107 protein-coding genes, 2 tRNA genes, 1 other RNA gene and 2 pseudogenes (2 of these 112 cut by a window edge) are annotated in these 113,128 nt (G+C 66.0%); 74 read left to right on the top strand and 38 right to left on the bottom strand.

Annotated elements, in window-relative coordinates; all coding sequences use genetic code 11:
• Together ACX3PH_RS01120 and ACX3PH_RS01115 are read left to right on the top strand one after the other, a co-directional pair.
• Positions 1-388, top strand: the 3' portion of a protein-coding gene (locus ACX3PH_RS01120; protein WP_459088500.1) for a DUF4190 domain-containing protein. 5 nt of this gene lie to the left of the window's left edge; the window shows 388 of its 393 coding nt (coding positions 6-393); the start codon falls outside the window, past its left edge; the stop codon is at positions 386-388.
• A 91-nt stretch (positions 389-479) separates the two neighbouring features.
• Positions 480-914 carry a DUF4190 domain-containing protein gene (locus ACX3PH_RS01115; protein WP_459088498.1) on the top strand — a complete coding sequence of 145 codons (435 nt, stop codon included), beginning with the start codon at positions 480-482 and terminating at the stop codon, positions 912-914.
• Between the two features lie 102 nt (positions 915-1,016).
• Here ACX3PH_RS01115 and ACX3PH_RS01110 read toward each other — a convergent pair whose 3' ends face one another.
• Positions 1,017-2,192 carry a THUMP-like domain-containing protein gene (locus tag ACX3PH_RS01110; RefSeq protein WP_459088496.1) on the bottom strand — a complete coding sequence of 392 codons (1,176 nt, stop codon included), beginning with the start codon at positions 2,190-2,192 and terminating at the stop codon, positions 1,017-1,019.
• Positions 2,193-2,364: 172 nt separating this feature from the next.
• Here ACX3PH_RS01110 and groES point away from each other — a divergent pair, with 172 nt between their 5' ends.
• The 4 genes from groES (at position 2,365) to ACX3PH_RS01090 (ending at position 6,553) form a co-directional block, all read left to right on the top strand.
• A complete protein-coding gene (gene groES / locus ACX3PH_RS01105) occupies positions 2,365-2,679 on the top strand; it encodes a co-chaperone GroES (protein ID WP_459088494.1) in 315 nt (104 codons plus the stop codon).
• A gap of 197 nt (positions 2,680-2,876) precedes the next feature.
• The gene (gene rarD, locus ACX3PH_RS01100) at positions 2,877-3,821 is read left to right on the top strand and encodes an EamA family transporter RarD (RefSeq protein WP_459088492.1); all 945 of its coding nucleotides are present in this window, start codon (positions 2,877-2,879) and stop codon (positions 3,819-3,821) included.
• A 54-nt stretch (positions 3,822-3,875) separates the two neighbouring features.
• Positions 3,876-5,138: an ABC transporter substrate-binding protein gene (locus ACX3PH_RS01095; RefSeq protein ID WP_459088490.1), complete on the top strand. Its 1,263-nt coding sequence runs from the start codon at positions 3,876-3,878 to the stop codon at positions 5,136-5,138.
• A gap of 122 nt (positions 5,139-5,260) precedes the next feature.
• Positions 5,261-6,553 carry an ABC transporter substrate-binding protein gene (locus ACX3PH_RS01090; RefSeq protein ID WP_459088488.1) on the top strand — a complete coding sequence of 431 codons (1,293 nt, stop codon included), beginning with the start codon at positions 5,261-5,263 and terminating at the stop codon, positions 6,551-6,553.
• 388 nt (positions 6,554-6,941) lie between these two features.
• On the opposite strand, the gene ACX3PH_RS01085 is transcribed toward ACX3PH_RS01090, so the two are convergent.
• The 4 genes from ACX3PH_RS01085 to ACX3PH_RS01070 are packed head-to-tail and all read right to left on the bottom strand — an operon-like array spanning position 6,942 to position 10,813.
• Positions 6,942-7,691 carry an ABC transporter ATP-binding protein gene (locus ACX3PH_RS01085; RefSeq protein ID WP_459088486.1) on the bottom strand — a complete coding sequence of 250 codons (750 nt, stop codon included), beginning with the start codon at positions 7,689-7,691 and terminating at the stop codon, positions 6,942-6,944.
• The gene (locus ACX3PH_RS01080) at positions 7,688-8,575 is read right to left on the bottom strand and encodes an ABC transporter ATP-binding protein (protein ID WP_459088484.1); all 888 of its coding nucleotides are present in this window, start codon (positions 8,573-8,575) and stop codon (positions 7,688-7,690) included. Before ACX3PH_RS01080 ends, ACX3PH_RS01085 begins: the two co-directional genes overlap by 4 nt.
• A complete protein-coding gene (locus tag ACX3PH_RS01075; protein ID WP_459088482.1) occupies positions 8,565-9,548 on the bottom strand; it encodes a branched-chain amino acid ABC transporter permease in 984 nt (327 codons plus the stop codon). Before ACX3PH_RS01075 ends, ACX3PH_RS01080 begins: the two co-directional genes overlap by 11 nt.
• Positions 9,549-9,556: 8 nt before the next feature.
• Positions 9,557-10,813: a branched-chain amino acid ABC transporter permease gene (locus ACX3PH_RS01070; protein WP_459088480.1), complete on the bottom strand. Its 1,257-nt coding sequence runs from the start codon at positions 10,811-10,813 to the stop codon at positions 9,557-9,559.
• 313 nt (positions 10,814-11,126) lie between these two features.
• Here ACX3PH_RS01070 and guaB point away from each other — a divergent pair, with 313 nt between their 5' ends.
• The gene (gene guaB / locus ACX3PH_RS01065; RefSeq protein WP_459088478.1) at positions 11,127-12,629 is read left to right on the top strand and encodes an IMP dehydrogenase; all 1,503 of its coding nucleotides are present in this window, start codon (positions 11,127-11,129) and stop codon (positions 12,627-12,629) included.
• Between the two features lie 139 nt (positions 12,630-12,768).
• Here guaB and ACX3PH_RS01060 read toward each other — a convergent pair whose 3' ends face one another.
• Together ACX3PH_RS01060 and ACX3PH_RS01055 are read right to left on the bottom strand one after the other, a co-directional pair.
• A complete protein-coding gene (locus ACX3PH_RS01060) occupies positions 12,769-13,041 on the bottom strand; it encodes a hypothetical protein (protein WP_459088476.1) in 273 nt (90 codons plus the stop codon).
• 12 nt (positions 13,042-13,053) lie between these two features.
• A complete protein-coding gene (locus ACX3PH_RS01055; RefSeq protein ID WP_459088474.1) occupies positions 13,054-14,556 on the bottom strand; it encodes a PspC domain-containing protein in 1,503 nt (500 codons plus the stop codon).
• A 114-nt stretch (positions 14,557-14,670) separates the two neighbouring features.
• On the opposite strand from ACX3PH_RS01055, the gene ACX3PH_RS01050 reads away from it, so the two are divergent.
• Together ACX3PH_RS01050 and ACX3PH_RS01045 are read left to right on the top strand one after the other, a co-directional pair.
• Positions 14,671-15,825, top strand: a complete 1,155-nt coding sequence (locus tag ACX3PH_RS01050) for an ATP-binding protein (RefSeq protein ID WP_459088472.1) — start codon at positions 14,671-14,673, stop codon at positions 15,823-15,825.
• 37 nt (positions 15,826-15,862) lie between these two features.
• Complete coding sequence (locus tag ACX3PH_RS01045; protein WP_459088470.1) at positions 15,863-16,510, top strand: LuxR C-terminal-related transcriptional regulator; 648 nt, start codon at positions 15,863-15,865, stop codon at positions 16,508-16,510.
• A gap of 69 nt (positions 16,511-16,579) precedes the next feature.
• Here ACX3PH_RS01045 and ACX3PH_RS01040 read toward each other — a convergent pair whose 3' ends face one another.
• Positions 16,580-17,350, bottom strand: a complete 771-nt coding sequence (locus ACX3PH_RS01040) for a LysE/ArgO family amino acid transporter (RefSeq protein WP_459088468.1) — start codon at positions 17,348-17,350, stop codon at positions 16,580-16,582.
• A 71-nt stretch (positions 17,351-17,421) separates the two neighbouring features.
• Here ACX3PH_RS01040 and ACX3PH_RS01035 point away from each other — a divergent pair, with 71 nt between their 5' ends.
• A complete protein-coding gene (locus ACX3PH_RS01035; RefSeq protein WP_459088466.1) occupies positions 17,422-18,303 on the top strand; it encodes a LysR family transcriptional regulator ArgP in 882 nt (293 codons plus the stop codon).
• On the opposite strand, the gene ACX3PH_RS01030 is transcribed toward ACX3PH_RS01035, so the two are convergent.
• A complete protein-coding gene (locus tag ACX3PH_RS01030) occupies positions 18,300-19,502 on the bottom strand; it encodes a pyridoxal phosphate-dependent aminotransferase (protein WP_459088464.1) in 1,203 nt (400 codons plus the stop codon). The two genes, ACX3PH_RS01035 and ACX3PH_RS01030, sit on opposite strands and share 4 nt — an antisense overlap.
• Before the next feature lie 169 nt (positions 19,503-19,671).
• Here ACX3PH_RS01030 and ACX3PH_RS01025 point away from each other — a divergent pair.
• From ACX3PH_RS01025 to ACX3PH_RS01000, 6 genes are all read left to right on the top strand, one after another.
• A tRNA-Trp gene (locus tag ACX3PH_RS01025) sits at positions 19,672-19,744 on the top strand.
• An 86-nt stretch (positions 19,745-19,830) separates the two neighbouring features.
• Complete coding sequence (gene secE / locus ACX3PH_RS01020; RefSeq protein ID WP_459088462.1) at positions 19,831-20,103, top strand: preprotein translocase subunit SecE; 273 nt, start codon at positions 19,831-19,833, stop codon at positions 20,101-20,103.
• Positions 20,104-20,171: 68 nt separating this feature from the next.
• A complete protein-coding gene (gene nusG, locus ACX3PH_RS01015) occupies positions 20,172-21,128 on the top strand; it encodes a transcription termination/antitermination protein NusG (protein ID WP_459088460.1) in 957 nt (318 codons plus the stop codon).
• A gap of 78 nt (positions 21,129-21,206) precedes the next feature.
• The gene (gene rplK / locus ACX3PH_RS01010) at positions 21,207-21,638 is read left to right on the top strand and encodes a 50S ribosomal protein L11 (protein WP_459088458.1); all 432 of its coding nucleotides are present in this window, start codon (positions 21,207-21,209) and stop codon (positions 21,636-21,638) included.
• Between the two features lie 93 nt (positions 21,639-21,731).
• Positions 21,732-22,421, top strand: coding sequence for a 50S ribosomal protein L1 (gene rplA, locus ACX3PH_RS01005; protein WP_459088456.1), 690 nt, complete (start codon positions 21,732-21,734; stop codon positions 22,419-22,421).
• Between the two features lie 63 nt (positions 22,422-22,484).
• A complete protein-coding gene (locus tag ACX3PH_RS01000) occupies positions 22,485-23,015 on the top strand; it encodes a GNAT family N-acetyltransferase (RefSeq protein ID WP_459088454.1) in 531 nt (176 codons plus the stop codon).
• On the opposite strand, the gene ACX3PH_RS00995 is transcribed toward ACX3PH_RS01000, so the two are convergent.
• Positions 23,012-23,992: an NADP-dependent oxidoreductase gene (locus tag ACX3PH_RS00995; RefSeq protein WP_459088452.1), complete on the bottom strand. Its 981-nt coding sequence runs from the start codon at positions 23,990-23,992 to the stop codon at positions 23,012-23,014. The genes ACX3PH_RS01000 and ACX3PH_RS00995 overlap by 4 nt on opposite strands.
• Before the next feature lie 87 nt (positions 23,993-24,079).
• Between ACX3PH_RS00995 and ACX3PH_RS00990 the strand changes: the two genes are divergently transcribed.
• A complete protein-coding gene (locus ACX3PH_RS00990) occupies positions 24,080-24,844 on the top strand; it encodes a DUF998 domain-containing protein (RefSeq protein ID WP_459088450.1) in 765 nt (254 codons plus the stop codon).
• A 34-nt stretch (positions 24,845-24,878) separates the two neighbouring features.
• On the opposite strand, the pseudogene ACX3PH_RS00985 reads toward ACX3PH_RS00990, so the two are convergent.
• From ACX3PH_RS00985 to ACX3PH_RS00970, 4 genes and pseudogenes are all read right to left on the bottom strand, one after another.
• Positions 24,879-25,460 (bottom strand): annotated as a pseudogene (locus ACX3PH_RS00985) (alpha/beta fold hydrolase); the annotation flags it as partial.
• Positions 25,460-26,080 (bottom strand): YqaJ viral recombinase family protein, encoded by a 621-nt coding sequence (locus ACX3PH_RS00980; RefSeq protein WP_459088448.1) that lies wholly within the window; start codon positions 26,078-26,080, stop codon positions 25,460-25,462. The pseudogene ACX3PH_RS00985 and the gene ACX3PH_RS00980, both read right to left, overlap by 1 nt.
• Positions 26,077-26,397 (bottom strand): Dabb family protein, encoded by a 321-nt coding sequence (locus ACX3PH_RS00975; RefSeq protein WP_459088446.1) that lies wholly within the window; start codon positions 26,395-26,397, stop codon positions 26,077-26,079. The genes ACX3PH_RS00980 and ACX3PH_RS00975 overlap by 4 nt, the downstream gene beginning before the upstream one ends.
• 24 nt (positions 26,398-26,421) lie before the next feature.
• A complete protein-coding gene (locus ACX3PH_RS00970) occupies positions 26,422-27,606 on the bottom strand; it encodes an ROK family transcriptional regulator (protein WP_459088444.1) in 1,185 nt (394 codons plus the stop codon).
• 116 nt (positions 27,607-27,722) lie between these two features.
• Here ACX3PH_RS00970 and ACX3PH_RS00965 point away from each other — a divergent pair, with 116 nt between their 5' ends.
• The 7 genes from ACX3PH_RS00965 (at position 27,723) to ACX3PH_RS00935 (ending at position 35,667) form a co-directional block, all read left to right on the top strand.
• The gene (locus tag ACX3PH_RS00965; protein WP_459088442.1) at positions 27,723-28,859 is read left to right on the top strand and encodes a Gfo/Idh/MocA family protein; all 1,137 of its coding nucleotides are present in this window, start codon (positions 27,723-27,725) and stop codon (positions 28,857-28,859) included.
• Positions 28,856-30,361 (top strand): sugar ABC transporter ATP-binding protein, encoded by a 1,506-nt coding sequence (locus tag ACX3PH_RS00960; protein ID WP_459088440.1) that lies wholly within the window; start codon positions 28,856-28,858, stop codon positions 30,359-30,361. The genes ACX3PH_RS00965 and ACX3PH_RS00960 overlap by 4 nt, the downstream gene beginning before the upstream one ends.
• Complete coding sequence (locus ACX3PH_RS00955; RefSeq protein WP_459088438.1) at positions 30,358-31,365, top strand: ABC transporter permease; 1,008 nt, start codon at positions 30,358-30,360, stop codon at positions 31,363-31,365. Before ACX3PH_RS00960 ends, ACX3PH_RS00955 begins: the two co-directional genes overlap by 4 nt.
• Positions 31,362-32,453 carry an ABC transporter permease gene (locus ACX3PH_RS00950; RefSeq protein WP_459088436.1) on the top strand — a complete coding sequence of 364 codons (1,092 nt, stop codon included), beginning with the start codon at positions 31,362-31,364 and terminating at the stop codon, positions 32,451-32,453. The genes ACX3PH_RS00955 and ACX3PH_RS00950 overlap by 4 nt, the downstream gene beginning before the upstream one ends.
• Before the next feature lie 25 nt (positions 32,454-32,478).
• Entirely contained in the window at positions 32,479-33,678 is a 1,200-nt protein-coding gene (locus ACX3PH_RS00945) for a substrate-binding domain-containing protein (RefSeq protein ID WP_459088434.1), read from the top strand.
• 79 nt (positions 33,679-33,757) lie between these two features.
• Entirely contained in the window at positions 33,758-34,627 is an 870-nt protein-coding gene (locus ACX3PH_RS00940; protein ID WP_459088432.1) for a sugar phosphate isomerase/epimerase family protein, read from the top strand.
• The gene (locus tag ACX3PH_RS00935; RefSeq protein ID WP_459088430.1) at positions 34,624-35,667 is read left to right on the top strand and encodes a sugar phosphate isomerase/epimerase family protein; all 1,044 of its coding nucleotides are present in this window, start codon (positions 34,624-34,626) and stop codon (positions 35,665-35,667) included. Before ACX3PH_RS00940 ends, ACX3PH_RS00935 begins: the two co-directional genes overlap by 4 nt.
• Here the strand turns inward: ACX3PH_RS00935 and ACX3PH_RS00930 are convergent.
• Complete coding sequence (locus ACX3PH_RS00930; protein WP_459088428.1) at positions 35,664-36,185, bottom strand: GNAT family N-acetyltransferase; 522 nt, start codon at positions 36,183-36,185, stop codon at positions 35,664-35,666. The two genes, ACX3PH_RS00935 and ACX3PH_RS00930, sit on opposite strands and share 4 nt — an antisense overlap.
• 150 nt (positions 36,186-36,335) lie before the next feature.
• Between ACX3PH_RS00930 and ACX3PH_RS00925 the strand changes: the two genes are divergently transcribed.
• The 5 genes from ACX3PH_RS00925 to rplL all read left to right on the top strand — a co-directional run bounded on the left by ACX3PH_RS00925 (position 36,336) and on the right by rplL (position 40,737).
• Positions 36,336-37,076, top strand: coding sequence for a response regulator transcription factor (locus tag ACX3PH_RS00925; RefSeq protein ID WP_459088426.1), 741 nt, complete (start codon positions 36,336-36,338; stop codon positions 37,074-37,076).
• Positions 37,073-38,551 (top strand): sensor histidine kinase, encoded by a 1,479-nt coding sequence (locus ACX3PH_RS00920; RefSeq protein WP_459088424.1) that lies wholly within the window; start codon positions 37,073-37,075, stop codon positions 38,549-38,551. The genes ACX3PH_RS00925 and ACX3PH_RS00920 overlap by 4 nt, the downstream gene beginning before the upstream one ends.
• A gap of 123 nt (positions 38,552-38,674) precedes the next feature.
• A complete protein-coding gene (locus ACX3PH_RS00915) occupies positions 38,675-39,454 on the top strand; it encodes a hypothetical protein (protein WP_459088422.1) in 780 nt (259 codons plus the stop codon).
• Positions 39,455-39,746: 292 nt separating this feature from the next.
• A complete protein-coding gene (gene rplJ / locus ACX3PH_RS00910; protein ID WP_459088420.1) occupies positions 39,747-40,262 on the top strand; it encodes a 50S ribosomal protein L10 in 516 nt (171 codons plus the stop codon).
• A gap of 88 nt (positions 40,263-40,350) precedes the next feature.
• Positions 40,351-40,737 carry a 50S ribosomal protein L7/L12 gene (gene rplL / locus ACX3PH_RS00905; protein WP_459088419.1) on the top strand — a complete coding sequence of 129 codons (387 nt, stop codon included), beginning with the start codon at positions 40,351-40,353 and terminating at the stop codon, positions 40,735-40,737.
• A 230-nt stretch (positions 40,738-40,967) separates the two neighbouring features.
• On the opposite strand, the gene ACX3PH_RS00900 is transcribed toward rplL, so the two are convergent.
• A complete protein-coding gene (locus tag ACX3PH_RS00900) occupies positions 40,968-42,344 on the bottom strand; it encodes a hypothetical protein (protein WP_459088418.1) in 1,377 nt (458 codons plus the stop codon).
• Between the two features lie 115 nt (positions 42,345-42,459).
• Positions 42,460-44,064 (bottom strand): helix-turn-helix transcriptional regulator, encoded by a 1,605-nt coding sequence (locus ACX3PH_RS00895; RefSeq protein ID WP_459088416.1) that lies wholly within the window; start codon positions 44,062-44,064, stop codon positions 42,460-42,462.
• A gap of 275 nt (positions 44,065-44,339) precedes the next feature.
• Between ACX3PH_RS00895 and ACX3PH_RS00890 the strand changes: the two genes are divergently transcribed.
• From ACX3PH_RS00890 to ACX3PH_RS00870, 5 genes are all read left to right on the top strand, one after another.
• Positions 44,340-45,677 carry an ABC transporter substrate-binding protein gene (locus ACX3PH_RS00890; protein ID WP_459088414.1) on the top strand — a complete coding sequence of 446 codons (1,338 nt, stop codon included), beginning with the start codon at positions 44,340-44,342 and terminating at the stop codon, positions 45,675-45,677.
• A 136-nt stretch (positions 45,678-45,813) separates the two neighbouring features.
• On the top strand, positions 45,814-46,944 hold the full coding sequence (locus ACX3PH_RS00885) for a carbohydrate ABC transporter permease (RefSeq protein WP_459088412.1): 1,131 nt from the start codon (positions 45,814-45,816) through the stop codon (positions 46,942-46,944).
• Positions 46,941-47,906 (top strand): carbohydrate ABC transporter permease, encoded by a 966-nt coding sequence (locus ACX3PH_RS00880; protein WP_459088410.1) that lies wholly within the window; start codon positions 46,941-46,943, stop codon positions 47,904-47,906. Before ACX3PH_RS00885 ends, ACX3PH_RS00880 begins: the two co-directional genes overlap by 4 nt.
• Positions 47,907-47,937: 31 nt before the next feature.
• Positions 47,938-49,821 carry an ABC transporter ATP-binding protein gene (locus ACX3PH_RS00875; protein ID WP_459088408.1) on the top strand — a complete coding sequence of 628 codons (1,884 nt, stop codon included), beginning with the start codon at positions 47,938-47,940 and terminating at the stop codon, positions 49,819-49,821.
• A 160-nt stretch (positions 49,822-49,981) separates the two neighbouring features.
• Positions 49,982-50,245, top strand: coding sequence for a hypothetical protein (locus ACX3PH_RS00870; RefSeq protein ID WP_459088406.1), 264 nt, complete (start codon positions 49,982-49,984; stop codon positions 50,243-50,245).
• Positions 50,246-50,253: 8 nt separating this feature from the next.
• Here ACX3PH_RS00870 and ACX3PH_RS00865 read toward each other — a convergent pair whose 3' ends face one another.
• Both ACX3PH_RS00865 and ACX3PH_RS00860 read right to left on the bottom strand, forming a co-directional pair.
• Positions 50,254-50,925 (bottom strand): DUF305 domain-containing protein, encoded by a 672-nt coding sequence (locus ACX3PH_RS00865; protein ID WP_459088404.1) that lies wholly within the window; start codon positions 50,923-50,925, stop codon positions 50,254-50,256.
• The gene (locus tag ACX3PH_RS00860) at positions 50,903-51,604 is read right to left on the bottom strand and encodes a DUF3105 domain-containing protein (RefSeq protein WP_459088402.1); all 702 of its coding nucleotides are present in this window, start codon (positions 51,602-51,604) and stop codon (positions 50,903-50,905) included. The genes ACX3PH_RS00865 and ACX3PH_RS00860 overlap by 23 nt, the downstream gene beginning before the upstream one ends.
• A 142-nt stretch (positions 51,605-51,746) precedes the next feature.
• Here ACX3PH_RS00860 and ACX3PH_RS00855 point away from each other — a divergent pair, with 142 nt between their 5' ends.
• Complete coding sequence (locus ACX3PH_RS00855; protein ID WP_459088400.1) at positions 51,747-53,102, top strand: cystathionine beta-synthase; 1,356 nt, start codon at positions 51,747-51,749, stop codon at positions 53,100-53,102.
• A 29-nt stretch (positions 53,103-53,131) separates the two neighbouring features.
• Positions 53,132-54,283 (top strand): cystathionine gamma-synthase, encoded by a 1,152-nt coding sequence (locus ACX3PH_RS00850; protein ID WP_459088398.1) that lies wholly within the window; start codon positions 53,132-53,134, stop codon positions 54,281-54,283.
• A gap of 42 nt (positions 54,284-54,325) precedes the next feature.
• On the opposite strand, the gene ACX3PH_RS00845 is transcribed toward ACX3PH_RS00850, so the two are convergent.
• Entirely contained in the window at positions 54,326-55,210 is an 885-nt protein-coding gene (locus tag ACX3PH_RS00845) for an EamA family transporter (protein ID WP_459088396.1), read from the bottom strand.
• Positions 55,211-55,340: 130 nt separating this feature from the next.
• On the opposite strand from ACX3PH_RS00845, the gene ACX3PH_RS00840 reads away from it, so the two are divergent.
• Positions 55,341-56,654, top strand: a complete 1,314-nt coding sequence (locus ACX3PH_RS00840) for an APC family permease (protein ID WP_459088394.1) — start codon at positions 55,341-55,343, stop codon at positions 56,652-56,654.
• Here the strand turns inward: ACX3PH_RS00840 and ACX3PH_RS00835 are convergent.
• The 4 genes from ACX3PH_RS00835 to ACX3PH_RS00820 all read right to left on the bottom strand — a co-directional run bounded on the left by ACX3PH_RS00835 (position 56,651) and on the right by ACX3PH_RS00820 (position 61,009).
• On the bottom strand, positions 56,651-57,568 hold the full coding sequence (locus ACX3PH_RS00835) for a carbohydrate ABC transporter permease (RefSeq protein ID WP_459088392.1): 918 nt from the start codon (positions 57,566-57,568) through the stop codon (positions 56,651-56,653). The two genes, ACX3PH_RS00840 and ACX3PH_RS00835, sit on opposite strands and share 4 nt — an antisense overlap.
• Positions 57,565-58,455 (bottom strand): carbohydrate ABC transporter permease, encoded by an 891-nt coding sequence (locus ACX3PH_RS00830; RefSeq protein ID WP_459088390.1) that lies wholly within the window; start codon positions 58,453-58,455, stop codon positions 57,565-57,567. The genes ACX3PH_RS00835 and ACX3PH_RS00830 overlap by 4 nt, the downstream gene beginning before the upstream one ends.
• A 101-nt stretch (positions 58,456-58,556) precedes the next feature.
• Positions 58,557-59,831 (bottom strand): ABC transporter substrate-binding protein, encoded by a 1,275-nt coding sequence (locus ACX3PH_RS00825; protein WP_459088388.1) that lies wholly within the window; start codon positions 59,829-59,831, stop codon positions 58,557-58,559.
• A 134-nt stretch (positions 59,832-59,965) separates the two neighbouring features.
• Positions 59,966-61,009, bottom strand: coding sequence for a LacI family DNA-binding transcriptional regulator (locus ACX3PH_RS00820; RefSeq protein WP_459088386.1), 1,044 nt, complete (start codon positions 61,007-61,009; stop codon positions 59,966-59,968).
• 89 nt (positions 61,010-61,098) lie between these two features.
• Here ACX3PH_RS00820 and ACX3PH_RS00815 point away from each other — a divergent pair, with 89 nt between their 5' ends.
• The 4 genes from ACX3PH_RS00815 to ACX3PH_RS00800 all read left to right on the top strand — a co-directional run bounded on the left by ACX3PH_RS00815 (position 61,099) and on the right by ACX3PH_RS00800 (position 65,514).
• The gene (locus tag ACX3PH_RS00815) at positions 61,099-61,743 is read left to right on the top strand and encodes a phosphatase PAP2 family protein (protein WP_459088384.1); all 645 of its coding nucleotides are present in this window, start codon (positions 61,099-61,101) and stop codon (positions 61,741-61,743) included.
• Positions 61,744-61,788: 45 nt separating this feature from the next.
• The gene (locus ACX3PH_RS00810) at positions 61,789-63,069 is read left to right on the top strand and encodes a saccharopine dehydrogenase family protein (protein WP_459088382.1); all 1,281 of its coding nucleotides are present in this window, start codon (positions 61,789-61,791) and stop codon (positions 63,067-63,069) included.
• A 111-nt stretch (positions 63,070-63,180) separates the two neighbouring features.
• Positions 63,181-64,914, top strand: a complete 1,734-nt coding sequence (locus tag ACX3PH_RS00805) for a helicase HerA-like domain-containing protein (protein ID WP_459088380.1) — start codon at positions 63,181-63,183, stop codon at positions 64,912-64,914.
• Between the two features lie 12 nt (positions 64,915-64,926).
• Positions 64,927-65,514: a GNAT family N-acetyltransferase gene (locus ACX3PH_RS00800; RefSeq protein ID WP_459089810.1), complete on the top strand. Its 588-nt coding sequence runs from the start codon at positions 64,927-64,929 to the stop codon at positions 65,512-65,514.
• Positions 65,515-65,667: 153 nt separating this feature from the next.
• Here ACX3PH_RS00800 and ACX3PH_RS00795 read toward each other — a convergent pair.
• Positions 65,668-65,755 (bottom strand) — tRNA-Ser (locus tag ACX3PH_RS00795).
• An 88-nt stretch (positions 65,756-65,843) separates the two neighbouring features.
• Here ACX3PH_RS00795 and ACX3PH_RS00790 point away from each other — a divergent pair.
• Positions 65,844-67,007: a hypothetical protein gene (locus tag ACX3PH_RS00790; RefSeq protein WP_459088378.1), complete on the top strand. Its 1,164-nt coding sequence runs from the start codon at positions 65,844-65,846 to the stop codon at positions 67,005-67,007.
• Positions 67,004-69,619, top strand: a complete 2,616-nt coding sequence (locus ACX3PH_RS00785; protein WP_459088376.1) for a multicopper oxidase domain-containing protein — start codon at positions 67,004-67,006, stop codon at positions 69,617-69,619. Before ACX3PH_RS00790 ends, ACX3PH_RS00785 begins: the two co-directional genes overlap by 4 nt.
• An 82-nt stretch (positions 69,620-69,701) precedes the next feature.
• On the opposite strand, the gene moaC is transcribed toward ACX3PH_RS00785, so the two are convergent.
• Both moaC and ACX3PH_RS00775 read right to left on the bottom strand, forming a co-directional pair.
• Positions 69,702-70,181 (bottom strand): cyclic pyranopterin monophosphate synthase MoaC, encoded by a 480-nt coding sequence (gene moaC / locus ACX3PH_RS00780; protein WP_459088374.1) that lies wholly within the window; start codon positions 70,179-70,181, stop codon positions 69,702-69,704.
• Positions 70,178-71,464, bottom strand: a complete 1,287-nt coding sequence (locus ACX3PH_RS00775) for a molybdopterin molybdotransferase MoeA (protein WP_459088372.1) — start codon at positions 71,462-71,464, stop codon at positions 70,178-70,180. The genes moaC and ACX3PH_RS00775 overlap by 4 nt, the downstream gene beginning before the upstream one ends.
• Positions 71,465-71,530: 66 nt before the next feature.
• On the opposite strand from ACX3PH_RS00775, the gene moaA reads away from it, so the two are divergent.
• Entirely contained in the window at positions 71,531-72,580 is a 1,050-nt protein-coding gene (gene moaA / locus ACX3PH_RS00770; protein WP_459088370.1) for a GTP 3',8-cyclase MoaA, read from the top strand.
• On the opposite strand, the gene ACX3PH_RS00765 is transcribed toward moaA, so the two are convergent.
• Complete coding sequence (locus ACX3PH_RS00765; RefSeq protein WP_459088368.1) at positions 72,565-72,852, bottom strand: DUF6457 domain-containing protein; 288 nt, start codon at positions 72,850-72,852, stop codon at positions 72,565-72,567. The genes moaA and ACX3PH_RS00765 overlap by 16 nt on opposite strands.
• On the bottom strand, positions 72,849-73,457 hold the full coding sequence (gene mobA / locus ACX3PH_RS00760; RefSeq protein ID WP_459088366.1) for a molybdenum cofactor guanylyltransferase: 609 nt from the start codon (positions 73,455-73,457) through the stop codon (positions 72,849-72,851). The genes ACX3PH_RS00765 and mobA overlap by 4 nt, the downstream gene beginning before the upstream one ends.
• Before the next feature lie 77 nt (positions 73,458-73,534).
• Here mobA and ACX3PH_RS00755 point away from each other — a divergent pair, with 77 nt between their 5' ends.
• The 3 genes from ACX3PH_RS00755 (at position 73,535) to ACX3PH_RS00745 (ending at position 77,158) form a co-directional block, all read left to right on the top strand.
• Positions 73,535-75,850 (top strand): FdhF/YdeP family oxidoreductase, encoded by a 2,316-nt coding sequence (locus tag ACX3PH_RS00755; protein ID WP_459088364.1) that lies wholly within the window; start codon positions 73,535-73,537, stop codon positions 75,848-75,850.
• Entirely contained in the window at positions 75,847-76,689 is an 843-nt protein-coding gene (gene fdhD / locus ACX3PH_RS00750; RefSeq protein WP_459088362.1) for a formate dehydrogenase accessory sulfurtransferase FdhD, read from the top strand. Before ACX3PH_RS00755 ends, fdhD begins: the two co-directional genes overlap by 4 nt.
• Before the next feature lie 79 nt (positions 76,690-76,768).
• Positions 76,769-77,158, top strand: coding sequence for a carboxymuconolactone decarboxylase family protein (locus tag ACX3PH_RS00745; RefSeq protein ID WP_459088360.1), 390 nt, complete (start codon positions 76,769-76,771; stop codon positions 77,156-77,158).
• A 22-nt stretch (positions 77,159-77,180) separates the two neighbouring features.
• On the opposite strand, the gene ACX3PH_RS00740 is transcribed toward ACX3PH_RS00745, so the two are convergent.
• Entirely contained in the window at positions 77,181-77,501 is a 321-nt protein-coding gene (locus tag ACX3PH_RS00740; protein WP_459088358.1) for a DUF2249 domain-containing protein, read from the bottom strand.
• Positions 77,502-77,535: 34 nt separating this feature from the next.
• Here ACX3PH_RS00740 and ACX3PH_RS00735 point away from each other — a divergent pair, with 34 nt between their 5' ends.
• Complete coding sequence (locus ACX3PH_RS00735; RefSeq protein ID WP_459088356.1) at positions 77,536-78,057, top strand: MogA/MoaB family molybdenum cofactor biosynthesis protein; 522 nt, start codon at positions 77,536-77,538, stop codon at positions 78,055-78,057.
• A gap of 604 nt (positions 78,058-78,661) precedes the next feature.
• On the opposite strand, the gene ACX3PH_RS00730 is transcribed toward ACX3PH_RS00735, so the two are convergent.
• Complete coding sequence (locus ACX3PH_RS00730; RefSeq protein WP_459088354.1) at positions 78,662-79,963, bottom strand: glycosyltransferase; 1,302 nt, start codon at positions 79,961-79,963, stop codon at positions 78,662-78,664.
• 151 nt (positions 79,964-80,114) lie between these two features.
• Between ACX3PH_RS00730 and ACX3PH_RS00725 the strand changes: the two are divergent.
• The 6 genes and pseudogenes from ACX3PH_RS00725 to acnA form a co-directional block, all read left to right on the top strand.
• Positions 80,115-80,522 (top strand): annotated as a pseudogene (locus ACX3PH_RS00725) (ATP-binding protein); the annotation flags it as partial.
• Between the two features lie 343 nt (positions 80,523-80,865).
• Positions 80,866-81,270, top strand: coding sequence for a TOBE domain-containing protein (locus ACX3PH_RS00720; RefSeq protein WP_459088352.1), 405 nt, complete (start codon positions 80,866-80,868; stop codon positions 81,268-81,270).
• Positions 81,267-82,016 carry a molybdate ABC transporter substrate-binding protein gene (gene modA / locus ACX3PH_RS00715; protein ID WP_459088350.1) on the top strand — a complete coding sequence of 250 codons (750 nt, stop codon included), beginning with the start codon at positions 81,267-81,269 and terminating at the stop codon, positions 82,014-82,016. Before ACX3PH_RS00720 ends, modA begins: the two co-directional genes overlap by 4 nt.
• Positions 82,013-82,816 (top strand): ABC transporter permease, encoded by an 804-nt coding sequence (locus ACX3PH_RS00710; protein ID WP_459088348.1) that lies wholly within the window; start codon positions 82,013-82,015, stop codon positions 82,814-82,816. Before modA ends, ACX3PH_RS00710 begins: the two co-directional genes overlap by 4 nt.
• Positions 82,813-83,637 carry an ABC transporter ATP-binding protein gene (locus tag ACX3PH_RS00705; RefSeq protein WP_459088346.1) on the top strand — a complete coding sequence of 275 codons (825 nt, stop codon included), beginning with the start codon at positions 82,813-82,815 and terminating at the stop codon, positions 83,635-83,637. The genes ACX3PH_RS00710 and ACX3PH_RS00705 overlap by 4 nt, the downstream gene beginning before the upstream one ends.
• 132 nt (positions 83,638-83,769) lie before the next feature.
• Positions 83,770-86,559: an aconitate hydratase AcnA gene (gene acnA / locus ACX3PH_RS00700; protein ID WP_459088344.1), complete on the top strand. Its 2,790-nt coding sequence runs from the start codon at positions 83,770-83,772 to the stop codon at positions 86,557-86,559.
• Between the two features lie 6 nt (positions 86,560-86,565).
• Here acnA and ACX3PH_RS00695 read toward each other — a convergent pair whose 3' ends face one another.
• The 4 genes from ACX3PH_RS00695 to ACX3PH_RS00680 form a co-directional block, all read right to left on the bottom strand.
• Complete coding sequence (locus ACX3PH_RS00695) at positions 86,566-86,940, bottom strand: cupin domain-containing protein (RefSeq protein ID WP_459088342.1); 375 nt, start codon at positions 86,938-86,940, stop codon at positions 86,566-86,568.
• On the bottom strand, positions 86,885-88,933 hold the full coding sequence (locus tag ACX3PH_RS00690; RefSeq protein WP_459089808.1) for a heavy metal translocating P-type ATPase: 2,049 nt from the start codon (positions 88,931-88,933) through the stop codon (positions 86,885-86,887). The genes ACX3PH_RS00695 and ACX3PH_RS00690 overlap by 56 nt, the downstream gene beginning before the upstream one ends.
• A 57-nt stretch (positions 88,934-88,990) precedes the next feature.
• Positions 88,991-89,239, bottom strand: a complete 249-nt coding sequence (locus ACX3PH_RS00685; RefSeq protein WP_459088340.1) for a heavy-metal-associated domain-containing protein — start codon at positions 89,237-89,239, stop codon at positions 88,991-88,993.
• A gap of 86 nt (positions 89,240-89,325) precedes the next feature.
• Positions 89,326-89,997 (bottom strand): Crp/Fnr family transcriptional regulator, encoded by a 672-nt coding sequence (locus ACX3PH_RS00680; protein ID WP_459088338.1) that lies wholly within the window; start codon positions 89,995-89,997, stop codon positions 89,326-89,328.
• Positions 89,998-90,035: 38 nt separating this feature from the next.
• Between ACX3PH_RS00680 and ACX3PH_RS00675 the strand changes: the two genes are divergently transcribed.
• Positions 90,036-90,302 (top strand): MoaD/ThiS family protein, encoded by a 267-nt coding sequence (locus ACX3PH_RS00675; protein ID WP_459088336.1) that lies wholly within the window; start codon positions 90,036-90,038, stop codon positions 90,300-90,302.
• Between the two features lie 2 nt (positions 90,303-90,304).
• Here the strand turns inward: ACX3PH_RS00675 and ACX3PH_RS00670 are convergent, their stop codons facing one another.
• Positions 90,305-90,718 carry a molybdenum cofactor biosynthesis protein MoaE gene (locus tag ACX3PH_RS00670; protein ID WP_459088334.1) on the bottom strand — a complete coding sequence of 138 codons (414 nt, stop codon included), beginning with the start codon at positions 90,716-90,718 and terminating at the stop codon, positions 90,305-90,307.
• Positions 90,719-90,726: 8 nt separating this feature from the next.
• Positions 90,727-91,878 (bottom strand): ThiF family adenylyltransferase, encoded by a 1,152-nt coding sequence (locus ACX3PH_RS00665; protein WP_459088332.1) that lies wholly within the window; start codon positions 91,876-91,878, stop codon positions 90,727-90,729.
• Between the two features lie 136 nt (positions 91,879-92,014).
• Between ACX3PH_RS00665 and pdhA the strand changes: the two genes are divergently transcribed.
• The 13 genes from pdhA (at position 92,015) to ACX3PH_RS00600 (ending at position 107,020) form a co-directional block, all read left to right on the top strand.
• Positions 92,015-93,082: a pyruvate dehydrogenase (acetyl-transferring) E1 component subunit alpha gene (gene pdhA, locus ACX3PH_RS00660; protein ID WP_459088330.1), complete on the top strand. Its 1,068-nt coding sequence runs from the start codon at positions 92,015-92,017 to the stop codon at positions 93,080-93,082.
• Complete coding sequence (locus ACX3PH_RS00655; RefSeq protein ID WP_459088328.1) at positions 93,079-94,080, top strand: alpha-ketoacid dehydrogenase subunit beta; 1,002 nt, start codon at positions 93,079-93,081, stop codon at positions 94,078-94,080. Before pdhA ends, ACX3PH_RS00655 begins: the two co-directional genes overlap by 4 nt.
• Before the next feature lie 25 nt (positions 94,081-94,105).
• A complete protein-coding gene (locus ACX3PH_RS00650) occupies positions 94,106-95,428 on the top strand; it encodes a dihydrolipoamide acetyltransferase family protein (protein WP_459088326.1) in 1,323 nt (440 codons plus the stop codon).
• Between the two features lie 91 nt (positions 95,429-95,519).
• Positions 95,520-95,616: signal recognition particle sRNA small type (gene ffs / locus ACX3PH_RS00645), an RNA gene on the top strand.
• Between the two features lie 22 nt (positions 95,617-95,638).
• On the top strand, positions 95,639-96,664 hold the full coding sequence (locus tag ACX3PH_RS00640; protein WP_459088324.1) for a tellurite resistance/C4-dicarboxylate transporter family protein: 1,026 nt from the start codon (positions 95,639-95,641) through the stop codon (positions 96,662-96,664).
• 124 nt (positions 96,665-96,788) lie between these two features.
• Positions 96,789-97,349 carry a winged helix-turn-helix domain-containing protein gene (locus ACX3PH_RS00635; RefSeq protein ID WP_459088322.1) on the top strand — a complete coding sequence of 187 codons (561 nt, stop codon included), beginning with the start codon at positions 96,789-96,791 and terminating at the stop codon, positions 97,347-97,349.
• A complete protein-coding gene (locus tag ACX3PH_RS00630) occupies positions 97,346-98,623 on the top strand; it encodes an MFS transporter (protein WP_459088320.1) in 1,278 nt (425 codons plus the stop codon). Before ACX3PH_RS00635 ends, ACX3PH_RS00630 begins: the two co-directional genes overlap by 4 nt.
• Before the next feature lie 9 nt (positions 98,624-98,632).
• Positions 98,633-100,726 carry a phosphate acetyltransferase gene (gene pta / locus ACX3PH_RS00625; RefSeq protein WP_459088318.1) on the top strand — a complete coding sequence of 698 codons (2,094 nt, stop codon included), beginning with the start codon at positions 98,633-98,635 and terminating at the stop codon, positions 100,724-100,726.
• Positions 100,720-101,847: an acetate/propionate family kinase gene (locus ACX3PH_RS00620; RefSeq protein ID WP_459089806.1), complete on the top strand. Its 1,128-nt coding sequence runs from the start codon at positions 100,720-100,722 to the stop codon at positions 101,845-101,847. Before pta ends, ACX3PH_RS00620 begins: the two co-directional genes overlap by 7 nt.
• A gap of 72 nt (positions 101,848-101,919) precedes the next feature.
• Positions 101,920-104,001 (top strand): DNA polymerase III subunit gamma and tau, encoded by a 2,082-nt coding sequence (locus ACX3PH_RS00615; RefSeq protein WP_459088316.1) that lies wholly within the window; start codon positions 101,920-101,922, stop codon positions 103,999-104,001.
• Positions 104,002-104,004: 3 nt separating this feature from the next.
• The gene (gene recR / locus ACX3PH_RS00610; RefSeq protein WP_459088314.1) at positions 104,005-104,604 is read left to right on the top strand and encodes a recombination mediator RecR; all 600 of its coding nucleotides are present in this window, start codon (positions 104,005-104,007) and stop codon (positions 104,602-104,604) included.
• Positions 104,605-104,705: 101 nt separating this feature from the next.
• Positions 104,706-105,971 (top strand): aspartate kinase, encoded by a 1,266-nt coding sequence (locus ACX3PH_RS00605; protein WP_459088312.1) that lies wholly within the window; start codon positions 104,706-104,708, stop codon positions 105,969-105,971.
• Positions 105,968-107,020, top strand: a complete 1,053-nt coding sequence (locus ACX3PH_RS00600; RefSeq protein ID WP_459088310.1) for an aspartate-semialdehyde dehydrogenase — start codon at positions 105,968-105,970, stop codon at positions 107,018-107,020. The genes ACX3PH_RS00605 and ACX3PH_RS00600 overlap by 4 nt, the downstream gene beginning before the upstream one ends.
• Before the next feature lie 12 nt (positions 107,021-107,032).
• Here ACX3PH_RS00600 and ACX3PH_RS00595 read toward each other — a convergent pair whose 3' ends face one another.
• The gene (locus ACX3PH_RS00595) at positions 107,033-107,647 is read right to left on the bottom strand and encodes a MerR family transcriptional regulator (protein WP_459088308.1); all 615 of its coding nucleotides are present in this window, start codon (positions 107,645-107,647) and stop codon (positions 107,033-107,035) included.
• A gap of 46 nt (positions 107,648-107,693) precedes the next feature.
• On the opposite strand from ACX3PH_RS00595, the gene ACX3PH_RS00590 reads away from it, so the two are divergent.
• From ACX3PH_RS00590 to ACX3PH_RS00565, 6 genes are all read left to right on the top strand, one after another.
• Positions 107,694-108,116: a hypothetical protein gene (locus tag ACX3PH_RS00590; protein WP_459088306.1), complete on the top strand. Its 423-nt coding sequence runs from the start codon at positions 107,694-107,696 to the stop codon at positions 108,114-108,116.
• Between the two features lie 20 nt (positions 108,117-108,136).
• Positions 108,137-109,615: a malate:quinone oxidoreductase gene (locus ACX3PH_RS00585; RefSeq protein WP_459088304.1), complete on the top strand. Its 1,479-nt coding sequence runs from the start codon at positions 108,137-108,139 to the stop codon at positions 109,613-109,615.
• Positions 109,616-109,833: 218 nt separating this feature from the next.
• Complete coding sequence (locus ACX3PH_RS00580; protein WP_459088302.1) at positions 109,834-111,132, top strand: sensor histidine kinase; 1,299 nt, start codon at positions 109,834-109,836, stop codon at positions 111,130-111,132.
• Positions 111,129-112,292, top strand: coding sequence for a hypothetical protein (locus ACX3PH_RS00575; RefSeq protein ID WP_459088300.1), 1,164 nt, complete (start codon positions 111,129-111,131; stop codon positions 112,290-112,292). The genes ACX3PH_RS00580 and ACX3PH_RS00575 overlap by 4 nt, the downstream gene beginning before the upstream one ends.
• Positions 112,279-112,974 carry a DNA-binding response regulator gene (locus ACX3PH_RS00570; protein WP_459088298.1) on the top strand — a complete coding sequence of 232 codons (696 nt, stop codon included), beginning with the start codon at positions 112,279-112,281 and terminating at the stop codon, positions 112,972-112,974. Before ACX3PH_RS00575 ends, ACX3PH_RS00570 begins: the two co-directional genes overlap by 14 nt.
• Positions 112,974-113,128: the 5' end (the start) of a thymidine kinase gene (locus ACX3PH_RS00565; protein ID WP_459088296.1), read on the top strand. It continues 511 nt past the right edge of the window; only the first 155 of its 666 coding nucleotides appear in the window; the start codon lies at positions 112,974-112,976; the stop codon falls past the right edge of the window. Before ACX3PH_RS00570 ends, ACX3PH_RS00565 begins: the two co-directional genes overlap by 1 nt.

The following is a 113,128-nucleotide window of genomic DNA, read 5'->3' as shown; positions in this document are numbered from 1 at the left end:
CGACACCACGCCTCCCGCACAGCCGGAGCCGACCCCGCCGAACAGTGGCTACACGGCCGGGCCCGCTGGCACCCCTTACACCAGTGGGGCGGCACCGGCAAAGGCACCTGTGCTGAGCATCATTTCCCTGATCGCCGGAATCGTCGCCTTCCTCGGCGCCTGGATCGTCGTCATCCCGATTGTCGGATCGATCCTGGGCCTGTTCATTCCGGCGGCCGCCATCATCCTCGGTGTGCTCGGCAAGAAGAAGGAGCCGCAAGCATCCAAGGGCCTGTGGTTGACCGGCATCATCCTCGGAATCGTGAGCCTCGCCATCGCCGTCATCGGCCTGATCTTCTGGATCGTGGCGCTCGCGGGCGCCGGCGCGTCGGGGGCGTTCAACTACTAGAACCGGACTCTGGTTCTGCAGGGGTGCGCTGTCAGCAGCGTGCCCCTGCTGCAGTTAAGTGAGGGTGGCTTCGCTTCGATAACATGTGCACATGACAACAGAAGACCCGAGCACGCCGGCCCCATCCGCGCAGCCGACCCAGGCTCCAGTCGCCCCGGAAGCGCAACAGCCCTATGGGCAACCTGCCTACGGCCAGCCGGGCCAATCCCCGTACTACGCCCCCGCCGGTTATGGCCAGCCGGCGCCCCCTCGCGGGCTGAGCATCGCCTCGATGGTGTGCGGCATCGTAGGACTGGTGCTGTCGTTCTTCCTCATGGGTTTCCTTCCGGCGCTCGCCGGGGTCATCCTCGGGCACATCGGAATGAAGAGGGAACCGACTGCCAAGGGCTTCTCCCTGACCGGGATCATCACCGGGTATGCCGGACTTGCGCTGGCGTTGATCGTTCTCCTCTTCACGCTGGCTCTCGTGTTCATCCCGCTCTGGTTCGTCGGCACGGCGGCGAGTACCGGGGCCCTCTACTCCTGAACTACACCGCGCGCGGGTCAACCCTTCACGCGCCGGTCAAGTTTCGCCCGCCGTCGAAGGATTGACCCGCGCTCGGCGGCGCTCGCTCAGTCGTTCAGTCGCTCAGGCGCGCTGTGCGAGCAGGGCGACCCGCTTGCCGCCGGCCCTGGTGAGGATGAGCGTCGCCGAGTCCGCGCCCTTCAGCGACAGCTTCTTGCGGAACTCCGCCGGGTCGATGTCCACCCCCCGCTTCTTGATCTCGAGGGTGCCGATCGAGCGTGCTGCCAGCTCCTTCCGGATCGACTTCACATCGAGCGGCAGCTTCGCGAGCACCCGGAACCGTGCGGCGAACGGCGTGTCGATGGCCGTGTCGGCGGTCAGGTACGCGATGTCGTGGCTGAGCATCCGCCCACCCAGCGATCGGGCGAGATCACCGATCAGGCGGGCGCGGATGACGGCGCCGTCCGGCTCGTAGACGAACTCGCCGAGGGTGCCGACTTCGGCGTCCTCGCTGTCGCCTGACCCGGTCAGTTCGGCACGGCCATGGTCGCCGATCACCAGGGCGGCGCGGCGGATGCCCGGGCGGGCGACGGCGCCGAACCACACTCCCAACTCGACGACTTCGTGACCCACCGACACCCACTGCGCCTCGGCTTCTGCGGGAATCAAATCTCGGTCGATGCCGGGTCCCAGCTTGATGCCGGTGGGCATCCGCTCGCCCAGGCCGAAGGCGAAGTCCAGCGACGGCGACCAGTCGGCCGGGTCGGCCAGCCGCTTCTTCTCGTTGCGGCGGGCCGGGTCGAGGTAGACGCCATCGACATCGTCCAGGGCGACGGTGGTCGCGTCGGCGTGCACCACGGTGACCTTCGGCCAGGGTGCCAGATTGTAGGCGGCAATGGCCGCGGTCGCCTCGTCGGCCTCAACAGCGGTGACCTCGAGGTCGAGGGCGGCGAGAGCCAGGGCATCCGCGCCGATTCCGCAGCCGAGATCGGCGACACGCGTCACGCCGGCCGCCTGGAACCGGCCTGCATGGAGCGCGGCAACGCTCAGCCGGGTGGCCTGCTCGAGGCCGTTCTCGGTGAACAGCATCCGGGCGGCGAACGGCCCGAACTTGGCCGGCGCTTTCGCCCGCAGCCTCGACTGGGTGAGAACGGCCGCGACCATGGCTGGGGAGTGTCCGGCGTCGCGGAGCGCTGAGACGGTGCGCACGATATCCGCTTTCGAATCGAAAGCGGGCAGCGAGTCCAGAAGCCGAAGCCCGTCGGCGGACAGCAACTCGAGCAACTCCGACTTCTGCATCCCCCCATTGTTCCCGTTCCGGTCGGATGTGCCCCGCGCAACAGGCGCAATCCTCCGCAACGGGCACTTCCGGGTGGTGGTTGTTGGCACTCACGTTGCACGAGTGCTAGTCGGGCAGTACAGTTGTTCTGGCACTCTCATAGGGAGTGTGCTAACCGAAGTTTTCGAAGTAATGAGAAAGAGGTCAACCGTGTCGGTGTCCATCAAGCCGCTCGAAGATCGCATTGTCATCAAGCAGGTCGAGGCAGAGCAGACCACTGCTTCCGGCCTCGTCATCCCTGACACCGCGAAGGAAAAGCCCCAGGAGGGCGAAGTTATCGCTGTCGGCCCCGGCCGCATCGATGACAACGGCAACCGCGTTCCCCTCGACATCGCCGTTGGCGACAAGGTCATCTACTCCAAGTACGGCGGAACCGAGGTGAAGTACGGCGGGGAAGACCTGCTCGTGCTCTCGGCTCGCGACGTGCTTGCAGTGGTCGTTCGCTAGTTCCGCGCTCCACGCGCACAACAGGGGGCCCTCCGGTGAAAGCCGGTGGGCCCCCTGTCATTCAGTGACTCAGTGTCGTTCAGAGACTCTCTGTCGTTCCATGACTTCCTGCCATTCACCGGCTCGTGACAGACACCGGATGAGCACCGGTGGCGGCGGGCGACGGATGTGATTTCCCGGCCGGTAGGATTCAGCGAGTGGCCAGCCCTGTAACCCCCGCTCGCAGCGACGCCGAATCGCGTCAGCGGTCCGGCGTCTTCTTCGCCGTGGGAGCCTACGGGTTGTGGGGCGTGATCCCCGGGTACTTCCTGCTTCTCGCCCCAGCTGGCGGCGTCGAGATCGTTGCCTGGCGCATCCTGTTCTCCCTGGTCTTCTGTGCGATCCTCCTCACGGTGACCCGCAAGTGGCCGGCCTTCATAGCTGTTCTTCGCAGGCCTCGCCTGGTTTTCGCCACAGCCCTGGCCGGTGCTCTCATCTACGCGAATTGGCAGATCTTCGTGCTGGCCGTACTCGACGGGAAGATCGTCGAGACCGCGCTCGGCTACTTCATCAACCCCATTGTCACCGTGCTGCTCGGCGTCTTCCTGCTGCGTGAAAGGCTTCGGCCGCTGCAGTGGCTCGCGGTCGGGGTCAGCGCGATCGCCATCGTCGTGCTCGCTGTCGGATACGGTTCCATTCCATGGGTCGCCCTCGCTCTCGCGCTGTCCTTCGGCCTGTACGGACTTCTCAAGAAGAAGGCCGGAGTGTCCGTCGACGCCATCACCGGACTGACGCTGGAGACACTCTGGCTGTTGCCCGTCGCATCCGTGATCCTGGTCATTGTGGGCGCAACCAGCGGGATCGTGTTCGGAACGGTGAGCGCAGGGCACACGGCGCTGTTGCTCTCCGCCGGCGTGGTCACCGCGGTTCCCCTGCTGCTGTTCGCTGCAGCGGCCAGGCGTATTACCTTGGTGGCGCTCGGCCTCTTCCAGTACCTGGCGCCCGTGCTCCAGTTCCTTTTCGCCGTCCTGATCATGCACGAAGAGATGCCGATCGAACGCCTGATCGGGTTCGGCCTGGTCTGGGTCGCGCTTGCGATCCTCACCTGGGACCTCGTTGCCCACGGTCGGGCGGCCCGTCGCACCCTCCCGCTCCCCGCATAGACGGTAGTGTTCTGCTGTTCCCGGCGAATGCCGGGTGACGAGAGGACTCCTGGCGTGTCGCGCACCCGACGCTTTCAAGCCGGTCTGGCAATAGTGGCTGCGGCCTGCCTGCTGAGCGGATGCTCGGCGGCCCCTGCCCCCACAATGAGCCCCACCCCCACAGCCACGCCGCTGCCGGCCGGCGACGGCATCCTGACGATCGGAACGCTGTTCCCGGTGACCGGGCCACAGGCGTTCATCGCGCCGGCGCAGGTCGCCGGCGTCGACCTCGCCGTGAAGGAGATCAACGAGACCGGCGGAGTGCTCGGCAAGTCGATCGTCGTCGTGCACGCCGACTCGGGCGAAGCGAAAGAGAAGAAGCTCGAAGCATCCTTCGATGCGCTCGTCGAGAAGCAGGTCGACGTCATCATCGGCCCGTCTTCATCGGTTCTGGCGGAGCGCATCCTGCCTCAGGCGGTCACCGCGGGGATCCCCCTCATCTCGCCGGCGGCCACAGCCCCGCGGCTGAGCGCCCTGGACGAAGACGGCATGCTGTTCCGCACGATCTCCTCTGCAGCCATGCAGGGCACGGTTCTCGCCGAACTCGCCAGCGCTGGTGGAGAGGCACGCCTCGCCGTCATCTATTTCGACGACGACACTGGCCGGGCCACGGCTGCCACTGTCACGGCTGCGGTGTCCGAACTCGGCGGTCGACTGGTCGCCTCCGAGAAGTTCACGTCTCAGGTCAGGGATTTCGCCCCCATCCTGGCCACCGTGACGGCGTCCCAGCCGGACGCCGTGATCCTGGCCAGCCCGTTCGGGGCGATGGAGCAGAACAAGGCACTCATCACTGCGCTCACCGCGGCGAGCCTGGGCAAGGAGCGACTGTGGCTGATCGGCGGGAACCTCGCCGACTACTCGCAAGCGCTGCCGGCCGGGACCCTCATCGGCGCGCGCGGTGTTATCGAAGGTGCCGAACCGGACAAGGCGTTCCAGGAGAGAGTGAAGTCCGTCGGCGCACAAGTCACCGACTTCCGTTATGCGGCCGAAGCCTACGACGCCGTGATGCTGGCGGCGCTGGCCGCGGTCGTCGCCGGAAACGACAGCGGACTCGCGGTGGCCAGGAGCCTGGTCGACGCCTCGGCCGGCGGAATCAAGTGCCTCAGCTACGGCGAGTGCCGGACCGTTCTGAAGACCCGGGATGACATCGATTACGACGGTATTTCCGGGCCGGTCAACCTGACCAGGGACGGCGACCCGGACCGTGCCCACTTCGGGGTGTACCAGTACAACGCCGAGAACAAGTTCACCCGGGTAGACGGGGTTGTCGCGGGTTAGCGCCATTTGACGGGCGTTACAGGGCTGTAATGCGAATCACTTGTATCTGGCGCCATTCCCCAATAGCTTGGCATCAACGGCAGTGCCCTGCCGTGTCTCACATTCTGAACGCAAGGAGCAACATGAGCGTATTCGCGAAGGCCACGGCCTCCCGCTCACGGACGCGCAAGACAGTCATCGCTGGCATCGCCGCCATCGGTGCAGCAGCACTCGTGCTGACTGGCTGCGCCCCAACCGAACCCGACGCAGCGCCCGGTGGGGAAGATCGGGATCTCACCCTGAAGATCGGCACCCTGCTGCCACAGACCGGTGGACTGGCGTTCCTCGGCCCGCCAGAAGAAGCTGGCGTTGCACTCGCAGTCAAGGAGATCAACGAAGCAGGGCTCGGCATCACAGTCGAGGTTGAGTACGGCGACTCGGGTGACCCCGACAACAAGGCGTACGCAACCACCGTCCCGAACCTGCTCGGCCAGGACGTCACGGCGATCATCGGTGCCGCGGCATCCGGTGTCTCCAAGCTTGTGATCGACCAGATCACCGGTGCGGGCGTTCTGCAGATCTCCCCGGCAAACACCTCGCCGGACTTCACCACCTGGGATGACGACAATCTGTACTGGCGTACAGCACCGTCCGACCTCCTGCAGGGCGAAGTCCTCGGAAACCAGATCGCAACCGACGGCGCAAGCACGCTCGGCATGATCGTTCTGAACGATGCCTACGGCACCGGACTCCAGAAGGTCACGCAGGAGACGTTCGAAGCTGCCGGCGGCGAAGTTGTTGCTGCCCCGATGTTCAACACCGGTGACACCAACTTCTCGGCGCAGATCTCCGAAGTCATGGCTCAGAACCCTGACGCACTCGCCCTGATCACCTTCGACGAGGTCTACACCATCGCCCCTGCACTCAAGGACGCTGGCTTCGACATGTCCAAGGTGTACCTGGTCGACGGTAACCTCAAGCAGTTCGGTGCTGACCTTCCCCCGGGAACCCTGGTCGGACCTGACGGCGAAGGTGCCAAGGGAACCACACCTGGCCCGGTTCTGGAAGACGACTTCCAGGAGCGCCTGAGCGCCGCATGGATGGAAGAACTCGGTGGCTCTGAGCCGCTGAGCGACTTCAGCTACGCAGCCGAGTCGTACGACGCTGTCATCCTCCTCGCGCTGGCTGCACTCGCTGCCAACTCGGTGGATGGTGCGGACATCGCCAGCAAGATGCAGGAAGTCTCCGGCGGATCCGGCGACGGTGAGAAGGCAACCGACTTCGCGTCGGCCGCCCAGATCATCCTCGACGGTGACGTTGCCGACTACGACGGTTACTCCGGCCCGATCACGTTCGACGAGAACGGCGACCCGACCGAAGCCACCATCGGCATCTTCCAGTACGGCGAAGACAACATGCACACCCGCGTCAACTAAGTTCGCCTAGCTGACACAGGAGGGCCCCGGCTGATGCCGGGGCCCTTTGTTGTGCGCCGGCGTACTTCTCCCTGGTGACGTCTGGGTCTTGGTTGCGTCTGGGAATGGATCGCTTGCTCCTCAGCTCAGACATTGAGCCGGTGGGACGGACGAAAAGCGTGTCCATCCCACCGGCTCAAAACTCGGCACCCCGCAACCCATCCACACCCAGCCGCCTGCTCAGGCAGATCGGTCAGCGCAGCGACGTGGCCGGCCGGGGGAGTGCACGACCGGCACGACCGCTACGGGGATGTAACAGCCTGCGGAGGGCGGGGTGCGGCCTCGAGGTCGCACGGCACACGAAAAGGGCCCCAGCACGCGGCTGAGGCCCTCCTCGTGGATGGTGTGGTTACGCGGCGTCTTCCTCGCCGAGGGTGCCCAGGTAGAGGCTGATCACCTTCGGGTCGTTCAGCAGCTCGCGGCCGGTGCCGGTGTAGGCATCCTTGCCCTGGTCGAGCACGTAGCCGCGGTCGCAGATCTGCAGGCAGCGGCGTGCGTTCTGCTCGACCATGATGGTCGTCACGCCGGCCTTGTTGATCTCAGACACCCGGATGAACGCTTCATCCTGGCGAACCGGGGACAGGCCAGCGGACGGCTCATCGAGCAGCAGCACGTGCGGGTCCATCATCAGTGCACGGGACATGGCAACCATCTGGCGCTCACCGCCGGAGAGCGAACCAGCCCGCTGCTTCAGGCGCGAACTGAGCTCCCCGAAGATGGACGTCACGAACTCGAGACGCTCGTTGTAGATCTTCGGGTTCTGGAACAACCCCATCTGCAGGTTCTCCTCGATCGTGAGCGAGGGGAACACGTTCTCGTTCTGCGGGACGAAGCCGACCCCGCGCGCCACCAGCTTGTTGGCCGGCAGGTACGTGATGTCCTCGCCGTACAACGTGATCTCGCCGGCGCGAACCTGCACCAGGCCGAAAATGGCCTTCAGCAGGGTCGACTTGCCGGCGCCGTTCGGGCCGATGATGCCGATCAGTTCACCCTTGCGCGCCGTCAGCGAACACTGGTTCAAGATGTTCACGCCGGGCAGGTAGCCGGCGTCCAGGTTGGTCACCTGGACGACGACATCGTCGTTCATGCTGTCGCTCATAGCTTGTTTCCGTTCTCGTCGACGCGTCCGGTGACGACGCCGAGGTCGGTGTCCATGTGGCTGCCCAGGTAGGCGTCGATGACGGCCGGGTTGGTCATGACCACGTCGGGCGGACCCTCCGCGACGACCTTGCCCTCAGCCATCACGACCACCCAGTCGGCGATGTGACGAACCATCTGCATGTCGTGCTCGACGAACAGCACCGTCATGCCCGAATGCTTGAGGCCCAGGATGTGGTCGAGCAGTGACTGCGTCAACGCCGGGTTCACCCCGGCCATCGGCTCATCGAGCATCACCAGGTTCGGCTCGCTCATGAGGGCACGGGCCATCTCGAGCAACTTGCGCTGGCCACCGGAGAGGCTGGCCGCGAAGTCGTCCTTCTTGGTGTCGAGCTTGAACCGCGTGAGCAGCTCAATTGCGCGTTCCTCGATGTCGTTGTCCTGCGCGCGCCAGATGCCCGGAACCAGGGCAGTCCAGAAGTTCTCCCCACGCTGCCCCTTCGCCCCGAGCTTCATGTTCTCGAGCACGGTGAGCATCGCCAGTGACTTCGTCAACTGGAAGGTGCGCACCTGCCCCATCTGCGAGACCTTGAACGCCGGGATGCCTGAGAGGGCCTTCCCGTCGAACGACCAGGTCCCGGTGTCCGGCTTGTCGAACCCGGTGAGCAGGTTGAACAGTGTGGTCTTACCCGCACCGTTCGGCCCGATCAGCGCGGTGATGGCGTGGCGCGGAATCTCGAGGTGGTCGACATCCACCGCCTTCAGACCACCGAAGGAACGGGTGACGTGGTCGGCGATGATGATCGGGTCGACCTTGGCGACCCCAGGAGCGATCTCGCCGACGTGGAGTCCGGTCGTTTTTACTGTTGCCGTGTTAGCGGGCATTGAAGGTCAGCTCCTTCTTGTTACCGAGGATGCCTTGCGGCCGGTAGATGACGATGAGCATCAACGCGACACCAACCAGGATGAACCGCAGCACACCTGCCTGGATGCCGGTGATGCCGAAGAGGAAGCCCTGCTCCGCCATGCCGGGCAGGAACACGGACAGGAACGCCATGATCAGCCAGAACAACACAGAACCGAGCACTGGTCCGAAGATAGTGGCGGCGCCACCAAGCAACAGGATGGTCCAGAGGAAGAAGGTGAGCGACGGCAGGTAGACGGCCGGGACCACCGCGGAGGGGAGCGAGAGCACCACACCGCCGAGGGTTCCGAGAACGCCACCCAGCACCAGCACCTGCATCTTGTAGGCGAAGACGTTCTTGCCGAGGGCGCGCACGGCGTCCTCATCTTCGCGGATGCCCTTCACCACGCGGCCCCACGGGCTGCGCATGAGCAGCCAGACGAGCAGCAGGCAGACGGCGAGCAAGGCGATGCCGAACACGCGGATCCAGAGCCCGTCCTCGTTGTAGACCCACGGGCCGAAACCGTACGTGCCCTCAGGGAACGGGTTGGCGTCACGGAAGCTCGCGTGGTACCCGCCCAGGCCATCAGCCGAGTTGGTGTACTCGTCGAAGATGACCGACTGGAACAGCAGCCGCAGGACCTCGGCAGCCGCGATGGTCGCGATTGCCAGGTAGTCGGCGCGGAGCCGCAGCGTCGGAAGACCCAAGAGGAGGGCGAAAATCACGGATGCGCCGATGCCCACCAGGACTCCGCCCCACCAGGGGAAGCCGAAGCTGAGAATCGAGATGGCGTAGCCGTACGCACCCAGGGCCATGAAGCCGGCCTGCCCGAAGTTGAGCAGACCGCCGTAGCCGAAGTGAACGGCAAGGCCGACAGTCGCGATCGCATAGGCGATCGTCTCCGGAGCCAGCAGCCAGGATGCTGTGTTTGAGAGAAGAAAACCCCAGTCCATGGCGGTACCTACCCAATTCTTTCTTTACGACCGAGCAGACCCTGCGGCTTGAACAGCAGGACGACGATCAGGATGGAGAGGGCACCCACGTACTTGATGTCCGAGGGAACCCACAGGGTGGAGATCTCGACCAGGATGCCAACAATGATTGAACCGACGAGGGCGCCGAATGCGGTACCCAGACCGCCGAGCACGACCGCCGCGAAGACGAGCAGCAGGATCTGCCAGCCCATGTCCCACTTGATGCCGGGCCGGAAGTAGGCCCACAGGACACCGGAGAGTCCGGCCAGGACGGAACCGAAGATCCAGATCAGCCTGACAACTCGGTCGACGTCGATACCGGAGGCCTTCGCCAGTGACGGGTTGTCGGAGATCGCGCGCGTCGCCTTGCCGGTCTTCGTCTTCAGCAGCCAGTAGGCGACGCCCACCAGCACCACGGCCGAGATGGCCATGCTCACCATGTCGGTGATGGAGAGGGCGATCGGCCCCAGCAGCTGCACCTTGGTCGAGCCAGGGTTCGGCAACTGGTACGTGCCTCCGCCGTAGAAGAACTGGAAGATGTAGCGCATCGCCAGCGACAGGCCGATGCTGACGATCATGAGCTGCACAATGCTCAGGCCCTTTTTGCGCAGCGGTTTCCACAGAACAAGGTCCTGGGCCCAGCCGACGACTCCAGTGAGGACCAACGCTATGGGGATGGCGATCCAGATCGGCCAGGCCAGGAACACACCGAACGTCAGGGTTATCACCGCCCCGAACGTCACCATCTCAGCGTGGGCGAAGTTGGCGATGCCGGTTGTGCCGAAGATCAGCGAGAGGCCGATCGATCCGAGCGCGAGCATCAGGCCGAAGTTCAAGCCGTTGATGAGCCGCTCCACCAGCTGGTCGAAGAAGCTCGTCACCTCCCGGATACCTTCGCCGAGGAAGAAGTTGACCGCCTTGTTCTTGGTCAAGCCGAACTCGGCCTCGATGGTCGCACCCTCATTGGTGATGGTGACCCGCTCGTTGCCTTCCTCACTGACGATGACACCCTCGGGAAGGGTGGACTCGATCAGGGTGATGTCGTAGGCCTCCTTTTCAGGAACGCCCACCTTCCACTGCCCGTTGGCATCCGTCTCAACGTCCTCGTCGTAGCCTCCGCCGGAGACATTGATGGTGACGCCCTCAAGAGGCTCGCCGTTGTATTTGACGTTGCCACTGAAGATGTAGTCGTACTTGTCGACATTCACTTCATCCGCTGCTGCCGGGATTGCCGACAGAGTCATGGCCGCGACCAAGGAGGCAAAGATGACGACCAGCCATCTTGTCCTGTGCTTGTGCGCGAACGCCTTGCTAGTGATTCCCACGAAACCTCCAAGACGGGGCCAGTCGAGAAGGGTAATCTCGCGGGGCTGGCCGACCGTCGTCGTTGACGATACAGAGCCGATTATGTCCCATGTGGGGTTGCACACGAAACACAAGCGGTGTGGCAATTATGGCGGGGGAATACGCGTGAGCGCGAACCGGTTAAGATGGGATACCGGTAACCGAAGGCGTTTGGCCGGCACTCTTGCCACAGTTTCGCGATTAAGGGATTCCATGGACCAGCCCAATCCATTCGGCCTTATCGGCCTCACCTACGACGATGTCATGCTGCTGCCGGGACACACTGATGTCATCCCCAGCGAGGCGCAGACCTCCTCGCGCCTGACCAAGAGAATCAGGGTGAACACGCCCCTGATCTCCGCCGCGATGGACACGGTCACCGAAGGCAGGATGGCCATAGCCATGGCCCGAAACGGGGGCCTTGGTGTGCTCCATCGCAACCTCTCGATCGCCGACCAGGCGGCCTATGTCGACAAGGTTAAACGATCAGAATCCGGCATGATTACCAATCCGGTAACAACTACGCCGGACGCCACCGTCGCCGAGGTGGACGCCGTCTGCGGGCAGTTCCGGGTGTCCGGTCTGCCCGTCGTCGAGGGTGACGGCAAGCTCGTCGGAATCATCACCAACCGAGACATGCGGTTCGTCTCAGAGTTCGAGAAAGCGACGACGCTGGTCCGCGACGTCATGACCCGGATGCCGCTGATCACCGCCCCGACAGGAATCGACCCGGATGCTGCGGTCGCCATCTTCGCCGAGCACAAGATCGAGAAGCTGCCGCTGGTCGACGCCGAAGGCCGTCTGACCGGCCTCATCACGGTGAAGGACTTCGAGAAGACCGAGCAGTACCCGAACGCCACCAAGGACGAGGAAGGCCGCCTGCGCGTCGGTGCAGCCATGGGCTTCTTCGGCGATGCCTGGGAGCGCGCCGGCGTACTGCTGGATGCCGGTGTCGACGTGCTCGTCGTCGACACGGCCAACGGTGACAGCGCAGGGGTGCTCGAGATCATCCGCAGGCTGAAGTCCGACCCCGCGTTCGCCGGTGTCGACGTGATCGGCGGCAACGTCGCCACCCGCTCCGGTGCCCAGGCGCTCATCGAGGCCGGGGCGGACGCCATCAAGGTCGGCGTCGGTCCAGGCTCCATCTGCACCACCCGCGTCGTCGCCGGAGTGGGTGTGCCCCAGGTCACCGCGGTCTACGAAGCCTCCCTCGCCGCACGCGAAGCCAACGTGCCGGTCATCGCCGACGGTGGACTGCAGTACTCGGGAGACATCGCCAAAGCGCTCGTCGCCGGAGCGGAAACCGTCATGCTCGGCTCACTCCTCGCCGGAACGGACGAAAGCCCCGGCGACCTGGTCTTCGTGAACGGCAAGCAGTTCAAGAACTACCGCGGCATGGGGTCGCTCGGCGCCCTGCAGACCCGCGGCAAGAAGACCTCATACTCGCGCGACCGCTACTTCCAGGCGGACGTGCCCAGCGACGAACAACTCATTGCCGAAGGAATCGAGGGCCAGGTTCCGTATCGGGGCCCCGTCTCATCCGTCACCTACCAACTCATCGGCGGCCTGCGGCAGTCCATGTTCTACGTGGGAGCCCGCACCATCGAAGAGCTGCGGCACAAGGGCAAGTTCGTGCAGATCACGGCGGCCGGGCTCAAAGAGTCGCACCCGCACGATATTCAAATGGTGGTAGAGGCGCCCAACTACCGTCGGTGACTCGCTGGTTACAATCGGCAGCTGGGCTTGGTGAGGTAAAGCGGGTCGAGCCTGTCGAGACGCCTCAGGCTGCGCGGTCTTTTCGGTGTGGCGCTGCCGCATCTGCAAGCGCGCCGCACCGAAAGGACCGCGCGGCGGTTTAGGAGTTGCGGCGGGTGAGTGCGGCGATCAGGCCGCCCACCACCAGGACCGCACCCAGGGCAAGGATGCCCCAGGCGAAGATCACCCAGCCGCTCACTTCATCGAGGTCGACCTGGGCCGTGGCGAAGTACATCGCCGCGATCGCCACCATGATGACGCCCCAGATGACGGTGCCAGGGCGCACCGGCCGGGCATCCGCCATCTTGGTCTCGGACGATGTCGAGGCAACGGAATCGTGGATGGGCGTGGTTGGTTCACTGTTGTCAGTCATCGTGTTCTCCTCTTATCGGGTTGCCTGGGTGATGGTCACGTCGCCGCTGGCCACCCAGAGACCGACGTACACGTCTCGGTGGCGCTCCCCGCCACTACGCGGGACGGCCTCGTCGTGACCGTTGGCGAAGCTGAATTGCGAAGGGCGTTGGCTGTCGGTGAAATCGATCGAACCGTCGTATACCTGTGCTTCGACCGCCGAGTACTCTTCGGCTGGAAGGATCACGGTCACGTCACCGCGTCCGACGTAGAGCCGCACCGCACCGTTCTGGTATCGGCCTGCGTCAACCGGATCAGTGAAGTAGTCGGTGAGGTCGAGCGTGACGTCGCCAGTGATGATGGTGCGACGATTCTCCTGCTCGCTCGGCGAGTAGTTCGGCGCCCAGGTGATGTCCTTGCCGACCACGGGCCCGTTGACCCAGCTGAAGAAGCTGGTCAGGCTGAGCGCGATGACCAACAGGAAGGCAACACCGCTCGAGCCGCCGCTGCGCTTGCCGCGGAACCCGTTGACGATGATCGCGAGCCCGAGCACGCCCAGGCTGACCGCCATGCCGGTGATGGCTGCGGTCGCATCGCCGGTCTCGCCGACAGCGAGTGCGGTCGCTGCTCCCGCGATGATGGCGAGCCCGATCGCGACCAGCGAGTAGACCGGGTTGGAGCGGGTGCGGCGTTGCTCCTCGATCGCGGCACGGTGCCGCTCAGCACTCTGCTCCTGGCGCTGACGACGCTGCTCCGCGGCGCGCTGCTGCGCCAATTCGCGCTCGCCGGCGGCCTGCTGCTGCTTCCACCCGTCGTACTCGCGTTTCCACGCGGCCTGCTGTTCCTTCCAGGCCGCCAGGTCGGCGTCGGTCGCACCGGAATCGGGGTGAGGGGGCGCCTCGGGCGCGGGGGGCAAGGCGACGCTACTGACCGTCGTGGCCGTGGCATCCGCCCGGCTGGTGGTGCTCGCGGCATCGGAGGCGCTGGCAGCGGATGCCGCCGCGCCCGCCGTCGTGCTCGAAGCGCCCTGGGGCGTTGACCTCGAGCGGGTGACCAGCCAGATGATGAGCCAGACGATGGAGCCGATGATGGCGAGCGTCCAGAACAGGCCCCACAGGGATGGCCAGGCAACCCAAGCCTGGTTGTTGGCAGACAGCTGCCACCACGAGAATCCCTGCGCGAGCGGCAGGAACGACAGCAGGAACATCGCACCGATGCCGGCGTGCGCCTTGTCGAAGTTTCCGCGGATCGCCTCCTGCAGGTGGATGCGGTCGTACTGATCCGGAAGCAGCAGCCAGGCCGCCGCGTACAGCAGCAGGGCGGGGCCGCCGAGCACGGCGATGACGACGACGATGCCGCGGACGATGATCGGGTCGATGCCGAGTCTCGCCGCGATGCCGGCGCTGACGCCGCCGATCCAGCCGGGCTGGCGGGGGATGCGCAGTCCGCGCATCCAGTCGAAGAAGGTGTTGTCGCTGGCCGGCGGGGTCGGCTCGGGCGACGGTGAAGGTGACGGTGCAGGTTGATCTGTGGACATGCATCCATCGTGGCCGTCGCTGAGTCCGCCTCGCTATGAGGGACTACCCTGACCGGACCCTGAATTCGCGTTCGTGGTGGGTGAGGCGGGGCATCCGTCTGGTTGGATTCAAGGGTGAGCACCACCGCAATTCGCCCCCCGCTGACCCGGCCAAGCCGGTCGGTGCTGGGTGGCGTGTGCGCCGGCCTGGCCAGGCACCTGCACTGGCCGGTCGCCCGGGTTCGGTTCATCATCGTGGTCGCCTCCTTCGTGATGGGTGCCGGTGTGCTGCTGTACGCGTGGCTGTGGGCGTTGACGCCGCGGGATGAAACGGATGAACGTCAGGGGGTGCGCCGCGAGATTCCCACCAGTGCGCTGCTGCTCGGTGCCGGCGCGATAGCGGCGATCGTCGCGGTCGCCGTGGCCAACTCCGAGGGCAACGGGTTCATCGCCACCATGCTGGCCATCACGTTCACCGGTTCGGCGGTGGCGTGGAGCCTCACCCTCGACCGTGACGATGCCGCCCGCACCCCGCGCTACCTGTTCGTCGTGCGAACGCTGAGCGTGATCGTGCTGCTCGGTGCAGGCATCCTGCTCCTCTTCTCCGGCGGTGGCCGACCGAGTGCCGTCACGGCGGTGCTGGCGATCGGGATGCTCGTGCTCGGCCTGGGCGTCATTGTCGCGCCGTTCGTGGTCAGGCTCTGGCGCGACCTGATGGCCGAGCGCGCCGGCCGGGTTCGCGAGGAGCAGCGTGCCGAGATCGCCGCCCACCTGCACGACTCGGTGTTGCAGACGCTCGCCCTCATCCAGAACCGGGCGGGGGCGTCGAGCGAGGTGGCCAGGCTCGCCCGTGCACAGGAGCGGGAGCTTCGCGACTGGCTGTTCGCCGGGACCACCCCCTCCGGCACGGACCTGGTCGCGGAGCTGCGCGACATCGCGGCGGCCATCGAACTCGAGCACCCGGCCAGGCTCGATGTGGTGACAGTCGGCGAACCGGGGGTCAGCAACCCGTCGTTGATCGCCGCAGCTCGCGAGGCCATGCTCAACGCCGCCCGCCACGCCGGCGGCGACGTGTCTGTGTACATCGAAAGCTCGCCATCCACTATCGACGTGTTCGTGCGCGACCGGGGTCCAGGCGTCGACCTCGACTCCCTGCCGACCGATCGGCTCGGGGTGCGAGAATCGATCATCGGGCGGATGCTGCGGGCAGGCGGCACCGCGACGGTCAAGCCCGGCGTCGGCGGCGTTGGCACCGAGGTGCACCTGCACCTGGAGGTACCGAGTGAATAGGAATCCAGTTGAACAGGAACCCAACTCAGGAGCACCGTTGACCAGCGTGCTCATCGTCGACGACCACTCGATCTTCCGCTCCGGCCTGAGGGCGTCGCTCGACGACACGATCGAGGTCCTGGGCGAGGCAGCGGATGTCGATTCCGCCGTCGACCAGGTCGGCTCGCTGCACCCCGACGTCGTGTTGCTCGATGTGCACCTGCCCGGCGGCGCCGGTGGCGGGGGAGCCGAGGTGATCAGGCGCAGTAGTGCGCACCTGGACACCACGCGGTTCCTCGCGTTGAGCGTGTCCGACTCGGCAGAAGACGTGGTCGGCGTGATTCGTGCCGGCGCTCGCGGGTACATCACGAAGGGTTCGTCCGGCGACGAGGTCAGCCGAGCCGTGGCATCCGTCGCCGGGGGTGACGCCGTGTTCTCGCCCAGGCTGGCCGGATTCGTGCTCGACGCCTTCGGCGCGGTCACCGGCGAGCAGGCGGTGGCCGATGACGAGCTGGACCGCCTGTCGGCCAGGGAGCGCGAGGTGATGCGCCTGATCGCACGAGGGTTCTCCTATAAGGAGGTCGCGGCCGAACTGTTCATCTCGATCAAGACCGTCGAAACGCACGTCTCTGCGGTGCTGCGCAAATTGCAGCTCTCGTCGCGCCACGAGCTCACCGCCTGGGCTCTCGAGCGAAAACTGCTCTGATGTCCCGGCCGAGGTGCGAGTTCTCGCCCCACGCAGCGCGCTGATGGGGCGACAAGTCGCAACTCGCCGCTAGGAGCTGAGGGCCAGCGAGGCGGCCAGGGTCAGCATGATGGCGGCGATCACGCCGTCGAGGATGCGCCAGGCGAGCGGCGACGACAGCCAGCGCGACAGCAGGCGTGAGCCGTAGCCGAGCGCGGCGAACCAGGCGATGCTGCCGAGGCACGCACCCACCGCGAAGGCCCACCGGCCGTCGGCGCCGTGCGTGTTCGCCACCGAACCGAGAAGGATGACGGTGTCGAGGTAGACGTGCGGGTTCAACCAGGTCAGGGCGAGAGTCGTGAGTACGACCGGCAGGAGTCGGTGGGTGCTGGCCTTCGTGAGGGTTACGGTTACGGTCCTGGCAGTGCTTTCCACGACGGTGCCTGCGATGGCAGTGCCTTCCACGGCAGAGCCTGCGGCGACTGTGGCCCCCGACCGCTCTGGGACCGCTTCGTCGCCATCCGCATCATCGACCTTCAAGCCTCCCCTGGTCGGGTTCCAGGCCCTCCTGGCCGCCAGCAGGCCATAGCCGACGAGGAAGGCAACGCCGAGCCAGCGCATCACCGAGACGACCCACGGCGCGTGCTCGATCACGGTTCCGAGGCCCACAACCCCGGCGAGGATCAGGGTCACGTCGGACAGGATGCACACCAGCAGCACTGCCAGCAGGTGCTCGCGCCTCGCCCCCTGCCGCAGCACGTAGGCGTTCTGGGCACCGATCGCGACGATGAGGGAGAGCCCGAGACCGAACCCGGAGAGGACGAGCGCCGGGTGGCTGGCGAGCAGGCTCAGGATGTTCATCCCACTACCGTAGGTCTGCCAGCGTCCTCAGACCAGCTCAATATTCTTAGGAAGCGTTAGCATCGCTAATCATGGATATTCCGCTGGATCTCGCCAAGACCATCGCCATCACCGTCGATGAGGGCACCCTCGAGGCCGCGGCGCGCGCGTTGCACGTCACGCCATCAGCGGTCAGCCAGCGCATCAAGTCGCTGGAGGAGCGGCTCGGGCGCGTGCTACTGGTGCGCTCCAAACCGGTGCGCCCGACCGAGTCCGGAGCGGCCGTGGTGCGTCTCGCTCGGCAGATGATGCTGCTCGAGCATGACGCGCTGGCCGCGGTCGGCGCGGGTGAGGGGGCGGAGAGGCCTACAACCATCGGCATCGCGGTCAACGCCGACTCCCTGGCCACCTGGTTCCTGCCGGCGCTCGCGGAAGTCGCGCGAGAGCATCCGGTCACCTTCGACCTGCATCGGGAGGACGAGGAATACACCACAACCCTGCTCGAGTCCGGTCAGGTGATGGGTGCGGTCACGTCAAGAGCCACTGCGGTGTCCGGATGCCTGGTGCGCCCGCTGCGCACCACGCGCTATCGGGCGGTGGCGGATGCCGGCTACGTGACGCGATGGTTCCCGGATGGCGTCACCGCCGCGGCGCTCGGGCTGGCGCCCCTCGTCAACTTCGACCGTCGCGATGAGATGCAGTCCGCGTTCCTGCGAACGCAGCGGGTGACGGTGGCGCCGCCTGCCCACTTCGTTCCGGCCTCCAGCGAGTTCTCCGCCGCAGTTCGGCTGGGGCTCGGCTGGGGGATGCTGCCGGACTTCCAGGTCGGCGACGCCCTGGACACCGGTGAGCTGGTCGAGCTGGTGCCAGGCTCGGCGACACAGGTTCCGCTCTACTGGCAGCAGTGGAACCTGAGGTCGGAACTGCTCGACGTGGTGGCAGACGCGGTCGCCGCGGCTGCGAGCAACCCCTAGCCGAACAGCTTCTGCAGGCGGCGCACACCCTCGAGCAGCGCGTCATCGCCGAGGGCATACGACATGCGGATGTACCCGCTCGGCCCGAACGCTTCGCCCGGCACCACCGCCACCTCAGCCTGATCCAGGATGAGGTCGGCCAGTTCCAGCGAGGTGGTCGGCGTGACGCCGCCCCACTCACGACCGAGCAGGCCGGAAACATCCGCGTACACGTAGAAGGCGCCCTCCGGGGTCGGCGTGACCATGCCCTCGATCTTGTTCAACTCGGCCACGATCAGCTTGCGCCTGCGGTCGAAGGCGTCACGCATCGCGACCACTTCGTCCTGGGGGCCGGTGAGTGCCGCAATGGCCGCCCGCTGGGAGATGTTGGACACGTTCGACGAGAGGTGCGATTGCAGGTTGCCCGCGGCCTTGATGGCATCCGCGGGGCCGACCATCCAGCCCAGCCGCCATCCGGTCATGGCGTAGCTCTTGGCAACACCGTTCACCAGGATGGTCTGCTCGGCGAGTTCCGGCACCGCCTCGACGATGGAGGTCGCGTGGGCCGAGCCGTCGTAAACCAGGTTCTGGTAGATCTCATCGCTGATCACCCAGATGCCGTGCTCGAGCGCCCACTGACCGATGGCGCGGGTCTGCTCTGCGGTGTAGACCGCACCGGTCGGGTTGGACGGCGACACGAACAGCAGCACCTTGGTGCGCTCGGTGCGCGCAGCCTCGAGCTGCTCGACGGTGACCAGGTAACCCTGGTCCGCACCGGCGAACACCTCGACCGGAACACCGCCGGCCAGCTTGATGACCTCCGGGTAGGTGGTCCAGTACGGCGTCGGGATGATGACCTCATCGCCCGCTCCGACCAGCGTGGCGAACGACTGGTAGACGGCCTGTTTGCCGCCGTTGGTGACGATGACCTGGGAAGGTGACACGGCCCATCCGCTGTCCCGAGCGGTTTTCGCGGCCACCGCTTCGCGCAGTTCCGGGAGGCCGGCGGCCTGGGTGTAGCGATAGTTCCTGGGGTCCAGAACCGCAGCGGATGCCGCTTCGACGATGAAGGACGGCGTCACGAAGTCCGGCTCACCGGCTGCGTAGCTGATGATGGGGCGCCCCTCGGCCTGGAGCGCCTTCGCCTTGGAGTCGACTTTGAGGGTCGCCGATTCGGCGATAGCTGCAATGCGGGGGGAGATTCGAGTTTTTTCGGTCACCCCCTTAGCGTAATAGCTGGGACCTTGCCCCGACTGGCTCAGCTTTACAGCCTGTGGCGAGTAACCTAGACTGGTGCGCGGTAGTTGAAATCTGCCATGCTTTTCTATGCCCTTTTTTGGCAGCAAACCAAATCATCCTGCAGGGAAAGCGTGCGCGGTTTTGCACCGAAGGGCGGTGGCTCAATTGGTAGAGCAGCGGTCTCCAAAACCGCAGGTTGCAGGTTCGAGTCCTGTCCGCCCTGCAGCTTGGTTCACGCATCTGTGAATCAGCAATCGGTCGAGTGGTCAATCAGATCGCAAGACCAGTGTCCGGAAGGTAAGTAAAACTGTGGCGAGAAACAGCATCGACGAACCCAGCGAGGATGTCGTCGCCAGCGCCAAAACGGAGAGAGCGAGCCGTCGTGGTCCGTTCGCCGGCATTGCGCTGTTCCTCCGTCAGGTCATGGTCGAACTCAAGAAGGTCGTCACCCCGACCCGCAAGGAACTGCTCAGCTATACCGCGGTCGTGCTGGTGTTCGTCGTCATCATGATGGCGCTGACCAGTGGTTTCGACGTGCTGTTCGGTTGGCTGGTCGCCAACGTCTTCGGTGACGGCGCCTAACAGCCGTCAGCGGTCGGCCACGCGGTCGACGATCCTGCCGGGACCACCCGGAACAAAGACTTCAAGAAATGGAATGGAATTCAGTGTCTGACACCGAACGCGAAGAAAGCACCTCGGCCGCCGAGCAGATCGACTTGTCGACTGCGGCAGAGCAGTCCTCCGAGGAGGACGAGCAGCTGGGTGGACCGGTGCTCGCCGAGGCGATCGCCGACGTCGTCCCCAACGAGGAGCAGGCGATCCACGTAGTTGATGAGGACAGCATCGAGGAGAACAGCGCTGAGGAGAACCTCGCAGAGGCGCTGGATGCCGCAACGGTGGCAGCAGACCCTGCAGCGGATGCCGTCGCCGACGAGGCGCTCGCCGAGGTAGACGAAGCTGAGGCCGAAGAGGCCGGGGTCGAAGAAGCTGAGGTCGACCCTTACGAGGAGTTCCGCGCCGAACTCAAGTCACTGCCGGGCAAGTGGTACGTCATCCACTCCTACTCCGGCTTCGAGAAGCGCGTGAAGCAGAACATCGAGAACCGCCGCGTCAGCATGACCATGGAGGACTACGTCTTCCAAGTCGAGGTTCCGATGGAAGACGTCGTCGAGATCAAGAACGGCCAGCGCAAGCTGGTCACCCGTGTGCGCATCCCCGGCTACGTCCTGGTTCGCATGGAACTCAACGAAGACAGCTGGTCCGTCGTGCGCCACACCCCGGGCGTCACCGGCTTCGTCGGCAACGCCCACAACCCGACTCCGTTGCGCTTCGAAGAGGCGTTCTCGATGCTGAAGAGCCTCGCCCAGATCGTCGAAGCTCCTGCGAAGGCCGGCGCCAAGGGCGGCAAGGCCGTCAGCCGCTCGATCCCGCAGGAAGTGGACTTCGAGGTCGGAGAGACCATCACGATCAAGGAGGGCTCGTTCGCGGGTCTTCCCGGTTCGATCAGCGAGATCAAGCCGGAAAGCGGCAAGCTCACCGTGCTTGTCTCCCTGTTCGAGCGTGAGACCCCGGTTGAGCTCTCGTTCGACCAGGTCACGAAACTGTAAAATCACCGCGCCCCGGAAATGCCGGGAAGGCGGAAGAGCATCCGGAACTCGGGTGCTCGAAACTGAAAGAAGGAAACAATGGCACCGAAGAAGAAGGTTACTGGTCTGATCAAGCTTCAGATCCAGGCCGGCGCCGCCAACCCCGCACCGCCCATCGGGCCGGCGCTGGGTCAGCACGGCGTGAACATCATGGAGTTCTGCAAGGCGTACAACGCCGCGACGGAGTCGCAGCGCGGCAACGTCATCCCGGTCGAGATCACCGTTTACGAGGACCGCTCGTTCACGTTCATCCTGAAGACCCCGCCCGCCGCTGAGCTCATCAAGAAGGCTGCCGGAGTCTCGAAGGGTTCGGGCACGCCGCACACCGTCAAGGTTGCCAAGCTGTCCCAGGACCAGGTGCGCGCCATCGCAGAGCAGAAGATGGCCGACCTCAACGCGAACGACGTGGACGCGGCTATGAAGATCGTCGCCGGCACCGCCCGCAGCATGGGCATCACGGTCGACGCGTAGTCGTCCCCGACTTGTATGACGCGCATAGGCGCGTCACCAGTGGAAGAGCCCGCCTGGCTCGCTACCCACGAACTCAGATTTAGGAGAACCAACATGGCACAGAAGTCAAAGGCCTACCGCGCCGCGGCCGAGAAGATCGAAGACGGCAAGTTCTACACCCCGGCCGAGGCTGTGGGCATCGCCCGCGAGACCGGCTCGAAGAAGTTCGACTCGACTATCGAGGTCGCGCTCAAGCTGAACGTCGACCCGCGCAAGGCGGACCAGATGGTGCGCGGCACCGTCATCCTCCCGCACGGCACGGGCAAGACCGCCCGTGTCATCGTCTTCGCGACCGGGCCTGCTGCCGAGGCTGCTATCGCGGCCGGCGCGGACGAGGTCGGCGGCGACGAGCTCATCGAGCGTGTGGCCGGCGGCTGGACCGATTTCGACTCCGCTGTCTCCACCCCGGAGCTCATGGGCAAGGTCGGCCGTCTCGGTAAGGTTCTTGGTCCGCGTGGCCTCATGCCGAACCCGAAGACCGGCACCGTAACGCCGGACACCGCGAAGGCCGTGTCTGACATCAAGGGTGGAAAGATCGAGTTCCGCGTCGACAAGCACGCCAACGTGCACTTCATCGTTGGCAAGGCGTCGTTCGACCAGGAGAAGCTGTCCGAGAACATCGCAGCAGCCCTCGACGAGATCGTGCGCCTGAAGCCGGCTTCGTCGAAGGGTCGCTACGTCACCAAGGCGACGGTCACCACGACCTTCGGCCCCGGCATCCCGGTGGACGTCAACGCCATCTAGTCACATTCATGGAGGGGGCCCGCTTCGGCGGGCCTTCTCTGTTCTATAAGGAGAATGCAGCGGATGAGCGTAGTGGTGCGAATTGCCGGGCCGGCGGATGCTGCGGCCCTTCACGAGGTGGCGGCAGTCACCTTCGGGCTGGCCTGCCCTCCCGGCACCGAGCAGCACCAGATCGACGCCTTCATCGGCGAGCACCTGTCCGAGGCCAGGTTCGCCGACTACCTGGCTGATGACTCTCGTCAGCTCCTCCTCGCCGAAGAAGCCGGCCGGCCGGTCGGCTACACCATGCTGGTGTTCGGTGAGCCGGCGGACCCGGGTGTTGCAGCATCCGTCTCCGCCCGTCCGACGGTCGAACTGAGCAAGGTCTACGTGTTGCCTGGACTGCACGGGTCTGGCACATCGGCGCAGCTCATGGCGAACACCATGGAGGCGGCTCGCTCCCGCGGCGTTGCCAGCGTCTGGCTCGGCGTCAACCAGCGGAACACGCGTGCCAACCGCTTCTACGAGAAGAGCGGATTCGCCCAGGTCGGCGTGAAGAAGTTCCTCGTGGGCGACGAGGTGCACGACGATTTCGTACGGGAGTACGTCTTCTAGCGTTCTGCGCTGACCTCGAGCACGATCTTGCCTCGGGTGTGGCCCTTCTCCAGTTCCCTGTGCGCTGCAGCCGCCTCGCCCAGCGGGTAGACCCTGTCGATGTTCACGGTGACCTTGCCCGCCTCGATCAGGTCGGTGATCTGCTGCAGCACCCGGGCATCCGGGCTGACCTTGTAGTTGGTGGCGTACATCCCCGCAGCATCCGCCTCATCCTGGAAGGTCGGCCAGCTTCCGGTCGGTACGTTGACGATGATGCCGCCGGGGTGCATCGCCTTCAGCGACCGGGTTCCGGTGTCGTCGTGCACGTTGCCGATCAGGTCGATGACGGCATCCAGCTCGCTGAGGTGGTCTTCGAAGCGGGAGGTCTTGTAATCGATGACTTCGGATGCGCCGAGCGAGCGGAGCCAGGCGACGTTGTCGCCTGAGGCGGTCGTCACCACTTCAGCGCCGCGGTAGACGGCGAATTGAACGGCGAAATGGCCGACACCCCCGGCGCCGGCGTGAATGAGCACTCGTGTGCCTTCGCGCACCTCGGCCACGTCGAGTGCACCCCAGGCCGTCAAGGCCGCCAGGGGAACGCCGGCGGCTTCCGTCGCGGGCAGGTTCCGCGGTCGGCGGGCGACGCTGAGAGCGCCGACCGGCACGTACTCCGCATAGCTGCCCTGGGTGCGCGGCACCGACATCATGCCGTAGACGGCGTCCCCCGGTTGGAGCGGATGCGCGGTGTACGACGTCTCGATCACCACACCGCTGAAGTCGCCGCCGAGAATGGCGGGGTATTGGCCGATCGCGTATGACACCCCTTTGCCGGAGCGGGTCTTCGCGTCGATGGGGTTGATTCCGGCGGCCGACACTTTGACGAGGAGCTCACCGGAGACGATTCGCGGCGTGACAACCTCGGCCAGGCGGAGCACTTCGGGGCCGCCGGTCTGGTCGAGGACAACAGCCTGCATGGTGTCGGGGACATTGCTCTGCATGGTCTTCGCTCCTGTGTGGTTGTCCCGATTCTATTCGCGCAGTGGAACCCCTCGACGGAAGCATGTTCTCCCCACTACGATTCCGCTGTGAATCCCTTCCACCGCCGCGACCCGTCAGTTGCTGTGGCGCGGCGCCTGGACTCCGTCGCGGCCGCCGTGGGTTGCGCCCTGGTGCTGACCGCACTGTCCATCATCTGGGCAGCCAGGCTGAGCATCGGGCGGGATGTCTATGTGAGCGTGATGGGTGCGACCGGCATGCCGACGGCCGGCTGGTTCCAGTTCGCTTTGGTGCTGGTCGCCCTCGGGGGCGGGCTGATCGCGTTCGCGGCCCGGGACATCCGCGTCTCCCCGCCGGTTCTACGCTGGTGGCCCCCCGCTGTTTCGCTCGGTCTCGCCAGTTTCTTCTTCTTTCTCGCGTCCCAGGTGACCTGTACTCCCGGATGCCCGCTGCCGTACGGCCCGGAGTTCACCTGGCCGGATTTCACCCACACCACGTCGGCCATTCTCGCCTTCGCGCTCGCCTGCTGGGCGATGTTGCAGCTGACGCGGGTATCCGGCCGGAGGATGATGGCCGCGCTTTCCCTCTGCTGCGGCGTTGCGGTTGCCTTGATCGCCGGAGCCGGGGGACTCATGTCGCTGGCGAATTGGGAGGTGGGCCTCGGGAGCCGGTTCGAGTTCGCGGCAGCGACGATCGCCATCCTCTGGCTGGTCAGCCTGGGGGTGGTGATCGCAAGGCCGAACTCACCGCTGCCCGCGCCCGGGCCAGGTATAGTGCCATTCCGTCGTCGCGTGCCGGTATCTCCGTCAGCGTCGAGCCGACCAGATGCCGGTGCCACTGTGTCGCCACCGTGAGCGGATGCACGGGGTCTCTCGGCGCAGCAATGATCGTCGTGGGAACGGCCGGCGGTGGCTCGCCGGGCTCGAAGGCGCGGTTTCGCGGAAGCTCCATCAGGCGGATCGCGCGCGTTGTGGCATCCGGTCTGCGGAATTGTTCGATCACTCCGGCGGCGCCGAGGCGGGACGCGGTGCGGAGGCCCCGATAGAGCCCGGTTCGGCGAAACACGGCCTCGGCGCGGTCGGGCGGATGCCGGTGGAGGAGTTCGGCAATCACCGGGAACACCGCGAGGTTCGCAGGCAGCGGATGGTCGGTGAACGCCGGCCGCAGCAACACCAACCGCTCAATCGGCAGCGCGCCGGTCTGGGCCAGGCGCAGCGACAGCGCTGCCCCGAGGGAGATGCCGATGAGTGTGAGCGGCTCGTCGTCGAAGCCGCTCTCCTGCACGGCGTGCAGCAGTTCCCGGGTGATGGCGGCGAACGAGAAGTCGGCCGGTCCGCCGATCAGCGGCGAGTCCCCGTGAGCTCGGATGTTCGGCGCCAGAATCCGCGCATCCGCCGGGAGAACCGGCCCAACCAGGTCGAGCGGCTGGCTGCTATCGCCGCCGAGGCCGTGAAGCAGCAGGAAGGCCATCAGCCGGGAATGCCGTGCCGGAGGGTGTCGAGAACGCGATTGGCGAGGCCGACCAGAATGTGGATCTCGTTGTCGTCGCGGTCCACCCACCGGCATTGTGGTTCGGCGGCAACCGGCACGAAGTTGTCGTGCTGCTCCCAGACCACGAGGGTGCGCTCCGCTCCCAGCACGTACTGCTGCCAGAACACCTGGCGGAGGTAGGAGCGGGGGATCGACTTCCATGCGGAGCTGGTGGTCTTGATCTCAGCGAGCACGACGGCGCCCGCGATCAGCCCAACGCCATCCGGGGTGGCCAGGTGAGCGGTTTCGCCGTGTGCGTGGTACAGCGCGGCGCTCGGGGCGATTCCGTGGTTGGCCCTGACCCAGCGGGCGATCTGGGGTTCGCGCTCCCGACCGTGGTCGGTGAACGCGTTACCGCTGAACCGGCTGCCGTAGTACTTGTCGCGGGCGACGGCGAGCACCGACCGCTCACTCGAGAGCTTGGCGACATCCGTGGCGGTGATGCCCCGGCTGCGCGCACGGAGCCAGGCGACGCGGTCCGTCGATTGCGCAAGCACCCGCTGGCGGTGGTCTGGTGCCGGCTCGTCCCAGAGGTCCAGGGTCGGCTGCACGATAGTCACTCGACCATTGTCTCCGACCGTCCGTCATTCAGCGGCACATAATCGAGCTCCTGGAAATCTGCTACTTCTTTTTCCCACCGGTTCGAGACGAACGACCGGTGCAGCGGATGCGCGTTGTACGCCTCGTACGCCGCCGCATCCGCGAATTGCATCGAGAACGAGAATTGGAAGTCGCTTTTCGGGCTGACCTGCCGCAACTGTTCGAACCGGTCTACACCCGGTATGGACGCCAGGACGAGCGCCGAATCGAGGAAGTCCGATTCGGCGGCGGAGCCGTTCTCGTGGTGCAACGAGAACGCGACGGTGTGGCGGATCATGCTTCCTCTTTCGCAGGTGACGCGTCAGCCGGCCATCGCGTCGATGTTCTCCGGCGAGAGCGCGTGGTGGATGGCGAGCATGCTGGCCCCGATGACGGCGGCGTTCGAGCCGGCGCTGGACTGCACGATGGAAAGGTGTTCGGTGGCCAGCGGCATCGATCGCGTGTAGACGACTTCTCGAACGCCGGCGATCAGGTGCTCGCCCGCCTGCGCCATCGAGCCTCCGATGGCGATGACGGATGGGTTGACCAGGCTCACACAGGCGGTGAGGACTTCCCCGATGTCCCGCCCGGCCTGCCTGATCGCCTGGATCGCCTCGATGTTGCCTCGCTTGACCAGCGCAACGACCTGCTGGCCGTTCTCGACGTCCAGCCCGGCCTGGCGCAACGCACCAGCGATGGCTGGTCCGGATGCCATGGCCTCCAGGCATCCGCGGTTGCCGCAGTGGCACGGAACCCCGGCACCGCGCGCGATCTGCACGTGCCCGATATCGCCGGCGATGCCCTGGGCTCCGCGCTGCAGGAGCCCGCCGGAGATCACCCCGGATCCGATGCCGGTCGCCACCTTGACGAAGATCAGGTGCTCGGTCTGCGGCCAGGCGAATGCGCGTTCGCCGAGGGCCATGATGTTCACATCGTTGTCCACCAGTACCGGAACCTCCAGGTGCTGCTGCACCCAGCCCGGGACGTCGAAGCGGTCCCAGCCCGGCATGATCGGCGGGTTGATCGGCCGCCCGCTGGCGTGGTGCACCGGCCCGGGCAACCCGATGCCGATCGCGATGAGGTCACGCTGGTCGCGGTCGATGCTGGCCAGGAGCTCGCGCCCGGAGGCGACCATCCAGCCGAGCACCCGTTCCGGCCCGTCGGCGATGTCGATCGGGTCGTTGACCTCGCCGAGGCGTGTTCCGGCCAGGTCGGTGACGGCGAGCGTTGCGTGGGATGCGCCGAGGTCCGCGGCGAAAACGAGGCGGGCGGTCGGGTTCAGCGCGAATTGCGATGACGGGCGACCTCCGGTGGAGAGAGCGTCATCCACCGGGCTGATCAGGCCGAGTTCCATCAGCGAATCGACGCGGGACGCGATGGTTGAGCGGGCGAGCCCGGTGAGGGTGGACAGGGCCGCGCGGGTGCGCGGCTTGCCGTCGCGCAGCAGTTGGAACAGCTCACTGGCCCCGGAACTTCCCAGGGCTGAGCCCCGACTTATGTCGACCATGCGCTCAGTAAACCACACCGACAAACCCCGGCCAACGCGCGACTATTGGTTTGTCGACAAATCACTTTTGTACGTCGGGTGGTAAAAGGTGCGCATTCTGTGTCAGAATGCTCGGCATGACAACGGATGTCACTCGCTCCCTGCCAACCCCGGTGGTCGGCTTCATCGGCGGCGGCTTCATGGGCGACGTGCACAGCCGAGCATCCCGTTCAGCCCGTGCCTCCCTGCGCGGCGTGACCTCTTCCTCGCCTTCCAGCTCCGAGCGTGCCGCCGAACGTCTTGGGCTTCCGCTGTCGTATCCCAGCAGCGAGGACCTCCTCGCGGACGACACGATCGAGGTCGTCCACGTGTGCACCCCCAACGCGACTCACTTCGAGTTCGCGCTCGCCGCGCTTGACGCGGGAAAGCACGTGGTGTGCGAGAAGCCGCTGGCGACCTCCAGCGCGGAAGCCGAAAAGCTCGCCTCCCGTGCGCGGGCGGCCGGGGTGACCGCAACCGTGCCATTCGTGTACCGCTACCACCCGATGGTTCGCGAAGCGCGGGCGCGAGTCGCCCAGGGCGAACTCGGCACCCTGCTGACCATCCAGGGCGGCTACCTCCAGGACTGGCTGCTGTCCAAGGCCGACGATGACTGGAGAGTGGACGCGTCGTTGGGTGGGCCGTCCCGAGCGTTCGCTGACATCGGCTCCCACCTCTCCGACTTGATCGAGTTCGTCACCGGGGACCGCATCGTGCGGTTGGCCGCGACGATGCGCACCGTGTTCAACGAGCGCGCGACGAACCGCGACATCGCAACGGAAGACGCGGTCGCGCTGGTGGTGGAGACGGCATCCGGAGCCATCGGTACTCTGCTGGTGTCGCAGGTGGCGCCTGGGCGCAAGAACTCGCTGACCTTCGAGCTCAGCGGAAGTTCGGAGAGCATCCGTTTCGACCAGGAGAACCCCGAGACGCTCTGGCTCGGCCGGCGAAGCGGAACGCAGCTCCTCTCCCGCGAACCAGGGCAGCTCAGCGCCGATGCGGCCAGGCTCTCGCTGGTGCCCGCCGGGCATCCGCTCGGCTATCAGGACGCCTTCAACGCCTTTGTCGCAGACACCTATGCGGCCATCGCCGGCGGCACCCCAGAGGGCCTTCCGACCTTCGATGACGGTCTTCGTGCCGTGCAGGTGACCGAGGCGGTGCTGGAATCCGCCGCGACCGGAACCTGGGCTGAGCTTCGCAAGCCCCAGTATGCGACGGCCGGAGGAGCAGCATGACGGCCCCCATTCTGAGCGCCCGCGACATCAGCAAGTCGTTCTTCGGCGTCGAGGTACTGCACGGAGTCTCGATCGAGCTTCGGGCCGGCGAGGTGCACGGCCTCGTCGGCGAGAACGGGGCAGGCAAGTCGACCCTGATGAAGATCATCGCGGGCGTGTACCAGCGCGACGGTGGCCAGCTCGAGTATCTCGGGCAGGCGGTCGACTACACGCACCCGATCCAGGCGATGCATGCCGGAGTGGCCACCGTGTACCAGGAATTCAACCTGCTGCCGGAGCGCAGCGTCGCCGAGAACGTGTTCCTGGGCCGGGAGCCGCGCAAGGGCGGATTCGTCGACAACCGCGGGATGGCGGCGGCAACCGGAAAGCTGCTCGCCGAACTCGGCATCACGTTCATCGACCCGAACTCGGCGGTGCGCACCCTGACCGTCGCCGAGCAGCAGATCGTCGAGATCACCAAGGCGCTCTCATTCGACGCCAAGGTCATCTCCATGGACGAACCGACGGCAGCCCTCGCCGATAACGAGGTCGAACTGCTCTACGGCATCATCGAGCGGTTGAAAGCGCGCGGCGTCGCCATCCTCTATGTCTCGCATCGGTTGAAGGAGATCTTCGACCTCTGCGACACCATCACGGTGCTGAAGGACGGCGCCCTGGTCTCAAGCGGGCCGGCCGGCGAGCTCACCACCGACGAATTGGTGCGACGGATGGTCGGACGATCGATCTCCGCATACTTTCCAGGCCGGCTCGAGGGAACGGAACGCGGGGAGACCCGTCTTTCCGTGCGGTCAGGTGGCAATGCCTACATCTCAGACGTCGACCTCGACCTGCACGCCGGCGAGATCGTCGGCGTCGCGGGGCTCCAGGGCAGCGGTCGCACCGAACTGGCTGAAGCCGTCTTCGGTGCAGGCCCGTTCACCAGGGGAACCGTCACCCTGGACGGCAACACTGTCGCCATCACCAGCCCGCGACGCGCGGTGAAGGCCGGCATCGCCCTGGTGACGGAAGACCGCAAAGCGCAGGGCCTCGCACTCAGCCAATCCGTCATCGACAACGCGCTGCTGGTGATCCGGAGCGTGTTCGCCTCACGCACCCGTGCCGCGCGCCAGCGCGTCCCCGGCATTCTCTCCTCCCTCGAAATCAGCTCGCGCGGACTCGACCAGGAGGTGCAGTACCTCTCCGGTGGCAATCAGCAGAAGGTGGTGCTCGCCAAGTGGCTCGCCACCGATCCCCGTGTGGTCGTCTTCGATGAGCCGACCCGCGGTATCGATGTCGGCGCCAAGATCGCGGTCTACGACCTCATGCGCGCGCTGGCGAAGAACGGAGTCGCGATCCTGATGATCTCATCCGAGCTCCCCGAAGTCATCGGCATGTCCGACCGCATCCTGGTGATGCACGACGGACGCATCGCAGCCGAACTCGACCCGGGATCCGCGGAGGAGACCGTGCTGGCCGCAGCAACCGGCACCTTGGCAACCGCCGGCGGGGAGGTCACGCTATGAGCACCACGGTGGCGCCCAGGCGGCGGGTGCGTCTCGACACCACCGCGATCGTCTACATCGCCCTCGTCGGAGTCATCGCTCTCGGGGCAGTGCTGGTCTCCACGGTTGGACGGAACTTCTTCAGCGCCGGCAACATCCGCGACATCCTCACCGGGATGAGTGTGCTGGGGTTCGTCGCGGTCGGTCAGACGCTCGTCATCCTGATCGGCTCGCTCGACCTCTCGGTGCCGTACGTGATCAGCCTCTCCAGCCTGCTCGCGGCCGAGACGATGCGCGGGAACCCCGGAAATATTCTGTCTGCGGTGGTGCTGGCGCTCGGGGTGTCCGCGTTGATCGGGCTGGTGAATGGGCTCATCGTCACCGGGTTGAAGGTGCACGGCTTCATCGCAACGCTCGGCGTCGGGTTGATCGTGAAGGGCTACCTCGACACCTTCTACAAGGGCAGCAGCGGCAGCGTGCCACCGGAATTCCAGTACATCGGGGCTACCGGCCTCGGCCCGGTCCCGATCTCGACCATCATCATGCTGGCGCTCGCCGTTGTGGTGTTCCTGTTCCTCAAGAAGACTCGCACCGGACACCAGATCTACGCGGTGGGCGGAAACCTTGCGGTCTCCCGGCTCTCCGGCATCCGCACCTGGCACCCCATTGTGACGGCCCACGTCATCTGCTCGGTCACCGCCGGAATGGCCGGTCTGCTGCTCGCGTCGAGGCTCGGCGTCGGAAGCCCGACAGTGGGGAGCCAGGGCGGATACGACCTGCTCTCGATCGCTGCGGTCGTGCTCGGCGGCACCCTGCTCGCCGGCGGCCGAGGCTCAATCTGGGGCACCATCGGCGGCGTCGCGATCTTCGCGGTGCTGGACAACGTGATGAGCGTCATGCAGGTCAACCCCTTCCTGAAGGACGTAGTCCGCGGAGTCGTCATCGTCGCAGCCGTAGCCATCTACACCGGCCGTGCAGTGGAGAAGCGTCGAGCGCGGTTCGCGGCGAAGGAGGTGGCGAAGTGACGTCGCAATCGACGACCTTCGGGTCGCGCGCCGCACGCGCCGCGATCACACTGGTGAGCCCACGTGGTGCGGTGTTCCTGTTGCTTGCCATCCTGCTGATCGGGATCACCGTGCTGAACCCGAACTTCGCAGAGCCCAGCCAATTCATCCGCTTCATCCAACGCGTCGCACCGATCGCAATCGTCGCGATCGGACAGTACTTCGTCATCGTCTCCGGCGAATTCGACCTCTCGATGGGCTCGTTGATCACCGCCCAGGTGGTCATCGCCGGAAACCTCATCGGACAGGACGCCAGCCAGAGCATCCCGGTGCTGATCTTCATGATCGTCTTCGGTGCCCTGATCGGGCTGGTCAACGGCCTGGTGACGACGCTGCTGAAGGTTCCATCGTTCATCGTGACGCTCGGCATGATGCTGGCGTTGCTCGGCGGCGTGCTGTTCTGGACCGGCGGTGCTGCCACCGGCAACCCGGCCGACGAGTTCCGCCAGATCGGCCGTGGCGGCATCCGCGATGTGCCGATCGTCGACGTGATTCCGTGGTCGGTGATCATCCTGGCCGCTGTGCTGGCCGTCGCCATCTGGATCTCGAAGCGGCCATACGGGCGCACGCTGATCGCTGTCGGCGACAACGTCACGACCGCCCACTATGCCGGGGTTCGGGTGTGGTGGGTCAAGACCAGTGCGTTCATCATTTCCAGCCTGACCGCCACCATTGCCGGTGTCCTGCTGGTCGGCTACGCCGGCGTGCACCCATCGGTCGGCCGCGGCTACGAGTTCATCGCCATCACCGCGGTGGTGCTCGGCGGCGTGGTGCTCGGCGGTGGACGCGGATGGGTCGTCGCGGCGATGGCCGGCGCATTCGCCCTCGAGGCGCTGTTCACCCTGCTGAACTTCACCGGTATCCCGTCGACCCTGCGTGACGCCATCCAGGGCGTGCTGATCATCCTGGCCGTCGCCTACTCGGCCACCACTTTCCGAGCTCGCCGCAAGGAGCGCTCGGTCCTAGCTTCTCCCGCAATGGGGAAGGAGCCGGAACTCGCCCCCGAGCCGGCTCGTCCTGCACCACAACCAACCCCTGAAGGGGACTAGCTAGACATAACAAGGAGGTTAAGTGATGCGACGCCCAACACAGATGGCAATTGCCATTGTCGGAGCAGCAGCACTGTTCGCCCTGGCCGGCTGTACCACCGACCCATCAGTCACAGCGCCCACCGAAGGCGAAGAGACCGAGACGGTTGAGTGGTTCGACCAGGCACTGTTCGACAAGCAGCTTGAAGAGATCGGCACCACTCCGGAAGGTCCGGCAGACCAGCCGTACCTGCAGTACATCAACGCGGAGATGATCGATACATCCCAATACGCGAGCGAAGGCGCGAAGAAGGCCTGCTTCGCGAACGCCTCCATCTCCAACCCCTGGCGCCAGACCGGCTGGATCACCATGAACGAACAGCTCAAGGTGCTCCAGGAGCAAGGCGTCATCTCCGAGATGGAGACCCGCGACGCGCAGGACGACGACAACACGCAGATCGCCGACATCGACTACTTCATCGAAGAAGGCAACTGCGACGCGTTCATCATCTCGCCGAACAGCACGGCGGCGATGACGCCGGCGGTCGAGCGTGCCTGCGAAACCGGCAAGCCGGTCGTCGTCTTCGACCGAGGAGTTCAGACCGAATGCCAGACCACGTTCATCCACCCGATCGGTGGATTCGCCTGGGGCATCGAGTCGGCGAACTTCCTCATCGACAACCTGGAGCCCGGAAGCAAGGTAGTCGCCCTGCGCATCCTGCCAGGCGTTGACGTTCTGGAACAGCGCTGGGCCGCGGCCGAGAAGCTGTTCGGTGAGAACGACATCGAAGCCGTCGACTACTTCACCGGTGCCGACCCGGCCGAGATCAAGAAGATCATCTCGGACGAGCTCGCCAAGGGTGACGTTCACGGCGTGTGGATGGATGCCGGTGACGGCGCCGTCGCAGCAATCGAGGCGTTCGAGGATGCTGGAGTCGACTACCCGGTGATGACCGGTGAAGACGAGTTGAGCTTCCTGCGCAAGTGGGAGGAGACCGGGCTGACCGGCCTCGGCACTGTGTACTCCAACTTCCAGTGGCGCACGCCGCTGCTCGCCCTGCAGAAGATCTTCGCCGGTGAGGAGATCCCCAAGGAGTGGGTGCTCCCGCAGGAGCCGATCACCGAGGAGGAGCTTGCTGCCGCCCTGGAGAACAATGAAGGAATGCCCGATGGCCACTACGCCCGCTTCGGCGGCGAAGACCTCCCCGGCTACCCGACGGTCTGGCAGGAGCGGATCATTCCGTAACCCGTAGCACCCTGGGGGTTGGGTGGCATCGGCTGAGTCGGTGCCACCCAACCCGCATGCTCGTACCAATGGAGGAACGTTGCGCAGAACCTTGGGAGTGAACACCTGGGTGTGGGTCTCCCCGCTCACCGACGACTCGCTCGACCAGCTGGCCCGCAAGGCGGCCACCATGGGCTTCGAGGCGATCGAATTGCCGGTGGAGTCGCCGGGTGACTGGGATCCGGCGCGGGCCGCCGACCTGCTGGCCGAGCTCTCGCTGGCCCCGTACGTCGTCGGCGCGATGGGAGCCGGTCGTGACCTGGTGGAGGCAATGGATGATGCAGTCGCTGCGACGCAGCGTTACCTCATTCACTGCATCGACGTCGCACAGGCGCTCGGCGCATCCGTCGTCGCCGGCCCCTTCTATGCCCGAACCGGCCGGACCTGGCGGATGTCGCCAGAGACGCGGTCGGCCACGGTCGCCGAACTCCGCCGCAACCTGGCGCCTGTGGTTGATGCGGCGATCGACGCGGGTGTGACGCTCGCGATCGAACCGCTGAACCGCTACGAAACCAGCCTCATCAACACGGTCGAGCAGGCACTGGATGCGCTGGAGCCGCTCCTTGGCCCGGGTCTGGGCCTCGCCCTGGACAGCTACCACCTGAACATCGAGGAGAAGAGCCCGACTGCCGCCATACGGCTGGCGGGCGAACACCTCGCCCACGTGCAGGTCTGCGGTAACGACCGCGGGGCGGTGGGCGATGACCACACCGACTGGTCGGCGTTCCTGGACGCCCTGGACGATGCGGGGTACTCCGGACCCCTGAACCTGGAGAGTTTCACCGCGGAGAACGAGACGATCGCGACAGCGGCGTCGATCTGGAGGCCGCTGGCGGCCAGCCAGGACGCCCTGGCCGAGCGCACGCTCGCATACTTGACTGAACTGCAGGATTCGAGGGAGCAACAATGACGCAGGACACCGCACGGCCCGACGCGCAGGAGAGTTCGCACCCGGTGACCTTGTTCACCGGGCAGTGGGCCGACCTGACACTGGAAGAGGTGGCGAAGTACGCCAGCGAGTGGGGTTACGACGGCCTGGAGATCGCATGCTCAGGCGAGCACCTCGACGTCTGGCGCGCGGCGGAGGACGAGGACTACCTGCAGGGCAGGCTCGACATCCTGAAGAGGTACGACCTCGGCGTCTACGCGATCTCCAACCACCTCAAGGGCCAGGCCGTCTGCGACGACCCGATCGACTTCCGGCACCAGGCGATCGTCGGCTCGAAGGTCTGGGGCGACGGGGAGGCCGAAGGCGTGCGGCAGCGCGCGGCGGAAGAGCTGAAGCTCACAGCGAAGGTCGCCCGCAAGCTCGGCATCGACACCGTCGTCGGTTTCACCGGGTCGAGCATCTGGCAGTACGTCGCCATGTTCCCTCCGGTGGGAGCGGATGTCATCGAGGCCGGCTTCCAGGACTTCGCCAATCGATGGAACCCGATCCTCGACGTCTTCGACGGTGAGGGCGTGCGGTTCGCCCACGAGGTTCACCCCAGCGAGATCGCCTACGACTACTGGAGCTCGGTGCGCGCGCTCGAGGCGATCGACCACCGTGAGGCATTCGGCTTCAACTGGGACCCGAGCCACTTGATGTGGCAGAACATCGACACCGTGGCGTTCATCGTCGAGTTCGCCGACCGCATCTACCACGTCGACTGCAAGGACACGCGGATGCGCCCGGCCAACGGCCGCGCCGGCGTGCTGGGGTCGCACCTGCCGTGGGGTGACCCGCGTCGTGGATGGGACTTCGTCTCGACCGGCCACGGTGACGTTCCGTGGGAGGACGCCTTCCGGGCGCTCCGCTCGATCGGCTACACCGGTCCCATCTCGGTGGAGTGGGAGGACGCCGGCATGGATCGCCTGCACGGTGCGAAGGAGGCGGTCGGCTTCATCCGCTCCCTGCTCTGGAAGCTGCCCGAGCAGTCATTCGACGCCGCGTTCAGCAACCAGGACTAGTGCAGCTCCTTCACCATCTCGAGCTCCCGCTGCTCAGGGTTCAGCACGTAGGCTTCCGACTTTCCGGTCAGCCGATACCCGCTGCGCTCGTAGAACGCAAGCGCGCGCGGGTTGTCCTCGTGCACGTGCAGGTGGATCTTCCGGTCGACTGTTGCCGCCCATTCCTCGACAGAGCTCAGCAGGGCGGATGCCACGCCGTGTGCCCGCCCGCGGAAGTCGGGAGAGACGTACACCCCGACCAGCAGCGGCCCAACCACGTCGGGCCCGGACGCCACGAACCCGCCCATGCTGCCGACCCATCGCCCGGTCGCCTTGTCGATGGCGACCACCAGGATCTGGTCGGGTGCCTCGCCGCGGGCCGAGCGCATCCGCCACTCCGCTTCGCCCCAGCGCCCGGCATTGGCCAGGGTCTCCCCGAAGGCCGATGGGGTGTCGGCCAGCATCTCCAGGCGCAGCGCGCGGTACTCTTCCCAGTCGATCTCGCGGGTGCGGCGAACGGTCACGTCAGCGGATGTCATCCGTCCATTCAATCGTGAACGCGCGGCCTTTTCCGCGGGACGCGCGCGAAATTCCGGCCGCGCACCACCGCGTCGCCGGGTGAGGGGTACACCCAGCGGGAGTACGGCCGCTTCATAGGGTTCTCATAGCTTCGCCAACAGAATGTATTCATGACCTCCGACCGCGTTGAAGCAGTCCCACGGCTGACCCGGCCTGACGGCTCGCCGGTGCGCGCCGTCGTCGTCGACGACGAGTCGACCCTGGCCGAACTGCTCACCATGGCGTTGCGCTACGAAGGGTGGGAGCCTCGCTCGGCGGGAACCGGCCAGCAGGCGGTGAAAGTCATCCGCGAGTTCAACCCGGACGTCGTCGTGCTCGACGTCATGCTTCCCGACATCGACGGGCTCGAGGTACTGAAGCGGATTCGAGCAAGCGGGCACACCATGCCGGTGCTCTTCCTGACCGCGAAGGACGCCCTGGACGACCGGATCGCCGGCCTCACCGCCGGCGGCGACGACTATGTCACCAAGCCGTTCAGCCTGGAGGAGGTCATTGCCCGCCTGCGCGGGCTCATGCGCCGCTCCACGCTGGTGGTCGCCGAGAAGCCGGACCCCGTGCTGCGGATCGGAGATCTGGTACTCGACGAGGACAGTCACGAGGTGCACCGCGGCGATCGTTCGATCGAGTTGACCGCGAAGGAGTTCGAGCTCCTGCGGTTCCTGATGCGCAACCCGCGCAGGGTGGTGAGCAAGCTGCAGATCCTGGACCGCGTCTGGAGCTACGACTTCGGCGGCAAGTCGAGCATCGTCGAGCTCTACATTTCCTACCTGCGCAAGAAGGTGGATGCGGGGGAGAAGCCGATGATCCACACGGTTCGCGGCGTCGGTTACCTGATCAAGGCGCCGAAGTGACCGACCACGCGTCGCAGCATCCTGGTCGATGGTCGCTGCGGGCTCGCCTGCTGTTGAGCGTGGTTGCCCTGTTCGCTGCTGCCAGCCTCGTGGTGGGAGTGCTGAGCGTCGTCGCCCTGAGGGGCTTCCTCATGGACCGGTTGGACGAGCAACTGTCTTCGGCCACCGGTCGCTCGCAGGATGCCGTGGGCGGCGACCCGGGGAACGCCCCGGCGCCGCCGACCCCGGATGAGCTCTCCGAGTTCCGGGCAGGAGTGCAGGGCCCGTTCACCGTGACCGCGGTCGTCACCAGCGACAGCGTCCTGGCGGTGGTTGTCACAGCGGATGGCAACCTGCGGCAGCTCTCCGACCAGCAGAGCCGGATGCTCGCCGAGGTCGACGACGACGGCACCCCGGTCACCACCAACCTGGGCGGAGGGCTGGGCAACTACCGCGTCTCGGCCGTTCCAGTGACGCTCAACGGTCGCGACACGGTGGCCCGTGTGGTGACCGGCCTGCCGCTCGGGGAGGTTGAGGGGACCCTCGTGCAGCTCAGCGTCATTATCGGCGCTGTGACACTGCTCGCGGTTGGCGCTGCGACCGGCGTCGGTGCGCTCATCATCCGTCGGGCGCTCCAGCCGCTGGAGCAGGTGGCTGCAGTCGCCTCGCGCGTGACCGAACTCCCGCTCGACCGGGGCGAGGTGGCGTTGTCGGCCCGGGTTGCCGACGCTGACGCCGACCCGAGCACAGAGGTCGGCCAGGTGGGGGCGGCCATCAACCGGATGCTCGGCCACGTGGCATCCGCCCTCAGCGTCCGGCAGGAGAGCGAGAACAAGGTTCGGCAGTTCGTGGCGGATGCCAGCCATGAGTTGCGAACGCCCCTCGCCTCCATCCGCGGTTACGCCGAGCTGACCAGGCTCGGCAATCACAAGCTGCCCGACGATGTCGTGCACGCGATCGGACGGGTGGAGTCCGAGGCGAAGCGCATGACCTCACTCGTCGAGGAGTTGCTGCTGCTCGCGCGCCTGGACGAGGGGCGCGACCTTCAGCGACAGCCGTTCGACCTGACGCAGCTGATGGTCGACGTGGTGAGCGACGCCCACGCGGCAGCACCGGAGCATGAGTGGTCGCTCGACCAGCCGGAGGAGCCGGTCGTGATCGTGGGGGACGCGCCGCGGATTCACCAGGCGTTAGCCAACCTGCTGATGAACGCGAAGACGCACACGCCGGAGGGAACGCGGGTCGAGGTGGCGCTGGCCGCCCAGGACGAGCACGTCGTCATCACCGTGACGGATGATGGTCCCGGCATCCCGGCGGAACTGAAGTCCCAGCTGTTCGAGCGGTTTGCACGGGGTGACGTCTCCCGGTCGAGGGCGGCCGGCGGCACCGGCCTCGGCCTGGCGATCGTGCGGGCGGTGGTGACCGGCCACGGCGGGACTATTGGGGTGAGCAGTCATCCCGGCCACACCCGGTTCAGCATCCAGCTCCCCCGTTAACGGGGGCAGAACGGGTCGAATTCCGCGCATCCGTGTCACACTATTCCGTACCCCGCGCTATTCGAAGGACCCGAATTGAGAATCGCGTTTACCCTAGGGGCTGCCACAAAAGTCAGCCTTGCCATGCTCGTGAGCATTGGCGCGCTCGCTGCCGGCACTTCCGCCGCCGCAGACGAGCCATCACGAGTGCCTGAAGAGGTGGCTGAATACTTCTCGTCGCACCTGATTCCTCGCCTCGGCGACCTCTATGGGCCGGGCGTTGGGGGAGAGCCCGGTATCGCCTTCGACGAGTCCACCACGACGGTCGGACCGATCACCCGGGTCATGGTGTGGACCGAGGACTTCCGCGCCGGGGTCGATACCGACCTCGCGGTCGAGCTCAGCAACTCCTGGGTTGCTCCGATCACCAGCACCGAAGCGACGGCCGAGGCGGCAACGGATGCTGCTGTGCCTTCCGAACCCCCGGCCGAGGTTCTGCAGCTGGGCCTTGCCACCGTGTGGATCAGCCCCTATTCGAACCTGCCGGAGCTGGCGAACTTCGTTCCAGGCGCCGGGCTCGGCCCGGCCATTGCGGCGGCCCCCGAGGGTTCAATGCTGGTGCATGACGAGGAGCAGGATGCCTGGTACGCGCTCTCTGGCGACCAGCTCACCCCCTTGGCGCAGGGTGGCGAAGCCGTCTCCGGCGCGGCGATCGACCTCGACAACGCACAACAGACGCTCTGGCAGGAACTGGAGACGCTGCCGACGCCGCGCGCGAACAACGGGTTCGTGATTGCCGGGCTGACCCTCGCATTCGTCGTCGTGCTGCTGGCTATTTTCGTGCTGGTCCCGGATCGCCGGCATACCGCGCTCGACCCGGAGGTCGCCCTGGGCTTCGGGCCGTCCGACGGCAGCAGGAACTGATCTGGGCCGATTTGCGGCACATTGCGCCAACCCGTAGTCTTGACGGAGCCAAAGACCGCTGGTTGTTGGTGTGCCGAGCTGCAAGGCCCAGGCACATCGATCGAAGGTTGCTCGTGAGAGCGACGCCCGCGCAGGTGTGTGAAGTTCAGATTCCCTGCCAGTGCAATGCCATTGCCAGGATTTCCAGCTCCGTGCGCTTGCGCCGGAGCTTTTTTAGTTTCTCCGGCGGATGACGGCTGAAGCACCACAGCACTGCGCAAACTGCAGTGCACAACGATTATTGAGGAGCCACATGGCGAACAAGGAAGCTTCGGTTGCCGAGCTTGCGGATCTTTTCCGCAACTCGACCGCTGTTCTGCTGACCGAGTACCGCGGCCTCTCTGTTGCCCAGCTCAAGGAGCTGCGTACGGGCATCAAGGAGAACGCAAGCTACGCCGTGGTGAAGAACACGCTGACCAAGATTGCGGCAAACCAGGCAGGCATTTCGTCGTTCGACGATGAGCTTGTCGGGCCATCCGCTATCGCTTTCGTGCACGGTGACCCTGTCGCCGTCGCAAAGGGTCTTCGCGACTTCGCCAAGGCAAACCCTCTGCTGGTCATCAAGGGCGGTTACTTCGACGGTAACGCCCTGACCGCCGCAGAGGTCAACAAGCTCGCTGAGCTCGAATCCCGTGAAGTTCTGCTCGGCAAGCTTGCCGGCGCCTTCAAGGCTTCGCTCTTCGGCGCCGCTTATCTGTTCAACGCACCGCTGTCGAAGACGGTTCGCACCGTCGAGGCGCTGCGTGAGAAGCAGGAGTCCGCGTCCTAATTCGGGACTCGACGAAGCAGAAACCGCTCTGAAGGTAACGGCCCAGCCGGCATCCGACAGAGCACAAAGAACTAACAAGGAGAAAATCATGGCAAAGCTGTCAAGCGACCAGCTCATCGAAGCATTCAAGGAGCTCACGCTCATTGAGCTCAGCGAGTTCGTCAAGAAGTTTGAAGAAGTATTCGAGGTCACCGCTGCTGCTCCGGTCGCCGCTGCTGCCGCTGGTGGCGGCGCTGCTGCTGCAGTCGAAGAGGTCGAGGAGAAGGATTCCTTCGACGTCGTCCTCGAGGCCGCTGGTGAGAAGAAGATCCAGGTCATCAAGGAGGTTCGCGCCCTGACCAGCCTGGGCCTCGGCGAGGCGAAGGCTGTCGTTGATGGCGCTCCGGGCAACGTGCTCGAGGGTGTCAACAAGGAGACCGCCGAGAAGGCGAAGGCTCAGCTCGAAGAAGCTGGCGCCACCGTCACCCTCAAGTAGTCACTTCCGTACCGCGTTCACCGCAGTACAGCCAAGGCGCCGCTCCTCCGGGAGCGGCGCCTTTGTGCGTTGGGCGGCGGATGATCGGCGCACGTCCGCGCAGGATAGCCAGAGCACTCAGGCCCGCCGACGCAGACAAACGCGGAGCATGTTTGACCACGAACATGCTCCGCGTTGCCGCCGCCTTCGCCGGGGTGCCTGGGATCAGGTTCGGGCACCCCAGCGTGTTACTACAGGGCCATCCGACGGCGGAGGCGACCCATGACTACAGCACCTCCCAGGGTGAGGAGCAGCGCCGCTACGCCGCCCAATGGAACCAGCACGCCAGGGCCGGTCATCGCCAGCGTCGGCAGGCACACATTGAGCACGACCGATGCCGGACTGGTGGCGGCCAGCTGTTTGCCCGGGTTGATCAGCAGTTGGGCCGTGTAGGTTCCCGCCGCGGTGACGGCCGGGAACGTCACCGTCGCTGTGGTCGAGCCGGTGACGGACTTGTCTTCACCGCCGGGTACCGTTGCGCCTGATCCGTCAACGATCCGCACGAAGTACGTCTTGGTCGCATCGAGGTCGATCATGCTGGCCGATAGGACAGCGATTCCCGTACCCGAGGCGTCACACTGATCGGAGATCAACTCGATCGACGGTGGCGCCAGGGTGTCGAGGTCACAGTCGGCTGCCGTGACCGTATTCGATACCAGCGGGCTGCTTCCCAGCACCTCAACCTTGTAGTCGCCCGGGCTCGGCACTCCGCCGAACGTGTGCGTGAATGTGCCGGCGGTGCCGCTCGGGACTGTCATCGAATCGATCTCGACCGCAGGCGTTGCTGTGGTCACGAGGCGAACCGTGTACGCGGTCGTCGCCGTCAGCCCGTTCACGGTCATGTTGATTTCACGGTCCGTTGCCATCTGGAGCGTTGCACACGGCTCGAGCTCCACCGTCACCGTGAATTCGTCGGTGCACGCCAGGATGGTGGCGTTGGCCGATTGGGTGAGCAGCCCGCCGTCTGTGTCATAGACCGCGACGGAGTCCGAGGAAGCTGTCACGGTGTAGGTGCCGGGGCTGACCCCGGCGAAGCTTCCCGTTCCGCCAGAGCTCTGTGCAGTCGCCTTCACCGTCGAGCCGGCGAGCAGCGAGACCGTGTAGCTCTTCGACACTCCGCTGAGGCTGAAGGTGACGGTGCCACTCGGTGAGCTCGCGGTGGAGCAGGTCGACGCGGTGATGCTGATGGCTGGCTTGTCATCCGGGCAACCCTTCACAGTCTGGCTTTTATCGATGCTCCAGCCCTTGGTGTTGTAGGGGTCGTCCGGAGACTTGACGACGACCCGGTAGGTGTTGTCGACGTTCTTGTCCCAGGTGTAGGACTCGCTCCAATCGCCGCCGAATGAGATGTCGGTGACGGTGGTTCCGTTGATGACAACGGTGACCTCGGTGTTGCTCGGATATGACGTCAAAGTCACGCTGAGCCCATTGGTGCAATCAGCGTTGACAGAGGGGACGTGCGCGGATGCGCTGAGGGCCGGCGACAGCACGACGAGGCCTGCCGCGAGAAGAAGCGCGGCGACGGTGCCGGCAAGGGCGCGCCGAAGTCGCATGAATTCGGGTTTCATGTTCATTCCTGTTCCTGCAACCCAACGGAGTACGGCTGGGGTGTGCCGGTGGTCATCCCGGGCTGCACCCCTCACACTGGCACTCGTTCGGGGGGTCGCACAGGGTGAGAGGGGGTTAGAAGGGGGTGATCTTCACGTCGAGGCCGAGCTCGTGCACTCGCCTGATCGCCTCTTTCCGGTTGGTGGCGGACAGTTTCCGATAGATGCTGCGAACGTGCGTCTTCACCGTGTTCGCCGAAATGTACAGTTCCGCAGCGATCTGGCCGACCGTCTTGTCCTGGAACAGGTGGTGTGCGATATCCAGTTCCCGATCGCTGAGCGGCTCGACCAGCTCTCCGGAGGTCGAACTGCCAACGCGCAATTCCTCGAGCAGGCGGTGCACGCAATCGGGTTGGTAGCGGTCGGCAGCCCGGTTCAGCATCCGGAGCATCACAATCCGGGGAACCGTGAGGAACGGTACGCGGATGCCGGTCTGGCTTCCGAGGTACAACGCCCGGTCGAAGGCGACGTCGGCGACGACCAGGTGACCCAGCTCGTAGTTCGCGGCAGCCGTCAGCAGGAGCACATCAGGAAGCACTCGATGGGAGTGGGAGTCGCCAAGCGCGGCGCAGTCGACCAGCGACCGGAGGCATCCGTCGAAGTCGCCGGCGGCAAACTTGATTCCAGCCAGCAGGCTGGACGGGCAGCTCACATGGTCGAGCAGGGGCGCCAGCTCGTCGAGTAGTTCCACGGCATGCTCGACCTCGCCCAGGTGCAGGTGGAGCCCGGCACGAAGGAGTTCGGCAAGCGACCGGATGGCGGGCGCGCCGTCCCAGCTGCGCACAGCGGCAACGCAGCGACGCTGGAGGTCCAGCGCTTCAATCAACTGGCCGTTGATCGCTGCTGTAGCAGCGCGAGCGTAGAAGGCCAGCGGCTCCCAATCGCTGAACTGCGCCGAAGCGGCTAGAGCAGCAGACCGGGATCGGGCGGTCGCCGCATCATTGCGATCGACGGCGATCAGCTGCTCAGCGACCAGGGCGGGTGCCCCGAATGGGCTGTACAGCATCCGTGTTTCGCCGGTCACCGCTTTGACTTCGCGGATGAAGTGCTCGGCCTGTTCGAAGTCGCCCAGGTAATAGGAAGCCAGCGCCAGCCCGCCGACGCACTCCGCGACATCCGCTGTCGCCAGGCCGTTGTCACTCAGCCCGGAGGCGAGACGAAGCTGTTCCATGGCGTCGCCGACGTTGCCCTGATGCAGGTTGACCAGCCCGAGCTGCAGCGACACCTCGGCCTGCAGGGCGAGTCGCAGCGGCAATGTCAGCTCGAGATCGTCCTGGAGGAGGGCCCAGGCGGACTCCGCCTTGACCTTCGACGCGTCGAGGTGCCCGAGCACGCGGAGTGCGGCCGCATGGTGAAGCTGGATGGCCGGAAGGTCGGACGACCTGGCGACGCCGGATGCGATCAGCCTCTCGGCCACCTCGAAGTGGGGGAGGGCCGCCGCCTGGCCAAGCGAGTCGACCGAGCGGTAGCTGGCACCGAGGGCGGCGATGATCCAGGCATCCTCGTTCCACAGGTGCTCCGGAACCCGCCGGATCATGGCGCGCAACTGCGGGCCCCGGTCGCTGGAAAGGAGGGGCCAGGCCGCCGAGATCAATTCGAGCGCGCGGGTGAAATCGCCAGTGGTCAGAGTGGCTTCCACTGTCTCGTCGAACGACAGGTCGGGTCGGGTAAGCGGGTACACGGTGGGGCCTTCACGTCGCAAGGGGTAAGCGACCGCCGGCCGGGGGAGCACGACGGAAGCATGCGGCTATGAAAGTGAGGATAGCTGTATATCGGTTGCGCTGTCTACCCCGGATGGGGGGCAAAATCGCCGTAAGCGCTTGCAGTACCCAGCGCTATTGCGTAGCTTGATGCATGGAGCCACTCCCGCGATTTTCACGGCGTAGGAGCGGTTCCACACACACAGCAGCGCCCCGTATCGCGTCAGCCGTGCGGGACCTCATAGAGGAGGATTACATGCGTTCCACCTTGCATCGCAAAGCAACCGTCCCCATCGCATTTCTCGCAGCAGCAGGCCTTGTCCTGACCGGATGCTCCGCCGACGGCGGAGGAGACGGCGCCAGCGGACCAGGCGATTACGGCGACGCCGACGGCGTCGTTACGCTCTACGGCACCATCGCCGACACCGAGGCCGACCTTCTCAACGAGTCCTGGGCGGACTGGGAAGAGGAGAACGGGATTGACATCCAATACGAGTCGAGCAAGGAGTTCGAGGCCCAGATCGGCATTCGGGCCCAGGGCGGTAACGCCCCGGACCTGGCCATCTTCCCGCAGCCCGGGCTCCTCGCGGACCTCGCGAGCCGCGACTTCATCCAGCCCGCGCCGGAAGGCGTTGCGGCCAACGTCGAAGAGTTCTGGTCAGAAGACTGGGCCGGTTACGGAACGGTCGAAGACACCCTGTATGGCGCACCGTTGATGGCCAGCATCAAGGGTTTCATCTGGTACTCGCCGAGCCAGTTCACCGAAATGGGTTGGGAAGTGCCAACCACCTGGGACGAACTGATGACGTTGACGGAGACGGCAGCGGCAGACCTGGGCGGACCGCCATGGTGCGTCGGCTTCGGATCTGACGCGGCAACTGGCTGGCCCGGAACCGACTGGGTGGAAGACCTCGTCCTCCGCCAGTCCGGCCCTGAGGTTTACGACCAGTGGGTCAGCCACGAGGTGCCGTTCACCGATCCCGCCATCAAGAGCGCGTTCGACGCAGTGGGCGACATCATCCTGAACCCGGAGTACGTCAACGCCGGCCTGGGTGACGTCAAGTCCATCAACTCGACGCCGTTCGGTGACGCCGCCCGCGTGCTGGGCACCGGAGAATGCGCACTGCACCACCAGGCATCCTTCTATGACGGGTTCATCCAGGACCCGGCCAACGGGAACGCCACAGTGGGGCCGGATGCTGACATCTGGGCCTTCATCACCCCGTCCATCGAGGGCGGCGGAAACGCGGTCACCGGTGGTGGCGAGATCATCGGCGCCTTCGCAAACGATGCAGACACCATCAAGGTGCAGGAGTACCTCTCCAGCCCGGAGTGGGCGAACAGCCGGGTCTCCCTCGGCGGCGTGATCAGTGCCAACAAGGGTCTCGACCCGGAGAGCGCGTCCAGCCCGATCCTGCAGCAGGCAATCCAGATTCTGCAGGACCCCGAGACCACGTTCCGCTTCGACGCATCCGACCTCATGCCGGGTGCGGTCGGATCGGCGGCGTTCTTCGAAGGCATGCGCAACTGGGTGAACGGCGCATCAACGGATGAAGTGCTCGCCTTCATCGACGGTGCGTGGCCGTCCGAATAGTGCGGGTTGAATAAGGAACGCTGAGACGCCAGAGTTGACTCAGCGTTGATCGGGGTCGGATGGCACCAACCGCCATCCGACCCCGTCCTTCACTACCCAGCAGAGTCCATCGTCGCACTCGCCGGAAAGGGCGCGCATGTCTGATTTCCTGAACTGGATCGCCACACTCAACCCGATCGCGCAAATTCCCCTGGTTGTGCTGGCGTTCCTCATCGTCATGGCTCTCGTGCTCTTCTTCGTCGAGATCGCGCCCCGACCGGGCAGACGGTACACCGGCATCCGCCTGGCCGTCTGCATCATCACCCCGCTCCTGGTGATGCTGGTGCTGGGCTCGGTGCTCTGGGCCGCCGCCGTGGCCGCCGTGCTCGGCGGGGTATTCTTCATCCTGGACTACCGCGCCAAGTCGGGGTCCGGGTACCTGTTTCAGCTGTTCGGATTCCTCGGTCCGGCGATACTCCTGCTTGCCATCGGATTGATCTACCCGTCGATCAAGACGATCTTCGACTCCTTCTACTCGGGACGGGGCAACTTCATCGGCCTGGAGAACTACGTCTGGATCTTCACCAGGCCTGCCGCCCTCCGCACGGTGCTGAACACTGTCGTGTGGGTGCTGTTCGTGCCGACGGTGTCCACCATCGTCGGCCTCGCCTACGCGGTGTTCATCGACAAGTCCCGGGGGGAGCGGGTGTTCAAGGCCCTCGTCTTCATGCCGATGGCCATCTCCTTCGTCGGGGCGAGCATCATCTGGCGATTCGTCTACACCGCGCGCCCGGCCGGCCAGGAGCAGATCGGCCTGCTCAACCAGCTCGTCGTCTGGTTCGGCGGCGAGCCGGTGCAGTTCCTGCAGAACTCCCCACTGAACACCTTCTTCCTGATCGTCGTGATGATCTGGATCCAGACCGGATTCGCGATGGTGGTGCTGTCCGCCGCTATCAAAGGCGTGCCGGCCGACCAGATGGAGGCGGCAGAACTCGACGGAACCAACGCCTGGCAGCGCTTTATCAACGTCACCGTTCCCGGCATCCGGAACGCTTTGATCGTCGTGCTGACGACCATCTCCATCGTGTCGCTGAAAGTGTTCGACATCGTGCGCACCATGACGGCCGGCGCCAACGAGACCAGCGTCATCGCCAACGAGATGTACACCCAGTTCAAGACCTTCGAACTGGGCCGTTCGGCCGCTTTCGCCGTCGTGCTATTCCTGATGGTCATGCCGATCGTGATCTACAACGCGAGACAACTCAAGAAGCAGAAGGAGATCCGATGAGCTCCGTTGCGCCGATCAAGCTTCCGATTGACGGAGCCACCGAGGACCAACTCGAACGCGGCGAACAGTCGATGGCCAGAAGGACCAAGCGTCGACTGACCAACAGGTGGGCAACGCTCGCAGCGCTTCTTATTGCCGTGCTGTGGACCATCCCGACCTTCGGCCTGTTCGTCTCGTCGATACGCCCGGCGGCGCTCGTCAACACCAGCGGTTGGTGGACCATCTTCGAGAACTGGGGCTTCACGCTGGACAACTATGTCCAGGTGCTGCAGTCGGGGAACGGCACGCTCGACCTGGCCGGCTCCTTCGTGAACTCGCTGGCCATCACCATCCCGGCCACGGTGTTCCCGCTGGTGATCGCCAGCCTCGCGGCCTACGCCTTCGCCTGGATCGACTTCAAGGGCCGCGACTGGCTGTTCATCGGGGTCTTCGCCCTGCAGATCGTGCCCATCCAGATGGCGTTGGTGCCGCTGCTCAGCCTGTTCTCGCGGGGAGTGCGGGTCGGAGGAGAGCAGCTGTTCACCGGCCTCAACGCAAGCGGGTCGTACGGTCAGATCTGGATCGCGCACACCATCTTCGCCCTTCCGCTGGCCATCTTCCTGCTGCACAATTTCGTCTCCGAAATACCGCGCGAGCTGGTGGAGGCGGCAAGAGTCGACGGGGCCGGGCACGGCCAGATCTTCTTCCGCATCGTGCTGCCCCTCACCATGCCGGCCATCGCGGCGTTCGCCATCTTCCAGTTCCTCTGGGTGTGGAACGATCTGCTGGTGGCCCTCGTCTTCGCGGACGGCGCCGTGGCGCCGGTCACCAAGCTGCTGGCCGAGATCACCGGAAGTCGTGGCCAGGACTGGCATCTGCTCACCGCCGGCGCCTTCATCGCCATCCTGGTGCCGCTGATCGTGTTCTTCGCGTTGCAGCGGTACTTCGTGCGCGGGCTGCTCGCGGGATCCACCAAGGGCTAGCCCGTGCCTCAACCGGCTTTAGGCTGAAGGCATGAGCGGTGGGGGCGGACAGGTCGGGCGATACGGCAAGGCTCGAACCCGCATCAGCGGTCAGGACCGGGAAGCCCAGAAGCGGGAGAACGCTGAGGCGCCCAAAATCCCGCACCTGCTGCGGCGCATCCGCCACCTTTTCGAACCGCACAAACGCGCCATCATCGTCACCATCAGCCTGGTGCTCATCGGCGCGGCCATCAGCGTGCTGCCGCCGCTGCTGACCAAAGAGGCCTTCGACCGGGGACTCTTCCCGCCCGAGGGAACCCCGAACATGCCGGTGCTGATCCAGCTGGTGAGCATCATGGTGGTGCTGTGGATCGCATCCGCCGCCCTCGGTGTGTGGCAGACCTGGCTGACAGCGACCGTCGGCAACAAGGTGATGGGGCAGTTGAGGGTGCGGATGTTCGCCCACCTGCAGCGGATGGAACTCGCGTTCTTCACGCGGACCAAGACCGGCGTGATCCAGTCCCGGCTGCAGAATGACGTCGGAGGGGTCGCCGGCGTGCTCAGCAACACGGTGGCCAGCGTGATCGGGAACACGGTGACCGTCATTGCCGCGTTCGTCTCCATGCTGGTGCTGAGCTGGCAGCTCACGGTGGTCGCGGTCATCCTGCTCCCGCTCATCGTGGTCGCGCAACGGCGCATCGGGCAGGTGCGGGCCAGGATCGCAGCCAAGACGCAGGAGTCGCTCAGCAACCTGAGCGCCATCACCCAGGAGTCGTTGAGCGTCAGCGGCATCCTGCTGGCCAAGAGTTTCACCCAGCAGGGCGCCGAGGTCGACCGCTACCGCGACGAGAACCGGACCCAGGTGTTGCTTCAGGTGAAACAGACCATGAGCGGCCAGTGGTTCTTCGCCACGGTGCAGGTTTTCCTCTCCATCATCCCGGCGATCATCTACCTGGCCGCGGCGTGGCTGATCCTCGGGGAGGTGCCCGTCACGGCCGGCACGATTGTCGCCTTCACGACGGTGCAGGCACGTCTCACCTGGCCGCTGATGGGGTTGATGCGGGTTGCGCTCGACCTGCAGACATCATCCGCCCTCTTCGCGCGGATCTTCGAGTACCTCGACCTGGAGCCGGCGATCTCGGACAAGCCGGGCGCAAAGAAGATCGAGAGCCTTCAGGGACCGATTTCCTCGATCGGGCGCATTGAGTTCGACAACGTCGTGTTCCGCTATCCGGATGCGCCGTCAGACTCGCCGGCGACCCTCAAGGGGGTCTCATTCACGATCGAACCGGGCCAGTTCGCGGCGTTCGTCGGACCGTCCGGCGCAGGCAAGACGACAGTGTCGTACCTTATCCCCAGGCTTCACGACGCGTCGTCGGGTGCCGTGCGCTTCGCCGGCGTCGACGTTCGGGACCTGCAGCACGAAGACCTGATGCGCCACATCGGCATTGTCAGCCAGGAGACCTACCTCTTCCACGCGACCATCGCCGAGAACCTGCGCTACGCGAAACCGGATGCCACGCAGGCCGAGCTGGAGGCCGCGGCCACGGCTGCGAACATCCACGAGACCATCGTGTCGTTCCCGGATGCCTACGACACGGTGGTCGGGGAGCGCGGCTACCGGCTGAGTGGCGGCGAGAAGCAGCGGGTGGCGATTGCCCGGGTGCTGCTGAAGGATCCACCGGTGCTCATCCTCGATGAGGCGACCAGTGCACTCGACTCGGTGTCGGAGCGCGTGGTGCAGGATGCCCTGGACACCGCATCACACGGCCGCACCACCATCGCGATCGCGCACCGGCTGTCGACCGTGGTCGACGCGGACGTCATCTTCGTGGTCGACGGCGGAGTCATTGCAGAGCAGGGGTCGCACGACGAACTGCTGGCCGCCGGCGGCGTCTACGCCTCGTTGTACCGGCGCCAGGACGCACCACTTTGAGGGGGGTGTCGCCTCTTATGCAATTGCCGCTCAGCCGCTATGGTTGGCACTACCCGCATTACCCATAACCCGATCAACTGTCTGCGCCGCTGACACACCCGCCAGCGAGTCTGCTTGACGCGTAGAAGTAACATCGCGCTTACCCGAAAGAGCCACATCGATGTCAACAGCCATCATGCCCTCGCGCGTGGTCACCACATCCGACCGCACCGTCACCCTGGAGTGCGAAACCTGCACTTCGACGGCAATGACCGTCTCACCGAACCCGTACTTCGGTACCGGGCTCGCCGTGCATCGCCACATCGCCGTGTGCGACAGCTGCGGCGCCGTCGCCTTCGTGCCGGAGCCTGGGCCCGTTCCCAGCATGGTCGAGCGGCTCGTCGCCTACGTACGCAGCTTCTTCACCGGTACCGCTGCCGCGTAGCTTCCCCTTTACCGGCGAGCGTCGAGCAGCTCGTTCATGTAGTCGATCTCGCTCTGCTGCACCGCGACCATGCCCTTGGCCAGGTCGGTGACCGCCCGGTTCGTTGAGCGGTCGAGGATCGCCTGCGCCATGTCCACCCCGCCGACGTGGTGCGCGATCATCAACTCGAGATAGAGAATCTCGGCCGGCACCCCGTCGAGCGACTTCAGCTCTCGCATCTGCTCGGGGGTGGCCAGCCCGGGCATCGGCTCGCCCGGCACATGGGCGACCTCGCCGTTCTCGCCGCTGTGGTCGTGGCCCGCGCCCTCGAGCGTCGGTCGGGTCATCCAGGTCATCGATGGCTCAGGGGCCGCTTGCGGAACGCCCCAGATGCTCAGCCAGGCATACATCTGACCGGCCTGGTGTTGCTGGGCGGTCGCGATGTCTTCTGCGAGCATCCGCAGTTCCGGGCTTTCGGTGCTGTCGAGCAGGATCATCGACATCTCGACCGCCTGGAGGTGGTGGTGCTGCATGTCCCGTGAGAAGCCGGCCTCAGCGCTGGTGGAGTCGGGGACCGGTGTCACCGGCGCCGCCATGAACCCGACCGCAAAACCGGTCGCGGCGACAACCGTGGCGCCGAGGATCATCCCGACGATCAGGCGAGTGCTGAGTGGGCGCTTAGGCGACTTTTCCGGGTCCATCGATTCCTCTGGTGCACAGGGCGCCCGGCTCCGGAACGGTCGGTGACTGCCAGTACTTCTCGACGAAGTCGCCGAGGCGCTCATCATCGACACCGTTGAGCTTCACCTGTGCACCCCAGGCAGATGCGACCACTGGCGTGGCCAGGTCGGGATACGGGGACAGGATGATGTAGCTGTCCGGAAGCTGGGACCGCAGCTCCTCGACATCCGCTTCGTCCAACTCGTCGGCGTCGTAGGTCACCCACACCGCGCCATGCTCAAGCGCGTGCACGGCGTTCTCGTTCTGCTGGGGCTCGGTGTAGACGCCGCAGTTCAGCCAGGCCGGGTTATGCACGCCGCCGGCTGGTGGATTCGTGCCGTACTGTTCCTCGTAGTCGACGCGGGTCTCCACGTGGCCGAACTCGATGTCGGGCCAGGTGTCGATGCCGGCGATCTCGATCGAGGCGGGGTCGCGCTTCGGGGTGGCGTTGGAGATGACGACGGTCACGATCAGCGCCACGACCGCCAGCGCGGCGACGGAGCTGAGGGTGATGGCGACGATGCGGTTGCGCTTGGCGCGTGCCTGCTGCTTCTTGAACTGCTCCACCTTCGCCTGCCGGCGGGCTTCGCGCTCCTGCTTGACGGTCAGCTTCTTCGCCGACGGGGGGAGCACTGGTTCTGGGGTGTCGCTGGGGGCCACGTGGAGGGTCCTGTCGTATCGGGGGCAGGGGTCAAGAGACAAATCTACCGAGTGTCACTGGGAACCAAGTACAGGGAGGCCCGAAGTATTCCCCCAGAGCCCCAAGTAACGCTGCAGACGCCGCTGGTAGATTGGCCGAACCATGAAGTTTGCAAACACCATCCTCGACCTGGTCGGCAACACCCCTCTCGTCAAATTGAACAGCGTGACCGATGGCATTGCCGCGACCGTGCTGGTCAAGGTCGAGTACCTGAACCCCGGCGGCTCGTCGAAAGACCGCATCGCCACGCGCATCATCGACGCTGCCGAAGCATCCGGCGAGCTGAAGCCCGGCGGCACCATCGTGGAGCCGACCTCCGGCAACACCGGCATCGGGCTCGCCCTGGTGGCCCAGCAGCGCGGCTACCGCTGCGTCTTCGTGCTGCCGGACAAGGTCGGCGAGGAGAAGCGCAACACCCTCACCGCGTACGGGGCCGAGATCGTCGTCACGCCGACGGCCGTCGCTCCGGAGAGCCCGGAGTCGTACTACAGCGTCTCCGACCGGCTGGCCCGCGAGATTCCAGGAGCCTTCAAGCCGAACCAGTACGCCAACCAGAACGGGCCGCTCAGCCACTACGAGACCACCGGGCCGGAGATCTGGCGAGACACCGACGGGAAGATCACCCACTTCGTGGCGGGCGTCGGAACCGGCGGCACCATCAGCGGAACCGGCCGCTACCTGAAAGAGGTGTCGGATGGCGCGGTGCAGGTCATCGGCGCAGACCCCGAAGGCTCCGTCTACTCCGGCGGCTCCGGGCGGCCATACCTCGTCGAAGGTGTGGGCGAAGACTTCTGGCCGACCGCCTACGACCCCTCGGTGGTCGACCAGATCGTCGCAGCATCCGATGCAGAATCGTTCGACCTCACCCTGCGGCTGGCCAGGGAGGAGGGACTGCTGGTGGGCGGATCCAGTGGGATGGCCGTCGCATCCGCCCTCAAGGTCGCCCGCGACCTTCCGGCCGACGCCGTCATGGTCATCCTGCTTCCGGACGGCGGACGCGGCTACCTGAACAAGGTCTTCAGCGACAAGTGGATGGCTTCGCACGGCTTCTCGAACACGGCGACCGGCACCAGCGTCGCCGAGGTTGTCACCGCAACGGCTCGGGACTTCGTGCACGTTCGCCCGGAGACGACGGTGCGCGATGCCGGGAAGCTGATGGCGGCATCCGGCCTGGCGCGGGTGCCGGTGACCTCGGCCGAGCCCCCCGTCGTCATGGGAGAGGTGCTGGGATCGGTGAGCGAGGAGTCGCTGAGCAACGCGATTGCCTCCGGACGAGTGCGACCCGGCGACCCGGTCGCACCCGTCATGGACGACGCCATTCGCCTGGTCGGAACCGGCCAGTCAGTCGATGACCTGCGCGACGCCTTCTCCGAGGTCGACACCGTCATGGTGGCCCGCGACGGCAAGCCGCTCGGCATCCTCACCCATCGCGACCTGCTCGCGTTCCTCTCCCGCTGACCGCGGAGCCTCCCAGAAACGGACGAACCATGAACCAGAACCTCGACTTCAGCACGCGCGCCATCACCGCCGGGCTGACACCGGATGCGTCGACCGGCGCAGTCATCCAGCCGATCTACCAGACGTCCACCTTCGTGCAGGACGGGGTCGGCAAGCTGCGGAACGGCAACGAGTACTCCCGCGGCACCAACCCGACCCGCAGCTCGCTGGAGACCCAGCTCGCGTCGCTCGAGGGCGGCAAGCACGGCTACAGCTTCTCTTCGGGGCTCGCCGGTGAAGACATCCTGCTACGTGCTTCGCTTGCGCCAGGCGACCACGTCGTCATGGGCAACGACGTCTACGGAGGCACCCACCGGCTGGTCAACAAAGTGTTCGTGCCGTGGGGGATCGGGCTCGACACCGTCGACATGACCGACCTGGATGCCGTGCGCGCCGCCATCACTCCGGCGACGAAAGTGCTCTGGGTCGAGACGCCGAGCAATCCGATGATGAAGATCAGCGACATCGCTGCACTCGCCGAGATCGGGCACGCAGCCGGCGTGCTGGTCGTCGTCGACAACACCTTCGCCTCTCCGTACCTGCAGAACCCGCTCGCGCTCGGCGCCGACGTGGTCACCCACTCGACCACCAAGTACCTGGGCGGGCACTCCGACGTGCTCGGCGGTGCGGTCATCCTCAACGACGACGAGCTGGCCGAGAAGGTCGGCTTCCTGCAGTTCGCCGTGGGGCCGGTGTCAGGTCCGATGGATGCCTGGCTCACCACCCGCGGGATCAAGACTCTCGCAGTGCGCGTCGAACGCCACAGCGCCAACGCCCAGAAGATCGCCGAAGCCCTGGTCGGGCATCCGGCAGTCGAGCGCGTCTACTACCCCGGCTTGCCCGAACATCCGGGCCACGAACTCGCCGCTCGCCAGATGCGCGGATTCGGCGGCATGATCTCCGTCGGGCTGAAGGGCGGGGCGGATGCTGCGCGCACCTTCACGGAATCCACTGAGCTCTTCCACCTGGCTGAGTCGCTGGGCGGGGTGGAGTCGCTGATCAGCTATCCGTACGAGATGACCCACGCGTCGGTGCGCGGGACGGCGCTCGAGGTGCCGGACAACCTGGTGCGCTTGTCGGTCGGCATCGAGGGCGTCGACGACCTGCTGGGCGACCTGCTCGCGGCGCTCCCGCGCGCGTAACCCACTATCCGACCGGGTGGGTAGTTGGGAGGGGCGACGCGCTCAGGTGATGGTGTGCGCGGATGCTTCCAGCTCGCTGGTTGGCCGGTCCCGTTGGGTGGCGATGGCGACTCCGGCTGCAGCGCACACCGCGACGATGCCGAGGACCTGCAGCAGGCCAAGCGATTCGCGCAGGATGAGCACTCCGAAGAGAGCCGCGATCGCCGGGCTGCAACTGGTGATGATCGCATAGAGGCGGGGCGTGATGCGGCGCAGGATGAAGGTGTCGAGGCTGTAGGGGAGCGCAGACGAGAGGATGCCGCCCGCCAGCAGCAGGCCGATCGCGAACCAGCTGAACGTCGACCAATCGACGACGAACAGTGCGATCGGCAGCAGGATCGCCAACGCAACAACGGTGGCGATGGAGAGCCCTTCCAGCCCGGGGAGCTGCATGGCGACGCGACGGGTGAGCAGGATGTAGGCGGCCCAGGATGCCGCGGCAATAAGCGCGAAGACCACGCCCAGCAGGTCGAGTTCGCCTTCCATGCCGGTCAGGAGCACCACCCCGGCGCCCGCCGCGATAGCGCAGGCGATGTCGAGCAGCCGGCGGGACGCTGCCAGCGCGAGGGTGAGTGGGCCCAGGAACTCGATGGTGGCCGCGATGCCAAGTCCGAGACGCCCGACCGATTCGTAGAAGGTGAAGTTCATGATGGCCAGCACGACGCCGAGGGCGATGGCCGGCCACAGCACCTTCAGCGACAGTTTGCGCAGATTCGGCCGGTAGAACGGCAGCACGAAGAGGGCTGTCATGAGCTGCCGTGCTGTGACGATGGCGACGACCCCGACCAGGGGGATGAGCACGCCGGCCAGGGCCGAACCGAAGTTGATGCTGACCTCCGTGAAGACTTGGGTACCTGCTCCGGCAGCACGGTCTCGCTTGGTGGTCACCAGATGACTCTAAGGGTGTGAGGATGTCAGTGGTCACCATCACCATGGCAGTGGGTGATTGGCGCATTGTCACGGTCGTTTGACCGTTTTTCGATTGACGCCGAATTCCTGCCATTGAGACCATGGAGCCATGTTGCAAGCCCTCACCACCGATACCGCGGTCGAAGTCCCTGCGCACGATGCGGGAACCGTCGGCCTGCTGCAGGGTTCTGCCCTGTACATCGCGTCGGTGCTGGGAACGGGCATCCTGGTGTTGCCGGCACTCGCGGTCACCGCGGCCGGTCCGGCATCCATTCTCGCCGTCGCCGCCGTGCTGCTGCTCTCGATCCCGCTCGCCGGCACATTCGCGGCACTGGCAGCGCGGTATCCGGATGCCGGGGGCGTTGCCACGTTCGTTCGCCTGGCCCTCGGTAAGACGGCAGCACGGATGGCCGGGTACTGGTTCTTCTTCGGCGTCGCGGTCGGCGCGCCGGTGGTCGCCGTGCTGGGCGCGTCCTACATCGTGGATGTCTTCGGCGGGCCGCTCTGGGTCGTCGTACTGGTGGCGGCGCTGATCTTCGTCCCGCCGTTCGTCTCCAACTTCTATGGCCTCAGGATGGCCGGCTGGGTGCAGTTGGCGCTCACCGGCGCTCTCGTCGTCATCGTCGTCGGTGTCGTGTTGGTTGCCGCCCCTGAGTCACGGGCAGAGAACTTCGAGCCATTCCTGCCGCACGGCTTCGCGGGCGTCGGCGCCGCGATCAGCCTCTTCGTCTGGGCGTTCGCCGGCTGGGAGGCGGTCACCCACATCGCCGGAGAGTTCAAGAACCCGCGCCGCACCATCCCGCTGGCGACAGCGATCGCGATCGCCGCGGTCGGCGTGGCCTACCTCGCCCTGCAAGTGGTCACCGTTGGCGTGCTCGGTGATGCGGCCGGCGACAGCGCCGTCCCGCTGCTCGACCTCGTGGCATCCGCAGCCCCCGGGGTCGGACCCGTCGCCGTGGCCGTGATCGCCGCCGTGGTCGCCCTCGGCGTGCTGAACCTCTACCTCGGTGCCTTCGCGAAGCTCGGTGCGTCGCTCGGGCGCGACGGGGACCTGCCCCACTGGATGGCGGCCGGCGCAGAATCGGGGGGCATCCCGAGGCGCAGCCTGGCCGTGGTGGCGGGCGTGGTGGCGATCTACCTTGGTGCGCTGGTCGCGTTCGGGCTGAATCTGACGCCGTTCATCCTCGTGCACACCAGCTGCATGATCGCGATCTACGTGCTCGGGATGATCGCCGCTGTGCGGCTGCTCGAACGCTGGACGGTCGGCTGGTGGCTGGCGGTGATCTCCGTCGTGCTGGTTGCCGGGCTGGTCGTGCTCGCCGGGGCGAATCTGCTGGTCCCGGTGGCTCTTGGTGCCGCGGCGACCGTGGTCACTCTTGCGAGAGCGTGGCGCCGGCGCACGGCGCTGAGCCGAGCGGCCTAACTCTTCACCGACCCGCTCATCAGCCCGCCGATGAAGTACTTGCCGAGCACGATGTAGACCACCAGAGTCGGCAGCGAGGCCAGCAGCGCGCCGGCCATTGCCGCACCGTAGTTGGCGAGCTGCGCACCCTGGGCCAGGTTGTTCAGGGCGAGTGACACCGGGCCCTCGCGCTGGTTCGAGAGGAACAGCGCGAACAGGAAGTCGTTCCAGGCTGAGGTGAACTGCCAGATGATGGTCACCACGAAACCGGGCAGCGACAGTGGCAGCACGACGCTGCGGAAAGTACGGAGCATGCCTGCACCATCCACGCGGGAGGCCTCCATCAGCTCGATCGGGATACCGACGTAGTAGTTGCGGAAGATCAGCGTGCAGATAGGCAGGCCGTAGATGATGTGCACCAGCAGAAGGGTGCTGATGCCGCTCGGAAGGCCGAGCGAGGTCTTCATCTGCACGAGCGGCGTCATGATCGCCTGGTAGGGGATGAACATCCCGAACAGGATGAAGGTGAAGACCCAGTCCGCACGCGGGAACCGCCAGCGTGACAGCACGAACCCGTTCATGGCGCCGAGGAACGATGAGATCAGCGCGGCGGGGATCGCCAGCGCGAATGTTCGGCCGATGGCCGGCCCCAGGGCGTCCCAGGCGATGGTCCAGTTGTCGAAGCCGGTCGGCCCGCCCTCGGCGACGGATTCCCACGGCCAGCGAACCGGCAGGCCCCAGGAGGTGGCCGGGTTGACATCCTGTGGCGGCTTCAGGCTGGTCACGACCAGCACGTAGACCGGCATCAGCACCACCACGAGGAACAGCACCAGCAGCACGTACTTGCCGGTGCGACCCAGCCGGAACCGCGCCCGGGTGCCGGCGGGCGGCGCGGCGACCGTCGGCTTCTTCTCGATTCCCGTCGTGATCGTCATCGGTTCGCCTTCTCCGCGCGCGCGGTGTAGATCAGGTACGGCACGATGAGCACCGCGACGAGCAGCAGCAGGATGGTGGCGATCGTCGCCGACTTCGCGTAGTCGTTGGCGGTCAGCGCGATCCACAGGTAGGTGGCCGGAACCTCGGTCTGGTAGATGGCCTTGGTGATCGCCATGATCAGGTCGAAGACCTTGAGCGACATGTGGCCGACGATGATGAGGGCCGACAGTGCCACCGGGCTCAGCTGCGGGAAGATCACGTGCCGGTACAGCTTCCACTCTGAGGCGCCGTCCATGCGCGCGGCCTCGCGCAACTCTTCCGGAATCCCGCGGAAGCCGGAGAGGAAGAGGGCCATGACGTAGCCGGAGAGCTGCCAGATCGCCGGAAGGGCGATCGCAGCCATGCCCCAGGTCGGGTCGCTCCACCAGGGGTTCTGCAGGAACCCGAGCCCCAGGCTTTCGAAGATGCGGTTGAGGCCGGATGCCCGGTCGCCCTCTGCGCTGTTCAGCAGCCAGCGCCAGACGACACCGGATGCGACGAAGGAGATCGCCATCGGGAACAGGTAGACGGAGCGGAACACGCCCTCCGCGCTCACCCCCTTGTCGAGCATCCAGGCCCAGAGGAAGCCGAAGACCATGGTGCCGGCGATGAAGAAGACGGTGAAGATGCCCAGGTTGTACAGGGAGTGGAGGAAGCGGTCCTCGGTCAACAGCCGGATGTAGTTCTCGATGCCGACGAAGTTCTCGGCCGGCTGCAGGCTGTGGCGGTCGCTCATCGACACCGAGATGTTGGCGCCGATCAGACCGTAGACGAACACGCCGAGAATGATGATCGTCGGCGAGACGAGGAGGAGCGGCGGCCCCCAGTTGCGGATTCCCTTACGCACGCTTACTCACTTCCTCGTGTCTGGCTGACGGTGCTCGCCCGCGTAATGATGGGTGGGAGCAACCGGCACTCCCACCCACCATTGTCTACCTTCGGTACTGCTTAGCCGAGGGCCTTTTCTGCCGCTGCGACCAGCGCGCTGACCAGTGAATTCGCATCCTTGTCGGTGGCGAACTTGCCCACCGCGGACGAGATATCACCAGACCAGGAGATGCTGGCGGCCGCTCCGTGGGCGAGCGAGCTCACCACGGTGTCCTCAGCGAACGACTGGATCGCGGTCTGCTGGTACGCCGGGTAATCGCCGGCGTCAGCATCGGTGCGAGCCGGGATGGAACCCTTGGCCAAGTTGAACGCCTTCTGCCCGTCAGCCGAGCTGATGGTGGTCAGCCAGGCCTTGGTGGCCTCCTCGTGCGGTGCGCCCACTGTCAGCGTGAACGAGTCCGCCAGGAAGTCGAAGACGCCATCCGTGCCGGGTGTCGGCCAGGTCGTGTACTCCTGGTCGTAGGTCATTCCGGCCTGGGCGAACGCGGCCTCAGCCCAGTCGCCCATCAGGTTGTAACCGGCGTTCCCGTCGATCAGGATTTGCGTCGCCGCATCCCACTCGAGCCCGGCATAGTCGCTGTTCACGAAGTTCAGCAGCTCCCCGTAGTGCTCGACAGCCGTCTTGACGCCGTCACTGTCCCAGGCGGTGTCGCCGGTCCAGAGGCCGGAGTAACCTTCGGCGCCGAGGTCGGCGAGCAGGACGTTTTCGAGCAGCTGCATCTGGGTCCACTCGGTTCCGAGCGAGAGCGGCGACTCCACGCCGGCGTCCTTGAGGGTCTGCAGGTCATCGATCCAGGCATCCATGTCGGCTGGTGCCTCACTCGGATCGAGTCCGGCCTCCTCAAGCACCGCAGTGTTCACCCAGACCACGTTGGCGCGGTGGATATTGCTGGGCACAGAGTAGATCGCACCGTCGACCGTCAAGCGCTCGATGAGGCTCTCCGGGAAGACGTCGGTCAGTCCCTGCTCGTCGTAGAACGAGCTGAGGTCCTGCAGCTGGCCGGCATTGATGTAGTCGGTGAGTTCGGCTCCGGCGTGCGCCTGGAACGTGTCCGGCGGGTCGTTAGCCTCGAGGCGTGATGCGAGTGCTGCCTTGGCATTCGAGCCGGCACCACCGGCGACGGATGCGTTGATGAACTCCACGTCCGAGTTTTGCTCCCCGAAGACTTCGACCAGGGCGTCGAGACCGACCTTCTCAGAACCGGAGGCCCACCAGGTGAAGACCTCGACCTGGTCGGCATTCTCGGGATCCGGCGAGCCGCTATCGCCCGCGCATCCGGCCAGAGCGAGGCCGAGTGCGGCAGCTCCAGCGATTATTGACAATGACTTTCGCATGGGCAATTCCTCCGTTGGATTGCTGTGTGCCGGGTCCACGAACGAACCAGGTTCTGCCATTCAACAATGGAAACGTTCCCATAACAAGTTTGTCACTCGGATGGGGGCCAAAAAGATGCGGGACTGTGACTTCGTCAGGGATGCGTCTCGCCGGACCCGCGCGGGATCAGCGTGGTGCCGAGGCTGATTGTCTGCGTCGGCCCGGTGGCGCCATCGAGCCGAGCGAAGAGAAGTTCGGCCGCCGTGCGGCCCATGGCCAATGCGTCCTGGGCGACAACCGTGATGCCCGGTGTCATGGCATCCGCCAATTCGAAGTCGTCGAAGCCCACCAGGGCGGGCCGCTGCGGCAGCTTGGCCAGCTCGCGGAGGATCCCCACGGTCGACCGGTTGTTGCTGCAGAACAAGGCGGTCGGCGGATTAGGCAGGGCGAGCATTGTGGCGAGGGGCGCGGTGAAGTCGTAGAGGCCGTCCTCGCTCGAGTGCACCAGGGACGGGTCGAGCGGGATGCCGGCGTGCTCGAGCGCCTGGGCGTAGCCTCCCCGCCGATGGACGGTCGTGTACAGGCTCGCCCGGTCGCTGAAGAAACCGATCCGCCGGTGGCCGTGCGCGATGAGGTGCTCGACCCCGGTGCGAGCACCGCCAACGTTGTCGGTGAGCACGGTGTCCGCGTCGATGCCGGGCACCGGGCGGTCGACGAACACCATCTGAACGCCGGCGGCCAGTTCCGTGCGCAGGTAGCTGACATCCTGCGAGTCGGACGGTGTGATGATCAGGCCGTCCACCCGCCGTGAACTGAATGCGAGGACCAGTTTCTTCGCCCGCTCGGCGTCCTGGTGCGACGACGCGGACAGCAGCAGGGAGTCGCGCCCGAGAACCACCTCCTCCACCGCCTGGGTGAGCAGGGAGAAGAACGGGTCGGCGACGCTCTCGATGAGGAGGCCGATGCTGGCTGCGGCGCCCATTCGAAGGTGCCGGGCGAAGTCGTTGCGACGGAAGCCGAGCTCGATGATGGCGGCTTCGACCGCCTGCGTGCGTTTCGGGCTCACGCTGCCGTCGCCGTTGACGACACGCGAGACCGTGGAGAGGCCGACTCCGGCCCGCCGGGCGACATCGCGCATGGTCGCTCGCTGGCCACCGCGAACGCCGCCGGGAGACGAGGTGATGCTGTCCTTCGTCATGTCACCTTTTTCGCGAGTTGCCGTGATTTCTTGGAAACGTTACCAAATGAATCCGTTCCAGCCGGAAACCGGCGACTAACGTGGAGCGGATGAACCTGCGCGACTCCCGGAAAGTGTCCCGCCGCTGGCCGCTGGTGAGCGGAATTGTGGCCGTCGTTCTTGCCGCAGCGCTCGGCGTGCTGATCGCGCAGCGCGCCGGCAACCTGCCATTCGAATTCGACACCGGCTGGATGGAAGAGGTGCTCGACGAGCGCTCTATCTGGCTTGACGTACCGGCCCGCGTGATGGACTGGCTGGGTGGCGGCCCGGTCGGCATTCTCGTGGTGCCGCTCGGCATCGTGGTGGTGCTGTGCCTGGCTCGCCGGTTCTGGGGGGCGGCGTACTACGCGATCGCGGCCGTGCTCAGTGTTGGACTGGTTCAGTTGCTGAAGGCGGTGCTCGACCGGCCGCGCCCTGAAGAGCTTCTGGTGGCGACGGATGCCGGTTCGTTCCCGTCCGGGCACGTCGCCAACGCGGCGACCCTGGCGGTCGTGGTCGCGATCATCGTGAACCGCTGGTGGGTCTGGTTCGTCGGCATCGGGTACGTCGTGCTGATGGCGCTCAGTCGCACCTACCTCGGGGCCCATTGGGTTAGCGACACCGCTGCCGGTGCGCTGATCGGCGCCGGGATCGCCGTGATCGTGTGGGCACCGTTCGCCTATCGCCTGGATCGGGAGCGACCCAGGCGGCGGTAGCAGCAGGCCTCGACCAGTCCGACCGGAGCCGATAGCGTGGCCGACATGAGAATCCTCCTGGTCGGTGCCGGCGGCGTCGGCAACGCGATCGCCAAGATTGCCGCACGACGAGACTTCTTCGATCTCATGGTGGTAAGCGACTACGACCTGGCTCGGGCGGAGGCCACGATCGCCTGGATCGAGCAGAAGCATCCCGACCGGGGCGAGCGTTTCATCGCCGCCCGCCTGGACGCATCCGACCCCGACAATGTGGCGGCGCTGGTCAGGGACCACGGCGTCACGCACGTCATGAACGCGGTCGAGCCGAAATTCGTGCCGACCATCTTCGCCGGCGCCCTCGCCGCAGGCGCGGACTACCTCGACATGGCAATGAGCCTGTCTGAGCCGCACCCGACCAACCCCCACGAGGAGACCGGCATCAAGCTCGGCGACGACCAGTTCGCCCAGGCCCCGGACTGGGAGAAGGCCGGTCGCCTGGCCCTGGTCGGGATGGGGGTCGAGCCCGGCCTGAGTGACGTCTTCGCCCGCTACGCCGCCGACCACCTGTTCAGCGATATCGATGAGCTCGGCACCCGCGACGGGGCGAACCTGGTCGTTCGCGATGAGGCGGGCAATGAGATCTTCGCGCCATCCTTCAGCATCTGGACCACCATCGAGGAGTGCCTCAACCCTCCGGTGGTGTGGGAGAAGCACCGCGGCTGGTACACGACTCCGCCGTTCAGCGAGCCGGAGATCTTCGAGTTCCCGGAGGGGATCGGCCCGGTCGAGTGCGTCAACGTCGAGCACGAAGAGGTGCTCTTGATGCCGCGGTGGCTGGACGCGAAACGGGTCACCTTCAAGTACGGACTCGGGGACCACTTCATCGGGATACTGAAGACCCTGAACCAGCTGGGGCTCGACAAGACCGAGCCGGTGCAGGTGCGCTCGGCCGATGGTCCCGTCATGGTTTCACCGCGTGACGTCGTCGCGGCCGGTTTGCCCGACCCGGCCACGATCGGGCCACGGATGACCGGCAGGACCTGTGCCGGAGTGTGGGTCACCGGGACTGGAGTCGACGGGCATCCGCGGGAGGTATACCTGTACCACGTGAGCGACAACGAGTGGACGATGGCGGAGTACGAGTCGCAGTGCGTCGTCTGGCAGACGGCGCTGAACCCGGTCATCGCGCTCGAGCTGCTCTCCTCCGGGGCCTGGACCGGGCACGGCGTACTCGGCCCGGAGGCGTTCGACGCCACCGCATTCCTCGAGCTCATGGCCAGACCGGAGTCGCAGGGCGGTTACGGCCAGCAGTGGGGCATGGAAGATCGCCTGGCAGCCGATCGCTAGCGACGGGTCGTATGGCCGCGAGCCGTTCTCGGCACGGCGAGTCCGCCGCTGTGCAGGCACCTGACCGAAAACGCCTCGCGCGCGGTAACGGGCTGGACATAGGCTTTCGCTATGACGGATGCAGCGGCACAGGTTGAGGCAGCGAAGAAGGCTCTGGCGGACGCGGAGGCGGCGTTAGTGAAAGCCCAGGCGCAGGCCGAACAGGCCGCAGCCGAGCCCGGGAAGGAAGAACCGGCGGAAGCCGACTCCGGCCCGCTCGATGCGACAGCAGTGAACGCCATCCGGGCCGGCTACGCCATCGAGGGCCACGCCATCGAAGTGGGGGCACTGGTCAATGGTGAGGCGCTCGCCGACGTGCCGGTGCGCATCCCGATCGCCATGCTCAACCGCCACGGCCTGGTGGCCGGTGCGACCGGCACCGGCAAGACCCGTACCCTGCAGGTGATGCTGGAGCAACTGTCGACGCAGGGTGTGCCGGTGTTCGCCGCCGATATCAAGGGAGACCTGACCGGGGTCGCCACACCCGGTCCGTCGAGCGAGAAGCTGCTGAGGCGAACGGAGGGCATCGGACAGGACTGGGTGCCGGCATCCTTCCCCACCGAGTATTTCAGCCTGGGTGGTCTCGGCCACGGGGTGCCGATCCGGGCGACCATTTCCGGCTTCGGTCCCCTGCTGCTCTCCAAAGTGCTCGGCCTGAACGCCACGCAGGAGTCCTCGCTCGGGCTGGTCTTCCATTACGCCACGAACGCCGGCTATCCATTGGTCGATCTGGCCGACCTGCGCTCGGTGCTGCAGTACCTGACAACGGATGATGGCAAGGTCGAGTTGAAGAACCTGGGCGGCCTGTCGTCGGCGACGGTCGGGGTGATCCTGCGGGAGCTGATCACCTTCGGCGATCAGGGGGCGGATGTCTTCTTCGGCGAGCCGGAGATCGACACGGCCGACTTCATCCGCTCCACCGTGGACGGCAAGGGCGTGATCAGCCTGCTCGAGGTGCCGAGCGTGCAGGACAAGCCTGCGTTATTCTCCACCTTCCTGATGTGGCTGCTCGCCGACCTGTTCAATGACCTGCCAGAGGTGGGCGACCTCGACAAGCCCAAGCTGGTGTTCTTCTTCGATGAGGCACACTTGCTGTTCAACGGTGCCTCGAAGGAGTTCGTCGACTCGATCACCCAGACGGTGCGGCTCATCCGTTCCAAGGGTGTCGGCATCGTCTTCGTCACGCAGACGCCGAAGGATGTGCCGGGGGAGGTGCTCGAACAGCTGGGCTCACGCATCCAGCACCAGCTTCGTGCGCACACTCCGGATGCCGCGAAGGCATTGCGGGCGACGGTGTCGACCTATCCGCACTCCGGCTACGACCTGGAGGAAGTGCTCACCCAGCTCGGAACCGGCGAGGCGATCGTCACGGTCATGAACGAGAAGGGCGCGCCGACCCCGGTTGCCTGGACGCGCCTGCGAGCGCCACAGGGCTCTATGTCGCCGAGTGAGGACGCCGTGGTCGATGCGACGGTGAAGGCGTCCCCGTTGCTGCCGAAGTACGGTACGGTCGTCGACCGCGAGTCCGCCCACGAGATGTTGGCGGCGAAGATGAACGCTGCGGCCGCCCGCGCCCAAGCGGAGTCACAGGCTAAGGATGCGGCCAGGGCGCAGGCGGAGTATGACCGCATGCAGCGGGAATTCGAGAAGCAGCAGCGGGCGAACCGACCGCAACCGGCGCCGAATCGCCGCACGTCCACTCGGGCGCCGGACAACCCGTTGACCGACTTTCTCGGATCGCGCGAGGGTAGGTCGATCGTTGGCGCTGTGGTCAGAGGGATCTTCGGCACCTTGAAGCGTCGCTGAACTTCCGTGAGCATGATCCGCAGCTATCGCCCGACCGACCGGACGGATGTCTACGAGGTGTGCCGAAGGACGGCGGATGCCGGGAACGACGCCACCGGCAACTACACGGACGACGACCTCATGCCGGATATCTTCGCCGGGCCGTACCTGGAGTTCGAGCCGGAGCTGGCGTTAGTCGTCGACACCGGCCAGCGGGTGTCCGGGTACGTGCTCGCCACTTCGGATACCAGGGCGTTCGTCGAGTGGTACCGCCTTCAGTGGCTGCCGCGGCTGTCCCGATTCGAGCACGTCAGCCCGCCGCTGACGCCGGAGGACGCCATCGTCGACCTGGGCTACCGCCCCGAGCGGATGCTCATCCCTGAGGTCGACGACTTTCCGGCCCACCTGCACATCGACCTGCTGCCTGAGTTGCAGGGGCAGGGGTTGGGGCGTGAGTTGTTGCGCACCCTGCTTTCCGCACTGCGCGAGCGCGGCATCCGCGGTCTTCACCTGGGCATGGACCCGGCCAACCGGTCGGCGCGTGCATTCTACGACCGGCTCGGCTTCCGGGAGTTGCCGTCGAGCACGCCAACGGAACTGGTGCTCGGCATCGCAATCTGAGCGCCCAGCCGACGGCGCCTCGGTTTGTTGACCGCGAGGGGAACAAGGCGCCGCGCGGATGACAAACAGGCTCGCAGATAGCGGAGAAGATAGCGGAGTGGGGATATGAACTCGGGCTGTGGGCGCTGTGCTTGCACCCAACACGCTGGTTCTTGGCGGAGAATGGGGGATTCGAACCCCCGAGGGCTTGCACCCAACACGCTTTCCAAGCGTGCGCCATAGGCCACTAGGCGAATTCTCCTGGCAGTCGTGCGCTCGCGCGCTTTTCGACCTCCCACAGCATACGGGATAACCGCGAGAGCAGTTTCAGCTGCGGCTAGCATGGGACCGTGAGTTCGGTTCTGCGACCGACCGGTCGCCCTGGCAGTACACGTGCGCCCGAACGGACTCTTGTCGCCCGTCGGCTTCTTTTCCTGATCCCGGGCGGGGTCGCCCTCATCGGCGGGCTGGATGCCGCGCTGCTGCTTCTCGGCCTGCCGGCCCCCTTCACCACCGAGCGTCTTCCGCTGATCCATGCACCGCTGATGGTGTTCGCCTTCATCGGAACCCTGGTGGTGCTCGAACGGGCTGTCGCCGCCCGCCGCTGGTGGGGCTTCTTCGCACCGGCAGCGCTCGGCTTCGGCGGTCTCACGCTGCTCTCGCCACTGCCGCTGGCCGTCGGGCAGGCCGGTTTCGTGGTCGGGTTCGTTGCGCTGCTTGCCGTCTACCGGGTGGTCTGGGCGCGCCAGCCGAGCATGGCCATCGCCATCCAGTCGCTCGGCGCAGTGGCCGGATTGGCATCCGCCATTTTGTGGCTTTCCGGCGTCGTCATCCCACTGCTCACACCGTCGATGACCGCGTTCCTGGTTCTCACCATCGTCGGTGAACGCCTCGAACTGGCTCGCGTCTCGCCGACCGTGAACGCGCAGGTGGAGCGTTCCGCGTTCGCCTGCGGCATCGCCATGGCGGTGACAGCGCTCGCCGCGCCGCTCTGGCCCTCGGTCGGTTACCCGTTGTTCGGTGTCGCCATGTTGGCCCTGGTCGTCTGGTTGTTCCGTCACGACGTCGCAACGCGGCTGGTGCGCTCCACCGGGCTTGCCCGCTACATGGCGGTGTGCCTGCTCCTCGGTTACGCCTGGCTGCTGGTAGCGGGAGGCATCTGGCTGGTCGGGGGGCCGGTGACCTCCGGCGCCGCCTACGATGCCGTGCTGCACTCGGTCTTCCTCGGCTTCGTGATGTCGATGATCATGGCGCACGCCCCGGTGATCCTGCCCGCGGTCATCCGCCGCCCGCTGCCGTACCGGTGGTTCCTCTACCTGCCGGTCGGGCTGCTGCACGTGTCGCTTGCCATTCGCGTGCTCGTCGGGGACGGTCGCGGTATTGCCGAAGTGGTGCAGTGGGGCGGGGCGCTGAACGTCGTAGCCGTGCTGCTCTTCGTGGTGCTCGCGGTAGCATCCGCAATCGCCGGAGCGCCCAAGGCAGCGCCCAGGGCCGAACGCGAGGGTGCACCGTGAACCGTCGCACCTGGTACCTGGCGATGAACTCGCTGATCGCGCTGTGGCTGGTTGCCGCCGCGGTGGTCGTGATCGTCCACCGGTTCGTTCCGGCAGGCGGCTGGCTGATGCTGCACCTGCTGCTGCTCGGCGCCGTCAGCACGGCCATCCTGGTCTGGAGCCAGCATTTCGCCGACACCCTGCTGAGGCGCACCGCCTGGGGCGGCCGCGCCTTCCACGGCGTGCGGCTGGCCGCCCACACGGTCGGTGCGGCTGCCGTGGTCGCGGGAATCGTGGCGGATGCCTGGCCTGTGGTTCTCGCCGGCGGCATCCTGATCGGCCTGAACGCCCTGGTGCATGCCGGAAGCCTTCTCGTGCAGGGGCGCGGTGGGCTGCCTGCCCGCTTCGCCCCGCTGGTTCGCTACTACGTGTTCGCCAGCCTCAGCCTGGCCGCCGGGGTGACGCTCGGTGTCATCCTGGCTCGCGCGTCGCTCCCGCCCGAACTCCATGAGCGTTTCGTGGTCGCCCACCTGGGCGCCAACCTCCTCGGCTGGGTCGGGTTGACTGTCATCGGCACGGTCATCCTGTTATGGCCGACCGTGCTGCACACCCGGGTGAGCGAGACGACGGATGCTTCGGCGAGGCGCGCCCTGCCGCTTCTCCTTGTCGGGGTGGTGGTCTTCATCGCCGGCAGCCTGATGGGCGTACCGCTGGTGGTCGCCGCCGCGGTGCTCAGCTACCTGGCCGGCTTCGGACTGGTGGTTGCCGAGGGCATCCGCTCCTGGCGTGCTGCGCCGGCAACCACCTACGCCGGTTGGAGCATCGCGGCGGCGGCCGGCTGGTTGCTGGTGTGCACGATGGCCCTCGGCGTGATCGTGCTGTTCGCGGACGGCTGGGAGGCAGCGGTCGACGGCCTCGACTGGCTGGTGGCGCCGTTCGCCGTCGGATTCGCCGCCCAGATCGTGTTGGGAGCGCTCAGCTACCTGCTGCCGGTCGTTCTCGGTGGTGGGCCGTTCGCGGCCAGGGCGTCGGCGGCCGAACTCGACCGCGGTGCGCTCTTCCGGGTGCTCGTCATCAATGCCGGTATCGCCGTCTACCTGCTGCCGGTGCCGAGCCTGGTCAAGGTTGTCATCTCGTTCGTCGTGTACACCGTGCTGCTGTCGTTCCTGGTGTTCGCGGTGCGCTCGGTGCTGGCGGGCAGGAAGTCGAGGGGCGGTCCGACCATTCCAGCGGATGCCGCCGCTCGCAAGAACGCGGCCGGAACGAAGGCGGCACCGAAGCGGCACAGCGGGGCCGTGCTGATGACGGTGAGCACCCTCATCCTGGCGACAACGGTGGGCGTGGCACTGGACCCGGCGTCCGCGGGTCTGTCGACGGCGGTAAGTTCAGCCGTCGTGGAACCGACCGGTGACACCACCACCGTCGAAGTGTCCATGAAGGACATGCGCTTCACACCGGATGTCATCGAAGTGCCGGCCGGCGACCGCCTGGTGATCGAGCTGGCGAACGTCGACGACCAGGTGCACGACCTCGTGCTTCAGAACGGTACGACCTCGGGTCGTGTACCGGCCGGAGAGGCGGTCACTGTGGATGCTGGCGTGATCGCCGGCAACCTGGACGGCTGGTGCTCGATCGCCGGCCACCGCCTGATGGGCATGGTGCTGACCGTCATCGTGACCGGCAGCACCGCGGGCGATGATGTGCCTCCGTCTGCACACGACCACGGTGACTCGGATGAGCCCTCAGCCGCTGAAGACCTCGACTTGATGGCAGAACCCGAGCCAGGGTTCAAAGCGCGGGATGCCGTTCTGCCGCCGGCGGCATCCGCCACCGTCCATGACGTGACACTCTCGGCTGAGGACGTCGACGTGGAGGTGTCGCCCGGCGTCACGCAGACGCTGTGGACTTTCAACGGCACAGCCCCGGGGCCGACCCTGCGCGGCAAGGTCGGCGACCGGTTCAACGTGACCCTGGTGAACGATGGCGGGATCGGCCACTCGATCGACTTCCACGCCGGGTCGCTGGCCCCCGACCAGCCGATGCGAACCATCGATCCTGGCGAGAGCCTCAGCTTCAGTTTCACCGCGAACCGGTCCGGCATCTGGCTCTACCACTGCTCGACAATGCCCATGTCGGTGCACGTCGCCAACGGGATGTTCGGCGCCGTGATCATCGACCCACCGGGGTTGGATAACGTCGACCGCGAATACCTGGTGGTGCAGTCCGAGTACTACCTGGGCCCGCAGGGAGAGCCGGCGGATGCCGCCAAAGTGATGGCGAAAACGCCTGACCTGGTCGTCTTCAACGGGTACGCGAACCAGTACCAGCACGACCCGCTGGTGGCGAAGGTCGGCGAGCGGGTGCGGCTGTGGGTGCTGGATGCCGGGCCCAACCTGGCGAGCTCATTCCACGTCATCGGCGGGCAGTTCGACACCGTCTACAGCGAGGGCGACTACCGGCTGAGGAACGGCGGCAGCACCGGAACCGGCGGGTCGCAGACGCTCGGGCTGCACCCGGCGCGGGGCGGGTTCGTCGAGCTGGTCTTCCCGGAGGCAGGTCACTACCCCTTCGTCACGCACGCGATGGCGGACGCCGAGCGCGGGGCATCCGGAATCGTCCGCGTCACCGACTAGCCCGCATTGATAGTGCCCGTTCCGGAGGATAGTGCCTGTTTCGCGGGGCACATCTCTCCGGAACGGGCACTACGGCGGCAGGTTATTCCGGTCGGCGCCAGTCGCCTGACCGGCCGCCGGATTTGGCGACGATTTTCACGCTGCTGATCTCCACCGTGCGGTCGATGCCCTTGACCATGTCGACGATGGCGAGGGCGGCGACCGAGACCGCGGTCATCGCCTCCATCTCCACGCCGGTGCGATCGGCGGTGCGCACGGTAGCCTCGACCCGCACCCCGTCATCCTGTACGGCAAGGTCGACCACCGCGCCGTGCACGCCGATCACGTGGGCGAGCGGAAGGAGTTCGGCCGTGCGTTTGGCGCCCTGGATGCCCGCGATCCTGGCGACGGCCAGAACGTCGCCCTTGGGGGCGGTCCCCGACCGCAAGGTGGCGACGACCTGCTCGCTGCACCGCACGAAGCCGACGGCGGTCGCCTCGCGAACGGTTGGCGTCTTGGCGGTCACGTCGACCATGCGCGCTTCGCCGGCCGAGTTCAGGTGCGTGAATGGCTGGTCAGTCATGATTCTCCCCACGGTGCGGATGCTGGTGGCGCCTCGAATGGAATCTCGCCGAAAAGCAGAACGTCGACGGTTTCGCCTTCGACCACCTCGGCCTGGTCCTCGGCGATGACCGCCAGGGCGTTGGCGTGCGCCAGGCTCGTGACCAGGTAGGAGCCGGAGCCCCCGCTGCTCGCCGGTCGCACCTGCAGCCCGTCGGCGGACCTGCTCGCCACCGCCGGCATGTACTGGGCGCGACCCTGCGGGCTCTTCCAGCCGCTGCTCACGACCGCCATGGTGAGCGGGCGGTGAACGTCAATGCGACCCTGGAGGGCGAGCAGCGCGGGCCGGATGAACGCCTCGAACGAGACGAAGACGCTCACCGGGTTGCCCGGCAGCGTGAAGATCGGGGTGCCATCCAGCCAGGTGCCAACGCCCTGGGGCTTGCCCGGCTGCATCCGCACCGGTCCGAACCAGACGCCGAGCGGGGCGAGTACCGCCTTGACCACGTCGTAGGCGCCGACGCTCACCCCGCCGGAGGTGACGAACGCGTCAACCTCCGACGCGTGGCGTGCGAAGGTCTGGTGCAGCAGCTCGTTGTCGTCGGAGACCGCACCGAGCTGCACCGGGATACCGCCGGCCTCGATGACTGCTGCCGCGAGCAGCAGCGAGTTGGAGTCGTGGATCTCGCCCCTGGCCAGGGCCGCCCCTGGCGCTTTCAGCTCGTCTCCGGTCGAGAGCACCCCGACGCGAGGCGCCGGGTGCACGACCAGTTCGGCGACGCCGGCTGCGGCCGCCGCGGCAAGGTCGGTGGCGCGGAGCACTCGCCCGGCCGGCAGCACCAGCTCCCCACGGCGGATGTCGGTGCCGGCCCGGCGAATGTGGGCTGCCGGTTCCGGGGTGTGCGAGATCAGTACGGTGTTGGTGCCTGCATCGGTGTGCTCCACCGGGACGACGGCGTCGGCGTCGGCGGGGAGGGGTGCGCCGGTCATGATCCTCACGGCCTCGCCCGGCAGCAGCCGGGGGTTGGAGCCGGACCCGGCCGGAACATCGCCGACCACCCGCAGCTGGAGGGCAGCCCCTTCGCGGATCTCGAGAACGTCGGAGCGCCGGACGGCGTACCCGTCCATCGCGGAGTTGTCGAACCCCGGCACGTCAACGTGGGCAACGACATTGGCAGCCAGGGTGCGCCCGAGGGCCGAGGCGAGCGGCGTCGCCACGGGGGAGAGCGGTTTCACGAAACCGAGGATGCGGTTCAGGTGTTCCTCAACGCTGCTGCTCTGAGGACTCTCCGACGCCTGGGCCATGACCCAACTCTAGCGACGGACGCTCCACCGAGGACTCGTCCCCGGTGGAGCACATAGGCTGGCAGTATGACCACGACGGCGGGTGCACCGCTCACCGACACCAGGGGCCGCCCGCTCCATGACCTGCGGATCTCGGTGACCGACCGCTGCAATTTCCGGTGCGTCTACTGCATGCCCAAAGAGGTGTTCGGCCGCGACTACGCCTTCATGCCCCGCGAGGAACTGCTCAGCTTCGAAGAGATCACGCGGATCGCGACAATCGCCGCAGCCCACGGGGTGGAGAAGGTCCGGCTCACCGGTGGCGAGCCGCTGCTGCGCCGGGAACTGCCCAAGCTGATCGAAATGCTCGGCACAGTGCGGACTCTCGCCGGGCATCCGCTCGATATTGCCCTGACCACGAACGGTTCTGCGCTCGCCCTCCTTGCCCCGGCACTGAAGGACGCCGGGTTGAACCGCGTGACCGTCTCGCTCGACTCGCTGGACGAGGCGACGTTCCAGGCGATGAACGACATCCGCTTCCCGGTCGCCAAAGTGCTCGCCGGGATCGAGGCGGCGCACCAGTCGGGGCTCGGGCCGGTCAAGATCAACATGGTCGTCAAGAAGGGCCAGAACGACCAGGACATTGTCGCCATGGCCAGGCATTTCAAGGGGACCCCGTTCGTGCTGCGGTTCATCGAGTTCATGGACGTCGGAACCACCAACGGCTGGAAGCTGGACGAAGTGGTGCCATCCAGCGAGGTGATCCAGAGGATCGATGCGGTGTTCCCGCTCGTGCCCGTAGCCCCCACCTACCCGGGCGACACGTCGAAGCGCTGGCGTTACGCCGACGGCAGCGGCGAGGTCGGCGTGATCTCCAGCGTCACCGAATCCTTCTGCCACTCCTGCTCCCGAGCGCGGATCTCGGTCGACGGCAAGCTGTACACCTGCTTATTCGCCAGCGAAGGCCATGACCTGAGGGCGTTGATGCGCGAAGGCGGCTCCGACGAACAACTGTCGGCGACGATGGCGTCGATCTGGCGCACCCGCACCGATCGCTACTCAGAGCTGCGCAGCGCCAGCACGGGAGGGTTGCGGGCCGCCGGTAAGCGGATCGAGATGTCCTACATCGGCGGCTGACCGGCACGCTCGCCGCACAGGCGCCGCGCGACCTCGCTCGCCGCCTGGACCGCGGCTTCCGGGGCCGTGCCACCCGCTGCCGCCAGGCCGGCCGCGTACCCGACGACGAATGTCGTCAACGGTGCCGCCGGGCGGACGACGGAATGCGCCGCATCCGCCGCCAACGACAGCACGCCGGATACATCGACGGTGAGGCCCTGAACATCGAGTGCGGCGGTGAGCGTATCCGCCCAGCTCGCCAGGAGGGTTTCTCTGTCGGCCTGCTCGCTCATGGTTCCTCCATTGTTTCCGGTCGGGTGATGCCGAAGCGGGCGGCGTCGTCCCAGGTATCCACATCATCCGTCGATCCGGGCGGAACCGCGATGTCGGTGAGCTCCAGTCCGGCGATCAACCGGAACATAGACAACCCCTCCAGGTGCCGACCGTGTGCCGTGATGGCCGAGGCGAGGCTGGCGGTGCGGTACACGGCGGCGAGGGGCTGCGGATGCTCGTCGGCATCGATCGCGATGAGGCCGTCCGAAGTAACGCCGCTGCCCAGTGCTTCGCGGATGGCGGCAGTGGCGGTGGAGATGCCAGGCATGTCGCAGGCCAGCACGAAGGTGAACTCGCTGGGTGCCGCCTGGTCCTGCGCGAGCCGGTTTATGCCGGCGGCGACGGCGGCAGCAGGGCCACCGAAAGCAGGTTCTTCCCGCGCAATGAGAACACCGGGAATGCGGATTCCTGCGGGGTCGCCGACGATCACCGTGGTGCGGGCGAATCGCGTTGCGCCGACCGTGTGCTCCAGGAGGGTCTGCTGCCGATAGGCCAGCCCAGCCTTCGGCACTTCTCCGAGGCGGCTGGAGCGACCCCCGGCCAGCACGATCGCGTCGATGAACACGGTCCCACCCTAGCCAGCGCGCGCTCCCGGGAGGCGCGTCGATAGTCCGGCTCGCTGTTTCACGGCAAGATGGGACCATGAAGCGTGCAGCGCCCGTCAACGACATCAATGAAGATGACCTGAAGGTCAAGCCTCCCAAGACCACGGCGGCCGGAGTCGAGGCCGTCATGGTCGCGCTGGATCGTGGGGTGGCCCAGGCCGGTGTGACCCGCACCGCCCGCTCGTTGTTGCGGCTCAATCAGCGAGGTGGAACCGATTGCCCCGGATGTGCCTGGCCCGAGTCGATCACCGGCCGCCGCAAGCCGGCCGAGTTCTGCGAGAACGGCGCGAAGGCGGTCGCCGAGGAGAGCACCACTCGCACGGTGACGCCTCAGTTCTGGGCCGAGCATTCCATCGCCGACCTGGCCGGGAAGACCGAGTATTGGCTGGGCAACCAGGGGAGAATCACCGAACCGGTCGTCATCCGGCCGGGCGACACCCACTACTCTCCGATCAGCTGGACGGATGCCTTCTCCCTGATCGGTGAACGGATTCGCCAGACCACCTCCGACCGCTGCGTCTTCTACACGTCCGGCCGCACTGCCAATGAGACCGCGTTCATGTACCAGTTGTTCGCCAGGTCATTGGGGACCAACAACCTCCCCGACTGCTCGAACATGTGCCACGAATCGTCCGGAACAGCGTTGAATCCCACCATCGGGATCGGCAAGGGCACCGTCTCCCTCGAAGACATCCACGCCGCGGAGCTGATCTTCGTGGTGGGGCAGAACCCCGGGACGAATCACCCACGGATGCTTTCAGCCCTCGCGGAGTGCAAGGCCGGCGGCGGTCGGATCGTCGCCGTCAACCCGCTGCCGGAAGCCGGCCTTCTCGGGTTCAAGGATCCGCAGACCGTGTCGGGCGTGCTCCGTAACGGCACCGCCATCGCCGACGAGTTCCTGCAGATCAAGGTCGGAGGCGACCTCGCCCTGTTCCAGGCGCTCGGACACCTGCTGCTCGAGGCGGAAGCAGCAGCACCGGGAAGCGTGCTCGACCACGACTTCATCGAGTCCCAGACCGATGGCATCGCGGCCTATCGTGCGGCCCGAGCAGAGTTGGACTGGGCCGAAGTCGAAACAGCGACCGGCCTCGCGAGGGACGAGATCACGAAGGTCGCTGGGATGCTGATCGAGTCGAAGGCGACGATCATCTGCTGGGCGCTCGGCCTCACCCAGCAACCGCACTCGGTCAACACCCTGAAAGAGATCATCAACATCCTGCTGCTTCAGGGCAACTTCGGGAAGCCTGGTGCCGGCGCCTGCCCGGTGCGCGGGCACTCGAACGTGCAGGGTGACCGCACCATGGGTGTGTGGGAGAAGCCACAGGAGTCGATGCTGAACGCCCTGGATGCCGAGTTCGGCATCCGCTCACCGCGCGAACAGGGCTACGACTCGGTGGAGGCGGTCGAAGCGTTCGAGAACGACCAGGTCGATGTCTTCGTCTCGATGGGCGGCAACTTCGCCCTCGCCTGCCCGGACACGGATGCGATCGAGGCCGCCATGCAGCGCGCCGGCCTGACGGTACACGTGTCGACCAAGCCGAACCGTTCCCACGTCGTGCACGGCCGCACCTCCCTGATCCTTCCGACGCTCGGTCGCACCGACACCGACGACAAGCATCCTGGTGGGCGCCAGATTCTCTCGGTCGAGGACTCGATGTCTGTCGTCCGGTCGACCCAGGGCCGACTGGCGCCGGTGTCCGAACACCTGCTGGCCGAACCCGTCATCATCGCGCGGATGGCGGTCGCCACCCTCGGCGAGGATCACCCCGTCGACTGGCGTGCGATGGCCGAGGACTACGACGTGGTCCGGGACCACATCTCGCGCGTCATCCCGGGCTTCCATGACTTCAACCGCCGCCTGCGCGGACGGGACGGATTCGTGTTGCCGAACCCGCCGCGCGACACCCGCTCGTTCGCCACCGACATCGGCAGGGGCCGCTTCACGGTGAGCCCGCTCGAGTACCTGACACCGCCGCCCGGGCATCTCATCCTGCAGACCATGCGGAGCCACGACCAGTACAACACCACCTTCTACGGCCAGGATGACCGGTACCGCGGCATCTCCAACGGCAGGCGGGTCATCCTCGTCCACCGCGACGACCTGGCCGAGCTGGGCTTAAAGGACCGCGACCTGGTCGACGTCATCAGCACCTTCCAGGGGGCGGAGCGTCGGGCGGACAGCTTCCGGCTCGTGGAGTATCCGACGGCTCGCGGATGCGCGGCGGCCTATTTCCCCGAGGCCAATGCACTCGTCCACCGTGAGCTGATCGCACGCGAGTCGAACACGCCCGGTTATAAGGCGATGGCGGTGCGGTTCGTCCCGCGGGCGGAAGAGCCGGTGGCCTCAGAGTGAGGATCACCGCCAGGCGCAAGGTCACTCGCATCACCGTCGGTTCTGCGCCGGTCGTGCTGGAGGACGTGCTGACCGTCGAGGAACCGCTGGAGATCCGCGTCGGCGGCCGTCCGCTCGCAGTCACCATGCGCACCCCCGGTCACGACTTCGACCTGGCCGCAGGCTTCCTGGTCTCCGAGGGCGTCATCTCCAGTTCCGACCACTTCAGTGCCGCCCGGTATTGTGCCGGTGCGACGGAGGAGGGGCTGAACACCTACAACGTGCTCGATGTGTCGCTCGCACCGGGCGTCGCTCCACCCGACCCCAGCCTGGAGCGGTCGTTCTACACCACGAGCTCCTGCGGCTTGTGCGGCAAGGCGAGCATCGACGCGGTGAAAACACAGTCGGCGTTCCAGGTGCGCGACGATGACGTGACCATCGATGCATCCGCCCTCACCGGGTTTCCGGACGTGCTCCGCGCTGAGCAGGCGGTGTTCGAGAAGACCGGCGGATTGCACGCCGCAGCATTGTTCGACGCGGCGAGCGGGCGGATGCTCGTGCTGCGCGAAGACGTCGGGCGGCACAACGCCGTCGACAAAGTCGTCGGCTGGGCTTTGAAGGATGGCCGATTGCCGCTGGCCGGCACCGTGCTCATGGTCTCCGGCCGGGCCAGCTTCGAGCTGACCCAGAAGGCGCTGATGGCGGGAATCCCGATTCTCGCCGCCGTCTCGGCGCCATCATCGCTGGCCGCCGAGCTCGCGACCGAATCCGGGATGACCCTGGTCGGGTTCCTGCGCGGAACGTCGATGGTCGCCTATGCCGGGGCCGAGCGCATCGTCGGCTTGCCGGTGCGTGCCTGAGACAGGTCGAAGGACCCTCGGGAATATGGTGGAGGAGCCGGCGGTCGTCGCCGAGCGCTAACGCCCAAGGAGTGTCTTCGTGTCTGAATCCGTCTATCCCGCCCGTTCGCCGCAGCTCGTTGCTCGCCGCAAGGAGCTTGCACCCGAAACGCATGAAGCATTCGAGGCGTTCAGTCGACAGGTTTTTTCCGAGGGCGCGCTCGATGAGAAGACGAAGCAACTGATCGCGGTTGCGGTGGCGCACGTAACCCAATGCCCGTATTGCATCGACGGCCACACGAAGCTGGCTAAGCGCAAGGGGGCGACCAGTGAAGAGGTCATGGAGTCCATCTGGGTGGCCGCAGAAATGCGAGCGGGCGGCGCCTACGCACACTCGATCCTCGCGCTGCACGCTCTCGGTGAGGATCAGCCCGCCACGCATCAGCCGGGCGCTCATGGGACTGGCGCCCATCAGGCCGCCGCGCACTAGCTACGTCGCGGAATTCGGCGGGTCAGGAGCGGGTGAAGCGGAGCTTCCACTCATCCGGGCCATCGCTGAGGTAGGTCACGGTGAAGTCGCCCGGCTGTTTCGCCTCGAGCTGTGCGATCAGGGGGAGCGGATTGTGGTTCGCCACCAGGTCGAGGCTGAAACCCGGTGCGATGGCACCGAGTGCCCCGAAAATCGTGGCGTGACGGATGGCGTGCGGGATCGTGCGGGTGTCCAGCACGATCTCGGATTCATCCTCGTGACCGCAGGCGCAACTGCTGCCTGTCGGTGACGGATGCTGGGCAGCCTGAGCGGAGGTGTGCAATTCGATCGGTTCAACAGCCATGACTTCACCATAGACCTGTCGTAGCGTTGCATTCATGGACGACCACGAGCACGGGCACCACGCGCACACCTCGACTCGCATGACGGCTCGGGTCATCACGGTCTCCGATCGAAGCGCCCGCGGGGAACGCGCCGATCGCTCCGGTCCCCGCGCTGTCGAACTTCTCAGCGCAGCAGGGTTCGACGTCGACTCCGCATTGGTACCGGACGGCGTGGAGAGTGTGCAGCAGGCGCTGGCTGACGGCATCCGCTCCGGGGCGAGGCTCGTGATCACCACCGGCGGAACCGGGCTCGGCCCGCGAGACCTGACTCCTGAGGGAACCCGTCCCGTGATCGCCCAGGAGCTTCCCGGGATCGCCGAGTTGCTGCGGCGCGAAGGTGCACTCCACAATCCGATGGCCGTGATCAGCAGGGGCGTCGCCGGCGTCACCGGCGGGAGCACTCGTGCGCTCATCGTGAATCTGCCTGGCTCGGTCGCCGCGGTTGAGGAGGGGCTCGCCGTCCTGCTGCCCGTCACCGGGCACATCCTGGATCAGCTGCGCGGCGGAGACCACTAACCGCAGACGGCTCAGGCCCACGATTTCAGTGAGATGAACGCTTGCGGCTGGGCGCTCGCCGCCCTGCCTTTTGCGTTCATGGCCCCTTGATCGGTCTTCTCAACGGGCGGGTCATGCGGAGGTTGTGGCGATTGCTGCGGAACGCAGTCATGTTGTCCGTCGGGCGGGCACTCCGGAAAGCCGCCCAGTATGAGTTCGACGTGTTCAGGAACAGCGCCGGCCCGCCCGCTGATCGTCCCTCTAGCGACACTCCTTTCAGGCAAGAGCACAACGAAGTTAGCATTGCGCTCTCCGAGTGGCCGTCTGCGTCGACTGACGTGTGCGGGATGGCGTAGGCACAGTTTGAAGCAGATGCGTGCGCGATAGTCGTGCGCTACGAGAGCCACTCAGTCGAGACCCAGGGCGTCCAGCAGTGCGATCAGGTTTGCGACCAAGGCGTCGACGTCGTAGCCCTTTTGCACCCGCAGGGAATCGGCAGGTGTCGTACTTTTCTGGGCTGGTTACAGGTGGCGTATGTCTGGAAGGATTGTGAATGCGCTCTTGTAGATGAAGCCAGAGCCTATCGATACCCGCGATGGTTTTGAGAGGCGGTCGGTGGGCGGTGTCAGTCGCCCGGCTGAAGGGTCGACTGGTTCGCCGGTTGAGCGAGCTGCTCGAGCAGTTCGGCTGCTCGAGCAGCTCCGCCGAGCGACCGCAGTTGTGCGCCGACGCGGGATGCGGCATCCCGGTATGACGTGTCTGTCGCGACTCTGTCGAGTCCGGCTGCGACCTGAGCCGCCGTTGGCGTGCCCGTCTTGAGATTGACGGCCCCTCCGGTCCATGCGACGCGGGAGGCGATCTCCGGCTTGTCGAGGTCCCCTCCAGCGATCACGAGGGGGATGTCGTGGGCGAGCATGGCGAGCGTCCCGCCCCATCCTCCGTTCGTCACGGCGACATCCACCCGCGGAAGGAGCTCGGCGTAAGGCAGAAATCCTGCGACCCGCGTGTTTGAGGGGACGGGGAAGGGCAGCTCATCGTCTCCGGTGACGCCCGTCGCCACGACCACGAGCAGGTCGGCGCGGTCGGCCAGGGCCTCGAGCGTGGGCACGATAAGGTCGGCGGGATCGATGTTCTGGGTCCCCTGCGTGACATGTATGACTCGTCGGCCTTCGAGTTCGCTCCACCACGCCGGCAGCGTATGCGACGCCTGCGGAGGCATCCGGAGCTCGCCGACGAAGTGCAGGAAGTCGGGCCGGTCGGTGCGCTTAAAGTCCAGCAACGAGGATCCGCTCGCAACGATGAGCTGTCGTGAGAAGGTGACCTCCTCCATGGTCAACCCTCGTGGGCGGAGTCCGATCGTTTCCTCAGATCTCGCGATGGCCTTCACGAGCGATCGGGCGATGAGCGGCGTCGCCCCGCGAAGGGCGGCATCCCGCGCCTTGGTGAACGCGTTCGTACCGGGCCACAGACCCAGTCCGGCAGGAGGGCCCTGCGTTCCGGCGAGATTGAGCGGGGTGATCGAGATCGTCGCCCATGGGCCGCCGTTCTGCTCGGCGTACAGCGCCGCGCCGATCGAGACGTCGTCGCCGGCGATCGCATCCCACGGTTCCCTGACCCACTCGTCCCGCAGATCCTGCACCTGCGCGGCAGAGGTGTTGATGAAGACATCTTCGACGTTGATGAGGAGCTGCCTCAGGCCCTTCCTGCCGCGGAGCCGCGGGAACGTCGTGGCGAGGTCACTCTCATCGAAGTCAGGAGCGTGATGCCAGGGCACGAGCCGGGCGCCCGTCGACTCGACGGCCGTGCGGAACGCCTCGCCCGAGTAGACGCGCACGTCGTGCCCGCGAGCGACGAGCGCACTCGCCAGGGCGCGAATGGGGTTGATGTGCCCCGTGAAGGGCATTGCCGAGAGCAGAAAGCGGGCCATGGAACCCATGATGCCGTGCGGAACCAGACCCCCGCGACCGGGAGGTCGACGCAGCGCCGGCGTTCACTCCGGAGACGTCAAACCCTATGGAGTCCGAGGAATCAGTCGAACCCGCACCCGCACCCGAACTTGAACAGCCCGTTATCCCAGAATCGGCCTGGGCACCGCGGCCGCGGAGAAAGGGTTCCGGGTCCGCTACACGCTCGCGACGCGGCTCGTGAACGAACTCGTCGAAGCCGCCGACGAGAAGACCCTCGCTCGCACCATCGCCCGCTACGGCCGCGTCGATCTGCTCATGATCGACGAGCTCGGCTACATGGAACTTGACCGCCGCGGCGCCGAGCTTCTTTTCCAAGTCCTCACCGAACGCGAGGAGAAGAACTCCGTCGCCATCGCCTCGAACGAATCCTTCTCCGGCTGGACCCACACCTTCACCGACCCCAGGCTCTGCGCCGCGATCGTCGACCGGCTCACCTTCAACGGCACCATCATCGAAACCGGCACCGACTCCTGCCGCCTCGCGCACACCAAGCAGCAGCACGCCGCCAGCACCCTTTGATCCTCCTTTGAGGAACGCGCAACAGTTGCAACCGCCCCAAAGGATCGCCCTCGAGCCCGCCAGGTGGTCCCGGAACAAGCCGTCACGGTGGTCCTAGATCAAGTTGACACTCTCAACTATAGGAAGAGCAAACACGACTTAGGTATCCTCCGATTCGACGGAGGGGCTGTTGGTCCCGCTGAGGGTCCGGCTTCAGGGCTTATGCCCGTTGGACTATGAGCCACCTACATCGGCGTTCGCTTTCGGCGCTGGCGCGGCCACGGATTCATCTCACTGGAATCGTGGGGCCGAGACGTCTTCGAACCGCTGGTGTTGCCTTATTTGCGGTGATAACCTGCCAAACATGGCGCATTATCGGATCAGCGAGGCGGCTGAGCTCCTCGGCGTGAGCGACGACACGGTGCGGCGATGGGTCGCGGCCGGCGCCCTGAACGTGACGCAGGATGCCGCCGGCCGTCAGGTCGTCGACGGAGCCGAGCTCGCTGCGGAGGCCGCGCGGATCGCGACACCGCCCGACGATCCCACCGGGATCGGTAGCAGCGCGCGGAACCGGTTCACGGGCCTGGTCACGAAAGTCACCAGCGACACCGTGATGTCGCAGGTCGAGCTTCAATGCGGCCGGAATCGGGTGGTCTCCCTCATGTCGACGGAGGCGGTGCGTGACCTGGGGCTGGAAGTGGGCTCACTCGCAGTCGCCGTGATGAAGGCGACGACGGTCATCGTCGAGGTCCCCGCGGACCGGCGATGAGGCTGCGCTGGGGAGCCGTCGCCCTGGTTGGGGCAGCACTGGTGAGCGGATGCGGTGTGCAGCAGGCGGCCCGCCCCCCGTTGACGATCTACGCCGCAGCATCCCTCACCGCATCATTCACCGAGCTGGCCGGTGCTTTCGCGGAGGCGAACCCGCAGGTCGAGGTGCTCCCAATCGTGTCCGACGGATCATCCACCCTCGCCACCCAGGTGATCGAGGGCGCACCGGCGGACGTGTTCGCCTCCGCCGATCAGGAGACGATGGCGAAGGTCCAGCATGCCGGGCTCATCCACGGTCAACCGCAGGTGTTCGCCACCAACATCCTGCAGATCGCGGTCGCACCGGGCAATCCGCTCGGCATCGATTCGCTGGCCGACCTGGCCGACCCGCAGATCGCTGTTGTCCTCTGCGCGCCGGAAGTCCCCTGCGGTGTTGCCGCGGGCGAGCTCCTGTCCGGCGTCGATGGCCACGTGGTGCCGGTCAGCGAGGAGCAGAACGTCACCGCAGTCGTCACCAAGGTGCGGCTGGGTGAAGCCGACGCCGGCCTGGTCTACGCCACGGACATCCGCGGCGCCGACGGCGAACTGGATGGCATAGCCATTCCGGGTGCCGAGTCGGCAGTCAACCGGTACACGATCGGCGTCATCGAATCCGGGCACACGGACGCGGCAGGGCTGTTCGTCGACTGGGTCCAGTCGAGTGAAGGGCAGTCGATCCTCGCCAGGTACGGGTTCGGACAGCCATGACGCGCTCGGTCCCCGGCACTGTGCCGCGGATGCTCTACCTGCCGGCCGTGGTCGGACTCGCCTTGCTCACCCTGCCGATCGTCGGACTCGTTGCCCGGGTCGACTGGGAAACGGTCCCCGCCGCACTGACCTCGCCGGAAGCCATGGACGCCCTGTGGCTCTCCCTGCGCACCGGGTTCGCGGCCACCGCGCTCTGCCTGGTGCTGGGGGTCCCGCTGGCCGTGGTCATGGCGCGATCCGGGCCGCGCATCGCAGGCCTCCTGCGGGCGCTGACAACGTTGCCGCTGGTACTGCCGCCCATGGTCGGAGGCATCGCGCTGCTCTCCCTGCTGGGCAGGAACGGCCTGGCCGGCCAGTACCTGGCCGCCTGGGGGGTGAGCATCCCGTTCACCACGCTGGCTGTGGTCATCGCGCAATCGTTCGTCGCGCTGCCGTTCCTGGTGATCTCGCTGGAGGGGTCGCTGCGCACCGCGGGTACCCGGTTCGAGACTGTCGCAGCGACGCTGGGAGCGGGGCGCTGGACGGTGTTCCACCGCATTACCCTGCCGCTGGTCTGGCCGGGCCTCCTCGCCGGAACAGTGCTCTGCTTCGCTCGGGCGCTGGGCGAGTTCGGGGCAACGGCCCTCTTCGCCGGAAACGCGCAGGGCGCGACCAGGACCATGCCGCTCGCGATCTACACCGCGTTCAACGGCGCCGGCGTGACGCAGGACTCGGCTATCGCGCTCTCCCTGCTGCTGGTCCTTGTCGCCATCGTCATCCTGCTGCTCATGCGCAGCTGGCGGACGGAGTTGCCGCGATGAACGGCGAACTGTCGGCCAGGGTGATCGCGCGCAGGGGCACTTTTCTGCTGGACGCTTCCATCAATGTCGCCCCGGGCGAGGTACTGGCCCTGTTGGGGCCCAACGGAGCAGGCAAGTCAACCTTGCTGCAGGTCGTCGCCGGGCTGCTGATCCCCGAACGCGGTGAAGTCGCCGTCGCCGGACGAACCCTCACCAGGCGGGGCTCCTCCACACCGGTGTTCGTGCCACCCCGGCACCGCGGAGTGGGGCTCCTCGGGCAGGACCCGTTACTCTTTCCGCACCTCAGCGCCGCCCAGAATGTCGCCTTCAGTGTGCGAGCGCAGGGCATCCGCCCCGCCCAAGCGCTGGCAGCGGCCGAGCAGTGGCTGGCCGCAGTCGGACTCGAAGGTCTCGAGAATCGCAAGCCGGATGCGCTGTCCGGAGGGCAGCAGCAGCGAGTGGCGATCGCCCGCGTGCTGGCCGCTCGCCCCGCGGTGCTGTTGCTGGATGAGCCGATGGCCGCCCTTGACATCCAGACCGCCGCCTCGATCCGGTCCCTGCTGAAGGAGCGGCTGGCCGATACCGGAATACCAGCCGTTCTGGTCTCCCACAACGTGCTCGACGCGATCGTGCTGGCCGACCGGGTCGCCATCCTCGATGACGGGCGAATCGTGGAGGAAGGCGACACCGGCCGGCTGGTCGATGCGCCGGTGACTCAGTTCGCGCGCGATCTCGTCGGTACCGGCCCAGTCTCCGCCATCGCCGGCGCGGACGGTTCCGTGCGCCTGGAGCTCGGGGCCGAACCGGGTGAACGCGTCTGGATCGACATCCTGTCGCGATAGCGAACCAGTCGCAAGCGTTCAGGATGACCCCCAGCACGCTCGACTTCGTTGACAGTTTGCGAGGGCGCGGCAACGATGGGGTAATAGCGCATCTTCGCTAACAAGCCCGGCGAAAGCCGGTGGAGGCCTGTCATGACGGATTCTTTCGGCGCCCGTGCAACGCTCGCAGTCGATGGCACCGGCTACGAGATCTACCGGCTCGACGCGGTGGACGGTTCGACGCGATTGCCATACAGCCTCAAGGTGCTATTGGAGAACCTGTTGCGCAACGAGGACGGCCAGCTGGTCACCTCCGACCAGATACGCGCTGTCGCCGACTGGGATCCCGCAGCCGAGCACGGCGCAGAGATCCAGTACACGCCAGCCCGGGTGCTGCTTCAGGATTTCACCGGTGTCCCCTGCGTTGTCGACCTGGTCGCGATGCGCGACGCCATGCTGTCGTTCGGCGGTGATCCGCAGAAAATCAATCCGCTCATCCCCTCAGAACTGGTGATCGACCATTCGGTCATCGCCGACGCGTTCGGCACCCAGAGCGCGTTCCGGATCAATGCCGACCTGGAGTTCCAACGCAATCAGGAGCGCTATCAACTCTTGCGCTGGGCGCAACAAGCGTTCGACGATTTCCTCGTTGTTCCGCCGGACACGGGCATCTGCCACCAGGTCAACCTGGAGTATCTGTCCCGTGTCGTCTTTACAAGAGAGCGCGAGGGGGTCACCCAGGCTTATCCCGACACGCTGGTCGGCACCGACTCGCACACGCCGATGGTCAACGGACTGGGAGTCCTTGGCTGGGGGGTAGGCGGCATCGAAGCCGAGGCGGCCATGCTGGGCCAGCCAATGAGCATGCTCGTTCCACCAGTGGTCGGTTTCAAGCTCAGCGGCGAGCTGCGAGAGGGCGTGACTGCGACCGACATGGTGCTCACTGTTGCCCAGATGCTCCGGCAAACCGGCGTCGTGGGCAAATTCGTCGAGTTCTACGGTCCGGGCGTTGCCAACGTCCCGCTGGCCAACCGCGCGACGCTGGGCAACATGAGCCCGGAATACGGGTCGACCTGCGCCATCTTCCCGATCGATGACGTGACGTTGGATTATCTCCGATTGACTGCCCGGCCCGAGAAGCAGGTGCAGCTTGTCGAAGCGTATGCCAAGGCGCAGGGGCTCTGGCACGATCCGGAGCATGAAGCTGAATACTCGTTGACGGTTGAACTCGACCTGGCCGATGTCGAACCATCGATTGCCGGGCCGAAGCGTCCGCAAGACCGCGTCCCACTGGTCAACGCCCGGAGCGTGGTCAGCGAAATCCTGGCCGACGGCTCGCGTGCGCCGGAAGAACTCAGCGGTCTCGATCAGGCCTCAGCCGATTCCTTCCCGGCCAGCGATCCCATTGAATTCGACAAACTCGGCCAGGGGCAGAAGCCGGTGGATCGGTCCAGGCCGGGGCTGGAGCGCGAGTGGCGGTCGAATCCTGCGAGCGTCGAGCTTCCGGATGGTCGGGATACCAGCGTGGACAACGGTCATGTCGTCATCGCCGCGATCACCTCGTGCACCAACACCTCCAACCCGTCTGTGATGATCGGAGCCGGGCTGATGGCGAAGAAAGCGGTAGAACGCGGACTGACTTCCCAGCCGTGGGTCAAGACCACACTGGCTCCGGGTTCGCGCGTCGTCACCGACTACTACGACCGAGCCGGGCTCACCCCTTACCTCAACCAGCTCGGCTTCGATCTGGTCGGTTACGGCTGCACGACCTGCATTGGAAACTCGGGCCCGCTCATCCCCGCAGTGAGCAAAGCCGTCGCCGACAACGACCTCACCGTGGCATCCGTGCTCAGCGGCAATCGCAACTTCGAGGGTCGCATCCATGCTGAAACCGAGATGAACTTTCTTGCCTCCCCGCCCCTGGTCATCGCCTATGCCCTGGCCGGAACAATGAATATCGACCTGCTCAGTGACCCGCTCGGGCACGATGGGGCGGGCGAACCGGTGTACCTTCGCGATATTTGGCCCAGCACCCAAGAGGTCGACAAGATCATCGGTGAGGTGCTCGAGGCGGAGATGTTCGCCGACGGATACGCGAATGTTTTCGACGGCGATGATAATTGGCGCGGCCTCGACATTCCAGCCGGCGACATTTTCGGCTGGGACGAGACATCCACTTATGTGCGCCGGGCGCCCTATTTTGAGGGAATGCCGCGCGATCCCCAGCCACTGCGCGATATTTCTGGCGCGCGAGTGCTCGCTCTACTCGGGGACTCGGTGACGACCGACCACATTTCACCGGCCGGAGCCATCAAACGCGATTCGCCGGCGGGCCGGTACCTGACAGACCACGGCGTCGCGTTCGGGGACTTCAACTCCTACGGGTCGAGACGCGGCAACCATGAGGTGATGATCCGTGGCACGTTCGCCAACATCCGCCTCCGCAATCAACTCGTCCCGGGTGTCGAGGGAGGCTTCACCCGGCATCTCCCCGGTGACGAGCAGATGAGCATCTTTGACGCTTCGACGGCTTATGCAGAGGACGGCGTGCCCCTGATCGTCATCGCCGGGTCGGAGTACGGCTCCGGTTCTTCACGGGACTGGGCGGCCAAAGGCACTCTTCTGCTGGGTGTTAAGGCCGTACTCGCCACGTCGTTTGAACGGATTCACCGCTCGAACCTGATCGGTATGGGCGTCCTTCCGCTGCAGTTTCTGCCCGAAGAATCAGCCGCCTCGCTCGGACTGACCGGCGAAGAGGTCTACTCGATCGTTGGTCTTGAAGGAGTGGAAGAGATTCCGAAGCGTGTCATGGTGAACGTGGAGCACCAAGGTGAGGCTCGGCAATTCGAGGCGATCGTGCGAATCGATACCCCAGCCGAGGCTGCATACTTCCAGCACGGCGGCATCCTGCAGTATGTGCTGCGGCAACTGCTTGCGAGCTGACGGTCGTCAGATGTGGCCCACGGGCTCCGGTAGGAATTGGCCAGGTGGATAGGGGCGCTTGGCTACGCTCATGAGCACAGCGGAGTCTTCGAGCGCTTCGAAACTATGACGGGCGTGGGGCACGATGAGGAGGCTGCCGGCGCGGGCCTTCCACGAATCCTCGCCCACTCGTAGCCGAACTCGACCCTGGAGCACATAGACGGTGGCGTCGTCCTGATTGTCGTGTTCACCCAGAGTGGTGCCTTTCACCATCGCGATAACGGTTTGGCGCAGCGACTTCTCGTGGCCGCCAAAAACAGTGTCTGCAGCACGCCCGCCGTCCGCATCAGACGCAGCCTGGAGTTGTTGGAGTGCGAGCGCCTTGATCGAGATCTTCGTCATGCGGACAGTGTACGGGCGACGATGACCTTGCCGGTGGCGTGCCGCTGTCGACGGCGGCGATGGCTCCTCCTGCGCGTTTGAGCGGGAACCGCGCGGCTGAGCTCCAAGCCAAGGGAGCCAGGGAACTGGCCGGTATGCCAGTGGTGTCCTGCCGGCTGCGGCGCAACAGGCGCATGGCGTTAGCGATGACGATCAGGACTGACGCTTCGTGCACGAGCATGCCAACCGACATTGTCACTCCGCCGAGGAGTACGCCGAGCAGAAGCACGGAGACGGTGACCACGGCGATTGTGATGTTCTGACGCATATTGTTCACCGTGCGCCGGGCGAGGGAGATCGCTTCGGGGAGCTTGAGAAGGTTGTCTCCCATGAGGGCGATGTCAGCCGTCTCCACCGCCACGGCAGAGCCGGCCGCACCCATCGCGACCCCGATATCCGCCGTAGCCAGGGCGGGAGCGTCGTTGACGCCGTCTCCCACCATTGCCACGACGTGGCCGTCAGCCTGAAGTGCGCTGACAATGTCGAGCTTGTCTTCGGGCAGCAGTGAGGCCCGGATCTCGTCGACTCTGGTGATCGACCCGATGGCGCTGGCCACCAGTGGTGAATCGCCGGTGAGCATGATGACTTTGTGGACGCCGGCGGCGTGCAGGTTCGTCACCATCTGGGCGGCATCAGGCCGAACTTCGTCAGCGACGCCGACCACGCCGGCGACGGCGTCATCGACTGCGACGATCATCGGCGTGCGGCCTGCCTGGGCCAGCTCGTCCGCAGCGCGAGAGGCGGCAACGGTGTCGGCCATCTGGTACTGCTCAAGCAGGGCCAGGTTGCCGATCAGAATTCGGTGGCCTGCGGTGGTGACCGCGATGCCCTTCCCCGGGACAGGTTCGGTCGACTCTGGCAGACCGGTGACGCTGAGGCCTTCGCTTACTGCGGCATCCAGAATTGCGCGGGCCAGCGGATGCTCGGAGCCGACTTCGGCGCGTCCCGCCCAGGTCAATACCTGCTCGCGGGTCATGTCCTGATCCAGGACGATCACGTCGGTCACGCGGGGGCGGCCCATGGTCAGCGTGCCCGTCTTGTCCACCGCAACGACTGTGATTTTCGAGGAGGTCTCCAGGAACTCCCCACCCTTGATCAGGATGCCGTCTTTCGCGGCACGGCCGATGCCGGCGACGATCGAGACGGGGATGGAGATGACGAGCGCTCCCGGGCAGCCGATGACCAGCAGTGTCAGCGCCAGGACAACGTCATTGGCCAGAACACCGACGACGAGCGCCAGGATCATGATCGCGGGTGTGTACCAGGCCGAGAAGCGGTCCATGAACACTTGTGTTTTGGCCTTGGCGTCTTGTGCGTCCTCGACGCGGTGGATGATCCTGGCCAGGGTGGTGTCTGCGCCAACACCGGTGGCACTCACCTGCAGGAAGCCACTCCGCGAGATGGTGCCGGCGAAAACCCGGTCACCGATCACCTTCTCTACCGGCATGGATTCACCGGTAATGGATGCTTCATCGACGGCACCGGTGCCGCCGGAGACTTCGCCATCGACCGGTACCTTGGCACCGTTCTTGACGAGGACGGTCTCGCCCATGATCACGGCGCCGGCAGAAACCTCCACCTGCTCGCCGTCCCGCAGAACGACGGCGACGTCGGGTGCAACCGCGACCAGCGCGGCCAGAGCGGATCGAGTCTTGTTCAGTGTTGCTGCCTCGAGAGCGTGACCGATCGCGAAGAGGAAAGTCACCGCGGCGGCTTCCCAATATTCGCCGATGATCACTGCACCGATGGCCGCAACGGAGACCAGCAGGTCGATACCGACGATCTTCGCGCCGAGCGCGCGTACAGCACTTATCACGATGCGGGTGCCGGCCACGATTGCGGCGGCCACCATGACGAGGTTGCCGACAGTATCAATACGAGATACCTGAAGGACCACCAGCGCGGCAATGATCAGGAACCCGGAACTGACCGGGATTGCCCACGGGTTATTCATCCAGCTGCGTAGCGGGCTCACGGTACTTGCCTCTCTGGTAACGCCGGGTGTAGACCGTCAGAAGGTGGCCGGGCGTGACGTGTAGCCGGCCTTCGCGACAGCTGCAATCAGATCATCGACGCTCACGACCGTCGGGTCGTGGTCGACCTCGACGCGGGCGGACGCGAAGTGGACCTTGACGGCGGAGACGCCTTCCACGCGCCCGACCTGCTTCTCGATCTTCGACACGCAGGAGGGGCAGGAAAAGCCTTCGGCACGCAGGGTGGTGTGGATGAGCGGTTCGGTGTTGAATGTGGTGGTTTGCATGTGAACTACCTCCTGTGATTGAACTGATACCCCAATTACAGGCGAGCAGGCGAAACAGTTCCTTGACCCAGGTCAAGCGGGAGGAATCACGCTTTCGCGAGTGCCTGCTCGTTCAGGAGGTCGATGCGCCGGTTGCCCACCAGGCGCAGCCATCCCGCTTCTTCGAAGGCGGCCAGCCGTCGGCTCAACGTCTCCGGCGTCATGCCGAGGTAGGAGGCGACATCCTTCTTCGAGATCGGCAGCGTCACCCTCCTGGTGCCCGACTCCTCGGCAAGCCGCACCAGGTAGGCGGCGACGCGGTGCCCGGCCTCCTCGCCGGTGACAGAACTCAGCTGGCTCTCGGTGCTCTCCAGTCGGGCGCTGAGGGTTTCAAGCATCTTGACGGCTACACCAGGGGAGCGCAGCAGGTAGTCACGCATGTCGTCGCGATGCAGCGAACAGATCTCGGAATCCTGCAGCGTCACCGCGAAGTTGTCCGCGGTGCGGTCGCTCATGAACGTCGCCTCACCGAGGAAGTCTCCGACACCGAGCACCCGCACCACCTGCTCATGTCCGGACTCGGCGAGCCGGTACACCTTCACCCAGCCGCTGTGGATGATCATCAGGTTCGGGTTGTCGTCGCCGGCACCGAAGAGTTGCGTGCCGCTCGGTTGCTGTCGCGGACGCACCCGTGTCGCGACCTCGTGCAGTTCCTCCGCGTTCAGCTGGCTGAAGATCGGAACCTGAGAGACGAGGTGCTCGAGGGTGTGCTGGTGCATGCCACCATTGAATCAGGGGACCATCTAAGCTGCTGTCGATGGACACTGTATTGACTGAGCTGCGTGTCACCGTGCGCTACTTCGCCGCTGCGGCGGAAGCGGCCGGGCGCCAGGAGGAATATCTCGGGTTCGCCCCCGGGTCGACGCTGGGCGACCTCAAGCACACGCTCGAGGAGCGCTACGGGGAACCGATGGCCCGGGTGCTCCGCTCTGGCTCATTCCTGGTCGACAAGGTCGTGCGCCGGGACGCCGGTCATCCGCTGTCCGAACGCGTGGACGTCCTGCCGCCGTTCGCCGGGGGCTAGCCCTACAACCCGACCCATTCGGTCGCGCCGTCGGCCAGGAACTGCCGCTTCCAGATCGGCACGGTCGCCTTGATCCGTTCGACCAGGAGCTCGCAGGCGGCGAACGCCTCCTTGCGGTGGGCGGCGGATGCGGCGGCGTAGAGGGCGACGTCACCGATCGTCAGGTGGCCAACACGGTGAGCAGCTGCCACCATCAGGCCGGTCTCCTCCGCCACGGAGCGGCAACACTCGGCGAGCATGTTCTCGGCCTCCGGGTGGGCCTCGTATTCGAGGGAGTTGACACGGTGTCCCCCGTCATGGTTGCGGACAACCCCGACGAAGATGGCAACGGCACCCGACTCTGGCGCGCTGACCGCGTCCCTGACCGACGACTCGTTGATCGCTTCGGTCGTGATGGTGGCGAACGGTGTGTGCATCGGAGTCCTCAGTAGCGGGCGAGCGACGGGTCGACCTTCGTGGCGAAGGAGTCGATGCCGCCGCTCAGGTGGGTGGCTTTGGTGAATCCGCTGCGCCGGAGCAGTTCGAGTGCGCGGGCAGAGCGCGAACCGTGGTGGCAGTAGAGCACGAGAGGAGCATCTCGATCCAGGCTGTCGAACGACTGGCCCAGCATTCCGAGCGGGATCAGCTGGGCGCCCTCGATGCTGGCGATGGAGGCCTCCCAGGGCTCGCGGACATCGATCAACTGCACGCGACCGGTGCGAAGGCGCTCGGCGAGTTCGACAGGCCCGATCTCGTCTCCGATCAGCTCTTCAGCCTCGATGGCCGGGGTACCGCAGAAGGCTTCGTAGTCGATCAGGCCGGTGATCGCATCCGCATCCGGTGACGGCTGGTACTCGACCTCGCGGAACGTGCCATCCAGCGCGTCGTACACGGTTACTCGTCCGATCAGCGGACGGCCGATTCCGGTGACGAGCTTCACGGTCTCGGATCCCATGATCGCCCCGATGGCTGCGCACACACCGGGTAGCACGCCACCGTCGGCACAGTTGACGACGGAGCCGGGGTCTGGAGGCGTCGGGAACAGGTCGCGATAGGTCGGGCCGTGGTCGGCCCACGCCACGCCGACCTGCCCGGAGTACTGCAGGATGGCGCCCCACACCAGCGGCTTGCGCGCAATGGCCGCGGCGTCGTTCACCAGGTACCGCGTCGCAAAGTTGTCGCTGCCGTCGAGCACCAGGTCATAGTCGGCCAGCAGGTCGAGGATGTTCGTGGAGTCGAGCCACACCTCGTGCCGGATCACCGTCGTCTCGGGGCTGCTCGCCGCGACGGCTGCTGCCAACGACGCGGTCTTCGACTGGCCGAGGTCGCCCATACCGTGCGCGACCTGCCGGTGCAGGTTCGACAATTCGACGACATCCGTGTCGACGATGCCGATCGTCCCAACGCCGGCGGATGCGAGGTACGGCACGGTGGCGCTGCCCAGCCCGCCAGCGCCCACGACGAGCACGCGCGCGTTCGCGAGGCGCCGCTGGGCGTCTTCCCCGAAACCGGGAAGGCGCAGTTGCCTGCTGTAGCGCGCCGACTGGGCGGCGCTCAGGGGGGCGCCTGGCTCGACGAGTGGCTGTGGCACGGACATCTCCCTCTCGCGGCCGAGCCGGCCGCGGTTGTACGTATCGAATCTACCGGCTGCGTGTGTGAAGGAACCTGTCCGGTGGCCTTCCCCGTCAAGAGGCATAGTCTGGATGGAGCATCTCGTTGAAAGTGAGACTGTCATGGCGACCACAAGTCGTACCAGGAAAAAACCTGCGAGCACCGGCGGAACTGCCGAAGAACTGCGCAGCTACTACGAACGCATGTCCCTCGTGCGCGCCTTCGAACTGCGTGCCAGTGAGATGTACGCCCGTGCCAAGATCGGTGGATACTGCCACCTCAACCTCGGCGAGGAGGCCACGGTCGTCGGCCTCATGGAGGCGCTCGAAGACCGCGACTACCTCTACACGACCTACCGCGACCACGGCTATGCCATCCTGCGCGGCATGGAACCGTCAGCTGTGATGGCCGAACTGTTCGGCAAGGCGACCGGTGTGGTCGGCGGCTGGGGCGGGTCCATGCACATGTTCGATTACGAGAAGCGGATGCTCGGCGGCTATGGCATCGTCGGGGGGCAGATTCCGCCGGCAACCGGAGCGGCTCTCGCGATCAGCTACCGCAGCGAGGCCGGGCCGGAGTCGGAGGCCGTCATGTGCCTGCTCGGCGACGGCACCACCAACATCGGGGCCTTCCACGAGTCGCTCAACCTCGCCGGCATCTGGGACCTTCCCATCGTCTACGTCATCGTCAACAACCGGCTCGGCATGGGAACGACAGTGGATGCGGCATCCGCTGAACCCGATCTGTACAAGCGCGGATGCGCCTACCGCATCGAGGGCGTGCGAGTGGATGGGGACGACCCCGTCGCCGTTCGGGACGCCGCCCGCGCCGCACTCAAGACGGCCCGTGAAGAACGGAAGCCGGGGCTGCTCGAGCTGATGAGCTACCGGCTGAAGGGCCACTCGGTCGTCGACCCTTCGCGCTACCGCTCCAAGGAAGACACCGACGAGGCGAAGAGCAACGACCCGGTGCCCGCCTTCCGCGCGAAACTCATCGCCGACGGGGTGCTCACCGAAGGCGATGCGGATGCCATCGACGAGAAAGCCGACACCGTCGTCACCGAGGCGGTCGCCTTCGCCGACGAGAGCCCGGACCCGGACGTGGACGAGCTCTTCGCCGGTGTCTACGCCAGCCCGGTCGCCAACGCACCGGCATTGTTCCCCGGTCAGCCGTTGATGGTGAACTCATGAGCGAACCGAGGATCATCACCTACCGGCAGGCGCTCAATGAGACGCTGCGGGCTGAGCTGGAGCGCGACGAGAACGTCTTCCTCATCGGTGAAGAGATCGGCGTGTTCGAGGGGTCGTACAAGATCACGGCCGGCCTGCTCAAGGACTTCGGGCCGAAGCGGGTCGTCGACACCCCGATCTCGGAAGAAGGCTTCGTCGGCGCCGCCATCGGCGCCGCCATGCTGGGCCTCCGCCCGGTCGTCGAGATCATGACGCTGAACTTCAGCCTGGTCGCCATCGACCAGATCGTGAACCACGCGGCGAAGATGCACGCCATGTTCGGCCAGCAGGTGAAGGTGCCGATGGTCATCCGCTTCCCGGGTGGTGGCGGCCAGCAGCTGGCGGCCACCCACTCGCAGAACCTGGAGGTCTGGTACGCCCACATTCCCGGGCTGAAGGTGCTGGCACCGTCGACGCCGGCGGAGGCGAAGGCGATGCTCACTGCCGCCATCCGCGACGACGACCCGGTGATCTTCCTCGAGAACCTCGCCCTGTACAACCTCAAGGGCGAAGTACCGGATGGCGAGCAGGTCGCGGAGATCGGCAAGGCGGCCGTCGTCAAAGAGGGAACCGACCTGACCATCGTCAGCTACTCCCGCGGCATGGTCACAGCGCTTGAGGTGGCGGCAGAGTTCGAGGAGAAGGGCGTCTCGGTGGAGGTCGTCGACCTGCGCAGCCTGCGCCCGCTCGACCGCGAGACGATCTGCGCATCCGTTCGCAAGACCAGCCGGGCCGTCATCTTCGAGGACGACATGCTCAGCTATGGGATCGGCGCGGAAATCTCGGCGACCATCGGCGAAGGAGCATTCGACTGGCTGGATGCCCCGGTACGCCGGGTGGCGGCATCCGAAGTCCCGCTGCCCTACGCGAAGCCGCTGGAGACGGCGGCCATGCCGCACGCCGAAGACCTGTTCAGGGTCGTGCAGGAAACCCTCGACGCCACGCGGTTCACGCAGTAGCTGATTCAAGCAAAAGGAGGCGACCATGTCAGAAGTGACGATGCCCAGGCTCTCCGACACCATGGAGGAGGGTGAACTCGCGCGCTGGCTGAAGAACGTCGGCGACATGGTCGAGAAGGGCGACGTGATCGCCGAGATCGAGACCGACAAGGCGACCATGGACCTTGAGGCTTTCGAGAGCGGCGTGCTGGAGAAGCAACTGGTCGAGGAGGGCACCGTCGTGCCGATCGGCCAGGCCGTCGCCGTGATCGGAGATGGCAGCTCGAGCGGGGCTGAGCCTTCTGCCGACGAGCCCGCTGAAGCTGCCGCTGGTGAGTCCTCAAAGGACAAGGACTCCGTCGCTGCTGAAGCGGAGGGCGAGACCGAGTCGAGCGCGCGTGAAGAAGGAGACCTCGAAGAGCCTGGGCAGCCAGCTGAAGCGGCGCAGCCGGAAGAAACAGCGGATGCCGACAAAGCGCCTTCCAGCGCCGACAAGCTGCGGATGTCGCCACTCGCCCGCAAACTCGCGCATGACAACGACATCGACCTGGGCTCCCTGAAGGGGACCGGGCCGGAAGGCCGGATCATCCGTGCCGACATCGAGGCCGCCATCCAGGCCAAGGGCGAGAAACCGTCCGCGGAGCCGGCTGCGGCAGGTGCGGCAGCCGGCCCGTCTGCGAGCGAAGAGGATGAGGTCGTCCCGCTCAACAGGATCCGCAAGGTCACCGCCAAGAGGCTCACCGAAAGCCAGGCAGTACCGCACTTCTTCCTCACCAACGTGGTCGAGGTCGATCGGCTGATCGCACTCCGGGCCGACGTCAACCAGGGACTCGCCGACCAGGGGATCAAGGTGAGCCTCAACGACTTCATCGTGAAGGCCGTCGCCATCGCGTTGCGGCTGCACCCGGAAGCCAACGCGTCCTTCAATGGCGACAGCATCATCCGTCGCGGTCAGGTCAACGTCGGGGTCGCGGTGGCCACGGATGCCGGACTCCTGGTGCCCGTCGTGAAAGGTGCCGACCGCAAGTCGCTGAGCGAGATCGGCGCGGAGATCGTCGAGCTCGCAGGCAAGGCCCGTGACGGCAAGCTGGGGCTCGACAACATGAGCGGCGGAACGTTCTCGGTCAGCAACCTGGGCATGTTCGGCATCGACGAGTTCACCGCCATGCTCAACCCACCCGAAGCGGGCATCCTCGCGATCGGAGCGGCCAGCCCGGTGCCCATGCTGCGGGACGGCGAACTGGTGGAAGTGCAGAAGATGAAGATCACCCTCACCGTCGACCACCGCGCGATGGACGGGGCGACCGGTGCGGCGTTCCTGCGCGACCTGAAGGGCATCCTGGAGCAGCCGCTGCGCATCCTGGTGTGACCGGCGCGCTGCTGGTCGAGTCGTAAGGCGGGTCGAGCGAGCGAAGCTTGTCGAAGGGTCGAGACCCGCCTGCCCAGCCTGTAAACTAGTGCACGGCTCCCCACGTGGCGCCACCCAGGCCAACTCCCCCAGGACGGAAACGTAGCAAGGGTAACCGGGCTCTGGCGGGTGCGTGGGGGGCTGCTACATTTTCCGGGCATCATGGGTGGGGTGAACTCCAGACTCGCAGACGCGGTGCGCACGCTGCCGCCCGGCTCCTTCTCGTTCGTCATGGCGACCGGGATCGTGTCCACTGCGTTCCTCGCCGTCGGGTGGGAACCGGCATCCGTCGTCCTGCTGGTGATCGCCCTGGGCGGTCTTGCCGTGCTGACCGTGGCAACCGGATGGCGGCTCGTCGCACACCGCCAGGCAATGGTCGCCGACGCCGTCGACCCGGCCAAGGCGTTCGGCTACTTCACGATCGTCGCGGGCATCAACGTGGTCGGCGTCAGGCTTTTCACCCCAGAAGCTCCGCTCGCCACGATCATCCTCGCGATCATCAGCGTGCCGTTGTGGTTGGTGCTCACCTACGGTGTGCCGGCGGCGCTGATGCTGCGCTCCAGCGAGAAGTCGGCCGCATCCGAAGTCAATGGCGGCTGGTTCCTGTGGGTTGTGGGAACGCAGTCGCTGGCCACGGCAGCCGCCGCGATCGCGCCCATCTCCGGCAACCAGGCGCTCGCCGCCATCGCCGTCGCGCTGTGGGGGATCGGCGTGATGCTCTACGTGATCCTTGCCACCCTGGTCACCCTGCGCCTGCTCACGGTGCGCAGCGACCCGCTGACCCTCGGTGCGTCGTACTGGATCTACATGGGCGCGACGGCCATCACGGTGCTGGCCGGTTCGCGCATCCTGGTGCTCTCCGATGACCTTCCGATCATGGCCGCCACCTCCGGAATCGTGTCGGGCCTGACCTTCGTGCTGTGGGCGTTCGGCGTGTGGTGGGTGCCGCTGCTGGTGATCTTCGGCGTCTGGCGGCACGCGGTTCGGCGGGTTCCGCTCCGCTACGAATCGGAACTCTGGAGCATCGTGTTCCCGCTGGGCATGTACTCGGTGGCGAGCATCCACTTCGGCGCTGAAACTGGCCTGCCACTGATTGTCACCATGGGGGAGGTCGGGGTCTGGATCGCCGGTGTCGCGTGGCTGGTGGTGGCCGCGGCCATGGTTCTCTCCCTCCGACGGGTGGTTCAGCCCCGCTAGCCGGTCGAGCTTAGGACGGTTGCCCCATGCGGCCAATCTGTGGGGCAACAGCTCTCAGGTCGACGATGGGTTAAATTACACAAGAGGTATTGCACAAGAGTCCTTGTGGAGTTATCGTTGGCGCATGGAAAGCGCCATCAACCTCACCAGCGCCAAGCAGATGCGCGCCCTGGCGCATCCATTGCGGATGCGGGTGCTCGGCGAACTGCGCATCAACGGGCCACGCACGGTTGGCGGCCTGTGCGACGTCTTCGACGAGGCGCCGGGCACGCTGAGCTACCACCTGGGCAAGCTGGCCGAATTCGGCTTCGTCGAAGAAGCTCCCGAACTGACCACCGACCGTCGCGAACGGTGGTGGCGGGCGGTCCACGAGTTCACCAACATCACGGTCGAACCGGATGCCCCGGCCGACGAACGCCTGGCCATCACTGTCGTGCTGCACCAAGTCATCGACACCTATTCGGCAACCCTTCACCGGGCCGTGGACGCCGAGGCGACCTTGCCGCCGGAATGGGCGAAGCCATCCGGCTCCTTCGATATCGCTGCATATCTCACCGCCGAGGAGTTCGCCAAGGCGAGCGACGAACTCCTGGCGGTGCTGCAGAAGTGGCACGCCCGCAGCGACCGCAACAGGGAAGGCGCCGAGGTCGTGCAGTTGATCGCCCACGCGGTGCGGATGCCATGAGTACCCCGACAACGCCCGGCGCCACGATCACACCGGTCAAGCCGCGAATTCGCCTGCTTCCGCTGGTGGCTTTGCTGTCCGCCCACGGGCTATCGCTCGCCGGCAACGCAATCACCATGGTCGTGGTGCCGCTCTACGTCCTGCACGACACCGGTTCGGTCTTCGCCACTGGCGTGGCCGGAGTGTTCGCCACCGTGCCGATGATCGTCGGGGGAGCGCTCGGCGGTGTGGTCGTCGACCGCCTCGGCTTCCGGCGTGCGGCGATCGCGGCAGACCTCGCCAGCGGGGTCACCGTTCTGGCCATCCCGGTGCTCGCCGCCACCGTCGGCCTGCCGTTCTGGGCGTTGCTGTCACTGGTCTTCCTCAGTGGGCTGCTCGACACCCCCGGCAACACGGCGAAAGCCGCACTCGTGCCCGACCTGGCCGAACTCTGCGAGGTGAAACTCACCCGCGCGACCGGTGCCGCCGGCGCCATCTCCCGCAGCGCCATGATGGTGGGCGCATCCGTCGCCGCGCTCGCCGTCGTCTGGCTGGGGCCGCTCAACGCGCTGCTGTTGGATGCCGCAACCTTCGCCATCTCCGCGGCACTCATCTGGGGCGGAGTGTCACGGGAGGTCAAGGGAACGGCGGATGAAGACCTCGCCGAATCCGCGGCGGGATTCTGGCGGGAGTTCCAGGACGGCATCCGCTATCTGGCACGCACGCCCATCATCCGCAACGTCGTGCTGATGGTGGTGATCACCAACTGTTTCGATGCGGCCGGGATCCTGGTGCTGAAGCCTGTTTACGCGAAAACGATCACGCCGGACGGAGAGATCTTCGGGATCATGCTGGCCTGCTTCGCCTTCGGGGCGCTATCCGGAGCCGGACTGTTCGGCTGGTTCGGCCACCGCCTTCCCCGCCGGGGCACCCTCGTCGTCTGCTTCGTGCTGTGCGGCCCGCCGCCATACATCGCCATGGCCCTGGACGTTCCGGTGCCGCTGCTGCTCGCCACCTTCGCCTTCTCGGGACTGCTGGCCGGCTCGATCAACCCGCTGCTCGACACGGTGCTGTTCGAGCAGCTGCCGAGGGCCATGCGGGCTCGCGTGCTCGGCGCGCTGACCACGGGGGTCACGGCCGGGATGCCGCTCGGCGCCCTGCTCGGCGGTGCTGCAGTCGAAGCGTTCTCTCTGGTGCCGGTACTCGTCTTCATCGCCATCGCCTACGGGATCGTGACGCTGGCGCCGCTGGTCGGAAAATCGTGGAAAGGCCTCGATGCGCGCCCCGCGACATAGGCTGGACAGGTGGCTCGCAACATCTACATCACCTCGATCGAGGGGCACGCGGGGAAGTCCACCGTCGCCCTGGGCATGCTCGACACCCTCAGCCACGAAACGGAGCGACTAGGCGTTTTCCGCCCGGTCGCCCGGACCAGCCACGAGCGCGACTACGTACTCGAGCTGCTGCTCGCCCACGACGGCGTCGACCTGCCGTATGAGGACTGTGTCGGGGTCGGCTATGACGAGGTTCACGATGATCCGGATGCCGCGCTCAGCCTGATCGTCGAGCGGTTCAAGGCGGTCGAGGCCCGGTGCGATGTCGTGGTGATCGTCGGATCCGACTACACGGATGTGGGCAGCCCGACCGAGCTTTCATACAACGCCCGCATCGCCGCCAACCTGGGCGCCCCGGTGCTGCTGGTGCTGGGCGGGCAGGTTGAGGCCGGCAGCCGAACAGCAGATGATCTCGCCCAGGTCTACGGTTTGGCCCGCCAGGAACTGGATGCCGCCCACGCCCACCTACTGGGGGTCATCGCCAACCGGTCGGATCCCGACAACCTCGCTGAGATCGTCGCCGACCTGGCAGCAGCGGTTGGCGAGGACGTGCCGGTCTGGGCGATCCCGGAAGACCCGTTCCTCATCGCCCCCAGCATGGGGACGCTGCTGGAGGCGGTCGATGGCGAGCTGCTGAAGGGCGACCCCGACCTCCTGCTCCGCGAAGCACTCGGCGTGGTGATGGCGGGCATGTCGATGGAGAACGTGCTCACCCGGCTGATCGAGGGGTCGGTGGTGGTCGTCGCCGGAGACCGTTCCGACGTGCTGCTCGCCATGCTGATGGCGCACTCGGCTGAGACGTTCCCGTCGCTGGCCGGCATCATCCTGAACGGCGGGTTCGACCTGCTGCCGCAGATCGAGCTGCTCATTGACGGCTTGGACTCGTCGCTCCCGATCATCCGCACCAAGCTCGGCACCTACGACACGGCCCGCATCATCACCCGTACGCGGGGCAGACTGGCGGCGGACTCGCCCCGCAAGTTCGACACCGCTCTCGCCCTGTTCGAGCAGCATGTCGACGGCGAGCTGCTGCTGGAGAGGCTCGACGTCTCCCGGTCGGACGTCGTGACCCCGCTGATGTTCGAGTACGACCTCCTCGACCGTGCGCGCAAGGATCCGCAGCACATCGTGCTGCCGGAGGGCAGGGACGATCGAATTCTCCGTGCCTCCAGCACACTGCTGCGCCGGGGTGTTGCCGAGCTGACCATCCTCGGCGAGGAAGCGGAGATCCGCGCCCGCGCGACCGAGCTCGGCCTCGACATCTCAGCTGCGCGCATCCTGAGCCCCCTCGACGAGGAGCTGCGCGACCGTTTCGCGGCCGAGTACACAAAGCTGCGGGAACACAAGGGGATGACCCATGAGGTTGCGCGCGAGACCGTCACCGACGTCTCCTACTTCGGCACCATGATGGTGCACCTGGGGCTGGCCGACGGCATGGTGTCCGGGGCGATGCACACCACGGCGCACACCATCCGGCCCGGTTTCGAGATCATCAAGACCGAGCCGGGGGTGTCGATCGTTTCCAGCGTGTTCCTCATGTGCCTGGAAGACCGCGTGCTCGTCTACGGCGACTGCGCGGTCAACCCCGACCCGAACGCGGAGCAACTGGCCGACATCGCGGTGTCGTCGGCGGCGACCGCAGCGCAATTCGACATCGAGCAGCGCATCGCGATGCTGTCGTACTCGACAGGGGCATCAGGAAGCGGCGCCGACGTCGACAAGGTGCGTCAGGCGACCGAGCTGGTGCGGTCGCGGCGGCCGGACCTCGCGGTGGACGGCCCCATCCAGTACGACGCGGCAGTGGACGCTGCGGTCGGCAAGTCGAAGCTGCCGGGCTCAGAAGTGGCCGGCCGGGCAACCGTGTTCATCTTCCCCGACCTGAACACCGGCAACAACACCTACAAGGCGGTGCAGCGCAGTGCCGGTGCTGTGGCCATCGGACCGGTGCTGCAGGGACTGCGCAAACCGATCAACGACCTCTCGCGCGGAGCCCTCGTGCAGGACATCGTCAACACGGTCGCGATCACCGCCATCCAGGCTCAGGCACTGGAGGGGACATCGTGAAAGTCTTCGTCGTCAACTCCGGCTCCTCCTCGATCAAGTACCAGCTCGTCGACCTCGACACGGGTGAGGCGACGGTCAGCGGGCTGATCGAGCGCATCGGTGAGCCGGGCGGCGAGGCATCCGACCACACCGCCGGCATGAAGCTGGTGCTCGACGACCTGGGCAGCGACCACACCTTCGCGGCGGTTGGCCACCGCGTCGTCCACGGCGGCCCGCGCTTCACCGAGGCCACGCTGATCACCGACGATGTCGAGGGTGAGATCGACGAGCTTTCCGACCTGGCGCCGCTGCACAACCCGGCGAATGTGCTCGGCATCCGTGCGGCCAGGGCGGCGCTGCCCGACCTCCCGCACGTCGCCATCTTCGACACCGCGTTCCACCAGACGCTGCCAGCGGATGCCTACACCTACGCCATCGACGCCGAGGTCGCCGAAAAGTACCAGGTGCGCCGCTACGGGTTCCACGGAACCTCGCACCAATACGTCTCAGAGCAGGCTGCTGTCTTCCTGGACCGACCGCTGGAGTCGCTGAAGACGATCGTGCTGCACCTGGGCAATGGCGCATCCGTCACCGCCGTCGATGGCGGACGCTCGGTCGACACGTCGATGGGCCTCACCCCGCTGGAGGGCCTGGTGATGGGCACGCGCTCCGGCGATATCGACCCGGGGATCATCTTCCACCTTTCCCGGGTCGCCGGAATGAGCATCGACGAGATCGACAAGTTGCTCAACCGGCGCAGCGGCCTGCTCGGCCTGACCGGAACCGGCGACATGCGCGACGTGCAGGAGGCCGCCGCCCGCGGTGACGAGGCGGCTCTTGCCGCGCTTGCGGTCTGGCGTCATCGCATCCGCCACTACATCGGTGCCTACATTGCGACGCTCGGCGGCCTCGACGCGCTGGTCTTCACCGCCGGGATCGGCGAGAACAACGCGCTGCTGCGGCGGCGCGCGCTGGCCGGGCTGGAGTTTCTCGGCATCGAAGTCGACGACGACCGCAACGAGTTGCAGTCGAAGGTGGCGCGCCTCATCTCGCCCGACGAGGCATCCGTCGCGGTGCTGGTCATCCCCACCAACGAGGAGCTGGAGATCGCCCGGCAGGCCGCCGCCTTCGCCCCAGCCTGACCCCGCTCACCGTGAAGAACGTGCTGTGGAGCAGCCGAGCGGAAGGTCAGCGGCGCCGACTATCCTGAGGGGGTGGTTACCGCCCTGTATCGCCGTTATCGGCCAGAGAACTTTTCCGAGCTGATCGGGCAGGCTCAGGTGACCGATCCGCTGATGACGGCCTTGCGCACCAACCGGGTCAACCATGCCTACCTGTTCAGCGGGCCACGCGGATGCGGCAAGACGACGTCCGCACGCATCCTCGCCCGCTGCCTCAACTGTGCGGAAGGCCCGACCGACACCCCGTGCGGTGTCTGCCCGAGTTGCGTCGAGTTGAGTCGCGACGGCGGCGGATCCCTCGACGTCGTCGAGATCGACGCGGCCAGCCACAACGGTGTCGACGACGCCCGCGACCTGCGCGAGCGCGCCGTGTTCGCGCCGGCCCGCGATCGCTACAAGATCTTCATCCTCGACGAGGCGCACATGGTGACGCCGCAGGGGTTCAACGCCCTGCTGAAGATCGTCGAAGAGCCGCCGGAGCACATCAAGTTCATCTTCGCAACGACCGAACCCGAAAAGGTGATCGGCACCATCCGGTCGCGCACGCACCACTATCCGTTCCGGCTGGTGCCGCCCGCCCAGATGCTCGAGTACGTGACCCAGCTCTCCGAGAGCGAGAAAGTCGAAGTCGAGGCCGGCGTTCTGCCGCTCGTCGTTCGTGCCGGGGGCGGCTCCGTTCGGGACACCCTCTCGCTGCTCGACCAGCTGATCGCCGGATCCGACGGCGCGAAGGTGCTGTACGAGCGTGCCGTCGCACTGCTCGGCTACACGCACGGCTCGCTGCTCGCCGAGGTCATCGACGCGATCGCCGCTCGGGATGCGGCTGCCGCCTTCTCCTCGGTCGACCGCGTCATCCAGACCGGTCAGGACCCGCGCCGTTTCGTCGAAGACCTGCTCGAGCGCCTCCGCGACCTGGTCATCGTGGCCGCATTCCCGCAAGGCGCAAGCTCGCAGGCGGCGGCTGTGCTGCGCGGCGTGCAGCAGGACGAACTCGACCAGATGGCGCAGCAGGCGGCCAGGTTCGGCTCCGCGGAGCTCAGCAGGGCAGCGGATGTCATCGGTGCGGCCCTCACGGACATGACCGGCGCGACGTCCCCCCGACTGCACCTCGAACTCATGATCGCCCGCATCCTGGTTCCGGCATCCGACGAGAGTGAGCGCGGCACCCTGGCTCGCGTGGAGCGGCTCGAACGCCGGGTCGGGGTTGAGGGTGCTGCGGCGGCTCCGGCAGTTCCCGCAGCTCCCGCAGTGAGTACACCCGCCGCTGCAATGCCAGCGGAAGCAGCGCCAACGAGACCCGCGCCTTCGAAGCCGGCGCCCGCAACCGAGGTTCCTGCGTTGAAGACGGAAGCTCCGTTGCCACCAGCGGATGCCCGTACGCCCGCCGCTGAACCAGTTCCTGCTGCCGCTGAGAAGCCGGTCCCCGTCGCAGCACCGACCCAGGCCGTTCCGGTCACGCTGCAACAGGTGAAGGATTCCTGGCCGCAGATCCTCGAGACCCTTGAGAAGTTGAAGCGCAGCGCGTGGATGGTGCTGGCCACCGCCCAGGTGCGCGACCTCCGCGACGGGAAGATCCTGGTGCTCACGCTGCCGAGCCAGCGCGATGTGGACGACCTGAAGGACCGCTCCAACCCGGGCAAGGGCACAGCCGACTTCCTCAAGAAGGCCGTTGCCGAAATTCTCGGCTTCACGCCGCTGCTCCTCGCGAGCGTCGATGCCGGAGCGACCGCACCCGCCGCCCCTGCGCAAGTGGCCACGACGCCTCAGTCGACTGCGACACCGGCGACGGATGCTGCCGGCTGGGCCACCGTCGCCATCCCCGGCTCCGAGCCGCGGGACGAGGACGCCCCGCCACCGGACGAACCGCCGGCCGAAGAGCCACCGGCAGCACGGAACAGCGCTGCGCCCGCAACAGACGCACCGGCCCAGAGCGCACCGCAGAGTTCACCGCAAGGCAGTAAGTCGAACAAGACAAGCAGCCGCCCGCCGCAGGCATCGAGCGGTGGCGGGGGATCCCGCGCACGGTACGGCGAAGCTGTCGTCCGCGAGATCCTCGGGGCGAGCTTCATCGAGGAGCAGCCGCACAGCCCTCGGGTGATTCCGGGAGCGAACTAAGCCGTGTACGAGGGAATCATCCAGGAGCTCATCGATGAGCTGGGGCGCCTGCCCGGCATCGGGCCCAAGTCGGCGCAGCGCATCGCGTTCCATATTCTTCAAACGGAATCCTTCGACGTCTCGCGGCTTGCCGCGGTACTGACCGAGGTACGCGAGAAGGTGCGTTTCTGCGAAATCTGCGGAAACGTCAGCGAACAGGACACCTGTGCCGTGTGCCGCGATCCGCGGCGCTCTCCTGCAACTATTTGTGTTGTCGAAGAGGCCAAAGACGTTGTCGCCATCGAACGCACCCGGGAGTTCCGCGGCCTGTACCACGTGCTCGGCGGCGCCATCAGCCCCATCGACGGGATCGGACCGGACGATCTGCGCATCCGCCAATTGATGCAGAGACTCGCCGATGGCACGGTGACGGAGGTCATCATCGCCACCGACCCGAACCTCGAGGGGGAGGCGACAGCCACCTACCTTTCCCGGCTGCTCATGCACCTGGAACTGCGGGTCACCCGCCTGGCGTCCGGGCTTCCGGTGGGCGGCGACCTCGAGTATGCGGATGAGGTCACCCTCGGCCGTGCCTTCGAGGGCAGGCGACTCGTTGAGGGCTGACACGTAACCAGCGCACGGCAGCCGGTAGAATCGGTTTCTCGACCGCTACCAATGACCAGCTGGCGATCGGATCACCCTTTCACTAGTGCTGGGAGTTTCGCGTGGCCCTGATCGTGCAGAAGTACGGTGGCTCATCCGTAGCGGATGCGGAGAGCATCAAGCGGGTGGCCGCGCGCATCGTGGAGACGCACCGCGCGGGCAACGAGGTCGTAGTCGTGGTCTCGGCCATGGGCGATACCACCGACGAACTGCTCGACCTGGCGCACGGTGTCACCGAAACCCCGACCGGTCGCGAGCTCGACATGCTGCTGACCGCTGGCGAACGCATTTCGATGGCGCTCCTGGCGATGGCGATCAAGCGTCTGGGCGATGAGGCCCGCTCCTACACCGGCAGCCAGGCCGGCATGATCACCGACGAAAAGCACGGCAGCGCGCGCATCGTCGAGGTGACGCCGGGACGCGTCCGCGCGGCGCTCGACCACGGAGCGGTGGCGATCGTCGCCGGCTTCCAGGGGTTCAACCGCATCACGGGCGACATCACCACGCTCGGTCGCGGCGGATCGGACACCACCGCGGTGGCGCTGGCCGCAGCGCTGGGGGCGGATGTCTGCGAGATCTACACGGATGTCGATGGCATCTACACAGCGGACCCCCGAGTCGTTCCGACGGCCCGTAAAGTCGATGTCGTCACCAGCGAAGAGATGCTGGAGTTGGCGGCAGCCGGTGCCAAGGTCCTTTATATTCGCGCAGTGGAATATGCGAGGAGGCACGGTGTCGTGCTCCACGTCCGCTCGTCGTTCAGTCATAACGAGGGAACCCTCGTCGTCAGCTCAAGGGATGGAGACCCCATGGAAGAACCGATGATCACGGGCATCGCGGCCGACCTGAGTGAAGACAAGATCACCGTCGCCGGAGTGCCGGACATTCCAGGCAAGGCGGCCCAAATCTTCACCATCGTGGCGAAGACGAATGCCAACATCGACATGATCGTGCAGAACGTGTCCAGTGCCGCCACCGGCAGGACCGACATCTCGTTCACGCTCCCGCAGTTCCAGTCGCAGGCGGCGCTCGACGCGCTGAACGGCGCCAAGGAGCAGATCGGTTTCGAGACCCTCATCCACGACGACCAGATCGGCAAGCTGGCCCTGGTGGGGGCGGGCATGCGCACCAACACCGGTGTCTCAGCGAAGCTGTTCACGGCACTGTATGAGGCGGGCATCAACATCGAGATGATCTCCACCAGCGAGATCCGCATCAGCGTTGTCATGCGGTCCGACATCATCAACGAGGCCGTGCGTATCGTCCACAAGGCGTTCGACCTGGACGCCGATATCGAGGCCGTCGTCTACGCAGGGACCGGACGATGACCCCCGGCGTGAACATCGGCGTGGTCGGCGCGACCGGTCAGGTCGGCATGGTGGTGCGCCGGCTGCTGGAGGAGCGCGACTTCCCGGTGGCAAGCATCCGCTTCTTCGCGTCTGCGCGGTCGGCCGGTTCGACGCTGCCGTGGAAGGGCGAAGAGATCGTCATCGAAGACGCCTCGACTGCCGATCCGAGTGGCCTGGACATGGCCATCTTCTCGGCTGGGGCGACGACGTCGAAGGCGCAGGCCCCGCGATTCGCCGCTGCCGGAGTCACCGTGATCGACAACTCGTCCGGCTTCCGGATGGACCCCGACGTGCCACTCGTGGTCAGCGAGGTCAACCCGCACGCCATCGATCAGGCGGTCAAGGGGATCATCGCGAACCCGAACTGCACCACCATGGCCGCCATGCCGGTGTTGAAGGCGCTCCACGCCGAGGCGGGCCTGACCCGGTTGATCGTCAGCACCTACCAGGCGGTGTCCGGCGCGGGGCTGGCAGGTGGCGAGGAACTGCTGTCGCAGACCAGGGCGGCTGTCGAGCAGGATGCCATCGGCCTGGTTCACGACGGTTCGGCCGTCACCATGCCTGCGCCCGAGAAGTTCGTCGCACCGATCGCCTTCGATGTCATTCCGCTCGCCGGGTCCATCGTCGACGACGGTATGAACGAGACCGACGAGGAGAAGAAGCTGCGCAACGAGAGCCGCAAGATCCTTGAGCTTCCGGGCCTGCTAGTGAGCGGCACCTGTGTGCGCGTTCCGGTGTTCACAGGGCACTCACTGTCGATCAACGCCGAGTTCTCGTCGCCGCTGTCTGCGGCGCGCGCGACGGAGTTGCTGGCGGATGCTCCCGGCGTCTCGCTGGCGGACGTCCCGACTCCGCTGGAGGCAGCCGGGAAGGATCCGAGCTTCGTCGGGCGCATCCGCCAGGACGAGGGTGTTCCGGATGGTCGCGGGCTGGCGCTGTTCATCAGCAACGACAACCTCCGCAAGGGCGCCGCGCTCAACGCTGTGCAGATTGCCGAGATCGTGGCGGCGCGCGTGCTCGCCGCGTAGCAGCGCTCCGAGTCAGCTTGCCCCGAACCGCCGCGCCGCCAGGTCCTGGTGGGCGAGCCGGCGCATCGCCAGGATGACCGGCTCGTAGAGGGCGGTTCCCAGCACTGAGTGCTCGACGGCATCGAGCACGCTGCTGGTCGGCACCTGGTCGATGTCGAGTTCGGCGATGCCCATGATGTGACGACCGTAGCCGAGCAGCCGCTCGTCGCTCATCGGCAGCCCGACCGATTCGGCCGCTGCCAGCGCACGCTCGAATTGGGCGACCGCCGCGTACTCCGGGTCGTACACCTGACCGAGTTTCTCCAGCGCCGCTTTCGCCCGCGGGTACTCCGCGTCCTCGTTCGCCTCGGCGTAGGGAGGCAGTGCTGCGACGGCCTTGCCGAGGGTGTCGAAGAGATGGGGTTGCGGATGCTCGATCAGGCCGATCACGATGCCGGCCTTCTGCAGGGGGAGGCCGGCGACATCCGTCAGCGCCCGGATCAGGTGGAGCCGGCGCAGGTGCTCATCGCCGTAGTCGGCTTGCGTGGCGCTGGTCGTCGCCCCGGACATCAGCAACCCCTCCCGGATGTAGTACTTGATTGTCGCGAGCGGTACGCCGGAGCGCCTCACCAGTTCTGAAATGCGCATGACACCCCTTGACACTAGATATGAAAACTATCTAATATTAGACACTATGACTATCCAACCACAGACTCTCATCACCATCGGCATCCTGCTCCTCGCCCTGGTCACGGTCGAATCGGGCGGCTACTTCCTCACCAAGGTGGTGCGCGGGCACGTTCCGACCAACGCCCTGCAGAAGAACTTCTACCGCGCCGGACACGCGCACGCGGCGGTGCTCCTCATCCTCGGCATCGTCATCCTCATGGTGATCGACCAGACAGCACTGAGCGGACTCTGGCAGTTCGCCGCCCGCAACCTCGTGCTCATCTCGGCCATCCTGATGCCGGCCGGCTTCTTCCTCTCTGTGATCGGCAAGGACCCACAGAAGCCCAACCGGCTCATCATCCTGCTCTGGCTCGGCGCGGCCACCCTGACGGTCGGGCTGCTGGCCTCGGGGCTCGGCATCCTGGTCGCGGGCATCGACGCCCTCTAGCCTCGCCTAAACTGGTGGGTGTGAGTTCATTTACCGCACCCATTGACGTCGCCCTGATCGGTGGGGGCATCATGAGTGCCACCCTGGGTGCCATCATCAAGCAGCTGCAGCCGGACTGGTCGATCCAGATCTTCGAGACGCTGTCGGATGTCGCGCTGGAGAGCTCGAACCCGTGGAACAACGCCGGCACAGGCCACTCGGCGCTCTGCGAACTGAACTATACGAAAGAGCAGCCGGACGGCACGTTCGACATCTCGAGCGCGGTCACCGTCAACGAGCAGTTCCAGGTCTCCCGCCAGTTCTGGGCGCACCTGGTGAGCGCCGGCGTCATCCCCGACCCGCAGAGTTTCATCACCCCCGTGCCGCACATGAGCTTCGTCTGGGGAGACGAGAATGTCGACTACCTGCGCCGTCGCTATGACGCGTTGAAAGATCATCCACTGTTTGCCGGCCTCGAGTTCAGCGATGACCCGAAGGTCATCCGCTCCTGGACACCGGTTCTGCTGCCGGGACGCAAGAAGGCCCAGAAGATCGCAGCCACGCGGATGACCGCAGGCACCGACATCGACTTCGGCGCCCTGACCCGTAACCTCGTCTCCTACCTGACTGACAACGGCGTGAAGCTGAAGACCGAGCACAAGGTGGTCGGCCTCGCCAGGGAGCGCTCCGGCCTGTGGCGCATCAAGGCCCGCCACACGGTTGGCCACACTCCGGCGATCTATCGCGCCCGCTTCGTCTTCGTTGGCGCCGGTGGTGGCGCGCTCAGCCTGCTGCAGAAGTCCGGCATCAAGGAGATCCGCGGCTACGCGGGTTTCCCGATCAGTGGCCAGTTCCTCCGCACTGACAACCCGGCGGTCGTTGCCAGGCACACGGCGAAGGTCTACGGCAAGGCGTCGGTGGGTGCTCCCCCCATGTCGGTGCCGCACCTCGACACGCGTGTGGTCGACGGCAAGCCGAGCCTGATGTTCGGGCCGTACGCCGGGTTCAGCACCAAGTTCCTGAAGACCGGTTCCATCCTGGACCTGCCGTTCTCCATCCGGCCGGGCAACATCGTGACGATGCTCGCAGTTGCGAAAGACAACCTCGACCTGGTCAGCTACCTGGTCGGGGAGGTGCTGGCGACCCGCAGCAAGAAGCTGGATGCCCTGAAGGCGTTCATGCCGAATGCGAACCCCGACGACTGGTACCAGATCACCGCCGGACAACGCGTGCAGGTGATGAAGAAGGATGCAGCCAAGGGTGGCGTGCTTCAGTTCGGGACCGAGGTGGTGGCATCCGCTGATGGCAGCATCGCCGGCCTTCTCGGAGCGTCCCCGGGTGCCTCGACCGCGGTGCCGATCATGCTGGCCCTGATCGAGCGGTGCTTCCCGGAGCAGATCGAATCGTGGCGTCCGAAGATCTCGAAGATGATCCCGACGTACGGCACTCGCCTGTCTGACAACCCCAAGCTCGCCGCGAAGCTCCTCTCGAGCACGGCGAAGTCTCTCGCAATCGGCTAGTAATCCACAAGGGATCCCCCGGGCGGCCGGCTTTTCGCTAGGCTCTGGTGCGACATCTCACGGCAGGACACGCCGAAAAGCTGAATCCCGCTGTTTCGGGGTACAAGATGTCGAGAACGCCCGATCAAGCTCTCGAATACCCGCGAATTCGGGGTACGTCGATGAGCGATTGTCCTGTCATACTCAATCCAGTTACCCGAGCTGGAGAGGTGGAGTACTTGTCACTCGGTCTACCCAGCCACCTGGCACGCGTCACGCTGTCGATCGCCTTCCAGAAGGCGTTCCACGCGGTCGCATTCGCCTCTTTGCTGTGCGCCGGACTGGTCGTGGTCGCCTACATGGCGGACCGGCCGGATCTGACGCTCTGGCCGGCGCTGGCTGCCGTGGTCGGCATGGCGATCGCGCTGTGGCTCAACGACCGGTTCGAGTCGGTGCTCTTCGACGTCAGCTATGTGGCGGTTGGCGCGGCCGGGATCTACTGGTACTGCATGACCTTCTATACGCAGCTGCCGGATGCCGTCGCCGCCGACACAGTGTGGCTCGCCTTGCCGAAAATCGCCCTGGTCATGGTCGCCGGCGCCGGAGTCAGCGCCTGGTCGGCGATCGCCTGGGCGGTCACCGGGTACGCCACGGCAGAAACGCTCGCCCTGGTCTCGGCCGCACAGGCCGGTGCACGCACCGGGCTGGACAGCTACACCTTCACCGCCACCGTGATCGCGCTGGTGGCGATTGTGTTGTCCGTCTTCTCCCGGTCCCGGGCCCGCAAGGCGCAGCCGTTGCTTCACCGGGCGGCCCGCGACGAACGCATTGCCGCGCTCCGGTCCGGCATGGAGTTGAAGGCGGCCGCGCTGTTGCACGACACAGTGCTCAGCCATCTGGCAGCGATCGCGAACACGCCGAAAACGGAGCTGACGCCGGAACTGGCCGAACAGATCCGCCGCGACCTGGAGGTACTCGTCGGGGAGGAGTGGCTGCGCGAGGTCGAGCAACCTGCACCAGCCGCCGCCGACTGGCGGAAGTCACCGCTGTTCCTCGCGGTCCAGGATGCGAAGCTCCAGGGTCTCGTGGTGGACGGAACCGGCGACATCGCCGCGGTGTCGCGCCTCGACCGCGCGCGCTCCAACGCGCTCGGGCTTGCCGCCAAGCAGTGCCTGGCCAACGTCATCAAGCACTCAGGAACGATGAAGGCTGAAGTCGCGGTGTACGGTTCCGACGCCGAAGTCTCGGTCATGATCGTTGATGAGGGCCGGGGTTTCGAGGTGACCGCGGTTGGGTCGGACCGGCTCGGGCTGCGGGCATCCGTTCGCCGGCGCATCGAGACCGTAGGCGGAACGGTGCAGGTGTGGTCGACGCCAGGCAACGGAACCTCCGTGCTCATCCGCGTGCCGGTCGCTGCGCCGAAGCCGGGAGCCGCCGCACCGGTCGCAGACGGCGCGGGCGATGTCGTCCCGCTCGCAGACGGCGCGGGCGATGTCGTCCCGCTCAATACGGCAGAGCCCGCCGAGGAACGCGGATGAGCACTCAGGAGCGAAGCCGGCAGCAACTCGACCCGATCGGCACTTTCGGCAATAACCTGGCGACCGCCCTGTTCACCATGAGCGCGTTCGCTATCGCCGCCACGATGGTTTCCAACGGCTTCGACCGGATAAGCACCCCGCCACTGGCGATAGTCGCCCTGCTGCTGCTCGGGGTGAGCTGCACCCACCTGGTATTCGCCTCCAACCCGATCCGTGCACCGTTCACCAGGCGAACCATGACGATCATCCTGCTCACCTGCCTCCTCGCCTGCGGGTTCGAGCTCGCGTCGGAGTGGGACGAAGCGCGCACCGTGAACGGATGGGGACCCATCGCGCTCGGGCTCCTGCTGCTTGCCATGGGACCGTATCGGCCGGCCCGGGAACTCGTGGCGGCCGGATCCATCGCTGCGACCTTCTTCGGGTTCCTGACCGTCGTGCACTCCGGCTCGTCCGATGGGCGGGCTCCGGTGCTCGCCATGGTCGCGGTGACGATCATGCCGATTCTCGCCTTCGCGTTCGCTGCGGCGGCCCATTCGAAGGCCGTCGTTGACGGGTTGGAGCGCTGGCAGCGCAAGCTGATGAGACCCGGCCGGGTCGTGTCGAGGGACGATGAGGACGGCATCGCCCGCTCGGTGCAGCAAGACCGCGTGACCATCCTGAACCGCGAGGTGCTGCCCTTCTTCCTGGAGATCATCGAGAAACCGGCGGTCTCCAATGGGGACCGCGAACGCGCCCGCGACATTGCATCCTCGATCAGGAAGGTCATGGTCGCCGAGGTCGACCGCAGCTGGCTGGAGCACGCCGTCGACCAATTGACAGCATCCGACCGGGTCGGTGGAGGGGTGAGCGCAGAACCGCTGGTGCGCGACGACGATCACGTCGCCAACCAGATGTCGTACGACCAGCGCACAGCGCTCCGCGCCTTCATCGTTGCCCTCCACGAAGGCTCTGCGCACCGGGCCGGTTTCATGAAGATCGAGCTGTTCCGGGACGGCGCGGTGTTCCGAGCGGTCATGATCGCCGAGCTGGAGATTGCCGACTACGCCATCAGATCGCGCTTCGCACCGTACTTCGCGGTACTCCGTGTGATGTTCACCGACCTGCGCCTCGAGTACCTGCACGGGGTGCTCACACTAAGCTTTTCGTATGAGCAGCGCTAACGAGAGCGACGGGACACCCGCATCGGGCGATCACGCCCTGGCCCGACGGGTCAGGCTTGCCCTGTTGGACGACCACGAAGTGCTGCTTGACAGCCTCAGCAGCTGGATCAACGCGAACGCCACCGACTTCGACCTGGTGCTCAGTGCGCACACCTGGCTCCAGCTCGTGCACAGCGACCAATTCCCGACCGACCTGGTCTTCATCGACTTCCAGTTGAAGGAGCCGGTGTCGATCGAGGCACGGGTTCGCACCTGCCGTGCGGCCGGCGCGAAGGTCATCGTGCTGACCAGCCTCGACACCCGGGAGGCGAGGGAGCGGGCACTGGATGCCGGTGCCGCCGCATTCCTGTCGAAATCGCTGCCGATGCACGAGGTCATGGATACCGCACGCAGCGTCATGGGCGTCGAGCGCAGCGGTCACCTGCAGAAGGACTGGCGACCACTTCCGGTCGGTGCGACCAACCACTCGCGCCCCAAGCTGAGCAACGGCGAGGTGGAGGCGTTCAAGCTCTATGTCTCCGGCTACAGCACCACTGAGGTGGCCAACCAGATGAACGTCCAGTATGAGACCGCGAAAACCTACCTTCGCCGCGTGCGTGAGAAGTACGCCAAGGCGAATCGACCGGCCAGCAAGAAGGCGGAACTGATCCGCCGCGCTGCCGAGGATGGATACCTGCAGTAGTGGCCAAGCTTTATTTCCGGTACGGGGCGATGAACAGCGGCAAGAGCACGGCGATGCTCCAGGCCGCGTACAACTATGAGGAGCGCGGCCAAGAGGTGCTCCTGGTCAAGCCGCAGATCGACACCAAGGGTGACAGTGACATCGTGTCGCGCCT

It is taken from the genome of Homoserinimonas sp. A520 (assembly GCF_054489245.1).
This window is presented reverse-complemented; position numbering and strand designations above follow the sequence as displayed.

Coding starts and splice junctions, on each gene's coding strand:
- ACX3PH_RS00835 (WP_459088392.1), bottom strand. CDS start 57,568: ATGACGATCACGACGGGAATCGAGAAGAAGCCGACGGTCGCCGCGCCG.
- ACX3PH_RS00600 (WP_459088310.1), top strand. CDS start 105,968: ATGACCCCCGGCGTGAACATCGGCGTGGTCGGCGCGACCGGTCAGGTC.
- ACX3PH_RS00820 (WP_459088386.1), bottom strand. CDS start 61,009: ATGACGAAGGACAGCATCACCTCGTCTCCCGGCGGCGTTCGCGGTGGC.
- ACX3PH_RS00670 (WP_459088334.1), bottom strand. CDS start 90,718: ATGCACACACCGTTCGCCACCATCACGACCGAAGCGATCAACGAGTCG.
- ACX3PH_RS00685 (WP_459088340.1), bottom strand. CDS start 89,239: ATGCAAACCACCACATTCAACACCGAACCGCTCATCCACACCACCCTG.
- groES (WP_459088494.1), top strand. CDS start 2,365: ATGAGAAAGAGGTCAACCGTGTCGGTGTCCATCAAGCCGCTCGAAGAT.
- ACX3PH_RS00630 (WP_459088320.1), top strand. CDS start 97,346: ATGAGTACCCCGACAACGCCCGGCGCCACGATCACACCGGTCAAGCCG.
- rplA (WP_459088456.1), top strand. CDS start 21,732: ATGGCACAGAAGTCAAAGGCCTACCGCGCCGCGGCCGAGAAGATCGAA.
- ACX3PH_RS00735 (WP_459088356.1), top strand. CDS start 77,536: ATGGACGACCACGAGCACGGGCACCACGCGCACACCTCGACTCGCATG.
- nusG (WP_459088460.1), top strand. CDS start 20,172: ATGGAATGGAATTCAGTGTCTGACACCGAACGCGAAGAAAGCACCTCG.
- ACX3PH_RS00850 (WP_459088398.1), top strand. CDS start 53,132: ATGAACCAGAACCTCGACTTCAGCACGCGCGCCATCACCGCCGGGCTG.
- ACX3PH_RS00575 (WP_459088300.1), top strand. CDS start 111,129: ATGAGCACTCAGGAGCGAAGCCGGCAGCAACTCGACCCGATCGGCACT.
- ACX3PH_RS00695 (WP_459088342.1), bottom strand. CDS start 86,940: ATGACGAAGATCTCGATCAAGGCGCTCGCACTCCAACAACTCCAGGCT.
- ACX3PH_RS01080 (WP_459088484.1), bottom strand. CDS start 8,575: ATGCCCGCTAACACGGCAACAGTAAAAACGACCGGACTCCACGTCGGC.
- ACX3PH_RS01115 (WP_459088498.1), top strand. CDS start 480: ATGACAACAGAAGACCCGAGCACGCCGGCCCCATCCGCGCAGCCGACC.
- guaB (WP_459088478.1), top strand. CDS start 11,127: ATGGACCAGCCCAATCCATTCGGCCTTATCGGCCTCACCTACGACGAT.
- ACX3PH_RS00900 (WP_459088418.1), bottom strand. CDS start 42,344: ATGAAACCCGAATTCATGCGACTTCGGCGCGCCCTTGCCGGCACCGTC.
- ACX3PH_RS00675 (WP_459088336.1), top strand. CDS start 90,036: ATGGACACTGTATTGACTGAGCTGCGTGTCACCGTGCGCTACTTCGCC.
- ACX3PH_RS00875 (WP_459088408.1), top strand. CDS start 47,938: ATGAGCGGTGGGGGCGGACAGGTCGGGCGATACGGCAAGGCTCGAACC.
- ACX3PH_RS01035 (WP_459088466.1), top strand. CDS start 17,422: ATGGATATTCCGCTGGATCTCGCCAAGACCATCGCCATCACCGTCGAT.
- ACX3PH_RS00720 (WP_459088352.1), top strand. CDS start 80,866: ATGGCGCATTATCGGATCAGCGAGGCGGCTGAGCTCCTCGGCGTGAGC.
- ACX3PH_RS00865 (WP_459088404.1), bottom strand. CDS start 50,925: ATGGACCCGGAAAAGTCGCCTAAGCGCCCACTCAGCACTCGCCTGATC.
- ACX3PH_RS01110 (WP_459088496.1), bottom strand. CDS start 2,192: ATGCAGAAGTCGGAGTTGCTCGAGTTGCTGTCCGCCGACGGGCTTCGG.
- ACX3PH_RS00995 (WP_459088452.1), bottom strand. CDS start 23,992: ATGCAGAGCAATGTCCCCGACACCATGCAGGCTGTTGTCCTCGACCAG.
- ACX3PH_RS00870 (WP_459088406.1), top strand. CDS start 49,982: ATGTCAACAGCCATCATGCCCTCGCGCGTGGTCACCACATCCGACCGC.
- ACX3PH_RS00740 (WP_459088358.1), bottom strand. CDS start 77,501: ATGGCTGTTGAACCGATCGAATTGCACACCTCCGCTCAGGCTGCCCAG.
- ACX3PH_RS00590 (WP_459088306.1), top strand. CDS start 107,694: ATGACTATCCAACCACAGACTCTCATCACCATCGGCATCCTGCTCCTC.
- ACX3PH_RS01090 (WP_459088488.1), top strand. CDS start 5,261: ATGAGCGTATTCGCGAAGGCCACGGCCTCCCGCTCACGGACGCGCAAG.
- ACX3PH_RS01085 (WP_459088486.1), bottom strand. CDS start 7,691: ATGAGCGACAGCATGAACGACGATGTCGTCGTCCAGGTGACCAACCTG.
- ACX3PH_RS01040 (WP_459088468.1), bottom strand. CDS start 17,350: ATGAACATCCTGAGCCTGCTCGCCAGCCACCCGGCGCTCGTCCTCTCC.
- ACX3PH_RS00730 (WP_459088354.1), bottom strand. CDS start 79,963: ATGGCCCGCTTTCTGCTCTCGGCAATGCCCTTCACGGGGCACATCAAC.
- ACX3PH_RS01070 (WP_459088480.1), bottom strand. CDS start 10,813: ATGACTCTGTCGGCAATCCCGGCAGCAGCGGATGAAGTGAATGTCGAC.
- ACX3PH_RS00840 (WP_459088394.1), top strand. CDS start 55,341: ATGTTGCAAGCCCTCACCACCGATACCGCGGTCGAAGTCCCTGCGCAC.
- ACX3PH_RS00930 (WP_459088428.1), bottom strand. CDS start 36,185: ATGACATCCGCTGACGTGACCGTTCGCCGCACCCGCGAGATCGACTGG.
- ACX3PH_RS00635 (WP_459088322.1), top strand. CDS start 96,789: ATGGAAAGCGCCATCAACCTCACCAGCGCCAAGCAGATGCGCGCCCTG.
- ACX3PH_RS00665 (WP_459088332.1), bottom strand. CDS start 91,878: ATGTCCGTGCCACAGCCACTCGTCGAGCCAGGCGCCCCCCTGAGCGCC.
- ACX3PH_RS00765 (WP_459088368.1), bottom strand. CDS start 72,852: ATGAGCGAGCAGGCCGACAGAGAAACCCTCCTGGCGAGCTGGGCGGAT.
- rplL (WP_459088419.1), top strand. CDS start 40,351: ATGGCAAAGCTGTCAAGCGACCAGCTCATCGAAGCATTCAAGGAGCTC.
- ACX3PH_RS00815 (WP_459088384.1), top strand. CDS start 61,099: ATGAACCTGCGCGACTCCCGGAAAGTGTCCCGCCGCTGGCCGCTGGTG.
- rplK (WP_459088458.1), top strand. CDS start 21,207: ATGGCACCGAAGAAGAAGGTTACTGGTCTGATCAAGCTTCAGATCCAG.
- modA (WP_459088350.1), top strand. CDS start 81,267: ATGAGGCTGCGCTGGGGAGCCGTCGCCCTGGTTGGGGCAGCACTGGTG.
- ACX3PH_RS00965 (WP_459088442.1), top strand. CDS start 27,723: ATGACAACGGATGTCACTCGCTCCCTGCCAACCCCGGTGGTCGGCTTC.
- ACX3PH_RS00705 (WP_459088346.1), top strand. CDS start 82,813: ATGAACGGCGAACTGTCGGCCAGGGTGATCGCGCGCAGGGGCACTTTT.
- ACX3PH_RS00945 (WP_459088434.1), top strand. CDS start 32,479: ATGCGACGCCCAACACAGATGGCAATTGCCATTGTCGGAGCAGCAGCA.
- ACX3PH_RS01000 (WP_459088454.1), top strand. CDS start 22,485: ATGAGCGTAGTGGTGCGAATTGCCGGGCCGGCGGATGCTGCGGCCCTT.
- moaC (WP_459088374.1), bottom strand. CDS start 70,181: ATGACTGACCAGCCATTCACGCACCTGAACTCGGCCGGCGAAGCGCGC.
- ACX3PH_RS00880 (WP_459088410.1), top strand. CDS start 46,941: ATGAGCTCCGTTGCGCCGATCAAGCTTCCGATTGACGGAGCCACCGAG.
- ACX3PH_RS00570 (WP_459088298.1), top strand. CDS start 112,279: ATGAGCAGCGCTAACGAGAGCGACGGGACACCCGCATCGGGCGATCAC.
- ACX3PH_RS00960 (WP_459088440.1), top strand. CDS start 28,856: ATGACGGCCCCCATTCTGAGCGCCCGCGACATCAGCAAGTCGTTCTTC.
- ACX3PH_RS00655 (WP_459088328.1), top strand. CDS start 93,079: ATGAGCGAACCGAGGATCATCACCTACCGGCAGGCGCTCAATGAGACG.
- ACX3PH_RS00810 (WP_459088382.1), top strand. CDS start 61,789: ATGAGAATCCTCCTGGTCGGTGCCGGCGGCGTCGGCAACGCGATCGCC.
- ACX3PH_RS01075 (WP_459088482.1), bottom strand. CDS start 9,548: ATGGACTGGGGTTTTCTTCTCTCAAACACAGCATCCTGGCTGCTGGCT.
- ACX3PH_RS00680 (WP_459088338.1), bottom strand. CDS start 89,997: ATGCACCAGCACACCCTCGAGCACCTCGTCTCTCAGGTTCCGATCTTC.
- ACX3PH_RS00955 (WP_459088438.1), top strand. CDS start 30,358: ATGAGCACCACGGTGGCGCCCAGGCGGCGGGTGCGTCTCGACACCACC.
- pdhA (WP_459088330.1), top strand. CDS start 92,015: ATGGCGACCACAAGTCGTACCAGGAAAAAACCTGCGAGCACCGGCGGA.
- ACX3PH_RS00915 (WP_459088422.1), top strand. CDS start 38,675: ATGCTCGTGAGCATTGGCGCGCTCGCTGCCGGCACTTCCGCCGCCGCA.
- ACX3PH_RS00970 (WP_459088444.1), bottom strand. CDS start 27,606: ATGGTCGACATAAGTCGGGGCTCAGCCCTGGGAAGTTCCGGGGCCAGT.
- ACX3PH_RS00975 (WP_459088446.1), bottom strand. CDS start 26,397: ATGATCCGCCACACCGTCGCGTTCTCGTTGCACCACGAGAACGGCTCC.
- ACX3PH_RS00925 (WP_459088426.1), top strand. CDS start 36,336: ATGACCTCCGACCGCGTTGAAGCAGTCCCACGGCTGACCCGGCCTGAC.
- ACX3PH_RS01060 (WP_459088476.1), bottom strand. CDS start 13,041: ATGACTGACAACAGTGAACCAACCACGCCCATCCACGATTCCGTTGCC.
- ACX3PH_RS00710 (WP_459088348.1), top strand. CDS start 82,013: ATGACGCGCTCGGTCCCCGGCACTGTGCCGCGGATGCTCTACCTGCCG.
- ACX3PH_RS00935 (WP_459088430.1), top strand. CDS start 34,624: ATGACGCAGGACACCGCACGGCCCGACGCGCAGGAGAGTTCGCACCCG.
- ACX3PH_RS00805 (WP_459088380.1), top strand. CDS start 63,181: ATGACGGATGCAGCGGCACAGGTTGAGGCAGCGAAGAAGGCTCTGGCG.
- acnA (WP_459088344.1), top strand. CDS start 83,770: ATGACGGATTCTTTCGGCGCCCGTGCAACGCTCGCAGTCGATGGCACC.
- ACX3PH_RS00800 (WP_459089810.1), top strand. CDS start 64,927: ATGATCCGCAGCTATCGCCCGACCGACCGGACGGATGTCTACGAGGTG.
- ACX3PH_RS00885 (WP_459088412.1), top strand. CDS start 45,814: ATGTCTGATTTCCTGAACTGGATCGCCACACTCAACCCGATCGCGCAA.
- ACX3PH_RS00775 (WP_459088372.1), bottom strand. CDS start 71,464: ATGGCCCAGGCGTCGGAGAGTCCTCAGAGCAGCAGCGTTGAGGAACAC.
- ACX3PH_RS00595 (WP_459088308.1), bottom strand. CDS start 107,647: ATGCGCATTTCAGAACTGGTGAGGCGCTCCGGCGTACCGCTCGCGACA.
- ACX3PH_RS00855 (WP_459088400.1), top strand. CDS start 51,747: ATGAAGTTTGCAAACACCATCCTCGACCTGGTCGGCAACACCCCTCTC.
- ACX3PH_RS00690 (WP_459089808.1), bottom strand. CDS start 88,933: ATGAATAACCCGTGGGCAATCCCGGTCAGTTCCGGGTTCCTGATCATT.
- ACX3PH_RS01055 (WP_459088474.1), bottom strand. CDS start 14,556: ATGTCCACAGATCAACCTGCACCGTCACCTTCACCGTCGCCCGAGCCG.
- ACX3PH_RS00755 (WP_459088364.1), top strand. CDS start 73,535: ATGAAGCGTGCAGCGCCCGTCAACGACATCAATGAAGATGACCTGAAG.
- ACX3PH_RS00890 (WP_459088414.1), top strand. CDS start 44,340: ATGCGTTCCACCTTGCATCGCAAAGCAACCGTCCCCATCGCATTTCTC.
- ACX3PH_RS00650 (WP_459088326.1), top strand. CDS start 94,106: ATGTCAGAAGTGACGATGCCCAGGCTCTCCGACACCATGGAGGAGGGT.
- moaA (WP_459088370.1), top strand. CDS start 71,531: ATGACCACGACGGCGGGTGCACCGCTCACCGACACCAGGGGCCGCCCG.
- rplJ (WP_459088420.1), top strand. CDS start 39,747: ATGGCGAACAAGGAAGCTTCGGTTGCCGAGCTTGCGGATCTTTTCCGC.
- ACX3PH_RS00825 (WP_459088388.1), bottom strand. CDS start 59,831: ATGCGAAAGTCATTGTCAATAATCGCTGGAGCTGCCGCACTCGGCCTC.